Annotated in this window: 114 protein-coding genes, 4 pseudogenes and 1 riboswitch; of the genes and pseudogenes, 58 read left to right on the top strand and 60 right to left on the bottom strand. The window is 62.2% G+C overall.

All coding sequences use genetic code 11. The annotated features are described in order from the left end of the window. Positions 1 to 15: 15 nt before the first annotated feature. Together GHK62_RS06380 and GHK62_RS06385 are read right to left on the bottom strand one after the other, a co-directional pair. A protein-coding gene (locus GHK62_RS06380; RefSeq protein WP_167528167.1) for an IS630 family transposase occupies positions 16 to 961 on the bottom strand; the annotation gives its coding sequence in 2 pieces (ribosomal slippage) (positions 16 to 621 and positions 623 to 961; 945 coding nt in all). 253 nt (positions 962 to 1,214) lie between these two features. Next, on the bottom strand, positions 1,215 to 1,916 hold the full coding sequence (locus tag GHK62_RS06385) for a winged helix-turn-helix transcriptional regulator (RefSeq protein WP_153437482.1): 702 nt from the start codon (positions 1,914 to 1,916) through the stop codon (positions 1,215 to 1,217). A 272-nt stretch (positions 1,917 to 2,188) separates the two neighbouring features. On the opposite strand from GHK62_RS06385, the gene GHK62_RS06390 reads away from it, so the two are divergent. Next, a complete protein-coding gene (locus tag GHK62_RS06390) occupies positions 2,189 to 2,854 on the top strand; it encodes a DUF1326 domain-containing protein (RefSeq protein ID WP_153437483.1) in 666 nt (221 codons plus the stop codon). Between the two features lie 24 nt (positions 2,855 to 2,878). After that, complete coding sequence (locus GHK62_RS06395; protein ID WP_153437484.1) at positions 2,879 to 3,709, top strand: DUF2182 domain-containing protein; 831 nt, start codon at positions 2,879 to 2,881, stop codon at positions 3,707 to 3,709. Between the two features lie 52 nt (positions 3,710 to 3,761). Here the strand turns inward: GHK62_RS06395 and GHK62_RS06400 are convergent, their stop codons facing one another. The 5 genes from GHK62_RS06400 to GHK62_RS06420 all read right to left on the bottom strand — a co-directional run bounded on the left by GHK62_RS06400 (position 3,762) and on the right by GHK62_RS06420 (position 8,659). Then, complete coding sequence (locus tag GHK62_RS06400; protein WP_153437485.1) at positions 3,762 to 4,967, bottom strand: NAD(P)/FAD-dependent oxidoreductase; 1,206 nt, start codon at positions 4,965 to 4,967, stop codon at positions 3,762 to 3,764. 57 nt (positions 4,968 to 5,024) lie between these two features. Next, a complete protein-coding gene (locus GHK62_RS06405) occupies positions 5,025 to 5,969 on the bottom strand; it encodes a substrate-binding domain-containing protein (RefSeq protein ID WP_153437486.1) in 945 nt (314 codons plus the stop codon). Positions 5,970 to 6,147: 178 nt separating this feature from the next. Beyond that, positions 6,148 to 6,459: a Rieske (2Fe-2S) protein gene (locus GHK62_RS06410; protein ID WP_153437487.1), complete on the bottom strand. Its 312-nt coding sequence runs from the start codon at positions 6,457 to 6,459 to the stop codon at positions 6,148 to 6,150. Beyond that, on the bottom strand, positions 6,456 to 7,490 hold the full coding sequence (locus GHK62_RS06415) for a sterol desaturase family protein (protein ID WP_153437488.1): 1,035 nt from the start codon (positions 7,488 to 7,490) through the stop codon (positions 6,456 to 6,458). The genes GHK62_RS06410 and GHK62_RS06415 overlap by 4 nt, the downstream gene beginning before the upstream one ends. A gap of 167 nt (positions 7,491 to 7,657) precedes the next feature. After that, positions 7,658 to 8,659 carry a LacI family DNA-binding transcriptional regulator gene (locus GHK62_RS06420; protein WP_184108828.1) on the bottom strand — a complete coding sequence of 334 codons (1,002 nt, stop codon included), beginning with the start codon at positions 8,657 to 8,659 and terminating at the stop codon, positions 7,658 to 7,660. A gap of 353 nt (positions 8,660 to 9,012) precedes the next feature. Here GHK62_RS06420 and GHK62_RS06425 point away from each other — a divergent pair, with 353 nt between their 5' ends. Both GHK62_RS06425 and GHK62_RS06430 read left to right on the top strand, forming a co-directional pair. Then, a complete protein-coding gene (locus GHK62_RS06425) occupies positions 9,013 to 9,315 on the top strand; it encodes a YdhR family protein (RefSeq protein WP_153437489.1) in 303 nt (100 codons plus the stop codon). A 354-nt stretch (positions 9,316 to 9,669) separates the two neighbouring features. Continuing rightward, positions 9,670 to 11,400 (top strand): adenylate/guanylate cyclase domain-containing protein, encoded by a 1,731-nt coding sequence (locus tag GHK62_RS06430; RefSeq protein WP_153437490.1) that lies wholly within the window; start codon positions 9,670 to 9,672, stop codon positions 11,398 to 11,400. Between the two features lie 2 nt (positions 11,401 to 11,402). Here GHK62_RS06430 and GHK62_RS06435 read toward each other — a convergent pair whose 3' ends face one another. Beyond that, a complete protein-coding gene (locus GHK62_RS06435) occupies positions 11,403 to 11,582 on the bottom strand; it encodes a hypothetical protein (RefSeq protein WP_153437491.1) in 180 nt (59 codons plus the stop codon). 616 nt (positions 11,583 to 12,198) lie between these two features. Between GHK62_RS06435 and GHK62_RS06440 the strand changes: the two genes are divergently transcribed. Then, complete coding sequence (locus tag GHK62_RS06440) at positions 12,199 to 12,459, top strand: hypothetical protein (RefSeq protein WP_153437492.1); 261 nt, start codon at positions 12,199 to 12,201, stop codon at positions 12,457 to 12,459. A gap of 309 nt (positions 12,460 to 12,768) precedes the next feature. On the opposite strand, the gene GHK62_RS06445 is transcribed toward GHK62_RS06440, so the two are convergent. Beyond that, positions 12,769 to 12,966 carry a hypothetical protein gene (locus GHK62_RS06445; RefSeq protein WP_153437493.1) on the bottom strand — a complete coding sequence of 66 codons (198 nt, stop codon included), beginning with the start codon at positions 12,964 to 12,966 and terminating at the stop codon, positions 12,769 to 12,771. A gap of 903 nt (positions 12,967 to 13,869) precedes the next feature. Here GHK62_RS06445 and GHK62_RS06450 point away from each other — a divergent pair. After that, positions 13,870 to 14,028, top strand: a complete 159-nt coding sequence (locus GHK62_RS06450; RefSeq protein ID WP_153437494.1) for a hypothetical protein — start codon at positions 13,870 to 13,872, stop codon at positions 14,026 to 14,028. A 27-nt stretch (positions 14,029 to 14,055) separates the two neighbouring features. Beyond that, positions 14,056 to 14,670 carry a hypothetical protein gene (locus tag GHK62_RS06455; RefSeq protein ID WP_153437495.1) on the top strand — a complete coding sequence of 205 codons (615 nt, stop codon included), beginning with the start codon at positions 14,056 to 14,058 and terminating at the stop codon, positions 14,668 to 14,670. 14 nt (positions 14,671 to 14,684) lie between these two features. On the opposite strand, the gene GHK62_RS06460 is transcribed toward GHK62_RS06455, so the two are convergent. After that, a complete protein-coding gene (locus tag GHK62_RS06460; protein ID WP_153437496.1) occupies positions 14,685 to 15,248 on the bottom strand; it encodes a hypothetical protein in 564 nt (187 codons plus the stop codon). Between the two features lie 45 nt (positions 15,249 to 15,293). Here GHK62_RS06460 and GHK62_RS06465 point away from each other — a divergent pair, with 45 nt between their 5' ends. Beyond that, a complete protein-coding gene (locus tag GHK62_RS06465; RefSeq protein WP_153437497.1) occupies positions 15,294 to 15,698 on the top strand; it encodes a hypothetical protein in 405 nt (134 codons plus the stop codon). A gap of 106 nt (positions 15,699 to 15,804) precedes the next feature. Here GHK62_RS06465 and GHK62_RS06470 read toward each other — a convergent pair whose 3' ends face one another. Next, positions 15,805 to 16,209, bottom strand: a complete 405-nt coding sequence (locus GHK62_RS06470) for a hypothetical protein (RefSeq protein ID WP_153437498.1) — start codon at positions 16,207 to 16,209, stop codon at positions 15,805 to 15,807. Positions 16,210 to 16,540: 331 nt separating this feature from the next. Between GHK62_RS06470 and GHK62_RS06475 the strand changes: the two genes are divergently transcribed. Beyond that, a complete protein-coding gene (locus GHK62_RS06475) occupies positions 16,541 to 16,696 on the top strand; it encodes a DUF3309 family protein (RefSeq protein WP_153437499.1) in 156 nt (51 codons plus the stop codon). A gap of 26 nt (positions 16,697 to 16,722) precedes the next feature. Here the strand turns inward: GHK62_RS06475 and GHK62_RS06480 are convergent, their stop codons facing one another. Together GHK62_RS06480 and GHK62_RS06485 are read right to left on the bottom strand one after the other, a co-directional pair. After that, complete coding sequence (locus GHK62_RS06480) at positions 16,723 to 17,064, bottom strand: GFA family protein (protein ID WP_153437500.1); 342 nt, start codon at positions 17,062 to 17,064, stop codon at positions 16,723 to 16,725. Between the two features lie 696 nt (positions 17,065 to 17,760). Next, positions 17,761 to 18,006: a hypothetical protein gene (locus tag GHK62_RS06485; protein ID WP_153437501.1), complete on the bottom strand. Its 246-nt coding sequence runs from the start codon at positions 18,004 to 18,006 to the stop codon at positions 17,761 to 17,763. A gap of 75 nt (positions 18,007 to 18,081) precedes the next feature. Between GHK62_RS06485 and GHK62_RS34115 the strand changes: the two genes are divergently transcribed. The 3 genes and pseudogenes from GHK62_RS34115 (at position 18,082) to GHK62_RS34980 (ending at position 19,531) form a co-directional block, all read left to right on the top strand. Continuing rightward, positions 18,082 to 18,345, top strand: coding sequence for a hypothetical protein (locus tag GHK62_RS34115; protein WP_234886801.1), 264 nt, complete (start codon positions 18,082 to 18,084; stop codon positions 18,343 to 18,345). Beyond that, positions 18,336 to 18,901: pseudogene (locus GHK62_RS34975) on the top strand (terminase large subunit domain-containing protein); the annotation flags it as partial. The gene GHK62_RS34115 and the pseudogene GHK62_RS34975, both read left to right, overlap by 10 nt. A 99-nt stretch (positions 18,902 to 19,000) precedes the next feature. Continuing rightward, on the top strand, positions 19,001 to 19,531 hold the full coding sequence (locus GHK62_RS34980) for a phage terminase large subunit family protein (RefSeq protein WP_327791094.1): 531 nt from the start codon (positions 19,001 to 19,003) through the stop codon (positions 19,529 to 19,531). Positions 19,532 to 20,253: 722 nt separating this feature from the next. Here the strand turns inward: GHK62_RS34980 and GHK62_RS34815 are convergent. The 3 genes from GHK62_RS34815 to GHK62_RS06500 all read right to left on the bottom strand — a co-directional run bounded on the left by GHK62_RS34815 (position 20,254) and on the right by GHK62_RS06500 (position 21,282). Continuing rightward, positions 20,254 to 20,382 carry a hypothetical protein gene (locus tag GHK62_RS34815; RefSeq protein ID WP_268833812.1) on the bottom strand — a complete coding sequence of 43 codons (129 nt, stop codon included), beginning with the start codon at positions 20,380 to 20,382 and terminating at the stop codon, positions 20,254 to 20,256. Positions 20,383 to 20,576: 194 nt separating this feature from the next. Next, a complete protein-coding gene (locus tag GHK62_RS06495; RefSeq protein ID WP_153437502.1) occupies positions 20,577 to 20,756 on the bottom strand; it encodes a hypothetical protein in 180 nt (59 codons plus the stop codon). A gap of 364 nt (positions 20,757 to 21,120) precedes the next feature. Next, entirely contained in the window at positions 21,121 to 21,282 is a 162-nt protein-coding gene (locus GHK62_RS06500; RefSeq protein WP_153437503.1) for a Thivi_2564 family membrane protein, read from the bottom strand. A gap of 247 nt (positions 21,283 to 21,529) precedes the next feature. Here GHK62_RS06500 and GHK62_RS06505 point away from each other — a divergent pair. From GHK62_RS06505 to GHK62_RS06515, 3 genes and pseudogenes are all read left to right on the top strand, one after another. Beyond that, positions 21,530 to 22,878: pseudogene (locus GHK62_RS06505) on the top strand (portal protein); the annotation flags it as partial. Positions 22,879 to 23,012: 134 nt separating this feature from the next. After that, positions 23,013 to 23,312 (top strand): annotated as a pseudogene (locus tag GHK62_RS06510) (M20/M25/M40 family metallo-hydrolase); the annotation flags it as partial. A gap of 59 nt (positions 23,313 to 23,371) precedes the next feature. Then, positions 23,372 to 23,644: a hypothetical protein gene (locus GHK62_RS06515; protein ID WP_153437504.1), complete on the top strand. Its 273-nt coding sequence runs from the start codon at positions 23,372 to 23,374 to the stop codon at positions 23,642 to 23,644. A 79-nt stretch (positions 23,645 to 23,723) separates the two neighbouring features. Here GHK62_RS06515 and GHK62_RS06520 read toward each other — a convergent pair whose 3' ends face one another. Further along, positions 23,724 to 24,533, bottom strand: a complete 810-nt coding sequence (locus GHK62_RS06520; RefSeq protein ID WP_153437505.1) for a class I SAM-dependent methyltransferase — start codon at positions 24,531 to 24,533, stop codon at positions 23,724 to 23,726. A gap of 165 nt (positions 24,534 to 24,698) precedes the next feature. On the opposite strand from GHK62_RS06520, the gene GHK62_RS06525 reads away from it, so the two are divergent. Then, complete coding sequence (locus GHK62_RS06525; protein ID WP_153437506.1) at positions 24,699 to 25,052, top strand: hypothetical protein; 354 nt, start codon at positions 24,699 to 24,701, stop codon at positions 25,050 to 25,052. 11 nt (positions 25,053 to 25,063) lie between these two features. Here the strand turns inward: GHK62_RS06525 and GHK62_RS06530 are convergent, their stop codons facing one another. Further along, positions 25,064 to 25,363: a hypothetical protein gene (locus GHK62_RS06530; RefSeq protein WP_153437507.1), complete on the bottom strand. Its 300-nt coding sequence runs from the start codon at positions 25,361 to 25,363 to the stop codon at positions 25,064 to 25,066. Between the two features lie 47 nt (positions 25,364 to 25,410). Between GHK62_RS06530 and GHK62_RS06535 the strand changes: the two genes are divergently transcribed. After that, a complete protein-coding gene (locus GHK62_RS06535; RefSeq protein ID WP_153437508.1) occupies positions 25,411 to 25,956 on the top strand; it encodes a hypothetical protein in 546 nt (181 codons plus the stop codon). Between the two features lie 32 nt (positions 25,957 to 25,988). On the opposite strand, the pseudogene GHK62_RS34120 reads toward GHK62_RS06535, so the two are convergent. Next, positions 25,989 to 26,285, bottom strand: a pseudogene (locus GHK62_RS34120) (HigA family addiction module antitoxin). Between the two features lie 131 nt (positions 26,286 to 26,416). Here GHK62_RS34120 and GHK62_RS06540 point away from each other — a divergent pair. The 4 genes from GHK62_RS06540 (at position 26,417) to GHK62_RS06555 (ending at position 28,495) form a co-directional block, all read left to right on the top strand. Then, positions 26,417 to 27,247: a lysozyme family protein gene (locus GHK62_RS06540; protein ID WP_153437509.1), complete on the top strand. Its 831-nt coding sequence runs from the start codon at positions 26,417 to 26,419 to the stop codon at positions 27,245 to 27,247. A 120-nt stretch (positions 27,248 to 27,367) separates the two neighbouring features. Next, on the top strand, positions 27,368 to 27,634 hold the full coding sequence (locus GHK62_RS06545) for a hypothetical protein (RefSeq protein ID WP_153437576.1): 267 nt from the start codon (positions 27,368 to 27,370) through the stop codon (positions 27,632 to 27,634). Beyond that, positions 27,627 to 27,962 (top strand): DUF1515 family protein, encoded by a 336-nt coding sequence (locus tag GHK62_RS06550; RefSeq protein WP_153437510.1) that lies wholly within the window; start codon positions 27,627 to 27,629, stop codon positions 27,960 to 27,962. Before GHK62_RS06545 ends, GHK62_RS06550 begins: the two co-directional genes overlap by 8 nt. 284 nt (positions 27,963 to 28,246) lie before the next feature. Beyond that, positions 28,247 to 28,495: a hypothetical protein gene (locus tag GHK62_RS06555; RefSeq protein WP_153437511.1), complete on the top strand. Its 249-nt coding sequence runs from the start codon at positions 28,247 to 28,249 to the stop codon at positions 28,493 to 28,495. An 87-nt stretch (positions 28,496 to 28,582) separates the two neighbouring features. Here GHK62_RS06555 and GHK62_RS06560 read toward each other — a convergent pair whose 3' ends face one another. The 4 genes from GHK62_RS06560 to GHK62_RS06575 form a co-directional block, all read right to left on the bottom strand. Next, positions 28,583 to 28,894 carry a hypothetical protein gene (locus GHK62_RS06560; protein ID WP_234886795.1) on the bottom strand — a complete coding sequence of 104 codons (312 nt, stop codon included), beginning with the start codon at positions 28,892 to 28,894 and terminating at the stop codon, positions 28,583 to 28,585. A gap of 168 nt (positions 28,895 to 29,062) precedes the next feature. Continuing rightward, positions 29,063 to 29,338: a hypothetical protein gene (locus GHK62_RS06565; RefSeq protein WP_153437512.1), complete on the bottom strand. Its 276-nt coding sequence runs from the start codon at positions 29,336 to 29,338 to the stop codon at positions 29,063 to 29,065. A 37-nt stretch (positions 29,339 to 29,375) separates the two neighbouring features. Beyond that, on the bottom strand, positions 29,376 to 29,675 hold the full coding sequence (locus GHK62_RS06570; protein ID WP_153437513.1) for a hypothetical protein: 300 nt from the start codon (positions 29,673 to 29,675) through the stop codon (positions 29,376 to 29,378). Positions 29,676 to 29,741: 66 nt separating this feature from the next. Beyond that, complete coding sequence (locus tag GHK62_RS06575; RefSeq protein WP_153437514.1) at positions 29,742 to 30,032, bottom strand: hypothetical protein; 291 nt, start codon at positions 30,030 to 30,032, stop codon at positions 29,742 to 29,744. 317 nt (positions 30,033 to 30,349) lie between these two features. Between GHK62_RS06575 and GHK62_RS06580 the strand changes: the two genes are divergently transcribed. The 5 genes from GHK62_RS06580 (at position 30,350) to GHK62_RS06600 (ending at position 36,355) form a co-directional block, all read left to right on the top strand. Next, positions 30,350 to 32,128 (top strand): SLC13 family permease, encoded by a 1,779-nt coding sequence (locus GHK62_RS06580; RefSeq protein ID WP_153437515.1) that lies wholly within the window; start codon positions 30,350 to 30,352, stop codon positions 32,126 to 32,128. 322 nt (positions 32,129 to 32,450) lie between these two features. Beyond that, positions 32,451 to 32,663, top strand: a riboswitch (cobalamin riboswitch). A gap of 108 nt (positions 32,664 to 32,771) precedes the next feature. Beyond that, complete coding sequence (locus GHK62_RS06585; RefSeq protein WP_153437516.1) at positions 32,772 to 33,182, top strand: DUF1636 family protein; 411 nt, start codon at positions 32,772 to 32,774, stop codon at positions 33,180 to 33,182. 40 nt (positions 33,183 to 33,222) lie between these two features. Beyond that, entirely contained in the window at positions 33,223 to 34,101 is an 879-nt protein-coding gene (locus tag GHK62_RS06590) for an ABC transporter ATP-binding protein (RefSeq protein WP_167528169.1), read from the top strand. After that, on the top strand, positions 34,098 to 35,048 hold the full coding sequence (locus GHK62_RS06595; protein ID WP_153437517.1) for an ABC transporter substrate-binding protein: 951 nt from the start codon (positions 34,098 to 34,100) through the stop codon (positions 35,046 to 35,048). The genes GHK62_RS06590 and GHK62_RS06595 overlap by 4 nt, the downstream gene beginning before the upstream one ends. A gap of 302 nt (positions 35,049 to 35,350) precedes the next feature. Further along, positions 35,351 to 36,355 carry a FecCD family ABC transporter permease gene (locus GHK62_RS06600; RefSeq protein ID WP_327791093.1) on the top strand — a complete coding sequence of 335 codons (1,005 nt, stop codon included), beginning with the start codon at positions 35,351 to 35,353 and terminating at the stop codon, positions 36,353 to 36,355. 30 nt (positions 36,356 to 36,385) lie between these two features. Here the strand turns inward: GHK62_RS06600 and GHK62_RS06605 are convergent, their stop codons facing one another. Then, positions 36,386 to 36,943: an RBBP9/YdeN family alpha/beta hydrolase gene (locus GHK62_RS06605; RefSeq protein WP_153437519.1), complete on the bottom strand. Its 558-nt coding sequence runs from the start codon at positions 36,941 to 36,943 to the stop codon at positions 36,386 to 36,388. A gap of 112 nt (positions 36,944 to 37,055) precedes the next feature. Between GHK62_RS06605 and GHK62_RS06610 the strand changes: the two genes are divergently transcribed. From GHK62_RS06610 to GHK62_RS06625, 4 genes are all read left to right on the top strand, one after another. Further along, positions 37,056 to 37,520, top strand: a complete 465-nt coding sequence (locus tag GHK62_RS06610) for an Lrp/AsnC family transcriptional regulator (protein ID WP_153437520.1) — start codon at positions 37,056 to 37,058, stop codon at positions 37,518 to 37,520. Between the two features lie 201 nt (positions 37,521 to 37,721). Continuing rightward, the gene (locus GHK62_RS06615) at positions 37,722 to 38,282 is read left to right on the top strand and encodes a DUF924 family protein (protein ID WP_153437521.1); all 561 of its coding nucleotides are present in this window, start codon (positions 37,722 to 37,724) and stop codon (positions 38,280 to 38,282) included. Between the two features lie 35 nt (positions 38,283 to 38,317). Further along, positions 38,318 to 38,785, top strand: coding sequence for a GFA family protein (locus GHK62_RS06620; protein ID WP_184108830.1), 468 nt, complete (start codon positions 38,318 to 38,320; stop codon positions 38,783 to 38,785). A 242-nt stretch (positions 38,786 to 39,027) separates the two neighbouring features. Further along, complete coding sequence (locus GHK62_RS06625) at positions 39,028 to 39,498, top strand: histidine kinase (protein ID WP_153437522.1); 471 nt, start codon at positions 39,028 to 39,030, stop codon at positions 39,496 to 39,498. Positions 39,499 to 39,555: 57 nt separating this feature from the next. Here the strand turns inward: GHK62_RS06625 and ppk2 (GHK62_RS06630) are convergent, their stop codons facing one another. The 4 genes from ppk2 (GHK62_RS06630) to GHK62_RS06645 all read right to left on the bottom strand — a co-directional run bounded on the left by ppk2 (GHK62_RS06630) (position 39,556) and on the right by GHK62_RS06645 (position 43,968). Next, positions 39,556 to 40,428, bottom strand: a complete 873-nt coding sequence (gene ppk2, locus GHK62_RS06630; RefSeq protein WP_153437523.1) for a polyphosphate kinase 2 — start codon at positions 40,426 to 40,428, stop codon at positions 39,556 to 39,558. A gap of 68 nt (positions 40,429 to 40,496) precedes the next feature. After that, positions 40,497 to 42,197, bottom strand: a complete 1,701-nt coding sequence (locus GHK62_RS06635) for a SulP family inorganic anion transporter (protein WP_153437524.1) — start codon at positions 42,195 to 42,197, stop codon at positions 40,497 to 40,499. 16 nt (positions 42,198 to 42,213) lie between these two features. Further along, positions 42,214 to 43,443 carry an HlyD family secretion protein gene (locus GHK62_RS06640; RefSeq protein WP_153437525.1) on the bottom strand — a complete coding sequence of 410 codons (1,230 nt, stop codon included), beginning with the start codon at positions 43,441 to 43,443 and terminating at the stop codon, positions 42,214 to 42,216. 3 nt (positions 43,444 to 43,446) lie between these two features. After that, positions 43,447 to 43,968, bottom strand: coding sequence for a hypothetical protein (locus GHK62_RS06645; protein WP_153437526.1), 522 nt, complete (start codon positions 43,966 to 43,968; stop codon positions 43,447 to 43,449). A gap of 507 nt (positions 43,969 to 44,475) precedes the next feature. Here GHK62_RS06645 and GHK62_RS06650 point away from each other — a divergent pair. Together GHK62_RS06650 and GHK62_RS06655 are read left to right on the top strand one after the other, a co-directional pair. Beyond that, complete coding sequence (locus GHK62_RS06650) at positions 44,476 to 47,034, top strand: mechanosensitive ion channel family protein (RefSeq protein ID WP_234886797.1); 2,559 nt, start codon at positions 44,476 to 44,478, stop codon at positions 47,032 to 47,034. A 413-nt stretch (positions 47,035 to 47,447) separates the two neighbouring features. Continuing rightward, positions 47,448 to 47,894, top strand: coding sequence for a DUF4168 domain-containing protein (locus GHK62_RS06655; RefSeq protein ID WP_153437580.1), 447 nt, complete (start codon positions 47,448 to 47,450; stop codon positions 47,892 to 47,894). A gap of 210 nt (positions 47,895 to 48,104) precedes the next feature. Here GHK62_RS06655 and ppk2 (GHK62_RS06665) read toward each other — a convergent pair whose 3' ends face one another. Further along, on the bottom strand, positions 48,105 to 49,022 hold the full coding sequence (gene ppk2 / locus GHK62_RS06665; protein WP_153437529.1) for a polyphosphate kinase 2: 918 nt from the start codon (positions 49,020 to 49,022) through the stop codon (positions 48,105 to 48,107). Positions 49,023 to 49,251: 229 nt separating this feature from the next. On the opposite strand from ppk2 (GHK62_RS06665), the gene GHK62_RS06670 reads away from it, so the two are divergent. Next, positions 49,252 to 49,878, top strand: coding sequence for a hypothetical protein (locus tag GHK62_RS06670; RefSeq protein WP_153437530.1), 627 nt, complete (start codon positions 49,252 to 49,254; stop codon positions 49,876 to 49,878). Between the two features lie 69 nt (positions 49,879 to 49,947). Here the strand turns inward: GHK62_RS06670 and GHK62_RS06675 are convergent, their stop codons facing one another. Next, the gene (locus GHK62_RS06675) at positions 49,948 to 50,856 is read right to left on the bottom strand and encodes a helix-turn-helix transcriptional regulator (RefSeq protein WP_153437531.1); all 909 of its coding nucleotides are present in this window, start codon (positions 50,854 to 50,856) and stop codon (positions 49,948 to 49,950) included. Positions 50,857 to 51,169: 313 nt separating this feature from the next. Here GHK62_RS06675 and GHK62_RS06680 point away from each other — a divergent pair, with 313 nt between their 5' ends. From GHK62_RS06680 to GHK62_RS06690, 3 genes are read left to right on the top strand one after another with little or no spacing between them, the layout of a single operon-like run. Continuing rightward, on the top strand, positions 51,170 to 51,733 hold the full coding sequence (locus GHK62_RS06680) for a (2Fe-2S)-binding protein (protein ID WP_167528171.1): 564 nt from the start codon (positions 51,170 to 51,172) through the stop codon (positions 51,731 to 51,733). Positions 51,734 to 51,735: 2 nt separating this feature from the next. Next, the gene (locus GHK62_RS06685) at positions 51,736 to 52,713 is read left to right on the top strand and encodes an FAD binding domain-containing protein (protein WP_153437533.1); all 978 of its coding nucleotides are present in this window, start codon (positions 51,736 to 51,738) and stop codon (positions 52,711 to 52,713) included. Continuing rightward, on the top strand, positions 52,710 to 54,938 hold the full coding sequence (locus tag GHK62_RS06690) for a xanthine dehydrogenase family protein molybdopterin-binding subunit (protein ID WP_153437534.1): 2,229 nt from the start codon (positions 52,710 to 52,712) through the stop codon (positions 54,936 to 54,938). Before GHK62_RS06685 ends, GHK62_RS06690 begins: the two co-directional genes overlap by 4 nt. 51 nt (positions 54,939 to 54,989) lie before the next feature. Here GHK62_RS06690 and GHK62_RS06695 read toward each other — a convergent pair whose 3' ends face one another. Further along, a complete protein-coding gene (locus tag GHK62_RS06695; RefSeq protein ID WP_184108832.1) occupies positions 54,990 to 56,192 on the bottom strand; it encodes an adenylate/guanylate cyclase domain-containing protein in 1,203 nt (400 codons plus the stop codon). A 176-nt stretch (positions 56,193 to 56,368) separates the two neighbouring features. Here GHK62_RS06695 and GHK62_RS06700 point away from each other — a divergent pair, with 176 nt between their 5' ends. The 3 genes from GHK62_RS06700 (at position 56,369) to GHK62_RS06710 (ending at position 60,649) form a co-directional block, all read left to right on the top strand. Further along, complete coding sequence (locus tag GHK62_RS06700; protein WP_153437535.1) at positions 56,369 to 56,968, top strand: YdeI/OmpD-associated family protein; 600 nt, start codon at positions 56,369 to 56,371, stop codon at positions 56,966 to 56,968. Between the two features lie 109 nt (positions 56,969 to 57,077). Beyond that, positions 57,078 to 58,277 carry a transporter substrate-binding domain-containing protein gene (locus tag GHK62_RS06705; RefSeq protein WP_475527225.1) on the top strand — a complete coding sequence of 400 codons (1,200 nt, stop codon included), beginning with the start codon at positions 57,078 to 57,080 and terminating at the stop codon, positions 58,275 to 58,277. A gap of 215 nt (positions 58,278 to 58,492) precedes the next feature. Beyond that, the gene (locus tag GHK62_RS06710; protein ID WP_153437536.1) at positions 58,493 to 60,649 is read left to right on the top strand and encodes a CHASE2 domain-containing protein; all 2,157 of its coding nucleotides are present in this window, start codon (positions 58,493 to 58,495) and stop codon (positions 60,647 to 60,649) included. Between the two features lie 195 nt (positions 60,650 to 60,844). Here the strand turns inward: GHK62_RS06710 and GHK62_RS06715 are convergent, their stop codons facing one another. Beyond that, positions 60,845 to 61,810 (bottom strand): FecR family protein, encoded by a 966-nt coding sequence (locus GHK62_RS06715; RefSeq protein WP_153437537.1) that lies wholly within the window; start codon positions 61,808 to 61,810, stop codon positions 60,845 to 60,847. A 447-nt stretch (positions 61,811 to 62,257) separates the two neighbouring features. Between GHK62_RS06715 and GHK62_RS06720 the strand changes: the two genes are divergently transcribed. Next, positions 62,258 to 62,521, top strand: a complete 264-nt coding sequence (locus GHK62_RS06720; RefSeq protein WP_153437583.1) for a hypothetical protein — start codon at positions 62,258 to 62,260, stop codon at positions 62,519 to 62,521. Positions 62,522 to 62,592: 71 nt separating this feature from the next. On the opposite strand, the gene GHK62_RS06725 is transcribed toward GHK62_RS06720, so the two are convergent. The 3 genes from GHK62_RS06725 to GHK62_RS06735 form a co-directional block, all read right to left on the bottom strand. After that, on the bottom strand, positions 62,593 to 63,012 hold the full coding sequence (locus tag GHK62_RS06725) for a CBS domain-containing protein (protein WP_153437538.1): 420 nt from the start codon (positions 63,010 to 63,012) through the stop codon (positions 62,593 to 62,595). Positions 63,013 to 63,150: 138 nt separating this feature from the next. Continuing rightward, positions 63,151 to 63,810 carry a dihydrofolate reductase family protein gene (locus GHK62_RS06730; protein ID WP_153437539.1) on the bottom strand — a complete coding sequence of 220 codons (660 nt, stop codon included), beginning with the start codon at positions 63,808 to 63,810 and terminating at the stop codon, positions 63,151 to 63,153. 119 nt (positions 63,811 to 63,929) lie between these two features. Then, positions 63,930 to 64,979: a GlxA family transcriptional regulator gene (locus GHK62_RS06735; RefSeq protein WP_153437540.1), complete on the bottom strand. Its 1,050-nt coding sequence runs from the start codon at positions 64,977 to 64,979 to the stop codon at positions 63,930 to 63,932. A gap of 169 nt (positions 64,980 to 65,148) precedes the next feature. Here GHK62_RS06735 and GHK62_RS06740 point away from each other — a divergent pair, with 169 nt between their 5' ends. The 3 genes from GHK62_RS06740 (at position 65,149) to GHK62_RS06750 (ending at position 68,109) form a co-directional block, all read left to right on the top strand. Beyond that, on the top strand, positions 65,149 to 66,228 hold the full coding sequence (locus tag GHK62_RS06740; protein WP_153437541.1) for a class I SAM-dependent methyltransferase: 1,080 nt from the start codon (positions 65,149 to 65,151) through the stop codon (positions 66,226 to 66,228). A gap of 160 nt (positions 66,229 to 66,388) precedes the next feature. Next, complete coding sequence (locus tag GHK62_RS06745) at positions 66,389 to 66,952, top strand: DinB family protein (protein ID WP_153437542.1); 564 nt, start codon at positions 66,389 to 66,391, stop codon at positions 66,950 to 66,952. 89 nt (positions 66,953 to 67,041) lie between these two features. Beyond that, positions 67,042 to 68,109, top strand: coding sequence for a cyclic nucleotide-gated ion channel (locus tag GHK62_RS06750; protein WP_153437543.1), 1,068 nt, complete (start codon positions 67,042 to 67,044; stop codon positions 68,107 to 68,109). A gap of 34 nt (positions 68,110 to 68,143) precedes the next feature. Here GHK62_RS06750 and GHK62_RS06755 read toward each other — a convergent pair whose 3' ends face one another. From GHK62_RS06755 to GHK62_RS06765, 3 genes are all read right to left on the bottom strand, one after another. Then, entirely contained in the window at positions 68,144 to 68,551 is a 408-nt protein-coding gene (locus tag GHK62_RS06755) for a GFA family protein (protein ID WP_153437544.1), read from the bottom strand. Between the two features lie 73 nt (positions 68,552 to 68,624). Continuing rightward, on the bottom strand, positions 68,625 to 68,864 hold the full coding sequence (locus GHK62_RS06760) for a hypothetical protein (protein ID WP_153437545.1): 240 nt from the start codon (positions 68,862 to 68,864) through the stop codon (positions 68,625 to 68,627). A 75-nt stretch (positions 68,865 to 68,939) separates the two neighbouring features. Next, positions 68,940 to 70,349, bottom strand: a complete 1,410-nt coding sequence (locus GHK62_RS06765; protein WP_153437546.1) for an adenylate/guanylate cyclase domain-containing protein — start codon at positions 70,347 to 70,349, stop codon at positions 68,940 to 68,942. A 288-nt stretch (positions 70,350 to 70,637) separates the two neighbouring features. On the opposite strand from GHK62_RS06765, the gene GHK62_RS06770 reads away from it, so the two are divergent. Beyond that, positions 70,638 to 72,257, top strand: coding sequence for an SMc04171 family calcium-binding repeat protein (locus GHK62_RS06770; RefSeq protein ID WP_153437547.1), 1,620 nt, complete (start codon positions 70,638 to 70,640; stop codon positions 72,255 to 72,257). 27 nt (positions 72,258 to 72,284) lie between these two features. Here the strand turns inward: GHK62_RS06770 and GHK62_RS06775 are convergent, their stop codons facing one another. After that, the gene (locus tag GHK62_RS06775) at positions 72,285 to 73,118 is read right to left on the bottom strand and encodes a Hint domain-containing protein (protein ID WP_153437548.1); all 834 of its coding nucleotides are present in this window, start codon (positions 73,116 to 73,118) and stop codon (positions 72,285 to 72,287) included. Between the two features lie 244 nt (positions 73,119 to 73,362). Here GHK62_RS06775 and GHK62_RS06780 point away from each other — a divergent pair, with 244 nt between their 5' ends. Together GHK62_RS06780 and GHK62_RS06785 are read left to right on the top strand one after the other, a co-directional pair. Then, a complete protein-coding gene (locus GHK62_RS06780) occupies positions 73,363 to 74,196 on the top strand; it encodes a response regulator (RefSeq protein WP_153437549.1) in 834 nt (277 codons plus the stop codon). Between the two features lie 402 nt (positions 74,197 to 74,598). Next, a complete protein-coding gene (locus GHK62_RS06785) occupies positions 74,599 to 75,891 on the top strand; it encodes a GGDEF domain-containing response regulator (protein WP_283064745.1) in 1,293 nt (430 codons plus the stop codon). Positions 75,892 to 75,983: 92 nt separating this feature from the next. Here the strand turns inward: GHK62_RS06785 and GHK62_RS06790 are convergent, their stop codons facing one another. The 3 genes from GHK62_RS06790 to GHK62_RS06800 all read right to left on the bottom strand — a co-directional run bounded on the left by GHK62_RS06790 (position 75,984) and on the right by GHK62_RS06800 (position 82,370). Continuing rightward, the gene (locus GHK62_RS06790) at positions 75,984 to 80,084 is read right to left on the bottom strand and encodes a beta strand repeat-containing protein (protein ID WP_153437550.1); all 4,101 of its coding nucleotides are present in this window, start codon (positions 80,082 to 80,084) and stop codon (positions 75,984 to 75,986) included. 277 nt (positions 80,085 to 80,361) lie between these two features. Continuing rightward, positions 80,362 to 81,129, bottom strand: a complete 768-nt coding sequence (locus GHK62_RS06795; RefSeq protein WP_153437551.1) for an outer membrane protein — start codon at positions 81,127 to 81,129, stop codon at positions 80,362 to 80,364. Between the two features lie 236 nt (positions 81,130 to 81,365). Continuing rightward, positions 81,366 to 82,370, bottom strand: coding sequence for a GlxA family transcriptional regulator (locus tag GHK62_RS06800; RefSeq protein WP_153437552.1), 1,005 nt, complete (start codon positions 82,368 to 82,370; stop codon positions 81,366 to 81,368). Between the two features lie 407 nt (positions 82,371 to 82,777). Here GHK62_RS06800 and GHK62_RS06805 point away from each other — a divergent pair, with 407 nt between their 5' ends. From GHK62_RS06805 to GHK62_RS06815, 3 genes are all read left to right on the top strand, one after another. Beyond that, entirely contained in the window at positions 82,778 to 83,068 is a 291-nt protein-coding gene (locus GHK62_RS06805) for a metal/formaldehyde-sensitive transcriptional repressor (protein ID WP_153437585.1), read from the top strand. After that, positions 83,065 to 84,036, top strand: coding sequence for a CDF family Co(II)/Ni(II) efflux transporter DmeF (dmeF, locus tag GHK62_RS06810; protein ID WP_153437553.1), 972 nt, complete (start codon positions 83,065 to 83,067; stop codon positions 84,034 to 84,036). The genes GHK62_RS06805 and dmeF overlap by 4 nt, the downstream gene beginning before the upstream one ends. A 276-nt stretch (positions 84,037 to 84,312) precedes the next feature. After that, entirely contained in the window at positions 84,313 to 85,389 is a 1,077-nt protein-coding gene (locus tag GHK62_RS06815) for a diguanylate cyclase (protein ID WP_153437554.1), read from the top strand. A gap of 214 nt (positions 85,390 to 85,603) precedes the next feature. On the opposite strand, the gene GHK62_RS06820 is transcribed toward GHK62_RS06815, so the two are convergent. Beyond that, complete coding sequence (locus tag GHK62_RS06820) at positions 85,604 to 85,810, bottom strand: hypothetical protein (protein WP_153437555.1); 207 nt, start codon at positions 85,808 to 85,810, stop codon at positions 85,604 to 85,606. 123 nt (positions 85,811 to 85,933) lie between these two features. Then, positions 85,934 to 86,272: a hypothetical protein gene (locus GHK62_RS06825; RefSeq protein ID WP_153437556.1), complete on the bottom strand. Its 339-nt coding sequence runs from the start codon at positions 86,270 to 86,272 to the stop codon at positions 85,934 to 85,936. Between the two features lie 211 nt (positions 86,273 to 86,483). Here GHK62_RS06825 and GHK62_RS06830 point away from each other — a divergent pair, with 211 nt between their 5' ends. The 3 genes from GHK62_RS06830 to GHK62_RS06840 all read left to right on the top strand — a co-directional run bounded on the left by GHK62_RS06830 (position 86,484) and on the right by GHK62_RS06840 (position 88,319). After that, a complete protein-coding gene (locus tag GHK62_RS06830; protein WP_136506892.1) occupies positions 86,484 to 87,374 on the top strand; it encodes a LysR substrate-binding domain-containing protein in 891 nt (296 codons plus the stop codon). A 130-nt stretch (positions 87,375 to 87,504) separates the two neighbouring features. Beyond that, positions 87,505 to 87,816 carry an ArsR/SmtB family transcription factor gene (locus GHK62_RS06835; protein WP_153437557.1) on the top strand — a complete coding sequence of 104 codons (312 nt, stop codon included), beginning with the start codon at positions 87,505 to 87,507 and terminating at the stop codon, positions 87,814 to 87,816. Between the two features lie 41 nt (positions 87,817 to 87,857). Then, positions 87,858 to 88,319, top strand: a complete 462-nt coding sequence (locus GHK62_RS06840; protein WP_153437558.1) for an SRPBCC family protein — start codon at positions 87,858 to 87,860, stop codon at positions 88,317 to 88,319. A 122-nt stretch (positions 88,320 to 88,441) separates the two neighbouring features. Here GHK62_RS06840 and GHK62_RS06845 read toward each other — a convergent pair whose 3' ends face one another. After that, positions 88,442 to 88,693 carry a YjiS-like domain-containing protein gene (locus GHK62_RS06845; RefSeq protein WP_167528170.1) on the bottom strand — a complete coding sequence of 84 codons (252 nt, stop codon included), beginning with the start codon at positions 88,691 to 88,693 and terminating at the stop codon, positions 88,442 to 88,444. A 172-nt stretch (positions 88,694 to 88,865) separates the two neighbouring features. On the opposite strand from GHK62_RS06845, the gene GHK62_RS06850 reads away from it, so the two are divergent. Beyond that, positions 88,866 to 90,851: a BTAD domain-containing putative transcriptional regulator gene (locus tag GHK62_RS06850; RefSeq protein WP_153437560.1), complete on the top strand. Its 1,986-nt coding sequence runs from the start codon at positions 88,866 to 88,868 to the stop codon at positions 90,849 to 90,851. Positions 90,852 to 90,902: 51 nt separating this feature from the next. On the opposite strand, the gene GHK62_RS06855 is transcribed toward GHK62_RS06850, so the two are convergent. From GHK62_RS06855 to GHK62_RS06865, 3 genes are read right to left on the bottom strand one after another with little or no spacing between them, the layout of a single operon-like run. Continuing rightward, entirely contained in the window at positions 90,903 to 92,057 is a 1,155-nt protein-coding gene (locus GHK62_RS06855; protein ID WP_153437561.1) for a M20 aminoacylase family protein, read from the bottom strand. Beyond that, a complete protein-coding gene (locus GHK62_RS06860) occupies positions 92,054 to 93,301 on the bottom strand; it encodes a Zn-dependent hydrolase (RefSeq protein ID WP_153437562.1) in 1,248 nt (415 codons plus the stop codon). The genes GHK62_RS06855 and GHK62_RS06860 overlap by 4 nt, the downstream gene beginning before the upstream one ends. Continuing rightward, a complete protein-coding gene (locus tag GHK62_RS06865) occupies positions 93,298 to 94,512 on the bottom strand; it encodes a diaminopropionate ammonia-lyase (RefSeq protein ID WP_153437563.1) in 1,215 nt (404 codons plus the stop codon). The genes GHK62_RS06860 and GHK62_RS06865 overlap by 4 nt, the downstream gene beginning before the upstream one ends. A 102-nt stretch (positions 94,513 to 94,614) precedes the next feature. On the opposite strand from GHK62_RS06865, the gene GHK62_RS06870 reads away from it, so the two are divergent. Continuing rightward, on the top strand, positions 94,615 to 95,094 hold the full coding sequence (locus GHK62_RS06870) for an Lrp/AsnC family transcriptional regulator (protein ID WP_153437564.1): 480 nt from the start codon (positions 94,615 to 94,617) through the stop codon (positions 95,092 to 95,094). A gap of 36 nt (positions 95,095 to 95,130) precedes the next feature. Here the strand turns inward: GHK62_RS06870 and GHK62_RS06875 are convergent, their stop codons facing one another. The 10 genes from GHK62_RS06875 to GHK62_RS06920 form a co-directional block, all read right to left on the bottom strand. Next, positions 95,131 to 97,203 carry an ASKHA domain-containing protein gene (locus GHK62_RS06875; protein WP_153437565.1) on the bottom strand — a complete coding sequence of 691 codons (2,073 nt, stop codon included), beginning with the start codon at positions 97,201 to 97,203 and terminating at the stop codon, positions 95,131 to 95,133. Positions 97,204 to 97,363: 160 nt separating this feature from the next. Continuing rightward, positions 97,364 to 97,705, bottom strand: coding sequence for a hypothetical protein (locus GHK62_RS06880; protein ID WP_153437566.1), 342 nt, complete (start codon positions 97,703 to 97,705; stop codon positions 97,364 to 97,366). Between the two features lie 49 nt (positions 97,706 to 97,754). Next, positions 97,755 to 98,186 (bottom strand): hypothetical protein, encoded by a 432-nt coding sequence (locus GHK62_RS34010; RefSeq protein ID WP_184108852.1) that lies wholly within the window; start codon positions 98,184 to 98,186, stop codon positions 97,755 to 97,757. Next, a complete protein-coding gene (locus tag GHK62_RS06890; RefSeq protein WP_136506882.1) occupies positions 98,095 to 99,060 on the bottom strand; it encodes a methyltetrahydrofolate cobalamin methyltransferase in 966 nt (321 codons plus the stop codon). Before GHK62_RS06890 ends, GHK62_RS34010 begins: the two co-directional genes overlap by 92 nt. A gap of 114 nt (positions 99,061 to 99,174) precedes the next feature. Next, positions 99,175 to 100,266 (bottom strand): methylenetetrahydrofolate reductase, encoded by a 1,092-nt coding sequence (locus GHK62_RS06895; RefSeq protein WP_153437567.1) that lies wholly within the window; start codon positions 100,264 to 100,266, stop codon positions 99,175 to 99,177. After that, entirely contained in the window at positions 100,263 to 100,850 is a 588-nt protein-coding gene (locus GHK62_RS06900) for a methylenetetrahydrofolate reductase C-terminal domain-containing protein (protein WP_153437568.1), read from the bottom strand. Before GHK62_RS06900 ends, GHK62_RS06895 begins: the two co-directional genes overlap by 4 nt. Further along, complete coding sequence (locus tag GHK62_RS06905; protein WP_037423594.1) at positions 100,843 to 101,145, bottom strand: virulence factor; 303 nt, start codon at positions 101,143 to 101,145, stop codon at positions 100,843 to 100,845. Before GHK62_RS06905 ends, GHK62_RS06900 begins: the two co-directional genes overlap by 8 nt. A 493-nt stretch (positions 101,146 to 101,638) precedes the next feature. Further along, entirely contained in the window at positions 101,639 to 101,830 is a 192-nt protein-coding gene (locus GHK62_RS06910; protein ID WP_153437569.1) for a hypothetical protein, read from the bottom strand. Positions 101,831 to 101,964: 134 nt separating this feature from the next. Beyond that, positions 101,965 to 102,162: a hypothetical protein gene (locus tag GHK62_RS06915; RefSeq protein WP_153437570.1), complete on the bottom strand. Its 198-nt coding sequence runs from the start codon at positions 102,160 to 102,162 to the stop codon at positions 101,965 to 101,967. A gap of 250 nt (positions 102,163 to 102,412) precedes the next feature. Further along, positions 102,413 to 103,306 carry a LysR family transcriptional regulator gene (locus GHK62_RS06920; RefSeq protein ID WP_153437571.1) on the bottom strand — a complete coding sequence of 298 codons (894 nt, stop codon included), beginning with the start codon at positions 103,304 to 103,306 and terminating at the stop codon, positions 102,413 to 102,415. A 110-nt stretch (positions 103,307 to 103,416) separates the two neighbouring features. On the opposite strand from GHK62_RS06920, the gene GHK62_RS06925 reads away from it, so the two are divergent. Then, positions 103,417 to 104,292, top strand: a complete 876-nt coding sequence (locus tag GHK62_RS06925) for an NmrA/HSCARG family protein (RefSeq protein WP_184108834.1) — start codon at positions 103,417 to 103,419, stop codon at positions 104,290 to 104,292. A 45-nt stretch (positions 104,293 to 104,337) separates the two neighbouring features. Beyond that, a complete protein-coding gene (locus tag GHK62_RS06930; RefSeq protein ID WP_153437572.1) occupies positions 104,338 to 104,601 on the top strand; it encodes a DUF2798 domain-containing protein in 264 nt (87 codons plus the stop codon). A gap of 14 nt (positions 104,602 to 104,615) precedes the next feature. On the opposite strand, the gene GHK62_RS06935 is transcribed toward GHK62_RS06930, so the two are convergent. Then, positions 104,616 to 105,236 carry a DUF1638 domain-containing protein gene (locus GHK62_RS06935; RefSeq protein ID WP_153437573.1) on the bottom strand — a complete coding sequence of 207 codons (621 nt, stop codon included), beginning with the start codon at positions 105,234 to 105,236 and terminating at the stop codon, positions 104,616 to 104,618. 39 nt (positions 105,237 to 105,275) lie between these two features. Here GHK62_RS06935 and GHK62_RS06940 point away from each other — a divergent pair, with 39 nt between their 5' ends. Then, positions 105,276 to 105,434, top strand: coding sequence for an entericidin domain-containing protein (locus tag GHK62_RS06940; protein ID WP_153437574.1), 159 nt, complete (start codon positions 105,276 to 105,278; stop codon positions 105,432 to 105,434). A 123-nt stretch (positions 105,435 to 105,557) separates the two neighbouring features. Here the strand turns inward: GHK62_RS06940 and GHK62_RS06945 are convergent, their stop codons facing one another. Continuing rightward, the gene (locus GHK62_RS06945) at positions 105,558 to 106,256 is read right to left on the bottom strand and encodes a corrinoid protein (protein ID WP_153437575.1); all 699 of its coding nucleotides are present in this window, start codon (positions 106,254 to 106,256) and stop codon (positions 105,558 to 105,560) included. Positions 106,257 to 106,782: 526 nt separating this feature from the next. On the opposite strand from GHK62_RS06945, the gene GHK62_RS06950 reads away from it, so the two are divergent. Continuing rightward, on the top strand, positions 106,783 to 107,800 hold a 1,018-nt coding region (locus GHK62_RS06950; RefSeq protein ID WP_193571414.1), incomplete at its 3' end, for a trimethylamine methyltransferase family protein.

Here is a 107,800-nt window from a genome sequence, read left to right on the forward strand (position 1 = left end):
TAGAGTCTGTCAGACCTACGTTGAAACGTATCCTGCATGCCTGAGATAGGCGGCGCATTCGTGCGGGCTGAACGCCTTGAGAGCTTCGCCGACGCGCCGCCATGTCGCCTCGACGCTACGCTCGTCGGCCTTGCGCAGCAGGGTCTTGAGTTTGGCGAACATCATCTCGATCGGATTGAGGTCGGGGCTGTAGGGCGGCAGGAAGAACAGATGGGCGCCGGCGTCGCGGATGGCGCTGCGCGCCGGCTTGCCCTTGTGGCTGCCGAGATTGTCGAGGATGACGATATCCCCGGGGTTGAGGGTTGGCGCCAGGCATTGCTCGACCCAGGCGGTGAAGGCAATGCCGTTGATCGGGCCGTCGAGCACGAAGGGTGCGACGATGCGGTCGTGACGCAGCCCGGCGAGGAAGGTCAGCGTCTTCCAATGGCCATGCGGTATTCTGGCGATCAGCGGCTGGCCGCGCTGACACCAGCCGCGGCTGCGCGTCATGTTGGTTTTGACCCAGGTTTCGTCAACGAACACCAGGCGGCGCGGATCAAGTCGATGTTGATGGGTCTTCCAGCGGCTTCGGAAGCGCGCCACCTTCGGCCTGTCCTGCTCGCTGGCGATCAGCGTTTTTTTTAAATGTCTTGCCTTCGCGGCGCAGAAACCGCCAAACGGTGTCATGCGAGACATCGATCCCGGCCGCCTTCAGATCGGCGGCAAGCGCCCGCACCGTCCAATCGGTTTTGGCCGCCAGTCGGCGGTGAACCTCATCGGCCGCCGCGCCCCGCAGCATGGGTTTGACATGGCCCCCCATCTTGGCCGGCGCCAAACCGCGGCCGGACCGGTCGAGCTGGCCGATCCGCACCGCCGTCGCCGCCGATATCCCAAAGCGCAAGGCGGCCGCCCGCACCGTCATGCCTCCGGCCAAAGCGGCGGCGACGCGCTGGCGTAAATCAAGAGAAAGAGGTCGCGCCATCATTGCTGGCCTCCTCACCAGCAATGATCTTGAATCACAATCCCAACAAAAAGGGAATCCTGTTTCGATTCAGCTTAACGCTGACCGACTCTAGAGCAGCAAATTCGGACGCAATGGCATGAGGCTCCCGCAGCGTAGGTCAAGCTCTTGACAATGACCGCTTCGGGGGCCAAGCCGAAGTTCGTGCAAGCGCCGCTGTTGTCGGCATTGCGCCATGCCCTGAGTCGCCACAACGATGAGCCCTGCCACACCGCTATGCAGAAACCAGCTTCTTTTCCGCCGCGAAAGGGCTCAGGCCAAGCCAGGTCTGCATCTGGCTCGCCACCTGACGATCGCCCGTGAGCACAAGCTTTCCATCGCCCATCGCCTGACGGACCGTCGTCAGTCCCATCCAGATCGCAGTCATGGTACGCAGGTCGGTGGTGACGTAGAGGTCGATATCGAAGCCGGGATCGACTGCGCAGAGATCCACCCCGGCGCCGGGCTCGACGAGAAGCCACCACCGCCGGCGAGCGGCAGGCAGTTCAGGATAGAGGAACTGAATCACGCAGCGCCGCGGCGGCAACGTCGTGGGATCGAGATTGCGGTGTATGTCCCACATCAATAGCGACGGATCGAGATGTTGCAGCGACACATCGGCCTCGAACCAGCGCTGGCCCCATATGCCCATCGTCTCGACCACCGGCTTCAAGTCCCGTCCGGCAGACGTCAGGTGATACTCAAGAATTCCCGGCTCGGTCTGCGAAGCAACGCGACGGACGATACCGGCGTCCTCGAGATCGCGCAGCCGCTTGATCAGGAGGGCCGGGGACATGCGCGGCACGCCTCGGCGCAGATCGTTGAAGCGCGTCGAGCCGGCCATCAGCTCACGCAGGAGCAGCATCGTCCAGCGTGTGCACAGCACCTCGGCAGCCAGGGCCACCGGACAGAACTGTCCATAGCTTGCCTGTGTCATGGTGAACCTCCTCCCCAAAGCGCGCCGCATTCGACTGGAGCCATGCGACGCAGTCTAGGTCTTTGTTTTAATGCATGTTTTTATCCTTAGATCGACTACGATCCAGAGAAACATGCAGTCGGTTCACCATACGCTACGGCAGGTGGGCTGTCCTGGCTAGTTCAGATTCTAAACCGGGGCGCTTCAGTTCCTGAACTAGAGCGCGCGACCTCTCTTGTGCGATCTCCGTAATCGTTGCGCCAATGTCGGCGCAAGGATGGGAGGATCCGGGAATGGGAGACCAATGGGTATTCAAGAGCGAAACCTACGATAACTGCAATTGCGCCATGAATTGCGGCTGCCAGTTCAATTTGCCAAGTACACATGGCTATTGCCAGTCCGCCTACACCGGCAACATCGTTGAAGGCCACTTCAACGACACGCCGCTAGCGGGCCTGACCTGGGCGGCGCTCTACAAGTGGCCCGGTGAAATCAAGGACGGAAACGGCCGGCGTCAGATCATCATCGACGAGCGTGCGGACAAGGCCCAACGGATCGCGCTTGAAACGATTATCTCGGGCGGGGCCTGCCCGCCCTTGAGCAATCTCTTCGCAGTCTTCGCCAGCACCTGTTCCGATTTTTGCGAAACGTTGTTCCTGCCGATCGATCTCAAGGCGGACTTCGATGCCCGAACCGCGAAGGTCAGGATCCCGGGCGTCTTGACGAGCAGCGCCAGCCCGAAAATCAACGAGTTCACGGGCGAGCCGTTCCACATCGCGCTGGCACGGCCGAGCGGCAGCTTCGAGTTCACCTACGCGGAACTCGGGCTCGGCACGACCACGGTCACCGGTGATATGGAAATGGCGTTCGAAGATTCATGGGCCGATTTTTGCGTTCACCACTTCAATCAGGATGGCCTGGTCCGGGAAAGATCAAGGCTCACGGCATGGCTCGGATAGTATCGAGCCAAAGGGCATAAAGAGATGTCGATCGATGCCGCCGTCGAGAGCGCGTTCAAGCGCGACAGGATTGTTGTCCTCACTGCACTTTCCACCGTCGTTGTGATCGCGTGGACATATGTTCTGGCCGGGGCGGGCATGGGTGTGTCAGCCCTCGGGACGATCTGCGTCACCCCGGGCAGAGCAGGCATGCCGATGATGACGCCCGCCGTCTGGGACATGAGCCACGCCGCGCTGATGTTCATCATGTGGTGGGTGATGATGGCCGCCATGATGCTCCCCTCGACGGCACCCGCGGTGCTTCTGTTCGGGGCGATGAGCCGCCGGCAAAAGGAAAAGGGCAATCCCTTTGTCCCAACCTCGCTCTTTGCCTCAGCCTACCTGATTGCCTGGGCGGGCTTCAGCGTTGTGGCAGTCGGTTTGCAGTGGGGCCTGGAGCGTTCGGCGCTATTGTCGCCGATGCTGGATAGTGCAAGCGCGACGCTCGACGGCACGCTGTTGCTGGCAGCGGGTATTTACCAACTGACCCCGCTCAAGCGAGCTTGCCTGCGCCAGTGTCGCTCTCCGCTGCATTTCATCCTCACCCATTGGCGCGGGGGAACGACCGGAGCGTTCCGCATGGGAATCGAGCAAGGTGCTTATTGCGTCGCCTGCTGCTGGTTCCTGATGGGGCTCCTGTTCTTCGGCGGCGTCATGAATCTCTTCTGGATGGTGGGTCTCATGACATTCGTTGTGCTGGAAAAGGTCCTTCCGATGGGCTCTCGGCTCGGCAAGCTTATCGGCGTAGCACTAATCGTATGGGGCGCGGCCGTGCTGGTGGGGGAGACGCCGCTTCGCTTCCTGGAGTTGGTGTGAGCTTGCCCTTGAGACGAAAGACAAGCTCAAGTGTTTCGAAACTTCAGGGGCATCAGGCCGCCCGCGGGCTTTTCAGAAGCGTCTTGAGGTTCAAGCCAGGGTCGGCCAATGCCACGGGGTCGGGGCTGACGCCTGCGGCAATCAACATCTCAGCCAGTTTGATCTCCTTGGCCAGGCTGTTGCCGAAGCCGAGGCCCGCCGCAGCCACGAGGCGTCCATCGTCCAGATAGAACTCGAGTTCGCCGGCCGCGGCTGAGCGCACGACGCGCTGATGCGCTGGCTGCGGCAGCCCCGCTACCTGCAAGCCAAGATCGTACTGGTCGGACCAGAACCACGGGATAGCGGCAAAGGTCTCGGCTGCACCGGCCATGTTTCGCGCTGCGGTTTCGGCCTGCGTCCTTGCGTTCCGCCAGCTTTCATAGCGAACATGCCCGCCACCTAGTTGCGCCACCGCCGCGCAATCGCCGGCAGCGAATATGTCGGGGGCGCTGGTACGAAGAAAGCTGTCCGCCAAGACACCGTTGCCGGTTGCCAGTCCTGCCGCCTCGGCCAGCGCGATATCGGGCAGTACGCCGATCGCCGCGACGACGACGTCGGCGGGCACATCGCTGCCATCGGCGAGCACAACAGCGTTATCCGTGATTTCGGCAACGCCCTGTCCGAAGTGGAAATGCACGCCTTCGTCCATATGCCTCGCATGCAGCTTTGCGGCAAAACGCTCGGGAACTGCACGTCCGAGCGGCTTCGGTGCCGCTTCGACAATGCTGACGGCGATGCCTTTTCCACGCAGGACTGCCGCGAGCTCCATTCCGATCAAACCGCCGCCAATGATCGCAACGCGCCTGCCGGCTTCTGCATGGGAGAAAACCATCTTCGCATCTGCATAGGTGCGGAAATCGAGCGCGTGGTCCGCTCCCGGGCATGTCAGGCGTCTCGGACGCGCGCCTATGGCGAGAAGCAGCTTTTCATACCTCAGCGCCCGCCCGTCGCCTAAGGTCACGGTTCCGGCGTCGGCATCGAGTTTCGAGGCCGACACTCCGGGCAAATAGTCGATGCCGGCCGCCGCCAGCGCTTCGGCTGCGCAGATCGGCTTCATCTGCACCGCACCGTCTCCCGGTTTCGACAGCGGCGGGCGCTCATAGGGCAGGTGAGGCTCGGCTCCGACCAGCGTGACCGATCCGGAATAGCCCGCTTCTCGCAGGGCGAATGCTGCTCGGGTGCCGCATTCCCCGGCACCGATGATGACGATACCGTCCATGTGCTCTCCAATCGTGAGAAGACCGGCGCAACCAGCAGGGGCGCCGGTCGGGGAGGATCAGTTCTGTTTGGCGTATTCGGCCATGTTCTTGGGCGTGACCAGTTCGAAGGGCACCCAGACCTCCTTGTCGACGCTCTTGCCGCGAGCGAGCGCCACGGCCGCATCCACGGCGCTCGCCGACTGTCCCCTGGCGTTCTGGAACACCGTCACATCGAGATCACCGGCGGCCATGGCGGCAAGGCCATCCTGCGTCGCATCGATGCCGACGACGATCACATCATCCATCGACATGCCCGCGGCCTTGAGCGCCTGGATCGCGCCGATCGCCATCTCGTCATTGTTGGCAAAGATCACATCGATCGGCTGTCCGGCTGTGACCCAGTTCGTGGTCAGATCCATCGCGTTGGTGCGCGTCCAAGCGGCGGACTGCTCGTCGGCGATGGTCACGCCCTTGCAATCACCTGCCGCCAGCGTTTCCTTGACCGACGACGTACGGTCACGCGAGGCCTGGTGGGCCAGATCTCCCATTAAGATGTAGACCTGCGCCTCGTCTGCCTTTCCCATTTCTTTCAGCAGTTCGCAGGCCGCCTCCGCACCGAGCCTTCCGGAGTCGATTTCCTTCGAACCGACATAAGCCTGCTTTTCCGGCAGCTTATCGATGTTTTCCGGCTCGAGATTGACGTAGACGAGGGGAATTCCAGCTTTCCGAGCCGCCTCGCTGATGCCGGGAGCGGCGGAGGTGTCCGTCAGGGTTATGATGATCCCATCCACGCCCGCAGCGATGAAGTTGTTCACCTGGTTGATCTGCTTGGAGATGTCGGTCTGCGCATCCTCGATCTGGAGAGTGACCCCGCCCACCTGGGACGCCCTTGCGTCGAGCCCCTGGCGCAGCAATGTCTGGAAGTTGTTGTCGAAACTCTGCATCGAAACGCCGATCGTCTCGGCCGATGCGGTACCAGCCATCAAGGCAGCCAGAACGGCCGCCGCAACAGTCGATTTCATTTCATCCTCCCTTCGGGGGTGCCGGACCACCCAGTTGCATCCCGGAGGCCCATCGGGCCCAATGTCGCGCAGCCTTAGAGCACCGTGCGTTCGAACGAACACACGCAGAACTCTCTAACTGTTTGATTTTATGGAGTTTTATTCGCTTCTATCGATTTCCGCCTGAAAGCGGGTCGTTCTAGTCCAGGGCCACGCGAACTTCTCCGTCCACCACCTCGGCCGGATAGGTTTTCAGGTTCTCGCAGGCGGGAAGCCTGAGCGCTTCGCCGGTGCGATAATCGAAGGCGCCGGAATGCTTGGGACATTCCACCTCGAAATCCATCACCAATCCGTCGGCGAGATGGATCGCCTCGTGTGTGCAGAGGCCGGCGGTGCAGTAGACACTGTCGTCTGGCCCGCGGTAGATCGCGTAGGTGCGCCCGCCATGGTCGAAGCGGATGGCTCCTTCCTGTTCGATGTCGTCAAGCTTGCAGGCAGAGATCCAGGTCATTGGGCGGTTCCCCCGAATTCGACGCGAGCCTTGCGGGCCGCGAGTTTTTCCTTGCGCTTGCGATAGCGTTCCTGCATCCGCGCCTCGCCTTCCGGAGAGCCGTCGTGCCAGGTGCCGAACCATTTATCGAGCGGGATCAGGGCGTCGCCGTAGTTCACCTCGAAGTATTTGTGGTGCAGGTAGTGCGCATAGGCATGGCTATCGATGAGCTTGTCCTCCCCGATCTCGACCTTGTCGAAGCCGACATGGCCGGGAATGGCTCCGAAGCCCGCATAGTGGAGCTGATAGAGCATGAGGATAGGGTTGGAGGGCAGGATCAGGTGATAGAACGCCGTTCCGAAGTAGAGCAGGTGCTCGACCGGATGCATCGACAGCGAAGACCAGGGCGAGGGGTTCACCGAATTGTGGTGGACCGAATGCACCCTCTTGTAGAGGAAGGGCGTGTGGATGAGCCGGTGGATGCAGAAGAAGTGGAACTCGTGAATGATCGGCACCACCAGCGCGACAACGGCAAGCGTCCACGGATTTTCCGTGAAGCTCAGCCAGGGCGCATAGCCGTTGGCATAGGCCCACAGCATGGCGACTTCGACCGCGGTCCAGACGGTCACGCCCGAGAGAAACGTGCGCAGAATATTGTCGACGCTCTGGCTCTCGAACCAGAATGCCTTGCTCTTCTGCTCGGCCGGGAACTTTCCGTTGTACTTGAAGCGGTTCTCCTGCCGCTTCAGGACATAGAGATGAAGCTCGAAAGCGCCGTAGAAGAAAAACACGCAAATCGCATTGACGGCGTAAAGCCAGGCGATCCAGCCGATGGCGAAAGTCTGCATCGTGTTGATCGTCGGAATCACCCATGCCCAGTAGGCCACCGCCGATGCCGCGAAGATCACGTTCCAGGGAAGGAAGTAGTGCGGCAGCCACTTCAGAATTGCCATCAACCGGGGCGGAAAGACGAACAGCGGCGCGGTTTCGACCGGCCGGTTCGGCGCCCAGTCGCCGCGCTTGTTGCGCGTTCCATATTGTAGGTCGTCCATTGCGCTCTCCCTGGGCGGTCGCGCCCGCACAGATTCTCTCGATCAAAGGAGAGCGCGTCGCGCGCCTGATCCGGTGTCGCTCCGTTTCGACGCTCCGTCTCTCCTCCCTGACTTGACAAATATCAGGAGGCTTTCTGAACACCGAAACCTTCCTTGATCAAATTAGATCAAAGCGCCTCGGCGGTGATGGTAACGAAGCGAATGGGAGCGCGATCCGGCTCGATCGCAGTCAAGCCGATGCGACGCAGGATCAAATCGAGCGCACGCTGGGCCTGCGCCTCGGGAGCCTGATCCAACACCACGTCCATGATGCCCTCTCGCAAGGCGGTGCTGGTGTAGTCGGTCAATTCGTGCCCGACGAACAACACGTCCCGGCCCCGGCGATGACGGCGCAGGACCTGGATCAGAGCGGAGTTTGCGCCTCCGGCGTTATAAAGCCCGACGAGATCCGGATACATTTCAAGCGCAAGGGACAATGACTCCGCGCTGTAGTGCTCTTCGTCGCGGCTGAAGCCGAGCCATTCAAAGGCGATGGGGCCGGGGTGTTCATGAAAGTAGTCCGAGAACCCGCGGATACGATCGCGGTGCACCTGATAGATCGGATGACACAGCCCAATGACCGGGCCCTCTGCCCGCGCCATGCGGGCTATGAAGTGAGCCGCCGTCCGTCCGGCGGCGTAATTGTCAATTCCGACGAATTCCCCCGTGCTCTCGGATGCTCGGGTTACGACATGGACGACCGGCACCCCTCGCGCAACCACCGCTTCCACGGCCGCACTGATCAGCGGGCTGTTGGGAACCGCAAGGATCAGACCGGCACGCGGCAGGTCGGTGGAAAGGATGCGCCTTGCGATCTCGTCCGGCTTCATCTCTTCGGTGAAGCTCCGGTGGACGATCACCAGAGGATCGAGGGTCGCGGCAATCCTCTCGAACGCCTTGGAGAGCCGTCGGTAGAAAGTGGTCTCGGGGCGAACCATCAGCACTTCGATACGCAGCAGTCCCCGATGAGCGTCGGGAAGCGTGCGCGGGTAGTTCAAAGTGCGCGCGGCAACGACGACCTTCTCGACCAGTTCCGGGCGAACGCCTCCGCGCCCGTTCAGGACCCGCTCGACCGTTGCGGTTCCCACTCCGGCCCGGCGGGCGATGTCCTGGTAATTCGGCTTGCTCACATTCTGGTCCCTCGGATGGGCTTTGCATGCTTTCCTAAAATCGTATCCGATTCAGGGGCAAAAACATGCAGCAATACGGCCGTCGGCGAGAGGGGCTGGTTCGGGCCAATTTGAGCGCGGGGGGTGGATGTCAAGCTCACCGGCGACGGAATGCTGGTCGAGTTCTCAAGCGTGGTGAACGCGGTGGCCTGCGCAATGGAAATCCAACGCAAGATGCGCAAGTGGAACGCCGATGTACCCTCGCCACGATGCCGCTTGAGGTGGTATCTTGAAGGGGCGCCAAACAAGGGGACGCGGAGGGTCGCTTGTGATCGTGTAACGCCTACTGCTACAGAGAATAGGGGAGGAAAGACATGTCGGCCAAAATTCTGCAAATCAACTACAAGCTCAACGGACCGAGGGCCGAGTACGAGAAAGAAAATCTGCCCTATGCTCAACCCATCGCGGACATACCTGGCCTGCGCTGGAAGGTCTGGATCATTAATGAGGCCCAAAGTGAAGCCGGCGGGATCTACCTGTTCGACGATGACGCCGCAGTGCAAGCCTTCGTCGACGGGCCAATTATTGCGGAGATGAAAGGTGACCCGACGTTGAGCATCAAGGCGTTTGACGTGATCGGGGAACTCACGTCCATCACGCGTGGCCCCGTGAAGTAGTATTCTCGGAAGTTAGGAGGCGCATGTGACAGTTGAGACAACGGGACGAAACGCCCCCCGCTGTCGCGCCTCGGACAGGAGCTGTAGGTCTGATTCCGGCCGTTACACACATTTCCCGGAATTGCTCTAATCCAGCATGACGACCGCTTCGACCTCGAAGAGCATCGGGTCAATTGCCAAGGTCGTTGTTCGCGGTCCTCAGACGGCGCTTTCAGGAAAGGGCTTGACTTCCTGCTCGATGGCCTCGCTCCCGGACAATGAACATCCTGCCGCCGCCAGACGCATTCGGTTGATAGACATTTCCAATGGACGTCCTACAATTCCACGGCACTGCGTTCTGCGAAGGCGTTTGACATGGCTGAGGAACGCGCCCAACGGCGTCTTGCCGCCATAATGGCTGCCGATGTGGTCGGTTACAGCCGCCTCGTCGAACTGGACGAGAGCGGCACGCTGGCAACGTTGAAGGAACGCCGCAAGCAGATCCTGGAACCGCTGGTACGCGAGAATAATGGCCGTGTCGTCAAGACGATGGGCGATGGAGTGCTGGTCGAGTTCGCAAGCGCGGTCAACGCCGTGACCTGTGCGATCGAATTCCAGCGGCGGATGCAGGCGGCAAACGAGGGACTTGCAGACGACCGGCAAATTCTTCTGAGAATTGGGATCAACCTAGGCGACGTCGTCGTCGAGAGCGGCGATCTCTACGGCGACGGCGTCATCATAGCCGCGCGGCTCGAGGCAATGGCCGGTCCGGGAGAGATCTTCGTCTCCAGCAGCATCTATGATCAGGTCCGCCGGCGGCTCTACTGCGAATTTGACGACCTTGGCCCGCACGCCATCAAGAACGTGGCCGAGCCGGTTTCCGTTTATCGCATCGAGACTTCGGCCTGGGGCCAGCATGGCGCCGCGAAGGCGCCGTTGCCGCTGCCGACCAAGCCTTCCATTGCCGTCCTGCCATTCACCAACATGAGCAACGATCCGGAGCAGGAGGTTTTTGTCGACGGCTTGACCGAAGACCTGATCACCGACCTCTCCAGGGCCAGCGGCCTGTTCGTCATCGCCAGCAATTCCGTTTTCGCCTACAAGGGCAGGCACACGGATGTGCGCCGCATTGCCCGCGAGCTTGGAGTTCGTTACGTGTTGGAAGGCAGCGCACGCCGTGCCGCCGGGCGGGTTCGCATCAATGCCCAGTTGATCGACGCCATGCAGGGGGACCACCTGTGGGCGGAGAGGTTCGACCGCGGGCTCGAGGACATTTTTGCCGTCCAGGACGAGGTGACGAGCAACATCGTCGAGGCGCTGGTCGGGCGATTGACGGCGACGCCGGCGCGAAACAGGCCGACGGACATGGAGGCCTATGATCTCTGCGTCCGGGCGCGTTCGCTCGGCCTGCAGACGGCCGGCGCCGCAAGGGAGGCGATCTTCCTGCTGCAGCGGGTAATCGCACGCGATCCGGACTATGCGGAGGCCCATCGGCTGCTGGCGCTCAACCTTTGGCTGAGCTGGGAATTCTGGGATCAGCCGATCGATCCCAACCGGCCGCGAGCCGTCGCGGAAGCGCAAAAAGCGGTCGCGCTCGACCCCAATGACGCCGGCAACCGCTGGGTGCTCGGCATCATCCTCGGCCATGAGCGCCGCTGGGAGGAATCGGATGCGGAGTTCGACCTTGCCCTGAGGCTCGATCCCAACCATGCCGACGCCTGGGCGATGCGGTCGGATCTGATCGTGCTCGCCGGGCGGCCCGGCGAAGCCATCGAGCACGTCCGAAAGGCCCTCCGGCTCAATCCTCACCCGCCTGGCTGGTATTATTGGATGCTGGGTCAGGCCCAGTATGCGAGCCGCGACTACGAGGCGGCGGTCCAGACATTGCGCCGCCCGGAAACCTACCGCGCGACCTCGCGCCGCCTGCTTGCGGCAAGCCTGGCGCGGCTCGGGCGGCTGGATGATGCGCGGACGGAGGCGCAGCTCTTCATGATGAACAACCCGAACTTCACGATACGGCAGTGGTCGGATTCGCAACCGTTCCGGGATGAAGAGCTCAGGCGGTATTTTATCGACGGTTATCGCCTGGCCGGTCTGCCGGAGTGAGGTCAGCCGCGTTGTTGCAAGAACTTCATCGCGGCGTGGGCGGCGGCTTGCGCTTGGAACTCGGAGGCAAATTGCCCCTCGGCCGGATAGGTCACGCCGCGGAAGGTGAGGACGAAGGCCCAGCGGCCGTTCAATCGCTTCTCGACCTTGATCGTGGCATCGGGCTTGTTGTCGGAGTTCAAAGCGGTTTCCTCGAAAGTTTTGTCGGGCAAGCCCGTTGGAGTGTAACTTGCGCATTCGCGAGTGAAAGGCAAGACGGGAAGGGCTGCATGCCGTCCACACATGTTGGAGCGTCATTGCCGCAGACGTTGGGGCACTGTCGATCAGATTTTCTTGCCTCGATTCGCCATTTTTTAAGAAGAAGCCGGCAAGTTACTCGAGATTTCTCAAGTCGACGTCGAGTTGAGGGATCATGTGGCAATTCAAAGCATTACAGCAGGCATTCGCGCGTCATGAGACGCTTGATGCTGTAAGGCGGTTCGGAGCACATGATGGGCTACGATTGGACCGGCGAGAGAACGCGCCGAATGAAAATGTTGCGCGCCTGCGCCTATGCGGTGCTCTGCGGTGCGATCGCCGCCTTTTTCGTTACGGCGGTTGTCAAATGAAGGGCGGTCGGCTGCAGCGCTGCGCGTCTCACTGAAAACATCCATCTGATTTCTTTTCTTCTTCGGGACGTCCTGCCTTGTGGGCGTGAAGAATTCCGTCGTAGCGGGTACGCCGGAGATGCTTCTGGAACCTTCTCCCCGCGTAGGCCGTTAAATTTGCTCGGCTCGTCGAAGAATGCGAGCGTTCGGCATGGATGTGCAGAAGGCAGGAATGGCCAGGCTGCTTTTGGCAGCCCCGGAGTTGAGGGACAGCGCTTGGATGATGCAGGATCTCGTGTTTCTGCATCTATGCGAGGTATACGAGCACGCGTGCCTCCAACGCGATGTTCTGCGATGCGCTTCCGACAAAGACGATGAAAGCTTGCTCCAGTTCGAGGCAAAGTGCAGAGCTCTGGAAGTTGCTGCAATCGCCTACATCCGCGAGCAGCGGAAGTTTTCGGGCATTGTCTGATCGGCGACTTCGATCAGGGGATCAACGTCGCGACCATGAACGCCGCAACCAGCGCGCACGCGGCAATCACCACGACCCACTCGACCATCCTCGCACGCGGGACAGGGACCATCGGCAGTCCTCCGCTTTGAAACTGCGCAATTCCCGGACGGAAAACCGTTACGCACTTTTCCTGGAATTGCTCTGTTCAGGCTGGCAGGGAAACGTTCAGCGAGGATAAAGGTTCATGTCACGCCGCGATGCCGCCGGAAATACGCGTGACGTTTCCGGCGACATTGCTGTGGATTCAGGAGACTACGGATGCGGGGCCTATTCCACCGCGTGGACTGGGCCGAAGCGTTCCATGATGAACGAGGTCTGGACGGCGGGGCCCTGGAGGCGGTCGGTCTTTTCGAGTTTTACCGTCGGCATTTCGGCTGGCTGCGTGTGCTGCTGCCAGGAGGTGGTGAGAAACAGGCCAGCGCCGGCAACAAATCCGATGGCAACATAGATCCAGTGATTACGCATGACTGAAGCTCCTTCTGTCGGAAGGCAAATGCGTGAGGGCTTGTCTGGTTCCCCGGTATCGGTCCGGGAGCCAAGGGTTGATCAAAGTCTAAAAAATAAGTGCCGCACCGTCATTTCTTGCTGTTACAGTATAAATATTTGTCGGCTTGCCGGTTTTTCTAGCCTCGCTCACGTCTTTTTTACCGGCAGGTCGGGGCAATGGTTTTTCCCTCGGCGTGCGCGACAGCCAACCACCGGCCTTACGGCGCGATGATCATTCGTCTCTCGCTTTGCTTGCGGAAATGCCACCAATACAATCATGCCCAAGCCCCTTGAGCATCGACCCGTTTCGATTGAAGCAGAGGGCTCTGTCTTATGCAAGGAAATTATAATATACGTTTGTATAGCAAGGGCTTGGGCCGGATTTTGCAGGCGGGTGCCGTGGGCGATTGTGTCGGTGGTGCGGGCGGGTTGGGCAACGGGCGGCTTCCGGAAGGTGGGTTACAAGTAGCCAAAATGCTGTCGCTAAATCGGCGATCGGAAGCTTTTCGTTTTGCCCGCTCTTGCGGTCCGCGGGTGAATTGGATTATTCCATAAATCAAGGATAGGAATTTTGTCCTGATGCGACGGCTGCTTTTGGCAGCCGTTTCGATTTCTGAGCTTATCAAACCATCGTCAAACAACGGATTACGGCAGCCGCCGCGCGTCTCACGATGCGGCGCGGCGCCGTATGCGGCCGGTGATGCGCCTTGATGGAACAGCGACCTTGAGGCGTCCGAGAGGATGCGCGGCGCTGCGGCCTTGGCAGCGTCACCGGCCGCCCCCGCAGCCGCCCGACCGAACGCAAGGCGCAAGACGCTTGAACGACGTTGACACAGAGGCGCAACGCGACGGCCGGGCGGGCTGCGGAGGGCGGAAATCGAAATGCTACCGCAAATCCTCCAATTCGGCGAAGAGCGTGCCGAATTCGACGCGGCCTTTGTTCGCGACCGCGTCGGGGAACTGGAAATAGAGCTGCTCGGCGAGGGGCAAACCTCCGCCGACGAGAACTTCTTCGGTCTTGCGACGGTCGGGCGAGCGTAACAGCCAAAACGCACCAAGGAGATGCTCATGAGCGACCGGACATTCCCTTTGAGGAAAAATACTACTGCCGGAAATATTCAGCGGCAAACGCTACTCGCGCCAAGCCCTGGATACATCAGTCCGGAGGATGCGAGAGCTTATGCAGAAAGCCTGCTTGAAAGTGCCTTGTATGGACCAAGCTCCTATTTGCCAGAAGGGACCAGGAAATCGCTCGGCGCGCTTTCCGGCGACAAAAGGGAACACTTCGGCACTTTACCACCAGGGCCGCGAAAAGGCTTAAGCGGGATGCAGAAGAATCTTGAAGACGCAAAAATCGAGCTGACCTATCTCATACCTAAGATTACCAACCCGGATGGAGCTTCCGTCTTGTCCAGCATTCAGGCTATGCGGGAGAAACTCGATGACGACGAGAAACGGAGATTTTACGAAGATCCTTATGTGAGGGAACCGAACATTGAAGAAGGCTCGCTGGCTCAACGGCGCCTCGAAAGGTCTGGCCGGGGAGCGGAGCGCAAGATACCGTATTCGCCTACGGGTGATTATCCTTGGGTTGACGCAGAGAACCGCAAGATCGGCGCTCAGAAGCTATCGAGGATGTTTGGAACCACCTTGCTGGAAGCGCTTAGAACGTGGCGAGAGTGATGTCCGCCGGATTATCAAAGGTCCTGGACTCCCTCTGTACCGCTTACTCGCTGGCGACGTTCGTTGGCCCGCGGGTCCTGGTATTCGATGTAGATCTTTCCGAACTCGACCTTGCCCCGGAGAGCTAAATACCGAGGCAGTTTATAGTAAAGGGTTTCGATATGGAGTTTGCCCTCCACCCGTACTGGCACTTGATATGACTTGTCGGCAAAAAGACAACAATAGGCCGGCTCCTCCGGATCCCCGTGCACGCTGAGGTAATAGTAGTTGCTGGAAGCGCCGCTGATAGTGACCTCATGCTTTCCGACCTTTATGGTGCAGTAATAACTAGAGCCGCACCTGCCGGTTGCTTGCGAATAGTTTCCATCGAATTTTTCGATCCATATTCTGACTTGATAGGATGGGTCATCTAACTTTTCCTTGGCGGCAAGAACTGTGGCCGATATGGCGAGCAGGAATACAGTAACGAAACTGCGCATGGTATCTCTCGAGGTCGCTATTGCACTGCAATTCAAACTGATTCGCGATTCTGGCGCAATTGTGGGTAGCGAAACGGGAATCGTTGCACGCTCAATCATGGGAACTTCCGGCGGGTGGAGACAAATACAAGGGAGGCGGTGCAGATGATCGACGACGATGTCTCGAGCACGCCCTCGGGCGAAGCGGGCGACGAGCCTAGCGCCGGTATGGCGGGGGTGACGAAGGGCTCGCGCACGCGGCTCGGCGGGGCCTTCCTCGAAGCGGTGCAGGCGGACTTCGAGGCGCATGGCGTCGACGTGATCGCGCGGCTGCGCGAGGAGAAGCCGGAATCCTATCTGAAGCTCCTGGCCTCGATCTTGCCCAAGGATCTTTCGGCGAATGCCAACGCGCTGGACGAGCTGACGGATGAGGAGCTTGTCCGGCGCATCCGGATGCTCGATCAGACGATCCGGCCGCTGATCGAGGCGCCGGCGAAGAGCAGGACGGCGCGGAAGTCCGTACGGACGCGGCGGCCGGCGGGACGGCGTTCCGGACCGGAGCAGGGCTGAGTCCTGCAGCAATTCAAAGTGTTGTGGCGAGTTTTGAATGTATGGAAGACGTATGCCGCCGCAGGTTGGGCAAGAATGAGGTGGAAGCCACCTCATCCCGATTGCATCAGCGCGCCCGTGAGACGCCGGCGGGAACTGCGGCCTCGCTGCCCGAGAAGATGATGACTGCGAACATCAGTACGCCGGCGAAGGCGATAAGCGAGGAAATGGCGACGATCGGTTCCATCGCTGTGTTTCCGGAAAGCATGAGATAAAGCGACGGGATCAGCACGGCGACGCCGAACGTGTAGACGACGTACTGGATCACCGCCAGGCGCTTCTCGGCCTTGCGTGGGTTGAGTGCGTGGTAAACGCCGAAGAGCGCCATGGTGACCCAGCCGAGCAGGTTGGCGTGGGCATGGGCGCCGGTCGGCGCGTGGTTGCCTGAAATCGACATGTGAAGGCCGATCGAGATGCCGGCAATCAGGAAAATGATGGCGGTCTTGAAGTAAAGATTTGCGATACGTGGCATTGGTTCTCCCCCTCTGTAGCCGTAGGAAATCTAGCATGTTCTCAAGAAGCTGAGAACAAATGCATACAAGGATCTTTGGCGCGCCGGCGCTGTTACCAATGATACAGTCGAAATATTGGCGGGGACAGCGGCGCGGCGCAGAATTATCCTCTGAGACGTGAGGTTTAGCGGTCGGCCGACGCAGTCTCATCGGAACTTATTGCGGTTATGGGCATTCGGTAGGAATGACAAACCATCCGCGGCGGCGCGCACGCGCCAATGTCACAGTGGCAGCTTGTAATTGCTGCGTAATTCCATCCGCGGATCGAATTATGCGGCGGAGGATCGCAATATGCTTGGAACCGTACTTCTCGTTATTTTGATCCTGCTCCTGATCGGCGCGTTTCCCTCCTGGCCCTATTCGAGCGGCTGGGGCTACGGCCCTTCCGGCATTCTCGGCGTCCTGGTGGTCGTGCTGGTGGTCCTGCTGTTAATGGGCAGGATCTGAGCAACCTCGCGGGGTGGATGGTGCTGTTACCAGCTTGCACCATCGATCAATCGGTGCGGGATTTCCTCCCAGACGGCGCGGTCGAACATCCGCATGTTGACCCCCATGCGCGAGGCGTTGCGCCCGCGCGGCGACCAATGCGTCGTGCAGCCGCAGCGGCCGCAATGATGCATCGTGAGTGTTGCGTCGCCCTGGACATAGCCGACGAGCGTTTTCTGTTCGTCGATGACGGTGACGTCGCTCGCAGGATAATAGCCCCAGAGGGCGCCGAGCCGGCTGCAGATCGAGCAGTTGCAATCGCCAAGCGTCTCGGGGCGGATGGGAACGGTGATGCGCACCGACCTGCAATGGCAATGACCTTCTATCATGGGGCGTGCCTCCTTCAGTAAGCCGGCTCGCTTCAAGCATTGGCCAGCGCGGACGGAAGCGCAAGGGTGGAAACCGGCCGGAGGCGGAACCGAGACCGCAACCCAGGCGTTTCCAGGGCAAGTACGAAGGCCCAGCGCGGCCTGCTGCATGAGGACAAAATCATGCAGCAGATGAAAGTGTCACAGCTTTTGCGCGTCCGATCGGACGTGTAGAGCGCCGCGAGACGCGCAGGCAACCGCGTCAGCCCCATCCAGTCGGGCCTTCCCGGACGGGGCAATTCACTTCATCTGGAGATCGACGAGGTTATCTCAGTCGACACCGCCGGGACGGCTGGTGTGCGATTTTGGGCCAAGGCGACATGAAGAACCGCGGACACGGCAATGGAGAAGGTGAGAGCAGCTATCGAAGCGCCAAGACCAGTTTTGACCATCTCCATCCCCTTTCAAGCGCGTTGTTGTCGTCCGTCTCTTCAGAGCGTGGGATGACGTTAATCATGTGGCGCCGATTGAGATGTTCCCCCGGTAACGTGAAATACGGTTAACGGCCGGTTTATGGCGGCAGTCGCGCGTCGAACTGGCGTGCCTCGTGCGTCTGATAAGACGCGCGTGGCGGCCATAGTGCGGTTGTTATTGCAGTGGCGGGATTGCCGGCCGTGGGGCGGCCGAGCGATTTTCGCGACAGTTCAAGCTCTCGGCTTATTTGGTGGTGATGCCGTGGGCGGGAGCGCCTTCATTCGACCAGCAGGAGCAGGGTTCGCCGGCCGGACCGGTGCCGTAGTAGCACTGCGTCTGGGGGGTCTTGCATAGGCGCGGCGAATTATCGACGACAGCGGCGGCTATCTTGGAACGGCGCGCGGGTGCGGGCGCCTCCGCGGTCTCGGTGCACGAGGACGCCAGCGCCGAGAGGCAGAGCGTAATCAATAGCGTACGGCTGATTCTCATGCGGTGGAATTTCCACGACTTCTCGCCAAAGGCAAGAGCCAAAGATGGAACAATGCGCGAACCGGCGGAGAAAAAATGCCAAATCGATCGACCGGGCCTGCAGCGGCGATGGCTGGCGCCTCCGCGCGGCCGCGCGATCTGCGCGCGTTGCTCAAGGAACAGGCGGTGCTTATGGCCGAGCTCGACCGGCGGCGGCGCACCAATATTCTCGCCGGTTACCGGCCCTATGCGAAGCAACGTTCCATGATGCGGGTGCCGCGGTGCGCGAACGGCTGTTCATGGCCGGCAATCAACTGGGCAAGACGCTTGCCGGCGCGGCGGAGGCGGCGATGCACCTGACAGGGCGCTACCGGACTGGTGGCGGGGCCGGCGGTTCGACCGACCGGTCGTACTGCTGGCGGGCTCGGAATCCTACGAGCTGACTCGCGACGGCGTGCAGCGGCTGCTGATCGGTCCGCCGCTCAACGAGGAGGATTGGGGCACCGGCTTCATTCCGAAGGCGGCAATCCAGGCGACCACGCGGCGTTCCGGCGCGTCCGGCGCGCTCGACAGCGTGACGGTGCGCCATGTCACGGGAGGCGCCTCGACGCTACTCTTCAAGGCCTACGAGCAGGGGCGCGGTAAGTGGCAGGCCAATACGGTCGACTATGTGTGGTTCGACGAGGAGCCGCCGGAGGATGTCTATTTCGAGGGGATCACCCGCACCAATGCGACGCGCGGTGCGGTCGCCGTCACGTTCACACCGCTCAAAGGGTTAAGCAGCGTCGTGGCGCGGTATCTGATGGAACAGTCGCCGGATCGCGAGGTCATCACCATGACGATCGAGGATGCGGAACACTATACGGCGGAGGAGCGGCAGCGGATCATCGACAGCTATCCGGCGCATGAACGGGAGGCCCGCACAAAGGGCGTCCCTGCACTCGGTTCGGGGCGCATCTTTCCGGTGGCGGAGGAGGCGATCCGCGTCGATCCGTTCGAGATCCCGAAGCACTGGGTGCAGATCGGCGGGCTCGATTTCGGCTGGGACCACCCCTTCGCCGCCACGGCCTGCGCGTGGGACCGGGACGCCGACGTCTTCTATGTGACGAAGACCTATCGCGAGCGCGAGGCGACGCCGATCATCCACGCGGCGGCGATAAAACCCTGGGGGACGTGGCTGCCCTTTGCCTGGCCACATGACGGCCTGCAGCACGACAAGGGCAGCGGCGAACAGCTTGCCGCGCAATATCGCGCGCAGGGATTGGCGCTGCTTGCCGAGCGGGCGACCTTCGACGACGGCACCAACGGCGTGGAGGCGGGGCTATCGGATATGCTGCAGCGGATGCAGACCGGGCGCTGGAAGGTGTTTACCACGCTGACCGACTGGTTTGAGGAATTCCGCCTCTACCACCGCAAGGACGGCCGTGTCGTCAAGGAACGCGACGACCTTCTCTCCGCCTCGCGTTACGCGCTGATGATGAAGCGGTTCGCGAGGGTGAGGGCGGATGCCGCGGCGTGGAAGTTCACGGATCGGAAGGTTGTTTGAGGATGTCGTTTAGACGCCTGGCTCCGTTCGTCTTGCGCGCATTTGTCTCACCGAACGTCGGGTGGCCGTTTCTGTCGGCGCAAGGGCGCCGCGCAGCGCGAGCCCGTGCGGCTTTTCTTGTTTGAAGGCAGCGACGAGTTCGCGCCGAAGGCCATCGCCGCGTTGCGAGCGCGATGCTGTGGAGTGCGAGGAGGGATCTCATGGCTGCCTCCATTGATTGATGGAGCATGTTGATCCGGCGATGTCATCGAAGCCACCCGTTTCCCGCGCTGGCCGAGGCAGGTGCGCCACTTGCGTGGTTCTGGCAGTGCGCTGGCGATCGTCGCCTCTGCCGCTTGCGTCCTGCTGCTGCTTCTCCTCATTGCCGAATAGGCACTGCCCGGAGGAGGTAAACCTGCCTTCTGCCCAGCGGATGAGGCTTAGCCCACAGGGGGTAGATGTCCATGCTTCGTTCCCGAAGCGTTCTCCGGTGTTCGTAATTACTTGAGCCGTTGTTTGCATAAGTGGCGTGGGGGCGCAGGCAGCCGGATCGAGTTTGCCGCAGGGAAACGAGCCGGCACTTGAAGCAAAGTTCCGAACGGAAACCGCTCCACACTTTCTCTGGAATTGCTTTTGACGCTACGCAATTCCGAACGGAAACCGCTCCACACTTTCTCTGGAATTGCTTTAGAAACCACGCAGTCCCGTACGGAAAACCACTCCGCACTTTTCCTGGGATTGCTCTAGTTGCTCGGAGCGATTGGCGGTGTACTCGGCGGCGCCACTGCTTCGGGATTGAACGCCAGGATACTCAGCACGAGAGCGATGAGGATGAGAATAAGCGCCAGGAAGGCGATGCCGCTCTTGTCCATTCCCCATCATGGGGAGCCGAATGTGAGAATTTCGAGGCATTCGGGAGCAGGCCCGACAAGTGCCTCGGTCTCTACGGCGCCACGCGTCCAACCAGACGCGCAATGGTCGCTGTAAAGCTTTGAGTTTCTGCATGATTTTGTCCTTAGATCGGTTCCGATCTTAAGGAATCATGCAGTAGCAGTCCCACTGCCCGCTATCGCATCTGGGTCTGGGCAGCCGGCAGGTAAACCCTGGCCGAGGCGTGCTCTTCGCTGGTCAGCGATCCTGCGAGTAAAAGATAAGCGGTTATGCCGAGCACAGACAGCACCAGAATGGCGACAGGCAGGCCGGACGAAGCGTGATATTCCGGCCCTCGGTAATCTTTTCCAACCATCGTAACGAACTCCACTCTATGCACATACGAGAACGTGCCATCGGTGCGACTGGTTCCTGCACGATGGTTGGTCAGCGATAACAAGGGTTGAGGCGTTGTAACGTGACAGCATTATACCATGCTCCTCAGCTTATGGCCGGTGATTACGGGTGATGGCAGTTTTCTGCCGCCGCTGGTTCACTGTCCGTTCGTAGCTATTTTTGGTGGCGGGCAAGCACGACCAACCAGCGTTTCGGTCGAGACCAGCCCGCTGGTTGGTCAGAAACGTTCAGGACGATGCTCGTCATTTCGAGCGCATTTTTCACAGCTCAACAAGCTATACAAATGCAGGCCCGAGGCGTGCCGATCGTGTCGAGGCGCACGATCAGAAGACCGCCAGATACCGCAGCAACGACAGGATGCCGATGATGATCACGATCGCTTGGACAATCTGTTTGGCACGCGCGTCCAACGGAAGCCGATTAACGAGATAAAGCACCAGGATGACGACCAGGAACGTGATCAAGATGCTGATGAGGATCGACATTGACGCGCACTCCCGACGAAAGCTTCCGATAAAAGCTTAACTATGGGAGGTTTTGCAGAAGGGAAGGCCTGCTACCGAAGATGGCATTCCGCTGCAAGATGACGGACTGCTAGCCGACGTTCAAATCGTCCGACACTTTCCTACCGCCATGCCACGAGCGGAAACGCATCTCTCTCCAATTCGCGCGAACTGGCCGACTGTCACCCAACAATTCAAAATCGAACTCCACGGCCCGAAAGGTTCTCCGATGGCTGCAATGACCGATGAACGGCTGGCCGCACTGGTCAGCCAACTGGTGAAGGACTGCGAAGACTATCGCGACACGCTCGGGGTCGATCGCATCAAGGCGATGGAATATTACGACGGCACGATGAAGGACGTGCCGGCCGACGCCAACCGCTCGAAAGTGGTTTCGCGCGATTGCCGCGCGGCGATCAAGAAGGTGCTGCCGTCGCTGATCCGGACCATCCTCGGCAACGACAAGGTGGTGGAATACGCGCCCGTCAACGAGGGCGACGAGGCGGCGGCGAGCCAAGCGACCGACTACATCAACTACGTCGTCTTTCCCGAAAGCGATGGCTATGACGCCGTGCAGGACGCGGCGCACGACGCCTTGAAGCTCCGCAACGGCGTGATCCGCTGGTGGTACGAGAACAAGGTGTCGATCGCGGTCTCGACCCATACTGGGCTCGACGAGGCGGCATTGGTGCAGCTCGTCGGCGACGACGCGGTGGAGGTGCTGGAGCAGTCGCAGACGATCGAGAAGATCCAGACACTCGAGGGTGTGATCGAGCAGCCGAGCTACAGCGTGAAGATCCGCCGCAAGGTGGAGCGAGGCACGCCGCGGCTGGCGGCGGTGCCGCTCGAAGAATTTCTGATCCATCCGGACGCGCTCTCGATCGAGGAGAGCCCGATCGCCGGCATTGCCACGCGCATGCGCCGTTCGGATCTCATTGCGATGGGGCATGACCGCGACCTGATCGAAGGCGTGCCGGCTTCGACCGGCGACAGTGGCGACGACGACGAGGAGTTCACCCGCCGGCGCGATGCCTTCGCGGCGCGCGATGCGGTGCCGAAAGCGCTGGAAGAGGTGGATTTGCGCAAGGCTTGCGGCGCGTTTTCAAGGGGCTGCTTCGCCTCGTCATCAAGCACCAGGATTGGCCGCGCGTCGTTAGGCTGCGCGGCCAATGGGTGAGTTTCGATCCGCGCCACTGGAACGCCGAGATGGACGCGACCGTCAATACCGGGCTCGGCGCCGGCACCCGCGAGCGCGATATCATGATGATCCAGATGATCCAGCAATTGCAGGAAAAGCTGTTGATGACGCTGGGACCTGACAATCCTTACGTCTCGCCGGACAATCTCTACAACGGCATCGCCAAATCCGTGGAGGCGGCGGGGCTGAAATCGCCCGACCTCTATTTCACCAAGCCTGCGCCTGAGGAGATTGAGCGGCGGATGCAGGCGAGCGCCGGCCAGCCGAACCCGGAAATGCAGAAGCTTCAGATGCGGGCCAAAGCAGATGCCGAGAAGGCGCAGCTTTCCGCGGAAAACGAGCGGCGGAAGCTGGAGATCGAGCGCGAGCTGAAGCTTGCCGAGATCCAGCAGAAGGGTGCTCTCAAGCGCTACCAGATTGACGCGGAGCTGAACCTGAAACGCCAGCAGAACGCCGCGGAAATGATGGGCGGCGAGCCGCTGTGCGCAACGAGACCGAGGCGTCAAGGCTTGACGCGACGATCAGCTACGAGGACGTGTTCCATCAGTGCAGCAATGCGGCGCCGGCCGTCGGGGAATTGAGGCGGGCGCTCAACGAGGAAGGCGTCAGCCACGATCGGGGCGCGGGCGCACTGCCGATGAAGGCATCGGAAGATTTCGGTCTCTTCGGCCGCGTTGCGCCGTCGGCGATGTTTTTCCTCGGCGCTGGGGAGAACCATCCGCGGTTGCACAATCCGGATTATGATTTTCCCGACGCGCTGATAGGCATCGGCGCCCGTGTCTTCATGCGCGCGATCCGCAACCTGGTAGGCTGACTGCCGGCGCGAAGAAGCGCTTCCCTGGCGGGCAGCGCCTGACGCGAGAGGGGGATGGAATGAGACACACTCTATGTAAGCTCGCCTTCTCCCTGGCACTCGCCGGGGCTTGGGCGACAGCCGTACTTTCTGCGGATTCCGGTGCGGCGCCGCAGCCCGACCAAACGGCAGCCGACAGCATGAAGGATTTCATCGCGGCCAATCCCGACTGCCTGGAGTTCAACGATCGGTGCTCCTTCTGCGCGGTGGTCAACGGCGTGGCCGAGTGCTCGACGCCGCAGATCGCCTGCGTGAAGCAGGAGAACCAGTGCACGAAGCGGGCGAGCAAATAGGCGGATGGCGTCTTTAGAACCCGCGAGTGAAAGAGGCGTCGTCCGACGAGTTGCGAGTGTGCGACAAGTCTTTATGCGCTCAAGGCGTCACGATCCCCTTCACGGCCCAAGCAACGGCTAGGTAGGACCGTGGACCGTCGACATCGCCGTCGAGGTAGGCAGAACGGACAGCATCGCGAAGCCTCACGCGTGCCCGCTCGTCGAGCGTCGCGACATATTCGGCACCCGGTCCATCCTTGCCAAGGTATGGCGCCCAGTAATCGTCGAAGGACGCGTACTCCATGCGGATGGCAAGCTCCGCCGTCTCAATGTTGGTGAGGCCGGCTTGACGCCAGGCCGACTCCAACTCGCCCGGCCGTGTCATGGGGCGGGTGCAGGCGCGCGCCCGAAGCAATCCAGCGGCGGGATCAAGCGCGGCTGCGGTATCCAAGAACACCCGACCGGCAACGAAGCCGCCGCGAGCGTCCCATACGGTGGCTGCAACCGTCGCTCCAGGTCGCGCGACACGGCGCATTTCTGCCACGGCTCGGTGCGGCTCGGAGACGAAGTGGAGCATCAGGAGCGACAGAACCCGGTCGAATGCCGCGTCAGGGAAAGGCAAAGCACATGCGTCGCCGACACGAAAGGAGATACGCGGATCTGAGTTTCTGTGCGTCGCATGTTCGATGTAGGGTGGCGCGTAGTCGATCCCGCATATAGCCGCCAGGTCGGAGCGCTCGGACAGCAGAAACGTCAAGCTGCCAGTGCCGCAGCCCACGTCCAGCACCCGTTCACCGCTCGAGATCCCCGCGAATGCCAGGAACGGAACAGCAAGCCGGCGGCTCCAACGCCCCATCTGCAGCTCGTAACCATTGCCCGTGCTGGCGTTGAAGGTCGATGCAGCCGTCATAGCACACTCCAGTAAGCCTTCCGGACCTTTACCAAACAGCCAGGCGTCCACCCCATCGGTGGGACGCTTGTGGAACGCCATTCTAAGCACAGCGACGAACCCCGTATCCGCCCGCTTCCGACACGCGGTGGGCGGCGCCGGGCGTCGCGCACCAAGGAGAGTTACATGTATCCATTCTTGATCAAGTTTGGACTGAAGCAGATCGGCGATAAATTGGGTAAGTCGATGTTCAACGACACCCTCAACCCGGATGAAGCCTATGCGGATCGCATAGCGAGAGACTTCGGCATCAATTGGCATGATGCCCGTGACGCGTACCAGCAGAATCCGGGGTTTTGGGAAAAGTCCTACAAGGGTGACCCAAACGACCCCCGCAACGCCCCGAAAATGGCGCCGGTCACGCGTACCTCCCGGCTGCTTGCCGCCCCTCCCGGTGCTCCGGAGGGAAGGGGGCTATGGGAGAAACTGTTTCCGGGACGCGTTTCCCTGAGACGAGCACAGGAAGACTGGCGCGAATAACCCTAGCGCGGTCAAAACCCGCGTGCATAGACGGCATAGGCCGTAAGGCAAAGCACCCAGAAGACCACAGCGGACCACTTGCCGGCGTCGCGGCTCATCTGATAGCGGCCGTCCTCCCGGCGCTTCAGTCCGAACCAGTTGAAGCCGGGTTCTTCAAGATAGAAATCGCCGACGACAATCCTGCCGAAGCTCAACAAAGGCACGACGATCCGCGCGGTTCCATAGAGAAAGAACTCGACGACGAGGAGTTCGAACAAATTGGTGATTGCGGAGAAAGCGGCATCGAGCGCGAAGAGTTTTTTCCTGCTCATGTTTCGTTTGCTTCCCGGTTGAGTGGAAAAGTGGGCGGGCTAGGAGGATGCACGAGGCTCGTCTTGCGTCAAAGGCCGCGCGTGAAGGAGACGTAGGCGAGAGCGCAAAGCACCCAGAAAACCACGGCGGCCAACTTGCTGACGTCGGAATTCATGAGGTAGCGGCCGTCCTCCCGGCGCTTCAGCCCAACCCAGTTGAAGCCGGAATCTTCAATGTAGAAATTGTCGACCACTACTTTGCCAAAGCTCAGCAGCGGCACGACGATCCGCGCGGTTTCGTAAAGGAAAAACTCGAAGATGAGGGCGCCGATACTGTTCAGGGCAAGCCAGAAGGACGTCGCACCGCTTCTCGATCGGATGGAAAAAACCGCGCGGAAAATGGGCTTTCTTCATATCGACTTAGCAGCCGTGAACGGCGCAAGCACATCAGAGCCAAGATTCGCAGGATCCTCGGATTTCCGCCTCGGAAAAGGAAACCGAAGGTCGACGGCCCGGCGTTTCCAACGATTATCGATGCGCTTCGGATCGAGGCTCAGGAGAGGCGACATCGTCTCGTCCAGCTGTATGAAGAACTGGTTTCGTTCGGCAGTTGATGACTGGCGGATTGCAGCCGAACGAACCTCAGCTAGGCCGCGACCTCGAGTTCCGGAATTTCGGCCAGTTCGTCCTCCAAAGCCGCGGCAGCAATTTTTCAAGTCATAGCTCGCCTGAAGGTTCAACCAGTATTCGGGAGTTGTGCGGAAGAATTTCCCGAGTCGCAGTGCCCTGTCTGCAGTGACAGCGGTTTATTCGGTTGCGAGGCGCTCGATCCGGGTGCGCGGAACCCTGAGCATTTTTGCCAGAGAGCCTGCACTCATAGTGGCACAAGAAACTCCTCCCGCAGGATTTCGCCCGGGTGGACCGGCGGCAAATTGGAACTCATGGCTTATCTCTCCGTGCTCGGAACACACCCTGCTCCTGAAGGAATGTATCACGCCACGATACATTCCTAAGGCATTGGGTGCCGTAGAATGTCTATGTCCCGTGTAGGGCGTTCCTAAAGGAAAAATCAAAATGAATAAAACCGTGCCTGCCGGCGCGGCGATTCTGCTCGACTTCATTCGGGAGACCGAGGTCGGACGGAAAGACCGCGCATCTTATGACGTGATCTATGCCAACAGGCAGAACAGGCTCAAGCAGCCGCTGACGACGATGAGCTTCGGCGATGTCGTCCACGCGCAGGAGGCGTGGTCGAAGAGCCATGGGTCGAGCGCCGCCGGCGCCTATCAGTTTATGCGGGCGACGCTTCTCGGGTTGGCGAAAGAAATCCCCTCGCTCGAGGGAACCGATGTCTTCACGCCGGATCTGCAGGACCGCCTTGGTTTTCACCTCCTGAAGCGCCGTGGTTATCAGGCCTTCGTAACCGGCGAATTGTCGCTCGTCGAATTCGGGAAGCGGCTGGCGCAGGAGTGGGCGTCGCTGCCGGTGCTGGCCGACACCAGGGGGAATCAGCAGCAGGTGAAGCGCGGGCAATCCTATTACGCCGGCGACGGGCTCAACAAGGTCCTGGTCAAGCCGGAGAAGGTCGAAGCTGTGCTGCGTGAGGTGCTGGCCGTCGCGCGTCGTCGCGTAGAGCCCGAAGGGCAAGCGGCCGTGCGGGCGGCACGGGAGAAAGCCGCGCCGGCATCGCACGCTGCGTCGAAGCGCAGGGCTGTCGCGAGATCCGGGCGCTTCTGGACCTGGCTGCTGACGGCCGGCGGCAGCCTCGTCACCGCGTTGAAGGAACTCAATCTCGTGACGCTCGACTGGCGGGTGCAACTCGCGATCCTCACCGTGATCGTCGGCTTTGCCGTCTACGCCATCTCCTCCATGCCGGTGGTGCGCGAGGCGCTGGGTCTCAAGTGACGATGTTCTGGGGAAGGATCCTTGCCGGCGGGCTCGTCCTCGCCGCCGCATTTTGGGCCGTGCTCGCCATCCGAGAGGAGGGGGCACAAGCAGTGAGACACGCAATCGAAAGGCAAAATGATGAAGCTGCAGACCGCGCTGACGCGAAGCGTCGCGCTTATGATGCCTGCCTTGCTTTTGGCGGGTTGTGGGATTTCGGGGCCGGCCGATGTGACGGGCCTGAGACGCGTCGTCGGCACTGATCTTGCCGGCGCCCGCGGTGCAACGCAGGCGGACCAACGGCGGATCGACCGCACCGTCGTCGGCCTGTGCGCCGCGGCAGTATGGGCGAAGGCCGAATGCGAAGGACATAGAGTGGTGGTGATGGGAGCGGGCGGCGATGATTGATGGGAGCGTTCACCAGCAGCTCGGGACGCTGATCGCCGAAGTGAAGAACCTGCGCGAGGATTTTCGGCGGACCGAAGACCGGGCGGACGCAAGCTTGGCCTCGACGGTCCGCCGCATGGACGAGCTTTTCGAGCGGGTGGGGACGCTTGAAGGGGCGATGTCGCTGACCAAGGAGGACATTGCCGATATGAAGCCGGTGACCGAGGACGTGCGCAAATGGAAGCTGATCGGAATGGGCGCGCTCGGCGTCATCGGCATCGGCGGCGCGGCACTCGGTGTGACCTTTGCGGACGCGGCGAAGCGCATGCTGATGTTGTTGCGCGGCTAGTCGGTGGGAATGCCGGTGATTCGCTTCGCCCCCGAATTGGGTGCAAGTGCGCTGCGTTTGGCGGCCGGCAGCGCCCGCCGTGGTCGCGGCGAGCCGGCCGGAATAGGAGAAATTTGGTAGTCCAGGTTGTGTTTCTGTCGAAACAATCGTTAACCGAGCCTGGCAGCTTAGCTCGGCTCGCGATGGCTGTGGATATCGAGCTCTCTATGTGTCGCTTTCATAAAATTCCATGGATGCGGTCAAAGCGATTGTGGTTACCTTTTCACCGGGGGAGGGCCACGGGGATGGTGACTGTCGCCGACATCAATCTGACATGGGTGCAGAAGCGGGCGGATGCCTATTGCGCCAAACTTGGTGACCACGAAATGGGCTTTGTCTTGAAGCGCCAGGCGCGCGGAGACTGGGCCTGGACGATCTGGCATTGCAACGGGACCGGCAGCGACGATTTCCGTCACGCCACCACGCTCGACGCGGCCCAGGCGCAAGTGCTGGCGGGCGTGAAGGACTGGTTCCGGCGGGCCGGATTCTCCTAAGACGACGGAACGTTCGCAGGTCAGGCGCGACCCGCTGCCTTCACCTGGAAGCGGCGGCCCGGTCCCGGCTGTTGTAGGCGTGCGCAATCAGTCGAAGTCGAAGAAATCATACCTGTAACGCCGGCTGACGAGGCGGAGCGAGCCGTCCGGCTCTACCACGTAGGTCTCATAGACCGTGCGCCCCGCGCGATCGTTGAACTGGTGCGGCACGATGCTGCCGACCGGCGCCCGCCTAAGCCCTGTCCGCGGCTTGCCGCCGTAGGTGATGCTGCCCGGTATCGGCTCCAGGTAGGGTGAATAGCCGAAGGTGACCGCGGTGGCCGTGCAGCCGCTCACGCTCGACGCGAGCAGCATGACGGACAGGACCGCGGGCGACATCGCTGGCAGGAGGGGCCTCATGGTGTTTTCTCATCGCTCGAAGTGAGGCTGAAGCGCCTTAAGCGTCGGCCGGTCGCAAACAACGCGTTTTAAATGTGCAGGGTTCCGTGCCGCGTCCTTGGACTACCCATGCCCCAGCCGCCGGCCGCCGAACAGCACGTGATGTCCGGCGACATTGCTTTTGCCATCCTAGCGGCGAGAGTGCCTCGTGATAAAGTCATAATCTATGTGGCGGCGGATCAGCTTCAGCGAGCGGTCCGGTTGGATCACATAGGTTTCCCGGGCCAGTCCGCCTTGAGTGAAGAACTGGTGCGGCACGATGCTGCCGACCGGCGCCTTGGTGAGTTTCGTGCGTGGCTGGCCGCCATAGGTGATGCTGCCGGGGATCGGCTCCAGCTCCGGCGCGGTGGTGGTGCAGGCCGCAAGAAGGAGCGCGGCTGCGCAGGCGATCGAGCCAAGTTTCATCGTGGCGCCCCTCGGTAATGCCTTGGCGTACCGGACATCAACGGTCCATGTCGCCGAAGATATCGTAGTCGATGCGACGGCCGACAAGCCGCAGCGAGCGGTCGGGTTCGATCACATAGGTCTCGTAGACCTTGTGGCCGAAACTATCGAAGAACTGATGCGGCACGATGCTGCCGACCGGCGCCTTGGTCAGCCTCGTGCGCGGTTGGCCGCCATAGGTGATGCTGCCGGGGATGGGCTCGAGATAGCGTCCGTAGCCGACCGACGGCGGCCGAGCGGTAGTCGAGCAGGCGCACAGCAGAAGGGCGGCAAAAAGGGTGGGCAAGGCATCTTTCATGGCGATACTCTCATTCCATTTGTGAGAAACGGCGCGGAGAAACCGTGCGCGGTTTCCTTATCCCACTTACCGGTCGGTCATAAGATCATAGTCGATACGGCGGCTTATAAGCCGCAGAGAGCGGTCGGGCTCGATAACGTAAGTTTCGGAGACCTGGCGGCCGAAACTGTCGCGGAACCGGTGCGGCACGATGCTGCCGACGGGCGCCTTGGTCAGCCTCGTGCGGGGCTGGCCGCCATAGGTGATGCTGCCCGGAATGGGTTCGAGATTGCGCGAGTAGCCAACTGAGGGCGGGGCGGTGGAAGCACAGGCGGCGAGCAGGAGACCCGCGCAAATGGCGGGCAGGGCGGTCTTCATGGCTGCGTTTTCCTTGGCTCCGGCGATTGCGCCCCCTCCGTTGCGCGAAGGCCCGTTGGTACACGCTAAACTGGCTGCGACATCATATTCCTTCTTCAACAACGGTCAAAGGAACCAACGAGTTTCGGTTGAGTTTCTGGTAATCCACAGCGCTGCGACATGAATCTGTCGGTATTTCAGTTGCATTCGATAGACGCTTTGGACGATGTAGTGGATCAGACTCGCCGCTGCGTGTTTTTATTCCTTCAGTCGATTTCGGTTTGGGGGGAAATGCAGTAGAGGCTTTCGTACGATCCGCGTTGCTTCAGGTACAGCTCATGACCGCCGAACAGTCGCTTTCGTTTCTCGTAATCGGCGCCATGATGGCCTTTTTCATCTGGGACCGTTTCCGCTACGACCTCATTGCCTGTTCGGCGCTGATGCTCTCGGTCGCGGTCGGCATCGTTCCCTTCGACCGCGCCTTTACAGGCTTCAGCGATGATATCGTCATCATCGTCGGCAGCGCGCTGATCGTCAGCGCCGGTGTTGCCCGCTCCGGCGTGGTCGATGCGGCGATACAGCGCTTCCTGCCGGACCTGACCTCGGTAAGGGCGCAGCTTGCGCTTCTTGTCGTGACCGTCACGATGCTTTCCGCCTTCATCAAGAATATCGGCGCGCTGGCGATCATGATCCCGGTCGCTTTCCAGTTCGCCCGGCGGTCGGGCGTCCAGCCCTCGGTCTTCCTGATGCCGATGGCCTTCGGTTCGCTGATCGGCGGGCTGATGACCCAGGTCGGCACCTCGCCCAATGTGGTCGTGTCGAGGATGCGGCAGGACCTGACCGGCGAGAGCTTCAGCATGTTCGACTTTACCCCGGTCGGCGCCTCGCTGGCCGTGGTCGGCGCGGTGTTCCTGCTTTTCGCCTATCGCCTGGTGCCGGAGCGCAAAAGCCAGCAGGTTTCCGTCAACCAGGCGATCGAGATCACCGACTATACCTCTGAAGCGGTCGTAGCGAACGGTTCGCCGATGATCGGCAAGCCGCTCGGCAACCTCGTCAAACTCGGCGACGGCGGTGCGGTCGTCCTCGCCATCTTCCGCCGCGGCACGCATCTGGCGCCGCTGCCGGACGCCATCATCGAGGCCGACGATATCCTGCTGCTCGAAGGCGGGCCGGCGGCGCTCGACCGTATCGTCTCCCAGGCGAAGCTCAAGATTTCCGGCGACAGGTCGCCCACGGCCAACAACGGCAAGACGCCGGCCGACATCGAGGCGATCGAGGCGGTGATCGCCAGCGGCTCTCCGCTCATCGGCATGTCTGCGCAGCGGCTTGCGCTCTTCAACAATCACAACATCAACCTGCTTGCCGTCAGCCGCCAGGGCGAGCGGCTGAAGCAGCGACTCGGCAGCATCCGGCTGCGGGCCGGCGACATTGTCGTGCTGCAGGGGACACGGCGCGACCTGCCGCCGTTCCTGCAGGAATTCGGCTGCCTGCCGCTCGCCCAGCGGGAAATCCTGCTCGGTACCATCCGACGCGCGACGGTGCCGCTGCTCGTTCTCGCAGCCGCCATGGGGGCAACGGCGATCGGAGTCGTGCCTGTGCCGGTCGCCTTCTTCGCGGCGGCGCTCGCCATGGTGATCTTCCGCGTCATCCCGCTGCGCGACGTCTACCGTGCGGTCGACGGGCCGATCCTCGTCATGCTGGCGGCGCTGATCCCGGTCAGCGACACGTTGCGCACCACCGGTGGGTCGGACCTTATCGCCGGCTGGCTGAGCGGCATCGCTGCCGGCCTGCCGCCCGCGGGCGCACTTGCGCTCATCCTCATCGCCGCAATGGCGGTCACGCCCTTCCTCAACAATGCCGCCACGGTGCTCGTCATGGCACCGATCGCCGCGAGTTTTGCCGCGGCGCTCGGCTACAAGCCGGATGCCTTTCTGATGGCGGTGGCGATCGGCGCAGGCTCAGATTTCCTCACCCCGATCGGCCACCAGTGCAACACGCTGGTCATGGGGCCGGGCGGCTACCGCTTCAGCGACTACCCGCGCCTCGGTCTGCCGCTTTCGATCGTCATTGTGCTCGTCGCCGTGCCGATGCTGATGTGGGTCTGGCCGCTGCGCTGAGCGCATTGACGATACCGGGACCGCGCCGGGTCCTTCAGACAGTTCCTTATGTACCAGTTGGCGATCTCGCCACCTGCGCCTCGTTTCCCACCTGACTGCAAAATGCTCTAGCGCTGGGAATGCTCTGGTGCGTCGGCTGTCCTCTGCGAAGGCGTGCGTTGCTGGTTCACAGTCAATGACAACGGCAAATTAACGCCCATGGCGAATTTTCTGTCTTGTGCGATGTTATGTTATTAAGTAACAGAACGGCTAGCCTCAACGGGATACCACCCATGATATGTCCTTTCGCCATCCATCCCCGGTTGCCTCGCGCCGCGATTCGTGCCACCAAGGCGGCGATGGTGCTGCTTTCCTGACCCGGAAGCGGCTGAAAAGGGAACACGGTGAGGACGACCCAGGAGGGGCCGAAACCGTGGCTGCCCCCGCAACTGTGAGCGGAAAGCGCATTCACACCATGTCACTGGCGAAAAGCCGGGAAGACGTGGATGCGCGGCGACCCGCGAGCCAGGAGACCTGCCATCGAACCGATCAACCACAACGGACGGGGTGTTCCGATGGAAAAGAACTGGCTTCTGCTTGGCGGGCAACCGTCTCCTTGCATCTTCGCCATTTTCTCTCCGGCCCAGCCCGGCGGAGACAAGCCATGGCGAATTCAGACTTCCGACAGCACAAGATAACTCTCTGCACCGATTGCCGCTTCCCCGGGGGCCCATGCCGTCCCGGCACCGAGCTGCTCGCTCAGTTGAACCACAGCGTTTCCGCGCTTGGCCGGCCGCTCGACCGGGATTTTTCGATCGCCGGCACAGTTGCGATGGCGGCCTGCACGCGGCCTTGCACCATCGCCTTCCAGGCGACCGCCAGGGCGACCTATCTCTTCGGCGACATCTCGCCGGAGGAAGACATCGACGATCTTGTCAGCTTCGCCGCCGCCTATGCCGAAGGCCAGGCGTTTGACCCCTTTCCGCGTCCCGCCTTGAGCCTGACGGGCAAGGGCCTTGCGCGCATTCCGGCGGCAGTCCTCGTTTCCGAGGAGACGGCGGGGTGGCTGCAGTGAGTGCGGGGAGGGCATTTTCATAAGCGATGAATTCAGTAGTTTGCAGCGAAAAGCGGGCGAAGAATCGCTTCATGCTTTTCTTCAGACCGGCGCGGGCGCCAGCCTCAGCGTCGAAAAACTGGAGTGGGGGCCGCGCCCCGGCCTTCGGCTTGTCCGCGATATCGGCTTTTCGATCGCGCCTGGCAGCCGACTCGCGATTATCGGCCCGAACGGCGCCGGCAAGACCTCGCTCTTGCGCTGCCTCTACCGCGCGGTTGAACCGACTGCCGGCCGTATCGGGATCGACGGCGTGAACCTCTGGGCGATGAGTGCGCGCGAGGCGGCAAGAACGATTGCCGTTGTCTTGCAGGAAATGCCGGGCGATTTCCCTTTCAGCGTCCGTGACGTCGTGATGATGGGGCGGATCCCGCGCCGGGAGGGGATCAGCGGCTGGAGCGATCGCGACCGTGAGCGGGTGGCGCAAGCGCTCGAGCATCTCGACCTTACCCATCTCGCGCCCCGCCAATTCGCCACGCTTTCGGGCGGCGAGAAGCAGCGGGTGCTCATTGCCCGGGCGCTTGCCCAGGAACCGAAGATCATCATCCTCGACGAGCCGACCAACCACCTCGACATCCGCCATCAGCTCGAAATTCTCGACCTGTTGCAGACGCTGAAGCTGACAATCGTTACGACGCTGCACGACATCAATCTCGCGGCCGAATTCGCGACCGATGTCGCGATCCTGACAGAGGGGCGGCTTGCCGCCTTCGGCCCGCCGGAGACCGTATTGAAGCCCGCGGCGCTTTCGGCCGCCTTCGGCGTCCATGCCACCGCGCATGGCGATGCCGCGGGCCATGTTTCCCGCTTTTCCTTCGCGCTCTCGCAGCCCGACGCAATGCCCGTCGCGCGATCTTCCCGTTCCACAGGAGCCATCCGATGAACAAACTTCTTTTCGCCGCCGGCGTGCTTGTCCTCGCCGCCGTGCCTGCGCTCGCTCATCCCGTCACCGTCAAGAGCTGCAACCGCGAGGTCGCTTTCGACGCGGCGCCGCAGCGTGCGGTCTCCAACGACGTCAATCTCACGGAGATGATGCTGGCCTTGAAGCTGCAGGATCGCATGGTCGGTTACACCGGCGTTTCCGGCTGGAAGACGCTGGACGAGCGTCTGCGCGAGGGTATCAGGGAGCTGCCGGAGCTTGCGGAAAAATATCCGACGAAGGAGGTGCTGCTGAACGCCGACGCCGATTTTTACTTCGCCGGCTGGAACTACGGCATGAAGGTTGGCGGCGACGTGACACCGGAGACGCTCGCGCCCTTTGGCATCAAGGTCTACGAACTCACAGAAAGCTGCGTCCACATCATGGCGAAGGGCAAGCCGACGATGGAGGACATGTTTGTCGACCTCCTGAACCTCGGCCGCATCTTCGGCGTCGAGGACAGGGCGGAAGCGCTGGTTGCCGGCTATCGCGGCGAGCTCGCCGAGATCACGGCCAGGATCAAGGGCGCCGAGCGGCGGCCGGCGCGTGTCTTCGTCTACGATTCCGGCGAGGAAAAGCCCTTCACCTCCGGGCGTTACGGCATCCCGACCGCGATGATCGAGGCAGCCGGCGGCGTCAACATCATGGACGACGTCGAGAAGAGCTGGACGGAGATCTCCTGGGAGCCGGTGATCGACCGCAATCCGGAAGTGGTTGTCATCGTCAACTACGGCGAGGTGACCGCGGAGCAGAAGATCGCCTTCATGAAAAACAATCGGGCCTTCAAGAACGTGGACGCGGTGAAAAACGACCGCTTCGTCGTGCTCGACTATGTCGAGGCGACGCCGGGCCCTCGCAATATCGAGGCGATCCGTCGGCTGGCGGAGAGTTTTCATGCCGAGGCGATGTGAGGGGCCGTGGCGTGTGCAAAAACCAGCCTCAATCGCTGGACGGTTCTCGGCGGCGCGATCTCACTCAGCCAGGGCCCCAGCTTGGCTCATTTCTGCGCTCGTCACAGGAACCTAGCAGCGCCGCGTCGGTGGCGCGGGGAAGATCCTGGCAGCTCATTGAGCGCGCACCGTTATTTACGGAGAGCGACAGACGATGCAATCGCATGAAGAAGGGCTGGCAACCCTATGATTCTCAACGATGATGCCGCATCTGGCTGCATCATCCTCTCCACTCCGAGATACCCGTAAAAGCTCCAACCGACGTGAAAACCGCACTCTTCATCCTCGCGGCGCTGCTTCTGCTCTGCCTGACCGTCACCGCCGGCGTTTCGCTTGGTTCGGCGCCGATCCCGGTCGAGACCGTCTGGTCGATTATTGCTTCCAAGATCGTGCCGGGCAGCGTCGAGGTGCTATGGTCGACCGGCCGCGAAAGCATCGTCTGGGATGTGCGTCTGCCGCGGGTGGCGCTCGCCGGGCTCGTTGGCGCCGGGCTTGCCGTCACCGGCGCAGTACTGCAATCGGTGACGCGTAATCCGCTTGCCGACCCGCATCTGCTCGGAGTTTCGGCCGGCGGGGCGCTCGGCGCGATCGTCGCGCTGCTCCACACCGGCCTTATCCTCGGCCTCGCGACGGTCCCATTGTTCGCCTTCGGCGGCGCGCTCGGCGCCACGGCACTGGTGGCGCTCGTCACCCGCGTACTCGGCACCGGTGCCGATCGCCTCGTGCTTTCCGGGGTCGCGGTCGCCTTCACGCTCACGGCGGCCGGCAATCTCCTGATTTTTCTCGGCGATCCGCGTGCCGTTCACACCGTCATCTTTTGGATGCTCGGCGGTCTCGGCCTCGCGCAGTGGCCGCATCTCGTCTATCCGGCGCTGGCGCTCGCCGTCTGCCTTGGCTGGCTCACCATCCGGGCGCGCGAGATCAACGCGCTTGCCATGGGCGACGAGACGGCGATGACGCTCGGCATTCCGGTGCGCCGCTTCCGCCTGATGCTTTTCGTCGTCACCGCGCTGCTTACCGGCGTCATGGTGGCATTCTCCGGCGCGATCGGCTTCGTCGGGCTGATGATCCCCCATTTCGTCCGCCTCTTCGCCGGCAGCGACAATGTCCGCGTCGTCCCGCTGTCGGCCTTTGCCGGCGCACTTACCCTGATCATTGCCGACCTCGTTTCCCGCGTCGTCATGGCGCCCGAGGACATGCCGATCGGCGTCGTCACCGGCCTTGCCGGCGGCCTCGCTTTCATCGCCATCCTCAAGCGGCAGGGGTAAGGTGCGTTGTCAGCGTAGGAGGTTGGTTTCTCACATCTTCGGCTGCGCCATCTTCGCGGATTCCGTGGCAAACGACGTCAGCAGGCCAAAGCCCTCCGTCCAGTTACCCAGCCCGCTTTCACCATTGATGTGGCCGCATGCGCCGATTTCGGCGAGGCGACTTTGCCATTGGCGGGCGCGGAGGCGGGCGTAGTCGAGGCTGCCGTAGGGGTCGTCGGCGCTGGCGACGATGAGGGAGGGGAAACGAAGCGCTTCCGTCGGCGGGTTCGCGAAGCTCTTCGCCTCGTTGGGGAAGGCGGCTCCTTGCGGATCGGGGACCGCCACGAGGAATGCGCCGGTGACCGGCAGCGCGGAAACCTGCTGCCAGTGCGCGACGAGGAGGCAGGCGAGGCTGTGCGCCACGAGGATCGGCGGCTTAGGCGCCGCGGCGACCGAGCGCTCCAGCGCGGAAATCCAGTCTGTTAGATCAGGCTTTTCCCAGTTCGTTGGCTGGAAGCGCTCCATTCGCGGATCTTCTTTCTCCCAGAGCGTCTGCCAGTGGGCCTCGCCGGAGCCGCCGATCCCCGGCAGGATGATGATGCTCGTCATGATTTCTCCTATGGTTGTGCAGAGCGAGGATGACGGCTTTCCTTTTCGGCGGGAATGCAGAACTATCGGAAAACAGCTCCGATTTCCGATGAATTGAAGGCCGGTTATCACTTTGGAAAATCATCGCATCCTCGATCCAACCGACATCGCCATCCTCGAAACGCTGCAGGAGGACGGGCGCATCGCGATCTCGGAACTCGGGCGCCGGGTGGGTCTCTCCCAGCCGGCAACGTCCGAGCGCGTCAGGCGGCTGGAAGAGCGCGGCTTCATTCTCGGCTACGGCGCCCGCGTCGATGCCGTTGCGCTCGGACTGGGCATGATGGCGGTCATCCGGCTGCGCACGACGCATGAAAACATCCGGCCCTGTCTCAAGCAGTTTGCCGAGATGCCGCACATCGTGGAAGTGCTGCGGCTCACCGGGGAGGATTGTTTTCTGCTGAAGGTGCTCGTTCCGTCGCCTGGAGAACTGGAAACGATTGTCGACTCGATCGCGAGATTCGGGGCGGTGACGACCTCGCTGGTGCTGCGCGCGGAGCCGCCGAAACCCATCGGGCGACCGCTGCTCCAGCGGCGCTGAGCCGAGAGTGCGCAGGTCGGGCCATAGGAACGCTCCAGCCGTGCGTCACGGCTAGAATGACATGATGGAGGAGTCGTTGGGCAATGAAGCCACTGTGCCTCCGGCAATTCTTCGCCTTCGATCGGAACGACCGTTGCCGACCGACTGTGGAAACAGCATGATCAACTCCTATCTGATGCCGGAGTTCACGAGAGGCGCTGAATGACTGACGAGATCGCGATCTGCACGCCGGAAGAGGTCCTGAAATTTTGGTTCACGGAGCTTTCCTACGACGAATGGTTCACGCCGAGTGTTGAGCTCGACCGGCAATGCGCGCAGCGCTTCCAGGCCTCGCATCTGGCGCTTTCGCGAAAGCTCGACGACGTCTGGCGGGCAACGCCAGAGCACTGGCTTGCGGTCATCCTTCTCTTCGACCAGTTGCCGCGCAACATGTATCGCGGCTCGCCGCTCGCCTTTGCCACCGATTGTCTGGCGTTGCGCGAGGCGAACCTCGCCATCGGCGCGAGCGCCGATCTGGCGGTGCCGAAGGAGTGGCGCGCCTTCTTCTACATGCCCTTCGAGCATTCGGAAAACCTGACCGACCAGACGATGGCGGTAAAACTCTTCACCGAGCTCGGCGACGCCGACTATCTGGATTATGCCATCCGGCACCGCCAGGTGATCGAGCAATTCGGCCGCTTTCCGCATCGCAACGCCATTCTCGGCCGGGTTTCGACACCGGCCGAGGAAGCCTACCTGGCGCAGCCGGGCGCGGGGTTTTAAGCGCCTGCTGCCGAACGACATCAACGGAGGAAACCGTGAACGAGAACAGCTTGTCTTGGGAAGGGGGATGCCGCTGCGGCGGGGTGCGGTTCAAGGTCAGCGCTCCGCCGCTACTCACCATGGCCTGCCACTGCACCGGTTGCCAGCGGATGACCGCCAGCGCCTTCTCGCTGAGCGTCGCCATCCCAAGCGAAGGGTTTGCCGTGACGAAGGGCGAGCCGGTGATCGGGGGTGTGCACGGCGCGACCCGGCACTACTTCTGCCCGCACTGCATGAGCTGGATGTTCACGCGGCCGGAGGGCATGGACTGGTTCGTCAACGTCCGCGCGACGATGCTCGACGATCCGAGCTGGTTTTCGCCGTTCATCGAGACCTGGACGAGCGAGAAGCTGCCCTGGGCAACGACACCCGCCGTCCATAGCTACGAGACGCTGCCGCCGTTGGAGGCCTATGAGGGGCTGTTGGAGGAATACCGAAAGCAGGCTGGCGTTCCGCCCGCGTGAACGATACAGGAACCCCGGGGAGCAGGGCGCTTCCTGGCAGAGGCAAGATGCGCTTGAATTCCTAGGGGTATGGTGCAAAATTCCTTCTGCGCGTCCGCTCGTGATTTTGCGGCGACGGCACTCCGTTTTTTCTTATCCGCAGTAGCCCCGTTTAGCGGTTTTGTCAGTGAGGCGTGGCTTAGTGCGCTTGAGTCCAGCATTTCTAGACTGTGTTCTCCATTTATACGAGGAGGGTCACCAACATGCCGGAAAACAAAGACGCCGTTTCAAGCGAAGCACCCATTAGCGCCGCACAGCTTCGCATGCAGATGCTGGAGCGGGAGATGGCGGAGATGGAAAAGGAGCGAAAGCTCCGGTCGCTGCAGGAACAGAAGCTTGCCGATTTCGCCGCAGATTTCCTCGAAAAACACGTCACGGAGCAGGAAATCGCGGTTGTTCGCCGGCTTGTCGCCAACGCGGTCAAGGACGGCAAATTCGAAGCCATGGTCTACAGCTTCCCGTCCTCGCTCTGCACCGACAGCGGGCGGGCGATCAACAGTGCCGACCGCGACTGGCCGCAAACCCTGCAGGGCAAGGCCAGGGAGTTCTACGAGCGCTATCAGACCTTCGGCAAGCCGCAGGGCTACAAGCTGAAGGCGATGATCATCAATTTTCCCGGCGGCATGCCGGGTGATGTCGGCTTCTTTCTGGACTGGTCGTCCGACAAGGCCTGAGGCGGCCGGTTCCCGCGCAGCGCCTGCAGCGGCGCGCGTCTGATCAGACGCCTCCGTTCAGAAAACATCCGGCACGGTCCGGCGGACATGCGTGTCGTCGACGTAGTCGTTCGGGCGCTTCTGCCGCTTGCCGAACTCGGGTTCCGGGAACTTCACCCGCTCGTAGGGGATCGAGGCCAGGATGTGCGAGATGCAGTTGATCCGCGCGCGCTTCTTGTCGTTGGAGGGCACGATCCACCACGGGGCAAAGTCGGTATCGGTCATGCGGATCATTTCGTCATAGGCGCGGGTATAGTCCCACCAGCGGCGATAGGATTCAACGTCCATCGGGCTTAATTTCCACTGGCGGGTCGGGTCGTCAACGCGCTGGCGGAAACGCCGTTCCTGTTCCTCTTCGCTGACATCGAGGAAATATTTGAGCAGCACGATGCCGCTCTCGATCATTGCCGCCTCGAACCGCGGTGCAAGTTCGAGGAAGCGCCGCGCCTTCTCCTCGGTGCAGAAGCCCATGACGCGCTCGACGCCCGGGCGGTTGTACCAGGAGCGGTCGAAGATCACGACCTCGCCAGCCGCCGGCAGGTGTTGGATATAGCGCTGCATGTAGATCTGGGTCTTCTCCCGGTCGGTCGGAGCGGGCAGGGCGACGACGCGGAAGACGCGCGGGCTGACGCACTCGGTGAGCCGCTTGATCACGCCGCCCTTGCCAGCCGCGTCACGGCCCTCGAACACGATGACGACGCGGGCTCCAGTCTTCTTCACCCAGGCCTGGAGATGGGCGAGTTCGACGTGAAGCCGGGCGAGCTCCTTGGCATAGTCGCCGCTCGATTTCGTCTCAGTCTCGTGCAACTCGGCGATTTTCCCGATCTTCTCCTTGTTTTTGTTCTTGTTCTTTTCCTTATCTTTTTTGCCGTTCTTGCCATTCTTGGCCATGCTGTCCTCCCATCTCCAATCGCTTGTTTCGTCCAGCAACTGCAATGTCGGCGCAGCGGAGTATGGCGCTACTGCGCGGCCGTTTCCGCAGCACTTTTCTCGAAGGCGTCCAGCGCGTCATCGAGATCCTCGAAGATCATGTTGGGGCCGATCTTCGCGATCACGCCGGCCCGTTCGAGGATCTCGCGCGCCTCGAAATGCAGCTCGGCGATCGCAAGCGCGATGCCGCGCCTCCCAAGGTCGTCGTGAACTTCATCGAGCATGGCTGCTGCCGAGCTGTCGATCTGGGCGATGGCGCTCGCGTCCATCACGAACCATTTGGTATCGGCAGGTAGCGCGTCGGTGACGGCGCGCAGGCGTTCTCGGACATAGTCGGTGTTGAAGAAAAGAAGGCTGCCCTGAACCATGAAAACGGTAAGGCCCGGCACCGGCCGCGCCGCCGGGTTGCGGTGGAGCTTGTAGAAACCGTCGTGGCCGACAAGCCGGCCAAGCAGGGCGTCGCGCGGAAACATGGTCTTGTGCAAGACATAGACGAGCGTCGCGGCGATGGCCGTAACCACGCCTTCCAGAACGCCGAAGCTGATAGGGCCGGACATCGCGATCAGCGCGAAGACGAACTCGATGCGGCTGATGCGCCAGATCTCCTTGAGCGCGGAAACATCGATCAGGCTGAGCGCGGTTGCCACCAGCACCGCGCCGAGTGTGGGGATCGGGAGGATGCGCAGCACATCGCCTAAAAACAGGAGAACCGTCATAAGCGCCGCGGCCGCCACGATGCTCGCGATCTGCGACCGGCCGCCGACGCTGAAGTTCACGGCCGTGCGCGAGTCCGAAGCCGTGACGGGGAAGGTCCCAAAGAGCCCAGCGGCGATGTTCGCCGCACCGAAGCCTTCGAGTTCGCGGTTGGGATCGACGAGATAGCCGCCCTTGGCCCCGAAGCTGCGAGCGCCGATGATGCCGGAGCCGAAGCTCACCAGAAAGATGGCCCCGGCGCCGAGCAGGAGCGCCTGCACGGGGAGGCCCGAAACCGGCGGCAGCGTCAGCGATGGCAGGCCGCGCGGGATATCACCGACCACCTTGATACCGTGCCCTTCGAAATCGAACAGGGCCGACAGCAAGACGGCGAGCGCGACAACCAGTACCGGCCCGGGGATGCGCGTTTGCATGATGCGCGCCGCCTGCAGGAGCGCGAAAGACACCGCGGCAAGCAGCAGCGATGGCCAATGGATCGATCCGACCTTGCCGACGAGTTCGAAGACGGGGGCGATCAGGCCGTCAGCCTCGATGTCGATCCCGGTGACCCGGTCGATCTGGCCGATCAGGATCGAGAGTGAAATGCCGGCGAAGAAGCCGATCAGGATCGGCCGCGACAGGAACGTCGCGAGCACGCCGAGTCGCACGGCGCGTGCGATCAGGCACAATGCGCCGACGGCGAGCGCCAGCAACGCGGCCACCGCGACTCGATCCGCAGTGACGCCGGGCACGGCATAGACCGTGGTGAGCACCGCGGCCAGCACCGTCATCGTTGCGGCGTCGGGCCCGACGATCAGGCGTCCCGAGGGGCCGAAGAGCGCATAGGCGACGAGGGGCGTGATGCTGGCGTAGAGACCGGTTTCCGGAGGCAGGCCGGCGATGGCCGGATAGGCGATGGCGCTCGGGAGGCCGACCGCGGCAATGGCGAGCCCGGCGGAAACGTCGTTGCGCAGCCAGCTCGCCTGGTAGCCGGCAAGGTTGGCAAGCAGTGGCAGACGAGGGAGGGTGAGTTGCATCCCCGTCACCTCCGGATCAATGGCCAGTCAGCACCAGCGTCTGGACGGGCAAGAGCAGCGCCTGTAGCCGGAGGATCGCCGCATGCACCAGTGCGACCGCGTCGATGACATGCAGGTAGAGCCAGCGCCCCGTGCTGATGCCGGGTTCATGAAGCGCGTCATGATTGCTGGTGTAAGCGTTGGCGATGCAGCTGCTGCCCGGCGGGATGCCGGTTAGCTGACCCTCGAAGAGCGGTTCCAGATAGGTCGTCAGCGTGCCGGGACGCGCCAGTTGCTGGACGTCGACGAGCTGGTCCGTCGGCCGGAACTGGCCGGCGGCGATGACGTCCTGGACCTCGGTGACCACCATCGGAATGATGGTGAAGGGTTTGCCGATGCAGGTCGCCTCGGCAATCATCCCCGTCTTCATCACCTGCGACTCGATCTGGCCGAAGCCGGCGATCAGGCCGATGCGCCGTTCCTCGGGCACGAGGATGCCGGCCGAGCGGATCATCGGATTGACGATGTCGCCGGCGCGAAGGCCGAATTGCTGCACGGTCCCGGCCACGCCGGCGCGCACGGTCGTCTTGTCCAATTCCACCTGTGCCTGGGCAAGTGCGGCCTCGGCACTTGCCTTCTGCGCCGGCAGCAGCGAGGCGATCTTCGTCTGGAGCGTCTGCTTGTTGGAGACGGCGGCGGCAAGAGCGCCCTTGCGGCCGTCGGCGGCGACCTGCAGCCGCTCGATTTCCCGCCTTGCGACGATGTTGGGGTTGCGCTGGTTCAATTCGACCTGCGTTTCAAGTTCGTTCAGCGCCTGGAGATAGGCGCCCTCGGCCTGGGCGATCAGCCCGTCGGCGGAGGCGAGCTCGCTCTGTGCCACGGTCGTCTCGGCTTCGATTTCCGCGACGCGCCGACGTGCGGTCTCAAGCGCCGCCCGCTGTTCTTTATCGTCGAGGCGGAAAAGCGGCGCGCCGGCCGCGACCTTCTCGTTGGTGCCGACGAAGACCTCGGCGACCCGCCCATTCGACTCTGGCAGGATGGTGACCGTGCGGAAGACGGCCGTGACGTTCGTGGTCGAGGGGTGGAAGTAGAAGATCATCGTGATCAGCGACACGGTGAGGATCACGCAGGCGGTGATGCCGTAACGCAGCTCGAACCACATAGAATAGAGATTGATCTCTCGGCCGATGCGCTTGCCCTGGACGTAGCGGCGGAAGAGAAAGTCGGGAAAGATCGTGAGCATCGAGCAGATCAGGAATTCCAGCATGGCTCACCTCCTGCGCTCGATCTTGTCATCGTCCTCAGCCTGCGCGACTTCGAGCGGTACCCATTGCTGGGGGGCCGCCCTTGGCGAGTCAGGTGGGGGCGCCTCCGGTGAGGGCACGTTCGGCGGAGGCTCCAATGTCGTTTCTCCGCTCGGCTGCGGGGCGAATTCGCCCGGCCCCTGGTCCCGGCGGGCTATCCTGGCGAGCGAGCGGGCCATCGACCTGATCGGGGAGGTAAAGTCCGGAAACTCGACCATCGCAAGCAGCAGCGCGGCGATCCAGAACAGATGGTTGTGGGTGAAAAGCGCAATCAAGCACAGCACGCCGATGATCTGCAACTGGCCCTTGCTAGCGCCGTGTGCCATGTGCTCGGGAAGCGCGTGCAGGCGCAGATACAGGATGCCGACCAGGAAGACCATGAGCAGCACGAAGACGACCATCACATTGAACAGGACGTCCGTCTGTCCTGGCGCGGTGATGAAGACAGGCAGATGATCCACTGCCGCCGGATGCAACGTTTCTGTCATTTCATTTCCCCCGAAACACAGAAGACGCCAACGCCTCATCATACGCATTAGAGTTGGATTTCATAGCATTATTGCGAATGGATTCCGCGGCCCCCAAAAAGGAGCGGAAGTGCATCCCTGATGCTTTACGCTACGGGAGGACGAGGATGGCGACGCCTGCATTGATGCCGTGGCGACCTTACAGGGTGTGCAGTAGCGGACGGTTCGCGCGCGCCCTTTGCAGGCGCGCGGCTTGATTCAAAAAAACACTTAGATCCTCCCGGGAACGCATCTTTTTGCCGTGTTGCGCATGCACAGCGGATCTTCCCCGGGCTTTCCGCGATCTGATCGAGAGCGGGAACAGCCACGGGCCGGGCGCGTTATCGGTTTTTCGATTGATTCAATCCGAAATCATCGTGATCTAGTGCTCGACGTGATTCCGTGTCGTCATTCCGGGCTTCGAAGGGTATCGAATTGCATTTCGTTGGAAAGTTGACCGCTGTTACGCTTGTTGTCCTGACCGGAGCTATGCCGCTTGCCGGCAGCGGACCCGCGAGCGCCCAGCAGGCGCCCCCGGCGGCGCAGCCGGCCCAGCAAGCCCCTCAAGCCGCGCAGCCGGCCCCGCCGGCACAGCAACCACGGCCGGCCCAGCCTAGCCAGGCACCGCAGCCGGCCCCGCCGCCGCAGGCCGCCGTCGAGTCGCCGGTGCTGGATCAGGCGACCCAGCAGCTTGCCAAGGCGGAAGGCGATCTCAGGCGGCTCTCCGGGCGTGTCGAGAGCGCCAAGGACGACGATGCGCTGCTCGCCGAACTCAAGGTGCAGGTAGATGAGCTTTCGCAGCAGATCATCGCTGCGTCGGTTGCGACCCGCCCGCGGCTCGATGAAATCAAGGCGAGGCTTACCGAACTTGGCGATCCGCCTGGCGCGGGGGCACCGCCGGAGCAGCCGCTCGTCACCGAGGAGAGGCAGCGCCTGCTCGCCGAGCGTGGGGCGATAAATGCGTTCACCGGAACGGCGGAGAACCTGTCGGTCGAGGCGAAGAAGCTCGCCAACGGCATCACGGCGACAAGACGGGCGCTCTTCTCCAAGACGCTGCTGAAGCACACGGAAATCTCGGCAGCGACACTTGCCGAGGCGGTGACGACGACGATCGGCGAGACCCAGGCTTTGTCGCGCAGCGTCGGCAGTTGGCTGACATTTGCCTGGAATTATAAGCGCGTGCCGCTTCTCATCGCGATTTTCCTCTCGCTTTGTGCGGCGCTGATCTTTCTCGCCGGTAGCCGCCGCCTCTTCGCCCCCTTCCTCCGGCACGATGGGGACGAGGAGGAGCCGAACTATTTCAGGAAGCTTTCGGTCGCCTTCTGGTCCACGGTGATCCCGACAGTGTCGGCAACCGCCTTCGCAATGTCGAGCTACTTTTTCCTCAATAGCTTCAATGTATTGCGGCCGGATATTGCGCCGATACTGGCGATCACGCTGGCGGTCGTCGTCGTGCTGCTCTTCATCACCAGCCTGGCGCAGGCGGTGCTGTCTCCGCGGCAATCGAATTGGCGTCTCGTGCGCGTTTCGGATCGCGGCGCCCGGATGCTGTTCATTTCGATCTGCGCCATGGCGGTGGTCAACGTCCTCGATTACCTTGCGGGAAGCATCAGCGAGTCCCTCGGTTCGCCAGTAATCCTGACCGTCGCCAAGAGTTTCGTGGCCTCGATCATCATCGGCCTCATCCTGATGTCGATGGCCTGGATCCGGCCGATGTTGCGGCCCGATGAGCCCTTCGATGCGCCGGGGCGGTCCTGGCCGCGCTTCGTCTGGATTTCGCTTCTCCTTATGGGGGCGCTGCTTGTCGCCATCGCGCTTGGCGGCTACGTCGGCCTTGCCCGCTTCATCGCCACGCAGATCATCGTCACCGGCGCAATCCTGGTGACCATGTATATCGGCATTCTTACCGGCAGGTCGGTCTCCAAGCAGGGCGCCTTCGCGGAAACCAGGGCAGGGCGCTATCTCGAACGGCGCTTCCAGCTGGAGCAGGTAGGGCTCGACCAGATCGGGCTTGTGGCCGGCCTCGGCATCTATGCGCTGGTGCTGTTGTTCTTCGTCCCGCTGATCCTCATGCAGTGGGGCTTCAAGATCGCCGATATAGAGTCCTGGACCTATCGCGTGCTGACCGAGATCAGGATCGGCACGATTACCATCTCGCTCGTCGGCCTGTTTGCCGGCCTCCTGTTCTTCGCGCTCGGCTTTGTCGTCACGCGCTGGGTGCAGCGCTGGATCGATGGTAATGTCATGGCACGCAGCCGCGTCGACGCGGGCGTGCGCAATTCGATCCGCACCGGCATAGGCTATGTCGGCGTCGGCCTTGCCGGACTCATCGGCCTCTCGGCTGCTGGTATCGATCTATCGAGCCTCGCGCTCGTTGCCGGTGCTCTCTCCCTCGGCGTCGGCTTCGGTTTGCAGAACATCGTGTCGAACTTCGTCTCGGGGCTGATCCTGCTCGTCGAGCGGCCGTTCAAGGTGGGTGACTGGATCGTCAGCGGCACGACTGAAGGCTTCGTCCGCCGCATCTCCGTTCGCGCGACCGAGATCGAGACCTTCCAGCACCAGTCGATCATGATGCCGAATTCGCTGCTTATCAACGCCTCGGTCGGCAACTGGACGCACCGCAACAAGCTCGGCCGTTCCGAGATCACCGTCACCGTGACCTATGGCAGCGATCCGCGCCGGGTGATCGAGCTCCTGCAGGAGATCGCCGCAGCCCATTCGATGGTCCTGAAGAACCCGGCGCCGTCAGTCGGCTTCACCGCCTTCGGGGACGAGCGCATGACATTCGAGCTGCGCATCTATGTTGCCGACGTACTGACGGCGGGCAACGTGCGCAACGATATCCGCGTCACGATCTACGAACGCTTCCGCGACGAGGGCATCGGCGCACCATTCCCGCTGAAGATCGAGGATACCACGCCGGAGGAGGAGGCACCGGCCGAGGCCGAACCTTCGGTCGCGACAGAGCCCGGGCCTGCCGCTCAACCGGAAGAGGTGCCGGAAGCCGCGCCGCGCAGCATCGCGAAGCGCGGAGGCCGCAGAGGCTGAGGCCGGCAGTTTTTCCGAGGCAGCTACCGCGCGCCTGCACCGTGAACAACGTAGTTTTCGGCGTTCGAAAGATGGCTGAGGAGGCGGTCTGACCGGCGGCCCGCGATGCGGGCTTTCGGTCTCGCGCCATCTCCTCCTCGCTCCGATGACCACAAAGCTGCCGCTCAATTGTCAGCAAATCGCCCCGGTACTGCCCCATCGAGCACTTTTAGGCGGTCCATCGTGACCAGCTCGTCATCGCGTGGACGCGAGGAACGAGCGAGCTGCATGGGTCCTCAATCATATCCAGCTTGAGGGCCAAGAGCCATGCAGGGATTCAAAGTGCTGCAGCGACCTTTCTGCGTCGAACGACGCGCGGCGCTGTCAGGTGGTTTTGCCGCCGATCAAGTCATGCACGTTACAGAGGAATGAACATGATCACTCGTTATAAAGCCGTTGCAATGTTGACCGCCGCGGTCTTCGGCATGATGACTTATAGCCCGGCGTTCGCGTTGGAAATGGCTCAAGCGCAACAGACGCAGCCGACGCCAGGGCAGCCCGACAGCGGCGGCGCGGCCGTAAGCGATCAGAAGATCGAGGCATTTGCCGTGGCCTATCTGCAAGTCGATAAGGTCCGGCAGGAATATTCGGCCAAGATCGAGGCGACACCGGATCAGGCCGCCAAGGAGAAGCTCAAGAACGAAGCCAGCCAGCAGATGGTCCAGGCTGTTGAAGCTTCTCAGGGTATCTCGGTCGAGGAATACACATCCATTCTGACGGCCGCGCAGAACGACCCGGCTTTGGCCAAGAAGGTTCAGGAGAAGATCCAGAGCTCGGCACCGGCACAGGCTCCCGCGCAGCAGGCTCCCGCCCAGCAATAGCTGATGAGCCTCCTACCGCATGTTTCCTTCAGTCGCAGTCGATTTAAGGACAAAAACATGCAGCAATTCACAGTGCCGCAGCGTCCTTTGCGCTTCTGAGGACGCGCGGCTCGGGTGCGACAACGCGCTTCAAAAAGAGTGCCCGCCAAAGCGCGGGCACACTTGCATTCCTTAGATCGCAGTTTGCGAGCCTGATGAGACCAAGCGTCCTCAGTATTTTGACGGAACGTAGAGCTCCGGCGGAAGGACCTTGCGCTCGTAATCTGGATTGAATACCCGCTCGGGCAGGGTGATGTCCTCGTGCGGCACGTCCCCGTAGGGGATCTGGTGAAGCAGGTGGTCGATGCAGTTGAGCCGGGCGCGCTTCTTGTCGTTGCCCTCGACGATGTACCACGGCGCTTCCGGGATGTTGGTGCGGGCGAACGTTTCTTCTTTGGCCTTGGTGTAGGCCTCCCAACGCACCCGCGACTGCAGGTCCATGGGTGACAGCTTCCACTGCTTCAGCGGGTCGTGGATACGTACCAGGAACCGCATCTGTTGTTCCTCGTCGGTGATCGAGAACCAGTATTTGACCAGCCGGATGCCGGAGCGCACGAGCATGCGCTCGAACTCCGGCACGTCATTGAAGAACTGCTCCACCTGATCTTCGGTGGCGAAACCCATGACGCGTTCGACCCCGGAGCGATTGTACCAGGACCGGTCGAAGAGCACGATCTCGCCGCCGGCCGGCAGATGCGGCACGTAACGCTGGAAATACCATTGCGTCTTTTCGCGGTCGGATGGGGCCGGCAGCGCCACGACCCTGACCACGCGCGGATTGAGGCGCTGAGTGATGCGCTTGATCACGCCGCCCTTGCCGGCGGAGTCGCGCCCCTCGAAGATCACGACGACCTTCTCCTTGTGATAGGCGACCCAGTCCTGCAGCTTGATCAATTCCGCCTGCAGCTTGAGCAGCGTGCGGAAGTATTCGAGGCGCGGTATCGAGGCTGGATGTGCCTTGCGGTAGATCTTGCGGATCTCTTCGGAAAGGGCCGGCTCGGAAAGTTCGAGCTCATAATCCTCATCGATCGTATCGGCCAGTTCGGCTTCCAGCCAGTCCGGGCCTTCGGCGTCCTTCGACTTATCCATGTCATCTCTCCGGTGTTCTCACCCTCAACCGCTGTATCCTCGCGACTGTTCCACAACCGCATGAAAGTTATTTGAACCGCCGGCCGCCGCTCGCGCCGGGGCGGTTCGCCCGCCACGTCATGTGCAGTGATCCTTTCGCGAATCCTATCACAAGGTTTTGATTTTACTCCAATCTTTGCCGCCATAGGCTTCTTGTCGCGGGGTTGAAGCCTGCATTAGGGAGGAGACTATGAAACGCGCAGTTGTACTTGTCGCGGTCAGTTTGGCCTGTTCGGTCGTGGCCGCCCATGCCCAGGACACCAGCATGAGCTTCTTCGTCACCAGCGCCAATCCCGGCAAGGGCGGCGATCTTGGTGGTCTTGCGGGGGCCGACGCCTATTGCGCGCAACTTGCGACCGCCGGCGGCTCAACCGGCAAGACCTGGAAAGCCTACCTTTCCACCGACACGGAAAACGCCAAGGATCGGATCGGCAGCGGCCCATGGTACAACGCCAAAGGCGAGAAGATCGCCGACGACGTCGCGTCGCTCCACAGCGACAAGAACAACCTGACGAAGCAGACGGCACTCAACGAGAAGGGTGAGGTCATCAACGGCCGCGGCGATACGCCGAACCGTCACGACATTCTGACTGGCTCAAACCCGGACGGCACGGCTGCGGCAGAGACCTGCGGCAACTGGACGATGGGCGGAGCGGAGGGTGCGGCAGTGGTCGGCCACAGCGACCGCACCGGCCTCGATGAGTCCGCCGCGGCCAAGTCCTGGAATTCGTCGCACAAGACGCGCGGCGGCTGCACTGTCGATGCTTTCAAGACCACCGGCGGCGACGGCCTGTTCTACTGCTTCGCCGCAAACTGAGCGGGTGCATCTCATGCTTACCGCCGGTGTCGGGAGCGGCAGGCCGGCGGCGGCAGTCCCGTTCGATAGCTACCATCGCCGGCTTCGCCGCCACTCCCCTGGGCCTGTCTCAACCATTTTGGTGAAGACCCGGGCGAAGTGGCTCTGGTCGGCAAAGCCGCAGCTGTTGGCGATCTCGCTGATCGAGAGGTTGGAGTTCAAGAGCAGATCCTGGGCGCGTTCGATGCGGCGAGCAAGCAGCCACCGATGCGGCGGGACACCGGTCGTTTCCTTGAAGGCGCGGGCAAAATGGCTGCGCGAGAGTCCGCATTCATGGGCGAGTTCCTCCAGCGCGATGTCGCCGTCGAGACGCTCCATTAAGATCTCCTTGGAGCGCCGCTCCTGCCAGGGGGCGAGGCCGCCGCGCTTTGGCCTGTGCACGGCCGGCATATCACCATAGCGGGTCCCGAGATGGGCGAGCAGGGCCATGCCGATGTGATCAAGGAACAGCGGATTGGCTCGTTCGGGGTTTTCCAACGCAGGCAGGAGGCTGCCGGCGAGACTTCGGACGATGACGTCGTCGTTGGGCACGCCCGGCGCTATCCCGATTGCGGCCATACGCGAAGCACCCCGTTCCCCCGCTATCCTGTCGAGAGCCTGGCGCGATATGTAGATCGCCAGGCAGTCGATAGGGTCGCCAAGTACGGAGGAATGCTCGCAGCTTAGGTCCAGAAGCGTGAACTGCCCACGTCTGATCGGGGCAATCGCGACCGGTCGACCCTCCACCCAGTAGGGGTGGGGCTCGAGATCGAGCAGTTGCAGGCAGACGAGATAGCCATCGTCCCGTTCGATCCGGCCCAGACGCCCGCTTTCCCTCTTGTCCCAGCTGACGCGGGTAGCAGCGAAGTCGGTCCTTTGAAGCCGCTGAACAAGAATGGTCGGCGGCGCCTCGACCCCGACAGCGTCGCCCAACCGCTCGCCATATGCACCGCCGGCCATTCGCGAACTCCCATCAAGAGGAATTTCCGGTCGAGGTTCGATGTTGTTTTGTTCTTGAGATGCCCCGCAAGAACATAGCACTTTCGTACAAAACGCAGCAATACAGGCGCTGGCGCGCTCGGCGCGCCTGCATAAGCTTGGCGCCGGCACTCCCGTAAATCGATTAATCGCCTGAAAGAGCGAACACGCCGTTCCCCAGCAAGGAGTCTGCGTTACCATGTCCGAACTTGAGAAACCCGAAAGCGGAGAAGCGCTATTATCGGGCGGAGCAGAGACCGTCGATTACGCATTTTCCCGACGCGACGTTCTACAAATGGCAGCAGGAGCCGCGACACTGGCGGCCATTCCACCCGGCACGGCGCAGGCCGCGTCATCGACCACCGCCACCGCAAATCAGGAGGGCACCAGCGTGACGCCAGCGCGCATCAGACTGACCGTCAACGGGAACTCGCGCGAACTGGAGCTCGATCCGCGCCAGTCGCTTCTCGACGTTCTTCGCGAAACGCTTGACCTCACCGGCACGAAGAAAGGCTGCAACCAGGGCGCCTGCGGTGCCTGCACCATCCTCGTGGACGGCAAGCGGATCAATTCCTGTCTGACGCTCGCCATCATGCATGACGGTGCCGAGATCACGACGATCGAAGGGCTGGCGAAAGGCGGTGAGCTCCATCCGCTGCAGGCTGCCTTCATCGAGCACGACGGACTCCAGTGCGGTTTCTGCACCTCCGGGCAGATCATGTCCGGCGTCGGCTGCATCGCCGAGGGGCATGCCCATTCGCCGGAGGAGATCCGGTTCTGGATGAGCGGCAATATCTGTCGGTGCGGGGCCTATCCGGGCGTCGTCGCCGCCGTCGCCGATGCCGCCGGGAGGATCTGACAATGCTGCCATTCAGCTATGAAAAGGCCCGCAGCGAAGAGGAGGCGATCGCCGCCGCGGCCGCTGGCGCACGCTATCTCGCCGGCGGGACTACGCTCATCGATCTCATGCGCGAGGAGGTGGAGCGTCCCGAACGGCTGGTCGACATCAATGCGCTTCCGCTCGGAGGTATTCGCGTCGAAGGCTCCGATCTCGTCATCGGCGCGCTTGCCCGGATGACGGAGGTTGCCGCCCATCCCGATACACTGCGTCTGCAGCCGCTTGTCGCCGAGTCCCTGATCGAAGGCGCATCCCCGCAGTTGCGCAACGTCGCCTCGATCGGCGGAAACCTGCTGCAGCGCGTGCGCTGTCCCTATTTCCGCATGCTCGACGCCCCATGCAACAAACGCGAGCCGGGCTCGGGCTGCTCGGCGATCGATGGGCTCAACGGCGGCCACGCGATACTCGGCGTCAGCGATCATTGCATCGCCACCCATCCGTCGGACGTTGCCGTCGCGCTGATTGCGCTCGACGCGACGATGCGCGTGCGCGGACCGGAAGGCGAGCGCACCTTTCCCGTCGAGGAGCTCTTCCGCCTGCCGGGCGATACGCCGCATCTCGAACACACGCTCAATCCCGGCGAACTGATCCTCGACGTGCGGGTGCCCGGTGGCCCCCACAGCCGCCGCGCACGCTACCTCAAGGTGCGTGACCGCGAGTCCTACGAGTTCGCCCTAGTCTCGGCAGCCGTCGCCATGGAAACGGAGCGCGGCGTGATCCGCTCGGTCCGGATCGCCTGCGGCGGAGTCGGAACCCGCCCATGGCGGATGCGCGCGTCGGAGGCGGCATTGATCGGCAAGGAGCCAGGCCGCTCGGCCTTCGAGGCGGCTGCGCGGCTGGCGGCGGACGGCGCACGGCCGGCTGCCGGCAATCACTACAAGGTGGAACTCCTGCAGCGGACGATCGTCCGCACGCTCGAAATGGTAGGAGAAATGGCATGACAACGAACGTCATCGGACAACCGCTCCCGCGCATAGACGGCCGCGCCAAGGTAACCGGCGGCGCCCGTTATGCGGCCGATTTCAACCAGAAGGGCCAGGCCTATGCGGTGATCGTCAGCGCGACGGCCGGTCTTGGCCGCATCACCGAGATCGGCGCGGACGCTGTCTCCGCCATGCCGGGCGTGATCGCGGTGATCAGCCACCTCAACGCGCCGCGGCTTGCCTACGGCGAGCACAAGGGGGTGATCGATCCTGCCATCGGTGAACGCCTGCATGTGCTGCAGGACGATCAGGTGCGCTTCTGGGGTCAGCCGGTGGCGATCGTCGTCGCCGATACCCTCGACCATGCCGAACGCGCCGCTGCCGCGCTCCATGTCGCTTACATCGCCGAGCGGCCGGTCGTCGATCCGACGGGTCTGCTCGCCAGCGCCGTTGTTCCGGAGGCGACGAAACGGGGTGGCCGGGCGGATGCCGACGCCGGGCGCGGCGACGCGGACGCTGCTCTCGCGAGCGCGGAGGTGAAGATCGATGAGAACTACGACATCGCCCGAGAAAACCACAATCCGATGGAGCCGCATGCCACCATCGCCGCTTGGGACGGCGATCGGCTGACGCTCTGGAGCAAGAGCCAGTATGTCGTCAACGAGCAGGCAGAGATCGCGGCCATTTTCGGCCTGCCGGTCGAGAACGTGCAGGTGATCTGTCCCTTCGTCGGCGGCGCCTTTGGCACGAGCCTTCGGACATGGTCGCATGTCACGCTCGCGGCGATCGCGGCGCGGCAGGCGGGCCGGCCGGTCAAGCTGGTGCTGACCCGCAAGCAGATGTTTTACACAACCGGCCACCGACCGCGCACGCTCCAGCGCATCGCGCTCGGGGCGACGAAAGACGGGAAGCTGACGAGCCTGATCCACGAGGGGTATGGAGAGACTAGCCGCTACGAGGAGTTCATCGAGGCGCTGACGTCGGTCTCGGGCTTCCTCTATTCCTGCCCCAATGTGCGGACCCGCTACCGCCTCGTAAAGCTCGACACGGGCACGCCGACCTATATGCGCGGCCCGGGCGAGGCAAGCGGCGTCTTTGCGCTCGAATGCGCCGTGGACGAGCTTTCCTACAAGCTCGGCCTAGACCCGATCGAACTGCGCCGGCTGAACGAACCTGAAATCGACGAGGCAGCCGATAAGCCGTTCTCGAGCCGGTCGCTGTTGAAGTGCTACGATGCCGGTGCCGAGCGCTTCGGCTGGTCGAAACGCGATCCGAAACCCCGCTCCATGCGCGATGGGCGGCTGCTGATCGGCATGGGTGTCGCGTCTGCGAGCTACCCGGCGTTTCATGCTCCCTCGAGTGCGCTCGCGCGCCTGCTTCCCGACGGTACCGCCGAAATCGAGGTGGCCGCGAGCGACATGGGTCCGGGAACATACACATCGATGACGCAGGTCGCCGCCGAGACGCTCGGCCTGCCGATCGAGAGCGTCCGTTTCAGCCTTGGCCGCTCGGACTTTCCACCGGCACCCTCCCATGGCGGCTCCTGGACTATGGCGTCCGTCGGCTCGGCCATCCGCGCCGCCTGCATCGCCGTGCAGGAGGAGGCCGCAAGGCGCGCCATTGCCGACCAGCGCTCGCCGGTCTTCGGCGCGTCAGCCGATGGGGTCATCTGGGAGGAGGGGCGCCTGCGCCGCCGCGGCGACACAGCGCCAGGCCAGGGATATGGCGACATCGCGGCGAGCGCCGGCGGATCGATCGAGGCGAACGCGTCCGCCAGCCGGGATCCGGACATCGCGGACCGCTATTCCATGCATGCCTTCGGTGCTGTCTTTGCCGAGGTGGCGGTCGATCCAGATGTCGGCACCATCCGAGTGCGCCGCGCGCTCGGTACCTATGGGGCTGGTCGCATCGTCAATCCACGTCTTGCAGCGAGCCAGTGCACCGGCGGCATGGTCGGCGGCATCGGCATGGCGCTGATGGAGCGGACAGTGCTCGATCAGCGCGACGGCCGCCCGGTCAATGCGCACATGGCGGATTATCTCGTGCCCGTGAACCTCGATATCGCGAATATCGAAGCGCATTTCGTCGACGAGGTGGATCCGCATGTCAACGCGCTCGGCGTCAAAGGGCTCGGCGAAATCGCGCTCGTCGGCATGGCGCCCGCCATCGCCAATGCGGTCTTCCATGCGACCGGCAAACGGGTGCGCACGCTGCCGATCCGGATTGAGGATATGCTCGCCTGATGACAGAGGACGCGTTCGGCAGGTGCCGACTTCCGAACGCCGCGTCGTCTTCTATGAGCGGGCAAACAATTCGCGCGGTTCGCGGACACCCTTCAGGTGGAACGAGCCGATCGTCTCGAAGGCCGATCTTTCTGCCGGCGGTAGAAGCTCGACGAAGGCGGAGGAAACGAGCAGCGACCGGTTGGCGAGACGGCATGTCGACGCGATCCGGCAGACTTCGTTGACGGCCGGACCTATGACGGTGAAATCCAGCCGTTCGTCGCTTCCGACGTTGCCGTAAAACACTTCGCCGACATGCAGGGCGAGGTAGACGGAGGTGATTGCCGTCTCCTGCGCCAATCGGGCCGCGTTGAGCGTTGCGATCCTCTCCTCGAGTTCGGCCTCGGCCTTGAGGGCGGCAAGCGCGGCTTCGCTCCGATCCGCACCGGTGAAGATCGCAAGCGTCCCGTCGCCGACGAGCTTCAGTACGTCGCCTCCCGCGGCGTGGACCGACGAGATCACCGCCTCCGCATAATCGTTCAGCAAGGGAATGAGATCGCTGCTGTGAACCTGTTCGGAAAGGGCCGTGTAGTTCGCCATGTCCGAGTACCACAGCACCGTGTGGATGCTTCCGACCTTGCCCCTGGCGATCCGGCCTTCAAGCACGCGGTGGCCCGCGTCGCGCCCGAGATAGACCTCGACGAGCGACTGCGCGACCCACTTCAGCGAAGCGGCCTTGATGGCGAGCGCCAGCGCCGGCACCAGGCTGCGGAGCGCCCGGAGGTCGTCGCTCGAAAAGCCGCCCGGAGCCTTGGTCGACCAGCGCGAATATAGGCTGTCCATCTCGCCGATCGCATCCTTGCCGCTCAGTCGATGGATCTGTGCGAAATAGTCGGTGTGCCCCTCAAGACGAAGATCATCGAGAATCGTGAAGCGAGGCTCTCCGGTGTAGTCGAGCGGAATATGCATTTCCGAGAGCGCGTTTTCCAGCATGTATTTGAAGGGGCTGACCTGCCACAGGCGGGAATTGTCCTCCGACTGGTGGCGGGAAAACTCGCGGTGCCTGATCGCATCCGTTTCTTCGGCGTTCCAGAGGAAGCCCCGCGATTCGAGAACAGGGTGGAGCGTGTCGAGGAAAATCGCCGCCTGGACGAGATCGAGACCTTGCCCGCAGCAGCGCTCGCAAAATCCCCTCACCAGTCCGGCTTCGTCCAAGCCGAGGAGCCCCTGTTCGAGCAGCCAGTCACTGATCCTGCGGACTTGGAGATCGTCCACAGCCTCCTCCCGTATCGGCACACGATCTTAGGCGGGAAGGCCTGCTGCGCCAAGCGACTGTATCGGCTGTAACCACTACACGTTGCACTTCTTCGCCGGCTGCGTGATGATGGCGGCGCCCGGATTTTGGCGAAGGTGACGCGCAACATGGCAATGGCAAAAAGGCAGGTCGGTAGATGGCGCCTGTGAAGGTAGATCCGGAAAAAATTCGCGAGTTCGAGGACGCCGAGAGCTTCTACCGCTGGCTCGGCAGCCACCATGACACGGCCGACGAGGTGTGGATCAAGATCCACAAGCTTGGCTCGGGGCTCAAGTCGATCACGCCCAAGGAAGCGATCGACGTCGTGCTGTGCTGGGGCTGGATCGACGGACTGCGCAAGGGGCTCGACGACAAGAGCTTTCTGCAGCGCTACACGCCGCGCGGCAGGAAGAGCATCTGGAGCCAGATCAATGTCGACAATGTCGCCCGGCTGATCGAGGAAGGCCGGATGACCGAGCATGGGCTGAAGCAGGTCGAGGCGGCCAAGGCGGACGGGCGTTGGGAGCGCGCCTATGCGAGCGGCAAGGACATGAAAATCCCGGACGATCTTCAGGCCGCCATCGACGCCGAGCCTAAGGCCAGCGAAATGCTGGCCAAGCTTAGCGCGCAGAACCGCTTCGCGCTCGCGTTCCGCACCCGCAACATGAAGACCGAGGCCGGGCGGAAGAAGAAGATCGAGACTTTTGTCGAAATGCTGAAGCGCGGCGAGACGATTTACCCGCAGGGGCGGAAGTGACCGCTGCCAATAAGGTTCTGCCGGCATCCGATAAGGGCAGGTGAGGATCGGGCTTCCCTCGTCGGTTACGACGCGCATTCCGTCGGATGGGAAGGAGTTGAGGGTCGCGATGCACACCTTCAGAGAGCGGCAACTCGTGGACAGACATGTTCCTCGTCTTCTGCCGGTGCTTGTTCTCGGTATGGTGACCCTCGTTGCGGTGGCGGGTGCAGCACAGAGCACCCGCCCGGCGCCGGACGGGACGCCGCTCGTCGCACAGAGCGCACAAGGGCAGGCACCGGCCAACGCCCTCGCGATGGACTTTCCGGATCGGGAGCTTATCGTCGGTACAAAGGAGGCCCCGCCGTTCTCGATGAAGCAACCGGACGGTACCTGGACAGGCATTTCCATCGAGCTCTGGAGGCAGATCGCTCAGGAACTCGGTCTCAAGTTCCGCCTTGTCGAAGAGCCGTCGGTCCAGAGTCTGCTCGAGGCGACGGCACGCGGCGATTACGATCTCTCGGTCGCGGCGATGACCATCACGCCCGAACGCGAACGCAGCGTGGACTTCTCGCAACCATTCTACAACACCGGGCTCGGCATCGCGGTTTCGCTCAATCGCATGTCGATATGGCGCGAAATCATCCGCACGATGACCTCCCTGGGTTTCCTTCAGGCAGCCGGCGCGCTCATCGGCATTTCGTTTCTGGTCGGCGCGCTGATCTGGCTGTTCGAACGACGGCATAACGAGGAATTCGGAGGCAGCGCCGCCAGGGGGCTCGGTGCCAGCATCTGGTGGTCCGCCGAGGTGATGACGCAGGCAAGTACCGGGCACCGCGGCCCGAGAACTCTCGCGGGACGCGCGCTTGCCATTATCTGGATGGTCGTCTCGATCATCACCATCGCTGTCTTTACGGCCAGTGTGACCTCGGCGCTCACGACGCGACAGATTCGCGGCGTCGTAAGCAGCGTCGACGACTTGCCCGGGGTGCGCGTCGGCGCATTGGCCGGATCGGCAACGCTCGATTTTCTCGTTCGCGAGCGTATCGGATACCGCAATTTCGACCGCGTCGAGGATGGGCTGAACATGCTCTCGTCGGGCTCGATCGACGCTTTTGTGTACGACAAGCCGTTGCTGGCGTGGCTCGTTGCGCAGAAGTTTTCGAATTCGGTCGAAGTCCTCGATGTGACTTTCGAACCGCAGAGCTACGGCATTGCCATGCCGACAGGAAGCCGCTACCGCAATGCGACCGACGTGGCCCTCCTTGAGGCGATCCGCAGCGAAAAATGGAAGCAGACTCTGTTCAGCTATCTTGGCGAGAAGCGCTGAAGGCGCAGACGAGGCCACTCGGGGTGCGTAACACCTTGAATCGGCGCAATCTTTCCGATTCCGATTTGCCGGATTATGCAGTAAGCTGCCCGCGCTACTGCATGTTTCCTTAATTCCTAGCCGATTTAAGGAAAAAACATGCCGCAGTTCAAAGTGCTGCAGCGCTCTTTGTGCGCCTGACGAGACGCGCGGCGCTGCAGGGGGGCGGATGCTGCATGACACGCGCGCAGCAGGTGGGCGTCATTATCGGTTTGGCGATTGTAGCGGCGCTGACAATGCTGCGGGCAAGCGATCCGCCGTTGCTGCGGCTCGCTCGCAATCTGACGTTCGACGAGTATCAACGCATCAAGCCGCGTGCCTACGAGAACATGCCGGTGCGGATCGTCGACATAGACGAGGCGTCGCTGAAAGAGCTCGGCCAGTGGCCGTGGCCGAGAGATCGCATCGCCGCCCTGGTCAACCGGCTGTCGGAGATGGGCGCGTCGGCGATCGCATTCGACATTCTCTTTGCCGAGCCCGATCGCCTGTCGCCACGCAACGTTGTCCGCGACGTTGCCGGGATCGACCCGTCGCTGCTTCGTCAATTGCCCGACAACGATGAGATCTTCGCAGAGGCGATCGCCAACCGACCCGTCGTGTTGGGGTTCGGCATTTCCAATGAAGGAAGCTATCGCCCGCCGGTGAAGGCCGGCTTTGCCTTTACTGGTGAGAGCCCCTTCGGGGCGCCGCCGCGTCTCGATGCGGCGACGCCGCTGCGGCCGCAGCTCGAAGCCAACGCCACCGGCCTCGGCCATATCAGCCTCAATCCCGGCGCGACGTCGTCGGTGGTGCGCGCCGTCCCGCTTTTCTTAAGCGACGGCGAACAGCTTTACCCAAACCTCGCGCTCGAAGCGCTGCGGGTAGCGCAGGGTGCCTCCACCTATGTGCTCGCCGCCGCCCCGGATGTGGCGGATACGCTGACGGACGCCAAGATCGGGGACTTCGTGGTGCCGGTGACCGCGGCAGGAGAACTCTGGCTCTATGTCAGTCCCGATCGGGCCGAACGTTACGTCTCCGCGAGGCGCGTACTCGACCCGGCCGGTCCCGCGCCGGAGGTGATGGCGGCAATCGAGGGGAGCATCGTGTTCATCGGCACGTCGGCGGCGGGCCTGCAGGACATTCGCACGACCGCCCTCGGGCAGAACGTTCCCGGCGTCTCGCTGCACGCGCAAACCGTGGAGCAGATCCTCTCTGGCCATTTTCTCTCGCGCCCGGATTGGGCCGACGGCCTGGAAATCCTGTCAATCGCTGTCGCGGGCAGCCTGCTCGTGGTACTCACCACCTTCGTCAGTCCCGCGGTTGCGCTGGTATGCGGCCTCCTCATCACCGTCCTGGCGCTCGTCGCTTCCTGGCTCGCCTTCCTCTATGGTGGGCTTCTTTTCGATCCGCTGGCCCCGATCGTCAGCGCATCGATCACGCATTTCGCCGCCACTGCGTTCCGCTTCCTCGTCACCGACCGGGAGCGCCGCGCAGTCCGGCGGGCTTTCGGCCAGTATCTTTCGCCGTCGCTGCTCTATCGCATCGAGCATACGCGCGACGCGCTGCGCCTCGGCGGCGACGACCGCGAGTTGACGGTGATGTTCGTCGATGTCCGGAATTTTACAGAGATCAGCGAGCGCCTGGCGCCCACCGCCGTCGTCGGCTTCCTGAACACGCTGCTCGATGCGCTGAGCCGCCATGTCATCGCCAACGAGGGCACGCTCGACAAGTTCATCGGGGATTCGATCATGGCCTTCTGGAACGCTCCGGTCGATGTCGCCGACCATCCGGGCAAGGCCGTTCGCGCCGCGCTTGGCATGCGCGAGACGATGGCGCGCCTCAATGCCGACGACGCCTTCGGCTTCGGGAAGGAGCACAACGTCGCGATCGGGGTCGGCATTCACACCGGCATCGCCTGCGTCGGCAACATGGGCGCGGAGGCCCACTTCAATTACTCGGCCGTCGGCGATACGGTCAACATTGCGGCTCGGATAGAATCCTCGTGCAAGGACGTCCACTTCGACATTCTGGTGTCCGAGGAGACCGCAAAGGTGCTGCCGGGCCACGCCCTGCTCGAAGCGGGGATGCTGGCGCTCAAAGGAAAGAGCTCGCGGACAAGACTCTTCGCCGTCGTCGGCGACGAAAAGCTCGGAGCTTCCGCCGAATTCGCCGAACTGCGGTGCCTCCACTTAAAGCTTGTCGAGGCCTTGCGGTCCCGCGTGCCGAACCGGAAGCTCCTGAATGCGGCGAAGCTAAAGGCGGCGCCGCTCCCGGGGCTGACGGAATTCTACCGCCGGATATCGCGCCGGGCCGACCACTTCGCCGATCACGGCAGATCAGGATCGGCGGAATGAGGTGCTACTGCATATCTCCTTAATTCGTGCCGATTTGAAAACTGCAGCAATTCAAAGCGCTTCAGCGTCCTTTGCGCGTCTGATGAGACGCGCGGCGCTGTTGATCGTTTCATTTGCTGAAAGAGCGAACTCATCTAACTCTTTGAAACTATGCAATTCCGGTGGAGAACCGTCGCATACTGTCCTTGAATTGCTCTAGCCGTTATTGCGGCTGCCCTCACGCGGCCGATCCTGCTCTTGACGCGGCTTATCCGGGCGCGGTGGTTTGTCCGGCTTGTCGGGTTTGGGTGGCGGCTTGTCCGGCTTGTCCGGTTTTGGCGGTGGCTTGTCCGGCTTGTCCGGTTTGGGCGGCGGCTTATCCGGCTTGTCCGGTTTAGGCGGCGGCTTATCGGGTTTGTCGGGCTTGGGCGGCGGCTTCTGCGGCGGTGCCTGCTTTTTCTCGGGTTCCGGTCTGAAGCGCTCGGGCTGCGTTGGCGGAATCGGGAGCGCTGCACGAATGCTGCAACCACCGCCGACCCAGCCGAGGCCGCCGGAAAGCTGCTGGTTGCCGGAAAGGAATGGTAATGCTCCCTTGTTTCCGAGCGTCTCCAGGATGCGGCTACTGACGCGGCGTGTGTCGGTGACGTTGCCGTTGCGGTTGGCGATCACGCAGTCGCAACGCCTTGTCAGTTGTTTGCAACCGCCGGGGCCGCAGAAACTGGCCTCTCCGTTGAGCAGAACGAGAGCCGTGGTTCCGTCGCCGCCGACATAGAAGTCGAAAGCGGTGCCGCGGACACCGATCGTTCCGGCGGGCGTCAGGATCTCGTAGGCGGTGCTTTTCGATTTGCCGCTGACCCAGCGGAACGTGCCCTTGGTCGCTCTCAGGCTGAGCTTCTGCAAGTTGTTGGAGTCGTCGAAGACGAATTTGTCGATGACGACGGACGAGCCCCAGCCAACCGCCAGTTTGGTTCCGTCGCGGAACACGAATTGTCCCAGCCCGGATTTTGAGGTGAGAATCCGTTCGTCCCGGTAGACCGGGTCTTTGGCCGCCAGCGGACCGCTCGCACCCCTGACTTCAGTCCTGATCCGAACCGCCTCACCGATCGCTTCAGCGGCCATTGACACTGGACTGTAAAAAATGAAGCCGAGTGCAACGATTGCAGCGCCACGCAAATAGGACATGGCACCCCTCCTGGATCACGGCGACTTTGGATTGAAACAGTCCTTAGTCGTTCTTCGTGATCACTTGCCAGAGCGGGGGTGGTTGCTGAAATTATTCGCAGGCACTTGCTTTATGCCCCGCTCGCAATTGCTGAATATTTACCATGCGATAGGGCGGGATGTCTCCTAATCCGTTCGGGCTATGTGAATAAATAGCGTTAAAATCAATGTGTTACGGAGGAGGAGAGTATCCGACTGAGGCGCCGTGGAGCCATAAGAGCGGCTCCGCCGACATGAATTTGCTCCTCGCGCCGCCATTCAGCAGGCATTCAGCCGTCCGGAGATAAAAGGCATGCAATTCTTCCCGCTCCGGTTTAGGTTGGCGCGGGCTGAAGAGGGGGCCGGAGCTTGCGGCATGACGCGGCGACCGGCAGTAAAGGGGCGGCGCTCAGGCAGCGCCGGTGGGCGATGAAGACAATTCTGCTTGCTGTGCTTTCCGGCATTCTCATGACGGGAGCGGCTTTTGCTGCGTCCGTGACGAACAAGGACGGCGACACCGCCGTGCTCGTCGTCGTCGAGGGCGAGAGCCGGATGGAAGTTGCGATCGGCTCTGGCGCCACGGAAATGATCTGCCCGAGCGGTTGCTTCGTCACCGCGCCGAGCGGCGACCGCATCGGCCTACAGGGTGACGAAACGATCGAGATCCTCAACGGCTCGGTCGTCGTCAAATAGCGATTTGGCGCCCCGACGCGCATGGCGCCGGCTGCCGTTGCCTTGCCGCCGACACCTCAATGGTGTGCCTATCAGGCGTGATGGCCGCTGACGGCCTTGAGCAGTTCGCCCGTCAATTCCCGGCTGCTGCTGTGGGAAATATCACCGAGCGACAGCATGCCGACCATCCGCTTGTCCTCGTTGATCACCGGGAGCCGCCGAATTTTCTTTTCCTCCATCAGGCGAATGGCGTCCTCGAGGGATTCGCTCGTGCGGCAAAAGACGATCTGGCTCGTCATCACATCACGCACCGTGAGCGAAGAAACGTCGTGGCCGTTGGCGAAAGCGCGCAAGGCAATGTCGCGATCTGTGACCATTCCGATCAGTCGGTCATTTTCGCCGACGGGCAGGGCGCCGATATCCTCATCCTTCATGATGTGCGCCACCGTGCGCAGGTCTGTGTCCGGCGAGATCCAACGTACTCCAGAATGCATGGCTTCCGAAATTTGCATCGTAACCTCCCTTGTTCGGCAAAGGAAAAGCATAGTCGGAAATCATGGCTAATCGTTGGTATCCCGCGGAATCTCGAAGGGAAGGACCGCTCGGGCCATCGGTCAAGCGGTCCCGAATGGGACAGCGGCGAGCTGCCCTCAGGTCAGATTCCTGCGCCGCTCCAGTTCGGCCTCGGTCGGCTGCTCGAATTCGAACGAGCCGGTGGCGACCTCGCCGGCGCGAACGTATTTGTTCACGGTCACCCCAGAGCCCGAAACTTTCGAACTGACGAGCTTCAGCGCCATCGGCGAGGCGCCGTCGCTGAACAGTTTCTTGCCCTTTCCAAGCACGACCGGAAAGATCGACACATACATCTCGTCGACCAGATCGTTGCGGAAAAGCGTCTGCAGCAGGTCTGTCGAACCTTGCGTCAGGAGATCCGGCCCTTCCTCGCTTTTCAGCTTCCGGAGCGTGGCCACCACGTCGTTGCCGAGGCTCTGGCTGTTCTGCCAGTCGAGCTTGAAGTCCGGATTGCGTGTCGCGACGTATTTGGTGATGCGGTCGAACAAGGTGCCGATCGGATCGTCGGCGCCTGCGTAGGGCCAATGCGCCGCGAAAATGTCGTAGGTTTTCCGCCCCAGCAGAAGGTCGAACGGCGTGGCAAACATCTCGTCCACCGCCGCACCCATCGTCTCGTCGAAATAGGGGGCCACCCATCCACCAAACTTGAAGCCGCCGACCGGATCCTCATGCGGCCCGCCCGGCGCCTGCATGATTCCGTCAAGACTCACAAATGCACCAACGACGATCTTTCTCATTGCCGCTCTCCTTCGTCATCCTTGTTTCTGTATTTAGGACGCCCGGCAGCGGACGAGACCGACATGGTCCAAAAAAAATTCTTGCGAGCGCAACGTCATCGGCTGAATTCCGCGGGCGCCTATTCCTTGCGCGGCGGCTGGGCGTAATCGGGAATCATGAAGCGCCGGCGATAGCGTCCCGGCGTCAGTCCGGTGACGCGCTTGAACAGGCGGCGGAAGAAGGCGGGGTCTTCGTAGCCGACCTGCCAGCTGATTTCGTCGACCGGGGCTTCCGTTCGTTCGAGCCGGCGCTTGGCATCCTCGATCCGCAGACGCTGAACGTAGGCGATCGGGCTCAGCCCGGTCGCGCCGGTGAAGCGGCGTTTGAACGTGCGTTCGGCAAGCCCGGCTCGGCGAACCATTTCCTCCAGCGGATTGGCGACGGAGAAATGCGTGGCGATCCAGTCTTGCGCAGTCTGGATTGCAACGTCCCCATGGTCGTTGCGCCCCTCGAAGACTATGTAGGGCGCGAGCCCATCCTGATGCCATTGCAGCGCGAAGTAGCGGGCGACGGCCTGCGCCGCCGTCGCTCCAGCGTGGCGGGCGATCAGATAGAGCACCAGATCGTGCCAGGTCATGGAAGCGCCCGACGTGATCAGTTCCTCGCGCTCGCCGGCAACGACAAGAACACGCTCCGGATGGATCGCCACCTTCGGGAAGGTGCTGTGAAACGCCTCGGCATAGCCGAAATGCACCGTCGCATCGACGCCGTCGAAAAGCCCCGTCTCGGCAAGCAGGAAAACGCCCGAACAGGCCGAGCACAAAAGCGCGCCGCGGCGATGCATGGCACGGAGCCAATCGACCAGTTCCGGATGCCGGCCCTTCTGCCATCCGTCCGGTCCGAGCAGCACCGAGGGGACGATGACGATGTCCGTCGTCTCGATGGCGGCGATACCACGCTGCACCATCACGGGCACTCGGCTTGCGAGTTCCAGCGGGCCCGGCCACAGTCCCACGATCTCGACCCCGAAAGGCGGCGCAGACGCTGGTGCATTGCCCGGCGGAGGAAGCAGGGCAAAGGCGTTCATGACGTCGAAAATGCCGCTCAGCGTCGACACCACCGCCTCGGGAATGGCGACGAGGCTCACGTGAAGTGGATGTATTCCGGTCTCGGCGGTGTTGCGCGGCATCTCGAATCCATCGGACAGGTAGCGCCACGTCGGCGAATGAGTTTTACCGCGGGACGGGGCGTGGCGCAAACGGCCCTATTTCGGACAATCCCGCTCTGCCGCTTGGTCGCTGCCGATGCGATCCTCTGCAAATCCTTGGATCTTCGGTTGGATGACAGGAGCGGGAAAGATGGAAAACGTGAAGAACAACAAGATCGACCAGGCGAAGCTCGATGCGCTCGTCTCGCGGGCGATCGGCGATCTCGCTGCGGGTTACGGCGGCGTGATGGTGAGCCTCGGCAACCGCCTTGGCCTCTACAAGGCGATGGCCGGCGCGGGTCCGCTCACGTCGAGCGAACTGGCGGGTCGTGCCGGCTGCGCCGAACGTTATGTGCGCGAATGGCTCGGCTCGCAGGTGGCGGGCGGTTACGTGACCTATCATGCAGGTAGCGGCACCTATGAACTGTCGCCAGAGCAGGCGCTTGTGCTCGCCGAGGAGGACAGCCCTGTCTTCATCCCCCATGCCTGGGCCGTTCCTGCGTCCATGTGGGCGGACGAGAACAAGGCGGTCGAGGCTTTCCGCAACGGCAACGGTGTTGCCTGGGGTGATCACGACGGTCGGCTCTATTGTGGTGTCGCCGCTTTCTACAGGAACGCCTACAAGGCAAGCTTGGTCGCCGAGTGGCTGCCGGCACTCGGCGGCGGCATCGAGAAGAAGCTGAGGACGGGCGCCCGTGTGGCCGATATCGGCTGCGGACACGGGCATTCGACGGTGCTGATGGCGAAAGCCTTTCCCGCCTCGCGCTTTCATGGTTTCGACATCCATCCGGAGTCGGTCATCGAGGCGCGCAAGGTGGCGGAAGAAGCAGGCGTTTCGGATCGGGTCACCTTTGCAACCGCGCGGGCGGACAGTTACCCTGGCTCGGATTATGACCTCATCTGCTTCTTCGACTGCCTGCACGACATGGGCAACCCGGTCGGCGCCGCGGCGCATGCGGCAAAGGCGATCGCAGGCGAGGGAGCGGTGATGTTGGTGGAACCCTTCGCCAACGATCGGGTCGAAGACAATGTCTCGCCGGTCGCGCGGATCTACTACGCGGCGTCCACCACGATCTGCTGCGCGCATGCGATCTCGGACGGTGGCCATCTGGTGCTCGGGGCTCAGGCCGGCGAGTCACGCCTCGCGGACGTCTTCCGCAAGGCCGGCTTCAGCCGCTTCCGCCGGGCGCTGGAGACGCCGTTCAACCTCATACTCGAGGCGCGGCTCTAAGCCGAGTAAGCGTTCGGAAACTGCGTTGTCATGAGCACTGGAGCGTTTCACCGTTTAGACAGGGTGAAACGCTCCAGTCACGCCGCCCATTTCGGATGCCGCTGTGTAGCCGCAATTCGCGGCTGGACGCGCCGTCGCAAACATCTCACTATGCCGGGCCATGACCGTTCCGCAGGATTTGATATGCCGGCCCTATCGCCAGCTTGCGCGCAACGCCCGGCTCGCCAATGCGCGGCTCGATCGCGCCTGCATGGCGCTTCGTCCCGGTGAGTGGGAGGCGCCGCGAACGTCCTTCTTCCCATCGCTCAAGGAGACGATGGTCCATCTTCTGAATGCCGATCGGTATTATATCGACGCGCTGCGTGGCGAACGCCTCGGGCTGGCGAGACCACCAGGCAGCCGCGCGACGGCGGCCGAATTTTCGATCGAACGGGCGGAGGTCGACGAATGTCTGGTCGAGTTCAGCGAGAGCCTGACGGCGGAGGCGCTTTCACGCAAGATCAGCATTCCCTGGCCGGAGAGGACACTCGCTGAAACTGTCGCCGATACATTGCTTCACGTTTTCATGCACGGCCAGCACCACCGCGGCCAGATCCACTCGATGCTTTCGGGAACAAGCGTCCCGCCGCCACAGATCGACGAATTCATCCTCGCCGATAATGGCGAGGCGCGCGCCGAAGACCTCAAGGCATTGGGCTGGACCGAAGCGCGGCTAACGCGATAGAGGCGGCTGACGGGACAGGCGTGCCCACCCTTTGCGCTCGACCCCAAGGCGTCCTATTGTAGGACGTCGTTCGCCGTTCGGGGGCATGCATGTCGGCACGGCCTTTCTCGAAGATTTCCGCGCCGTTCAATGGGCTGCTCGCAGCGATTGGGCTGGTGGCGGTCGCCGTCCTCACCACACCGGACATCACCGGACGGGCGAGGCTCGGGTTGCAGCTCCTGCTCGTGGCGATCTGGGGTATCTATCTCCTGCAACTGGTCGAGACACTCGTCCTGCGGCGCGCGAAAGGTCCGCAGGACAGCACGCCGGCAGTTGCCATCGATTTTCTGGCCGTTCTGGTGCCTCTTGCTGGCTTCCTGTTCGCCTCCACGCGCGATCAGGAGCTTTTCTGCGCCATCTGGCTGTTGAAGCCGCTGCGAAACTCCGCTTTCTTCCGGCTGATCGGCAGGGTGATTAGCAGCGAGGCACGCAACCTGATCGGCGTCACATCGGTATTCGGCCTCGTCCTGTTCGCTGCGGCGCTTGCGGGTTATCTCATCGAGCGCGACGTCCAGCCGGATAAATTCGGCAGCATCCCGCAGGCAATGTGGTGGGCGGTCGTCACACTGTCGACTACCGGCTATGGCGACGAGATTCCGCAGAGCTTCGCCGGCCGGGTGCTGGCCGGGTTGGTGATGATGTGCGGCATCGGCATCTTCGCGCTCTGGGCAGGCCTCCTCGCCACCGGTTTCTATGCAGAAATCCGTCGCCAGGATTTCGTACGCAATTGGCAGCTTGTCGCCGCTGTGCCGCTATTCGAGAATCTCGGTTCGTCCGCTCTTGTCGAGATCGTCAGAGCGCTGAGGCCACGCCTCGTGCCGGCCGGCGCCGTGATCTGCCGCAAGGGTGAGGCCGGCGATCAGATGTACTTCATCGTCGAGGGGCGTGTCTGCGTTGCGACGCCCAATCCGATCGAGCTTGGCCCCGGCAGCTTCTTCGGGGAGATGGCGCTGATCAGCGGCGAGCCCCGCTCGGCAACCGTCAGCGCCGCGACCGAGGTCTCGCTGCTGTCGCTGCACGCGGAGGACTTCCAGATGCTGTCCATCAGCAACCCGGACATCGCTGACATCATCCGGAGGACTGCGCTGGAACGGCGCGGCGCCACGCCGAAGGCTTGAGCAGTGGGGCTCGCCGTCAAGGGGGCTGCCCCAATCAGGTCGGGTCCTTTTCATAAGTCCTTATCCCCGGCGGCAGTTGTACCCAGGAATGGCGGCGGCAGTCATAGACCGAGTCTTCGGGCGGCGGAAAGCTGGGGTCTGCGAGGGCGCCGACCGCGACTGCCACCGACGATTCCTCGTAACCCTCCTCGGTATGGAAGAGATTCGTCCCGCAGACGGGGCAGAAGCGGAACCTGAATCGCGCACCTTGATCACCGGTACGGACGTATTCGGTTGCGGTGCCGGAGACAGTGTAGGGGGCGGCGAAGGCGGCAAGCGCTGCAAAAACGCTACCCGTCCGGCGCTGGCAGGCGAAGCAGTGGCATACGCCGACGCCGAGCGGTTCGCCCTGAACGTCGATCCGAAGCTGGCCGCAGGAGCATGAGGCTGTTCGGGAACGCATGGTGCACCTCATTGAAGCTTTGGTGGTGGTCGGTCCGATCTAGTCAAGCTGATGCCCGCGGTAGACCGTGAGCTCAGCCATCGCCATCATAGTAGCGCTCGGGATAATGTCGCTTGCCTTCGTCGTCACGATATAGCCGGCGCAGAAGGTAGCGCTGACAGCGGCCATCGTCGCAGTGGGTTTCGACGACCCGCTCGCTGACGACCCCGTTGCTGGACGAACTGTTCGAACTCGAATTTGACGATTGGCTCCCGGCCAACGCCGTGCCGGCAGTTATCGCCACGGCAGCAAGCAGGACAAGCTCTATGCGCATATCGCTCTCCTTCCGTCGCCGCCATATTCAGGGGCGGCGCCTGAATTGGCGATGAACGCTGCTACGCACGCCCGTTCATGGGATCGCGAAAATGCTGATCTCGTTGGTGATGCCGCGAAGCGTGACATTGTGCGACATGGGATTGACGCCGCGATCGCTGAGGAGGCTGGATGCACGCGGGTCCTCCACCACCGAACCGGTGGCGAAGATTTCGCGCGAGGTGGCGAGGTGCTGGACGCGCGAGGCGATGTTGACGGTCTGGCCGAAATAGTCCTGGCGTTCGTTGAGGTTGACGGCAATGCACGGTCCCTCGTGGATGCCGATCTTCAGGAGCAGGTCCTCGCTGCCGCGTTCTTCGTTGAGTTCGCGCATCGCATCGCGCATCCGCATCGCCGCCGCGACTGCCCGGTCCGGAGTCGGGAAGGTCGCCATCACCGCATCGCCGATCGTTTTGACGACCGCTCCGGCCTCGGCCGCGACGATCTCGTTCAAGACACTGAAGTGGGTCCTAACCAGATCGAAGGCCGCGAGGTCGCCGACGCGCTCGTATAGCTCGGTCGAGCCGCGCAGGTCCGTGAAGAGAAAGGTGAGGCTGGTGATCTTCAGCCGCTGGTCGACGTCGATCGTATCGGTGCGGTAAAGATCGCGGAAGGTCTGGTTGGAAAGCAGGCGCTTGGCCGTCAGGAACGGCCGGCGGCGACCGAGCATGCCGTGGAGCACGTCGTTCGCGATGCAGACCGAGGGGAGGGTGCGCACTTCGGCGTGGTTTTCCACCTGGATCCTCAGCGGCCCGGGCTGGAGGCGCAAGGTTTCGTTGTGGCGGTGACCGCGGTCGAAGACGAGGGCGAGATTCCTTCGCTCCTTGGTCGGCTCCCCGGCGACCTCCAGGAACTGCGCCGCATGGGTCACCGGCTCGAAGATGATGACGAACTCCGCCGGAAGCTGCAGCGCGATGACCGCCTTCTCGCCGGGGGGCAATTCCAGCGCCTCGATCATGAACTCGTCGACCTTCTCCTCAAAACCTTCCTCTGGCAGGTCAACGCCCGAGCCCCAGTAGATCTGGCGGAAATATTCGGCCGGCGGCAATGCGTGCGGATTGTGCGCCTCTATATGGCGTACCCGCGGGCTCACCGTAAAGGTCACCTCGACCATTTCGTCGAGCGTCGGCTCGTAGCCGGCAGCACAGAGCGCGCAGATATATTCCTCCTGCTGCAGGGATTTGAGCGAGGTATTGGCGTCGAGCACGCCGCCGCAGCCCGGGCAAAGCACGTTCCATGACAATTCGAAGATGCCGTGGTGCGACGCATGCAGGAAGCCCGCGATCGTCTGCTCCTCGTCGAGCCCTTCGGCTTTTGCAAAGGCGAGCGCGTTGACGCGGCAAAGCTTGCGGTCGGGAGCATCCCGCACCAACCGCTCAAAGGCCTCGACAATCTCCGGCTTCACCGACTGGCGCAGCGCATCGAATAGAGTCTGGGCTTCATTCATTGCGCTATTCTATACGGAATTCGCCGCGTGGTCAGGCGATTTGATCGGCGCACCACGCACACTTCGCCAAAAACGCTGCTCCGGAAATCTTGCTGTCCACGGTGCTCTTGCGTGCGCGACGATACCGGGGCGGCTCGATAAGTATATATTGCATGATACTAATTACAAATTTGAAGTAAAGTAATTATGTTGTTGTATTTCAATGGTATTTCTCGATTCCGTATAGCGTTTCAACTGAGAATACGGTAATGAGCTCTCGCGGTTATATTTGGGCTGGGAGAGCGCAACATGACCACCATCGTGGGCAATGCCGAAAATGACGCGTTACTGGGAACTGAAGAGAAGGATCGAATCTGGGGCCTGACCGGCGCCGATGAGATCGATGCGGGTGATGGTGACGATCTGGTCGACGGTGGCGCGGGAGATGATCGCCTGACCAGCAGGGATGGCTACGATCGCCTCGATGGTGGCGAGGGTGACGACCAGATCGCCCTGGTTGGCACCGGCGGCGCAGTGACCGGCGGTGTCGGCTTCGATACGCTCGCGATCGATCTTTCCAACGTCAATACCGCCGTCAGGTTTAGCGGCGAACACGGTCATGGGATCATCGGCTACGACGACAGGTCGAATTGGGAACACATCTTCTTCAACCGCATCGAGCGGCTCGTGCTGACCACCGGAAGCGGCGACGACCGGATCTTCGGGGCCGCCTCCGACGACGTTCTCTCGACCGGCGCCGGAAACGACATTATCGGTCCTTATGGCACCGACCTCGACGACGGCACCAGCATGTTCGGCGACGACACGATCGACACGGGTAGCGGCGGCGACATCATTGTCGACACGAGTGGCGCAAACCGCATCTTCGCCGGGGACGACAGCGACAACATCGTCACCACGCTTTCCTCGGCGGTGATCGACGGCGGCAACGGGCGGGATACGCTTACGCTGTCCGACGAAGGAAGGACGGAGGACGTGACCGTCGATTTCGCGCAGGGGTTTGCCTCGACCGGTACGCTGATCAGCGGCATCGAGGTCGCCAGCGTGGATCTCGGCAGTGGCAACGATACGCTGATCGCCGGCAATTTGTCCTCACTGAGCGCCCACATGGGCGAGGGCGACAACTACGTGCTCGGCAGCAGCGGCAGGGACTACATGTCGTCGGGAGGCGGTGATGACGCCCTTTATGGCGGCGCCGGGGACGATATCCTGATCAGCGTCGGCGGCAATGATGTGCTGATGGGCGGTGCCGGCAACGATGAGATCTACGATGCGGGAACGAGTTTCAACGACGGCGAGACGATCATCGACGGCGGTGCCGGCGATGATCTGATCCTGGTGAGCGCTCCCTCCGGTATCATCAATGGCGGCGCCGGAAACGACATGCTCCACGTCACCGCCCCGCTCCCAGGCGTGACCAATTTTGATGCCGCGACGGGCATGCTCGGCACGACGCTGATTTTCAGCGGCATCGAGACATTCAAGGTTGCAGGCGGCGCGGCCGACGATGCGATACGCACGCTCGCAGGCAACGACGACCTCACGGGCAACGACGGCAACGACCGCCTCGACGGCGGGGCGGGCAACGACCTCCTGTGGGGCGGTGAAGGCAACGACGTGATGACGGGCGGTGCTGGTGCCGATGCATTTCTGTGGTCGTCCGATACGCTCTCCCGCGACGGAATCGACCACATCACCGACTTCGACGCCGACGGCGGCGACGTGCTGCGGTTCATCGGCCACGCATCCACGGCCACGGGGATCGACAGCTTCGCCGACCTCGTTGCGGCGGCGACCGAGACCGGAGACGGGCTCTACATCGCCTTCAACGGGTCGAGCAGCTTCGGGCTCTTCCTCGACAACGTTTCGCTGTCGGACCTCTCGGCGGACGACATAGTGTTCGCTTAGATGGCGATGACCTTGCCGCGCGTCCGATCAGCCGACGAGCTGCTCGCCGCGCGCGGCAATTCTCTCATAGGCCTCTTCAATGGGCACACGCACCCGAGCGAAGCGGCGGACTGCAAGGCGCAGCAGCGCCTTCAGATGCGCCCGGCCGCCATAGCCGACAGTCGGCGCAAAGGGCTTCTGGGGCTGCGGGTCGGGATAGAGCCGCGCGAACTCGGCGAAATTGGTGAAACTCTCGTGGATGCCGGCCTCGATAAGGAGAGTTTCCACCGGGGCGCCCTCTGCCAGGATCACTTCATGCGTATCGAGCGCGATATGGAAATACTCGATCTCGCGCTGCGCCACAGGAAGGGCGGGTGCAATCGACGTTCCATTGATGAGATCCTGCACCCTGATGAGGACGCCATCGATGAGCAGGGCGTGGCCAGCGGAGAGATAGAGGTCCCGATGCGGCGTGTGCTCATCGAGGGCGTGCCGACAGATACGGATCGGCACGACGCTATCGTTCCAGCTGGGCCCGCTGCGCCTGTAGACATGGCGGCCGATCCATTTGATCGTGCGTGTTTCGCCTCGCACCGTTTCCACGAGATCGCCGATCCGAAGGTCTTCGATCGTGACTTCGCCTGTCGGGGTCAGGATGGAAGTGCCGCGGAGAAGACATTTGGGGCCTTGACCGGGATTGTTCCCCGGTTTCGGTCCCTTTCCCGGTTTTGCCGTCTGGGCCCGGGCCGTCGAAAACGGAAAGAAAGTCGTCACGGCGAGAGTGCCCATTGCCGCAATTCTGGCGACTGTTGCGGCGGCCAGACCGAGGAAGTGACGTCTCGCCCGATTGAGTTGCGGGTGCTGCTCTCCGGTTGACGACATTGTTCTCTCCGACTTTCCACATACGGCTTCGAGAACGACCGCAGCCTATCCTGATCCAGAGTGGCAGATGAGAAAATTCATATATTCGTTCTGATGCATATGGCTACGGTGGTACTCACTGTCACGAAGGTGGAGGCGAGTTATGCTTTCGGAGAGGGGAACGGCGAACGATCGGCATTAACACGCAATAAAGTCTTTTCCCCCTAGCATGCGTCCCGGGGACACTCTTTCTCATAGGCGATCAATGTCATTTTTCGGCGTTTCCGGAATGTACTATTCCGGCGAATCCCTTGGCGAACACCGCATCGTGCTTGCCGAGGACTCAAACCTCTTTGCATCGATGGTTTCTAAGCGGCTGAAGGAGCTGTTCGACATCGACGTGATCGTCTGCCGCGACTACGAGGATCTGCAGTTCGCCGTTGAGAACGCCTCCTTTCCTGCTTCGCTGGCGATCTCGAACATCAACCTGCCCGGTGCCGAAAACGGCGAGGCTTTGAATTATCTGATCGAAATGAGCGTGCCGACGATCGTCTTCACCGGCTCATTCCAGGAGAGCACGCGCGAGGCCATCCTGGCCAAGGACATCGTCGATTACGTCATCAAGGACAGCGTCTTCGCCGTCGACATGCTGGCGGAGTCTGTCTGCCGCTTCTTGACCAACCAAAAACATCACGTGCTGATCGTCGACGACAGCCCGACGGCGCGAGCGCTTTTGACGACGCAGCTCAAACGCTACAATTTCCGCACCAGCTCGGCCGAGAGCGGTGCCGCTGCGCTCGAAATCCTGAAGAACCATCCTGACATCGCGCTTGTCATCACCGACTACAACATGCCGGACATCGACGGTTTCGAGCTGACGCGCCGGATCCGGGCTGCTCACGGCCCGCATCAGTTGCGCATCATCGGCGTCTCGTCCTCTACGAACCGGCTGCTCTCCGCGCGATTCCTCAAGGCCGGCGGCAATGATTTTGTCGTGCGTCCCTTCGTCAACGAGGAATTCTATTGCCGCGTCAACCAGAACCTCGACACGCTGACGAAGATCCGCACGCTGAGCGGAGCGATGAAAATCCCGGCTTGATGCCGATCTTGGAGTTTCGCAGCAGCGAGCCGCGTGCTGTGGATTTCGGGACTGCAGGTTGCTCTGTTAACGGAATCGCAACCGGCAGGCCTTTCAATCCATTAAAATAAGAAAAGGGGAAGCCCGGTGATGGACACTGTCGAATACCAACTCGGCAGGTGAGCGGATACCGGGGCAATTGATTTTGGCCAGCGCCGTCTTCGGGAAGCACGCCTGCGGCCACTGCATGAATCACTGAATGATTGCTTGAGCCGGAGACGTCTTAAGTGCGGAAAATCAGGAAACATGCGTGAATTCAATTGGTTGCAGTGATCCGGCGTCTTGGGGGCGAGATAACGGTGCTGTAGGGATGGGGTTGCTGGGACCGTGAGGCTACGTCGCACGTCGGGGCAGGCGAACAGCGTGCTGAAGCATCGCGACAAGCGGTTGCTGCTCGTCGAAGATACGCGCATGTTCGCGACGGCGTTGAAGTACGGCCTGGAAAGCACGCTTGGCGCGCGGGTAACGCATTGCGGCACACTCGAAGCGGTAAAGGCCGAGCTAGCCGCCGGGTCCGACGAATTCTCGCTGGCAGTGGTCGATCTCAACCTGCCCGACGCGCCGAACTGCGAGGGGCTCGATTTCGTGCTCGCCAGCAACGTACCGGCGATCGTGTTTACCGGTGCTTTCAATGACGGGACGCGCGAGCAGATCCTGGGCAAGGACGTGCTGGGCTGCATCGTCAAGCACGAACCGCAATCGATCGAGCGCCTGATCGCCGCCGTCGACCGGGCGCTGACAGACGGCCGAACGACGGTGCTGCTCATCGATCCCAACAAGGCGTCGCGCTGCGATCTCGCCGAGCTTTTGCGCCGACAGCGCTTCTCGGTCGTAGAGGCGTCCGTGGCTGGGGAGGCGTTGCGACTGCTCGATGCGGGCGAGGCAATCGATCTCATCGTCACGGATACCGACCTCAACGACATGACCGGCGCAGGGCTGATCGCCGAAATCCGCAGCCGACAGGGCGAGGAGGCCGCTCCGGTGATCGGCCTCTCCGATCACGGCGACGCCCGTCTGGCAGCACGTTTCCTGGAGGCGGGCGGGGTGGATTTCATCCACAAGCCATTCGTCGAGGCGGAATTCAGCGCCCGGGTAGGGCAGGCGGCCGCCATGCAGAAGCGCTTGCAGGCGCTGCGGCGCCTGGCGGCGAGCGACTATCTGACGAACATCTACAACCGCCGTCACTTCTTCCTCACGGGTCCCCGGCTCGTCGAGCAATGCCTGAGGCGCGGCGAGCGCACCTCGATTGCCGTTCTCGACATCGACCATTTCAAGCGCCTCAACGACACCTATGGTCACGAGATCGGCGACATCGTGCTGAAACACGTGGCGCGGCGACTGAAAGCAATTGTCGGAGAGGAGCATCTACTGGCGCGCCTCGGGGGTGAGGAATTCGGCATTCTCTTCAATGGGCTGGACGCGCGCCGCGCCTATGACTTCTGCGAGCGGCTGCGGCTTGAACTGGAGAGGTCGAAAATAGTCGCAGACGACGAGGAACTGACGATCACAATCTCGATCGGCCTGGCGACCATCGAGGCCCAGGAAGCCTTCGACAACTACCTGCACGCGGCCGACCAGTTCCTCTACATGGCCAAACATGCCGGGCGGAACCGGGTGATGTCGGAACTGACGCTTTTGGATGTACTGGCGTCTTAAGCTCGTCGCGTGAGGGCGATGTTGCGTACGTGTTTCACTTCACTATGCAGACTGTCACCGTGATTGGGGCGGGCAAGCCCGCCCCAAGGATGTCAAAGAAGGAAGTCGCCCGCAACGAGCACCTTGATCCCGGAAAGCTCGATCTGAAAGTCGGCGCGGCCGTCGCCGGTGACGTCACCGTAGACGATTGTCTTGTCGTTGGCGGTGCCGGTGACATCGAAGGTCTTGTATATGAGCTCTCCGGCCTTGCGCGTGAACTCGCCGGTACCGCGCCAGGTGAAGGCCTGGTTGCCGGCAAGCCCGGTATTGGCATCGATTGCAGTGAGGCTGATCACATCGTCGCCATTGCCGAAGTCGGTGATGATATCGCGATAGCCGGCGCCCGAGGCCGGACCATAGGCGACGTTGTTGACGTAGCCGGAGTAGCCCTTCGCAGAGTCGTCGATCAGGTTGAAGATGAAGGTGTCGTTACCAGCGCCGCCGGTCAGCCGGTCGGCGCCGAGTCCACCGACGATCGTGTCCTTGCCCGCTCCGCCGTTGATCGTGTCATTGCCGGCGCCGCCGTCGAAATATTCGCTGGCGGCCGACGTGCCCGTCAACGTGTTGGCGCCGGAACTGCCGATGTAGCGCTCGACTGCATCGGTGAGGGAGACCCGCACCGTTTTCGTCGCCTCGGCGCCGGTCGCGATTGTCTTGTCATCGACCAACACGCTCACATCGAGGAAGGGGTTGGTCTCGAAATCGAGCCGTGCTCCGGCCTTCAGCCATAGTGCGTTGTCATGAACGGCAAAGAGCGAGGAATCGGCGCCGGCGAGCGTGACGACATTGCTGCCGAGCCCATCATCCGAGACGAGAAGATCGGCCACTTTCCGCTCTGTCGTGGTTGAGGCGTTTTCCGCAAGCGTGAAGAGACGCTGTGTCAGCGTCAGCGTCGGCGCGTCGTTGACGGCGCTGACGGTGAAGTTGAATGTGCCGGGAACAGGCGCGGACAGATCCTCGTTGCCATCCTCCACGAAGACCTTGAAGGAAGCCGAGGTCGTGTCCGAGCCGTTGTGGCGGAAGCTGACGACGCCCGCTGCAAGCTGTGTGCCGGTGAAGCGCGTTGCCGCGACGCCGTTGACGAGCACGGTGCCATTGGCGACGCTAGAGACGCTGAAGGTGACATCCGCAGCAGAGTCGTCGGGGTCGGTAAAGCCGAGGTCCGCCGCAACAAGCGTGTAGCTGCCGCCTTCGGTGACGGTTGCCCTCAGGTCGCCGGTGAGGAGCGGGGCGTCGTTGACGATGCCGTCGACAAGCACCGATGCGGTCGATGCGACGTTGTTCAGCGTCAGCACCGCGTTGTTTCCGGCGATGTCGCGGATCGTGCCGCCGTTGAGAAGAACCGTTGACCCGAGAGTGATGCCGTTTGTGTCCCGCTGGTCGTCGACCACCGTCACCTGGAAGACCAGCGCATTAGTGCCGCTGCCGCCGGCATAATTGGCATAGACCGTGCCGCCGGTGTCGAGCGTGACGGCGATGCGCGGGGTGCCGCCGGCCGTGCCGACCAGGACCGCATCCTGGAAATTGACCGTGAAGGCGAGATTGTCGCCGTTCAAATAAGTGCCGCTCGGCGGGACGGCGACGCTTGTCACCGAGGGGGCCACACCGTCAATGACGATGTCTTTCTGTCCGGCGATCGAGTCTGCACCGCCGACCGTCGGCAATGTCAGCACCACATCGTTGCCGTTTGCATCCTTGATGGTCGCACTGTTGAGCACCAGCGCAGCGATCGAGGCATAGTCGAGATCAGCGCTTTGATCGCCGGCTTGCACCGTGTAACTGAAGGTGAGCGTGTTCGAGCCAGAGCCGGACACATAGGCGGCGTTGCGATCAATGGCGCCGGTTTCGAGCAGAAGCGTCGGAGTCCCGTTGGTCGTGTCGACCGTAACGGTGCTGTCGAAGGTGACCGTAACGGAGATCGTGTCGCCCGTGCGGTAAGCGCCGTTGGCATTGGCAACACCGACGCTGATCACTTCCGTCAGCCCGACATTGATGGCAATCGTGTCTGTATCGGTTTGTGCACCGCCGGATCCGGCGAGGCCCAGATCGTTCGTAATGATCTGCAGCGAGGCTGGGCCGGAGTAGCCTGCCGTCGGCTGGAACACCATGCCGGTCAGCGCTGCGTTGACGTCAGCAACAGTTCCCGTGAAGGTCATCACGGCATCGCCAAGGCCATCGCCAACGACAAAACTCAGCCCCGTGGTGGCGGAAAGCGAGATCAAGCCGTGGCTTGCCGTCAGCGTTACCTGCACGGTGCCGCTGCCGGTGTCGACGTCGGACACCGTGACCCCATTGCCATTACCGGTGCTGAAGACAAGCGTCGAATCCGCGTCGATCACCTGTTGTCCCGGTACGTGGTTGACCGGCGCGTCGTTGACCGCCGTCACAGTGACGGTCTTGGTGCCGGCCGTGCCGCTCGAGCTGCCGTCGTTGGTCACGAAGCTGATTGTGCGGGTCGCAGCATCGGGTGCTTCGGACGTGTTCGCATAGGTGACAGAGCGCAGCGCGGCCTGCCACTCGGCCAGCGTCGCGATTCCGCCGGCGGAGGTCAGCGTCAGGACGCCGGTTACGGAATTGTAGGACGCCGTGATGTTGCCCATCGTGCTGCCGTCATTCGCGAAGGCGAGAACATCCTGGCTGGACTGGAAATTGCCTGTAATGGCCACCGTGGCGGAGGCGAGGGTGGTGTTGTCGGCGTCGGAGAGCGTGACGCCGCCGTCGATCGCGACTGTCGAACCGCCTTCGGTGAACGCGCTGCTCCCGCCGGATGTCGTCACGACCGGAGCGTCGTTGGTCGAGGCAACCGTCACAGTCTTGGTGACCGTGGAACTGTTCAGGCTTCCGTCGTTCGTCGTAAAGGCAACCGTCCGGTTTGACATGTCAGGTGTGTCGGAACTGTTGGCGTAGGTGACGGCGCGCAGTGCCGCCTGCCATTGCGCCAAGGTGGCCGAGCCGCCGCCGGACGTCAGCATAAGCACGCCGGTGTTGCTGTTATAGGACGCCGTTATGTTGCCGAAGATCGCCGAACTCGAATTGGTGAAGGTGAGAATATCCTCGCCGCCGTGGAAATTGCCGGTGATGGTGACCGTGGCCGATGTCAGGGTTGCGTTGTCGGCGTCGGTGATCGTCAATCCGGCATCGATCGCGACCGGTGTCGACGTGGTGTTATTGCCCTCGGTAAACGCCGTGCTGCCGCCTGACGTGCTCACAACGGGCGCGTCATCGACGGCGTTGACGTTCACGGTCTTGGTTACGACGGTGCTGCTGTCGCTGCCGTCGTTGACAATGAAGGAGACGGTTCGCGTCGCTGTGTTTGGGCTTTCCGATGTGTTGGTGTAGGTCACCGCCCGTAACGCGGACTGCCACTGCGCCAGCGTGGCCAAGCCGCCGGCGGAGGTCAGCGTCATGACGCCGGTCACGGCGTTGAAGGACCCCGCGATGTTGCCGAAGGTCGCCGCGCTTGAATTGATGAAGGAGAGGACATCCTGGCCGGATTGGAAGTTGCCCGTGATGGAGACGGTGGCCGAGGCAAGGGTGCTATTGTCGCCGTCGCTGACAGTTATGCCGCTATCCACGGCAATCGGCGTCGACACCGTATTGTTGCCTTCCGTGAAGGAAGATGTGCCGATTGAGGTCGTTGCGACCGGGCGCTGGTTGGCGAACTCGACTGTAATGTTATCGAGCCAGAACGTCATCGTGCCTGTCGGAGGGGTGTCCGGAATGATGACATCTTCGATGGTGAGGGACGGTGCGGGGCTGACCGCAGGAACGTTGCCGGCGAAAATCGCCCGGTAGTAGTAAGGTCCGATACCGTCGCCATGTAAACTATCGACGGACCACGTTGTCCCGTCGACGTCCAATGAGGGCGGCCAGATGCCGCCGTTGCCGACGAGCGGATCAGAATTCACGCTGATCTGGTAGTCGTAAAAGTCGAGCTTTGCGCCTGTTGTGCTGGTCACAGTGATTGTGAACTGCTCATCGCCAAAGGCCGGGTCCTCGGTGAAGTTGAACCGGCCGTTGTCGAAATTGGCGCTCCAGTTGCCCTGAGCCGTAATCGTGAAAACCAGCCCGCCGGCGCTAAGGGTATTATCGGCCCCGCCTGCCGATCCGTCGGTGATCTGCCCGGCGGAAAAGTCGACCAATGTCTGCACCATGTTTGCACTCCTGCGATGGTCCACCGATCTGCCCAGTGACAGCCAAATGAATGTCGGCTGTGGATGATGGTTGAGCCCGGACCTTCGATGCTCCGGCTGGACCCACAGGCTGATTGTCGATCTACAGTGCCGATCGCCTACGAAGCGCGCGAAAAAATCACTGTAATAACTTGTTTCAATAAGATTTTTTGTTTCTGTATATATTTTGCGAATGCCTTCGCCTTCGCGTCTCCCGCCCCAGGAATCGCTGACGGCCCCTTCCGTCACCGAAAAAAAATTAAAGCCGCCACCGGATACCGACGCGCACGACGTCGAAATCGAGGTCGTTTTCGAAGCGCGGGAACGCGCCGACCGGGTCGGCCGCTGCGCCGGTCGCGGTGACATCGTCGAAATCGTAGTGAAGATACTCGAGAGAAGCGGACCAGTTCGGAGCGAGCTGCCATTCCGCGCCGGCGCCCGCTACCCAGCCCGCCTTGACCCCGCTGCTGGAGACATCCATGAGCCCGATCGTCGGGAACGTCTGGTTGTCGAAGGCGCGCACGTCGATATCGGCCACCGCCAGACCGCCGGTCACGTAGAAGAGTAGATCCTCTGCGGCGATGCCGGCGCGCAGGCGCGCGGTGGCGGCCCAATCGGTATCGAAGCTCGTCCGCGTGTCCTCGACGATCTTTGATGTGCCGCCGGCGCTGAGATCCATCATGCTGAAATCGATCGCGCCACCGAACACCAGCGACAGGCCGTCGACGTCCACCTGCCGGTCGCATCCGGCCTCGACGCCGCCGATCGCGCCTTGGTCGTCGCTTTCGATCACTTCGTATGGGCCGCTGAGGCTGTTCCAGGAGGTGCCCGTTCCGGCGAAGGGGCCTTGCGCAAAGGGCGAATCCGTCGCCTCTGCCTCCGCGCGGGCGTAACCCGCATGGGCGCCGACATAGCAGCCGGACCAGTTGCTGGTGTTTTCACCTGCGAGGTCGCCGGCCCGCGCTCCGCTGGCGCACAAAAACAGCACTCCTGCGGCGAACCCCGCAGACAAAATATGGCCGGACATGCATTCCTCGTGGGATCTGGAATCAGAAGCGATCGGCGAACGCCTTTCGCGTCATACGAGCATAGACGGGGTCAGCCGGCAGGAGAAGTGGCGGATTAAAATAATCTTAATGGATCTCTGCTTTTGCCGCCGTTCGCCGCAACGAGCGAAATAACGCGGTCGTTCAATAGATTACGGCGACCTCCTTATCTAAAAGAGATCGCCGCCTGCGAGATTTATGGGATAGTGTCGCAGATTTACCGCGCCATCTGCAGCGTCAGCTTGCGCTCGGCGCGCTCCTGCTGGGGCGAGCGGTTGTAGAGTTCGCGATAACACTTGGAGAAGTGCGAGGCCGAGACGAAGCCACAGGCGACGGCCACTTCCACCACCGGCATCGACGATTGGATCAGGAGGTGACGGGCGCGGTCGAGCCGGATCTCCAGATAGTAGCGCGCCGGCGAGCGACCCATTTCCTGGCGGAAAAGCCGTTCGATCTGGCGACGCGAAAGATCGGCGTTCTCGGCGATCTCCAAGAGCGACAGTGGCTCGGCGAGGTTGCTTTCCATGAGTTCGATGATCGACAGGACCTTCGAATTCTGCACGCCGAGGCGGGCCCGGAGCGGTAGGCGCTGGCGGTCGTGCGGCCCGCGCACCCGGTCGGTCAGCGCCTGCTCGCAGACCCTGTTGACGAGGTTTTCGCCGAAATCCTGGTCGATCAGGTTCAGCATCATGTCCAGCGAGGCGGTGCCGCCGGCGCATGTATAGATGTTGCTGTCGATCTCGTAGAGGTCGGCATAGACCTCGGCCTGCGGAAAGCTTTCGGAAAAGCCCGGCAGGTTCTCCCAATGGATGGCGCAGCGCTTGCCAGTCAAGAGCCCGGCTGATGCCAGTACATGGGCGCCGGTACAGAGGCTGCCAACGGCGATGCCACGGTTATAGACCTCACGCAGCCAGGCATTGACCGACTTGTTCTGGAAGTCCTCTACATATACGCCCGAACAGACGAGTACCATGGAGGGACGGTTTTCTCCGGCGAGGAACTTGCGCTCGTCGGCAAGCGAGGTGTTGACCTCGAGCGCGATGCCGGCGGAGGAAAAGACCTTCTGACCATCGGTCGAGGCGAGGCGCCAGGTATAGGCCTCGTAACCGAGCATCCGGTTGGCGATGCGGAGCGTTTCGATCGCCGCCGAGAAGGGCAGCATGGAAAAGTTCGGCACCAGAAAGAAAACGAGCGAACGCTTTTTGGTCAACGGTTTGTTCATGAGTCCTCCCAGGCTCTACGCTGTCCGTATTCGTCGCGTGGAATGGGGCTATCGGCTTGTCAATTTGCGACACTGACATGGAAAGCCGCGACTGGAAAGGTATTTCTTATTGCGACATGGCAGCAATCCGGCGATTTCGGGCGGCTTTCCGGCAAGTTTGTGAAAAAGCGACAGAATGGCCGGAGCGTGTGGCGCAATCTGGCAAAAGCCGTTCTGGATGAGTAGCGTTTGCGTCTACGTCTCTTGGTTGTGGTGTTGCCGATTGCGACCTCAACAAAGGAGGTGTCGGCGGTGTCGGTATCTGACAAGGCTCATGGGGCTACAAAGTTGCGCCGCGGACCTTCGGGCTTCCGGAGGTAAGTGGAGCCGCTTGATTGTCGGGCAGATATAGGGTACTCCCCTATGCTATGCATACGATACGCAACCAAGCCAAGCTGCTCGCCCGCGTCCGTCGCCTCAAGGGACAGATGGAGGCGATCGAACGTGCGCTCGAGGGCGAACGGCCCTGTGGAGAAGTTCTCAATCTGGTGGCCTCCGTGCGCGGCGCCGTCCAGGGCCTCACTGTCGAATTGATCGAGGATCATATTCGCGAGCATGTTGCCGCCCCGGGGACGGGCGGCGACCTGGTGCAGGAACAGCGCGCCCGCATGCAGGGCGCCGACGAACTGATAGAAGTCGTCAGGAGATACCTGAAATGAGCAAGACCTACGCTTCCGGCTCGACCGGGCATGATCATGTCTTTCTCGGCGACAATCACCAGCGCAACGAGCGCCGCACCTGGTTCGTCATTGCGCTGACGGCAGCGATGATGGTGGCGGAAATCGCGGCGGGCACCTATTACGGCTCCATGGCGCTCGTCGCCGACGGTTGGCATATGTCCACCCATGCCGCCGCCATGCTGATTGCGGCGCTCGCCTATCTCTATGCCCGACGTAACGCCCGCAACCGCCGTTTCACCTTCGGCACCGGCAAACTCGGCGATCTCGCCGGCTTTGCGAGCGCGATCGTGCTGGCGCTGATCGCGCTGTTGATCGGCTGGGAAAGCCTTCTCCGCCTGCTGAACCCGGTTGCAATCAGTTTTCCGCAGGCGATTTCCGTCGCCGTGCTCGGCCTTGCCGTCAATCTCGCCAGCGCCTGGCTGCTCGCCGACGATCACGGGCATCACCATCACGGTCACGACCACCACCACCACCACCACCACCACGATCATCATCATGGGCACGACGCGGCCGTCCACGCTCGTGACAACAATCTGCGCGCCGCCTATCTGCATGTGCTCGCGGATGCGCTGACCTCGGTCCTGGCGATCGTCGCGCTGACGGCGGGAAGCGTCTATGGCTGGATCTGGCTCGACCCGTTGATGGGTGTTGTCGGCGCCCTGGTGATTGCCCGCTGGTCCGCCGGCCTGATCCGAGATGCCGGCAGCGTTCTTCTCGACTACATTCCGGCCGGCGAGGACCTGCCGGAGGAGATCCGCGCCGCGATCGAGAAGGACGGCGACCGCATCATCGACCTTCACGTCTGGCAACTTGGGCCCGGCCATCACGGCGCCATCGTCTCGCTGGTGACGAAGAACCCGCAAAGCCCGTCGCTCTACCGCGACAAGCTCGCGCACCTGCACGAACTTTCCCATGTGACGGTCGAAGTCGAACGCCAGGCAGCGTGACATCGGCCCGCCGTCGGGCCTGGTTGGCGGCAGGCCGCGGCGGCCACCTGTCCTGCGCGACCGCGGGTTGTGCCAAGCTGTGGCGGGAAGTCGCAGGAAGTTGCATCTGGAACGCAAGCATCCGTTAGTTTATCGAACGTACCAAGTCGCTCTAGATCACGATGATTTTAGGTCCGATCGACCTAATCATAAACGTGATCGATTCTAATAAGTAGCGCGTGATACGGGCGGAAAACCGGACACACTTTTCCTCATCCCGTGCTAGGGAAGACGCTTGTGAACGGTACGATGCATTTTCTCAACAGTCTGGGTGTGATGGCGTTGCTGGCCATTTTCTACGGCTCGTTGCTGCGCCGGCGCATGACCGATGCACTCCGCAAGGCCGTCATGGGCGTGCTGTTCGGCGGTGCTGCGGCGATCGCGGTTCTCCAGCCGATCCATATCGGCTCCGGCGTGTTGGTCGACGCACGCAACCTCATCATCGGCTGCGCTTGCGCCTTCTTTGGACCGCTCGGCGCTTCGGCAACCCTGGTCACAGCGGCGATCGTTCGCGTCCAAGCCGGCGGCGTCGGGATTCCGGCGGGGCTGGCATCGATGATGATTGCGTATCTGATGGGAGCTGCGTGGGAGCAATCGGTGCGGTCGCGCTTAAACAGCACCCTCGTAAGCTTCCTTGCGCTCGGCGCGATGATCTCCTTGAGTCTGCTCGGGATAGTGCTGCTGCCCGCGGATGTGCGCATGAAACTTCTGTCGGAGATCGGCCTCTTCAGCATTGGCTTCAATCTTCTGGGCGCGGTCGTTCTCGGCAGCTTCATCGAAAGGGAACGGCGGCATGCGGCGCGCGAGTCGAGGCTCAGCAACGAAGCGAAGACCGATCCGCTGACCGGCCTTCTGAACCGGCGCAGCTTCCAGGAGCGGTACGAACGCCAGGTGCAGGAGCGTAACCGCACTGGTTCGGCCCTGCTGGTGGTCGATCTCGACCATTTCAAAGATGTCAACGACGCCAATGGCCACGATATCGGCGACATCGTGCTGCAATCCGTCGGCCGCCTGCTGAACGAGACGGTGCGGCAAGGCGATGTCGTTGCCAGAATAGGCGGCGAGGAGTTCGTCGTATTCCTGCCCAACACGGAACTCGGCAACGCGAGGCTTCTGGCTGAGCGCATACGCCAGAAAGTCCAGGGAGCCGGCGTCGAGGTCGACGGCAGGCAAATCACGATCACCACCAGCGTCGGCGGGCACTGGCATCACGGCATCGTCGACCTCGCCGTGGCTCTGAAGCAGGCTGACATCGCCCTCTACCGGGCCAAGGAAGGTGGCCGCAACCGGGTGGAGTTCGGCCCGGCCGTCTGAGCGACGCGATCACGCGGCATCATCCGGATGCCGATTTTGCGGCGGCCATCCGGAGAAAACTGATCAGAGAACTGTCGCCGGAGATCGTTGCCCGTCTGCATGACTGAAGATCGTTTGCGACCCGCGCAAAGAAAAAGGGCATTCCGTTTAGGGAATGCCCTTTAGAGGTCAAGTCTTGCCCGACATCGGGCGGGGGGAGATTTGGTGTCGTCGGTCATTGTTCCGCCTTATGGGACTCGTGCACCTCGTCGTCCGCGGACGGGAAGCCGATATCCTTCAGCGTGTCGTAGGACAGGCTTTCCAGAACGACTTCATTGCGGTGCCGCTTCCAGGCGGCCCAGGCGCGGGCGCGCAGGTTGAAGAGGCCGGGCAGGGCGGACAGCCCGTGGCTCGATGACGATGAAAACTGGTTCGTAGACATTTCTGGTTCCTTCTGAGCTTCTCAAAAGGTCGCGACCATGATGGTAGATATGGCGCAACCCAATTCATCATTCAAACGAATATGTTTGATGTTTTCCATCAAACATGGTGATCGGTTGCCGCCTCACGCAACAACACTATCCGAAAGCGGCGCCGGCTGTTGTTCCGCGAGTAACAGGTCATTTCTGACCCTCGCTGGAAGTCTCGCCAATTCACGGCGGGTTTCCACCCGATTCCTGGCGATGTTGTTGGCGCGCCGCCTTGTGGCGATCCGGTCGATGAAGGACCGGGCGCGCGACAGGATGGCGAGGACCATGTCCTCATCGCCCGAGGCAAGCGCCGTGGTTTCCGGTTGAAGCCGAACGACCGTTTCTGGTTTGACGGTGGCGGCGGCCATCTGCCCGTCGGCCTTCATGTATGTGGCGTTGTCGTAAGGCGTAGTCACCAGTGTCAACGCGGACATGAGCTTCCTCCTGTTCGAGATCGCGCTGCCAATCCGGGAGCGTGAACGGGATCCGTTCCTCTGAAGTTTCGGCGGATGCGGGGAACACCGCTCCGCTTCGTTCTTCCTGCTCTGGATCTTCCTTGCAGCTTGACTATCGCTCACGCTTGATGTTCAATCAAACGAAATGAAATCATGTTATCTTTCAGATTTTCTGAATGAGGATGCCGCCATGAACATGATGTTGCGCCATGCGCTTCCGCTGCTTGAAATGGATGTGCTGAAGACCTTTGTCGCGATCGCCGAAACCGGCAACTTCACCACCGCGGCGGAGACGGTCTACCGCACGCCGTCGGCCGTCTCGATGCAGATCAAGAAGCTGGAGGAACTACTCGGCTGTACGCTTTTTCTGCGTGATGCGCGCTCGGTGTCGCTGACGCCGAAGGGGGAACTGCTGCTCGGCTTTGCCCGCCGGCTCCTGTCGCTCAACAATGAAACGGTGTCGCGCTTCCTTCTGCCCGACATGAACGGTGTGGTCAGGGTCGGTGCGCCGGAGGACGTCGGCGAGCGGATCCTGCCTGACGTGTTGAAGCGCTTTGCCGAATCCTACCCGAACGTTACCGTCGACGTCTCGATCGGCATGAGCAACGCCATGCGCAAGCGCGTGGACGAGCACCGGCTGGACATCGCCATCTTCAACAGCCTGACGGACGATGTGCCGAAGGACACGGAAATCCTGATGCAGGAAAAGCTCGTCTGGGCGGGCGCGAAATGCGGCAATGCGCATCTGCGCGATCCGCTACCGGTTTCGATGTGGGAAGATGGCTGCGTCTGGCGTGCCGATGCGGTCGAGAAGCTTTCCCGGGCTGGGCGCAAGTTCCGCGTTGCGTTCCTGAGCGCCTACACCACCGGTCAGCGGGCGGCTGTGCTTGCCGGCCTCGCCATTGCGCCGCTGCCGCGCTATCTCGTGCGAGGCGAGATGGTCCAACTTGGCGAACACGACGGTCTGCCGGATCTCGGCCACTACGACATCGGGCTCAAGGTCATCGAGGATGCGCCGGCTCCGGTGCTGGCGGTCGCTGATCATGTGCGTGCCGCCTTTGCCGAACTGCAGATGCAATAGACCCATTCAACTCATGGAAGCGTCGTTCGGGGCGCCGCGTGTTCGATCGGATGCGCGGCGCTTCGTTTTTCCGGGACTGTCGCTTCGATTCTCCAGATTGACAGACATAAGTCGCAGCTTATAATAAGCCATGACTTATGAAAATAGATTGTTCGCGGCCCTTGCCGACCCGACCCGGCGTGCGATTTTCGAGCGTGTTGCGGGACAGCGGCAGTCGGTCGCGGAGCTGGCGCGGGTGATGCCGGTGTCGCAGCCGGCGATTTCGCAGCACCTGAAAGTTCTGAAGGAAGCACAGCTTGTACGTGACGAGCGTTCGGGTGCGCGCCGGATCTATTCGATCGATCCGGAGGGGCTAGGACCGCTCCGGGCGTGGCTCGACCGCTTCTGGACCGAACAGCTTGCCGCCTTCAAGGCCGCGGTCGAGACAGCGGACGATTCCTGAAGACATCTGTCAAATCAAAGATGCAATGGGAGGAAAGCATCATGCACACGATCGAGCCGGCTCCGATCCGCAAGTCCGTCACCGTCCGCGCATCAGCGGAAAAGGCCTTTGAAATCTTCGTCAATGGCATGGGAAGCTGGTGGATCAAGGACCATAGCCTGACCGAATCCGGCCAGAAGACGGTGGTGGTCGAGGCGGTTGCCGGTGGCCGGTGGTATGAGATCGGCAATGCCGGCGAGGAGCGGGACTGGGGCCGCGTGATTGCCTGCGACCGGCCGAACCGCATCCTCTTCGCCTGGCAGCTCAACGCCGATTTCGACTTTGATCCCGCCCTCCACACCGAAGTGGAAGTTCTGTTCGAAGCGAAAAGCGAGAATGAAACGACAGTCGTCCTCGAACATCGCGAACTCGCCAATTACGGCGCCAAGGCGCAGGATGTGCGCGGCATGCTCGATTCTGGCTGGGGCGGATTGCTGGCCTCCTATGTCGCTCAAGCGGCGTAGGGCCTGAAGCGCGTCGCGTTCAACCGGACGCGTGCGACGCGCTTAGGTCATTGCTTTTATGCATGTCATTGTCCCGAAATCGTTTCACACCTTTGGGCGACATGCATTAACCCGCGCCAAACTCACCGCATGGACAACAGGGTGGTCATCACGCCCGCCTTGATCTCGATCACGGGCTTCGCTTCTAGCGCGTCTACCGGATAGCCGATGTCTTTGAGCTCGTCGCGGCTGAGGCTTTCGAGCGCTCTCAGTGTTTGCGCATGCCGATGCCGCTTGGCAAAGGCGGCCCCAACGCTTGCGAACCGTTCTGCGAGAGCGTGGACGAAATCTCCGGTGTGGCCTGCGTATCCGGAGTGGTATTCTGCGGTAGCCATTTCGGCCTCCATCTTCGAACTGATGAAGGGACCTTGCCATGGCCGCGTTTTACCGCTGTTCAGGCGGCTGTGAAATGCGGGTGAGGCCGAAGGGGACAAGCGCTAAATCTGCGTTAAATCGAGCGTAATCAATGCTAACGTGGCTCGTATTTTTCTCAAGTGGAGCCAGCGCATGCGCATTCGGTTGCTCGGGGAGCTCTCCGTCTTTTCGTCGTCGGATCAACCGGTTCGGTTCACGACGCGCAAGACCGCGCTCGTCTTTGCCGCCCTGGTCCTGGCGGGCCGTCGCGGCGTGCGACGCGCCCTGCTGGCCGATGGCTTCTGGCCGGGACGTGGCGAGGCTCAGGCGCGCAATAGCCTGCGCCAAGCGCTCGTCGACATCCGGCGCGCTTTCCCGGCCGGCAACAGTACTGCGATCGAGATCGAGTCCGACCTCGAGACGGTCAGGCTCGCCGCCGCCTCCGGCGAGGCCGACCTTTGGGTCTTCGATCACCTGATCGAGCAGGGCGGGGTCCGTAGCCTTGCGGCCGCGGCCGAGCTTTACCGCGGCGATCTCCTCTCCGAGACCTCGATTCCCGACGAGCTCGAACAATGGTTCCAACCGGACCGTGGCAACTACCGGCAGAAGGCGTTGCAGCTCGTTGATCGGTTGAGCCGTGAGCTGAACGCTGGCGGCGACGTGGCGGGCGAGCAGGTCTGCGAGCGCCTGGCGGAACGGCTGCTGGCCTCCGAACCCGCCGCCGAGGAAGCGCACCGCGCCATGATCCGGATCTATCAGCATCGCGGACAAGCCAATGCCGCCATGCGGCAATATCTCCTCTGCCGCGAAGCGCTAGGGCGCGAACTCGGCGTCGAGCCGGAAGCGACGACACGGGCGCTGATCGAGACGCCCCCGGAAGCGCCGCCGCCGGAGTCATCCGCCGCTGTGAAAAGTGACACGCCGGTTGCGGTGCCCCGCGAAAGGGAGCAGCCCTCCGTCGTCGTCATGCCGTTCGATAATCTGAGCAGCGAAGAGGACGACTATTTCGTCGATGGCGTCGTCGAGGAGATCACGGCGGCGCTGTCGCGCGTTCGGGATTTCTTCGTGATCGCCCGCCAATCGGCCTTCACCTACAAGGGCCGCTTCATCGATGTGCGCGAGGTCGGGGCCGAGCTCGGTGTGACCTACGTGGTGGAGGGCACGGTTCGGCGCGGTGGCGACCGTCTGCGCATCTCCGTGCAACTGGTCGACGCGGAGTCGCGCAAGCAATTGTGGTCGGATCGTTACGAGGGGGTGAGCGCGGATCTGTTCGAGTTCCAGGACCGCATCGCCGCCCAGGTCGCCGGAGCCATCCATCCGGCCGTGCGCCACGCGGAGATTGAATCCGCGACGCGCAAGCCGCCCGCGAATCTCAGGGCGTACGACCTGGTGATGCGTGCCTTCCCAAAGCTCTGGGGCCAGAATGCCGTAGCAATCGCGGAGGCGATGAAGACGCTCGAGGAAGCGCTCAAACTCGACCCGAAATATGGCCGCGCACATGCGCTGCTTGCCTGGTGCCACGCGCTGAACATCACCTATCTCTGGTCGCCGAACCAGGCTGCCGAGTTGCAGGCGACGCTTGATGCCGTCGATCGGGCATCAGGCCTTATCGAGGACGACCCGACGGCGCTGACCGCCTGCGGGGCAGCGGTCAGCCTTTCTGGCGATCAGCAAAGGGCGGCAGCGCTGATCGAGAGCGCGCTCGCACTCGATCCGAACAATGCCTGGGCCTGGACCCGGTTCGGCTGGGTCGGCGTCTACCGGGACGAGGCTGCCGAGGCGCAGGAGCGGTTCGAGCGGGCGATACGGCTGAGCCCGCTCGATCCCTTCCTGTTCAACATGCGCATGGGGCTCGGGGCTGCCCACGCGCTCGCCGGCCGGTTTTCCGAGGCGGTCGCGATCGCCCGGGACGTGGTCACGCGCCATACGAACGTGACCTGGGCCTATCGTCAGTTGGCGGCCTGGGCCGCCATGAACGACGACATGAAGACCGCCCATTGGGCGGCCGAGCGGTTTCTCGCCATTCAGCCCGACTACACGATCGCCAAATACATCGCGCTTCCTTCGCTGCGCGACGTCAGCCGGTTCCGCGAGACGATGGCGGAAGGCATGACGAAGGCGGGGCTGCCGGAGAATTAGGGCTAGCAGTCGCGGTCGCAGCAGCCACGGCGCTTGTCGAAATAGCCGGTTCTATTTCGCCGGCAGACGCCGCTTGACGATCGCGGCATGGAAACGGCACCCATGGATCAGCCCGGCATCGTTGAAATCGTAGGTCGGATTGTGCAGCGGCGCGGAGTCCTTGCCGTTTCCGAGGAAGACGAAGCAGCCGGGAACGTGTTCGAGGAAGCGGGCGAAATCCTCCGAGCCGGTCATCGGCTCGCGGGCCGTGGCGATATGATGCGGTTCGAACACGGTTCTTGCGGCGGCGAAGGCTTCGTCGACCAGGGCGGCATCGTTGAGAAGGGGCACGAATTCGCGCGTATAAGTCACCTCGGCGGAGACGTTGTAGGTCAGCGCCGTGCCTTCCGCGATCACGCGCATCTGCTTCTCGATCTCGGAACTGACTTCCGGCCGGAAACTCCGGGCATCGCCAAGAACGCGGGCAAGGCCTGGCAGGGCGTTGCGTGTCCCGTCGGTGATGAACTCCGTGACCGAGACGACGCCGATATCTGCAGGACTTAAGCGGCGCGAGACGATCGTCTGCAGGTTCGTGACGAGGGCGCAGGCGGCAACCAGCACCTCGTTGCCGGCATGCGGACGCGCGGCATGGCCGCCGACGCCCTTGAGAACGATTTCAAAGTTGTCTTCAGCCGACATCATGGCGCCGGCACGCGTCTCGAAATGGCCAACCGGAAGCCCCGGCATGTTGTGCAGCCCGTAGATTTCCTCGAACGGAAATCGCTCCATCAGACCATCGTCAAGCATGGCGAGCGCGCCCTTGCCCCATTCCTCTGCTGGCTGAAAAATGAAGCGCACGGTACCGTCGAAGCCACCGTCTTCGGCGAGCAGCTTTGCAGCGCCCAGCAGCATTGTCGTGTGGCCGTCGTGCCCGCAGGCATGCATAACGCCCGGGTTTTGCGAACGATACTCAGCCGTTCCCTGTTCCGGAATGCGCAGCGCGTCCATGTCGGCGCGAAGCGCAATGGCGCGGTTGCCGCTGCCGCGACGGAGCGTGCCGACGACGCCGGTGCCGCCGATGCCCTCGGCGACATCAAGCCCGAACTCCCTGAGCTTCGCTGCGACGAAGGCGGAGGTCCGCTTCTCCTCGAAACCGAACTCCGGATGGGCGTGAAGATCGCGCCGCCATCCCGTCATTTCCCGTTCGAGCATCGCGAGATCGGTCATCGGATCTTTCCTTCAGCGGCTAGGCGTTGGATGACATCGAGCAGGACATTGGCTCCGGCGACGAGATCGGTGTCGGCCGTATATTCGCGCGGGTTGTGGCTAATGCCGCCAACGCTCGGCACGAAAATCATTGCCGCTGGTGCAATCCGCGCGATCATCTGCGCGTCATGGCCGGCGCCGGAGGTCATCCGTTTCGAGGCGAGGCCGCGCCCGCGGGCTGCCTCCTCGATGATCCCGACAATCCTTGCGTCGAAGGTCACCGGCTCAAACCGCGCCAGGCGCTCGGTCGAAATCGTCATGTTCTCGGCCGTCGCCAAGTCTTGCAGATAGGCGGCGAGCGCGGCTTCCTCCGCTTTCAGCCGCTCCGCGTCGGGATCGCGCAGATCGACCGTGAAGGTGGCGCGCGCTGGGATCACATTGATGGCGTTCGGCTCGAAGGCGATACAGCCGACGGTGGCGACGGTCGGCGTATTGGACGCCGTTGCGCGGTCGTGCAGGAAGCCGATCACGCGGGCGGCCGCGTAGCCGGCATCGCGCCGCATCGACATCGGTGTCGTGCCGGCGTGGTTGGCGACGCCCTCGATCGTAATCCTCTGCCAGGAAATGCCCTGCAGGTTCTCGACGGCTCCGATCGGCACGCCTTCGCGCTCCAGGACCGGGCCTTGTTCGACATGGAGCTCGACATAGGCATGCGGCTTCGAAAAGCCCGGCCCATCCGCGCCGGCATAGCCGATGCGGCGCAATTCCTCGCCAAGTATGCTGCCGTCGGTGCCAACCGTCGCAAGCGCCTCGTCGAGGGAAAGCCCGCCGGCATAGACCAGCGACCCCATCATGTCGGGGGCATAGCGCACGCCTTCCTCATTGGTAAAGGCAGCGATGGCAATCGGGCGGCCGAGGGCGGCGCCGGCCTCCCTCAGCGTCTGGATCGCCTCCAGGCCGGATAGCACCCCGTAGCAGCCGTCGTAAATGCCGGCGTCGATGACGGTATCGATATGCGAGCCGATGAGAACGGGCGCCTTCTCGGCGTTGCCGGCCTCGCGCCACACGCCGAAGATATTGCCGATGCGATCGACGGCGATCTCCAGGTCCGCCTCGCGGAGCCACCGGACAAGCTGATCCCGACCGGCCTTGTCTGCGTCCGAGCCTGCGAGCCGCGTCAGCCTGCCGTCGCCGTCGCGGCCGACTTCGCCGAGGGCGTGGATACGGCTGAGCAGCCGGTCCGCATTGATTGAAACGGCGCTCATGCTGTCGCTCCCTGTGCCTGCCGGCGACCGATGACCTCCGCCGGGGCCATGCCGACAAGCTCGGCATAACGCTCCGGGTCGGTGGCGCCCTCTGTGTTGAAAAGCAGGACGCGCGACGTTTCATCGAGACCGACCGCTGCCCGGATGGCGGGGGTGGTCGCCGCCCGCACAAGCCCCGCCAGTCCCGCGCCGCCGCTTTCTCCCGCGACAATCGCTGGATCGTTGCCGGAGGGGCGCGCCAGCCGGTTCATCGCGGCAATCGCGTCCTGCTCGTCGACGGTCATGAAGACGTCCGCGACGTGCTTGAGCACCCGCCAGGCGACAAGCGAGGGATCATAGCATTCGAGCATGGCCATCACCGTCGGCTCGCCATAGGCGATCTTCACGGGATGCCCGGCACGCGCCGTCTCGAAGATGCAGGCGGCGCGCACGGGGTCGACGACGGTGAAGATCGGCCGCCGGTCGCCGAATGTCAGCGCGAGATGACCGCTGACGGCTGCGGCGACGCCACCAACGCCAGCCTGCACGAAGACATGCGTCGGCGGTTCCGGCAGGCGACGCAGCGCCTCGCGGACCATTGCCGTATAGCCCTGCATCACCAAGCCGGGAATGCGCTCGTATCCCACCCAGGACGTGTCTGAGACGATCGTCCAGTGGTTTTCGGTCGCGATCCGCGCCGCTTCGGCAACGGTATCGTCGTAGGTGCCGTCGACGCGTACCATCTCGGCGCCGAAGCGGGAGATCGCCTCCACGCGGGCCTCGCTGACGCCGCCATGTACGAAAATCACCGCCTTCGCGCCAACGAGTTCGGCTCCCTGCGCCACCGAGCGGCCGTGATTGCCGTCGGTCGCGCAGGCGAAGGTCATCGTCGCAGCCACCGCCTTCACATCCGGCGAATGCAGTTCGGCAATCTCGACCACCCGCCCGAGGCGCCGTTCCGCCTCTTCCAGCACCAGCCTGATCACCGCATAGGCGCCACCGAGCGCCTTGAAGCTGCCGAGACCGAGACGATGGCCCTCATCCTTGATGTGGACGGCGCCGACGCCAAGCGCGGCGGCCTGCGCCGGCAGGGAATGCAGCGGCGTTTCGGCGTGATTGGCGCGGTGCGCGAGGAAGCGTTCGACCGTTTCCGCCGCGCTTTCGCCGAGGGTTTCGGCGTCGACCGGGGCGAGCGGCGCGTTGTGGCTGGGAAGGGTGTTGAGGAGAAACATGGCCGACCTCGTTCAAAAGCTGGCGAAGATATATTGCATATCCGACGAAAATTGCGCTGTATTTGAAGATGCAGGTTGCAAGTTTGTTTCGTGAGGAGCCCCTTGGCAAAACCGAGCCGCGAAATTGCCCTCGATTCCTTCGACCTGGCGATCCTGAAGATCCTGCAGCGAAACAATGCGACGCCGCAGCGCACAATCGGCGAGGCGGTCAATCTCTCAGCGCCGGCGGTGCAGCGGCGGATCAAGCGCATGGAGGAGGCGGGTGTCATCGCGGCCAATTGCGCCATCGTCGATCCGGCCAAGGTCGGCCGGCCGATCACGATCTTTGTCGAGGTAGAGGTGATCAGCGAGACGGCCGAATTGATCGACGCGGCAAAGGCGGAGTTTTCGGCCGCGCCGGAGGTGCAGCAATGCTACTACGTCACCGGCGAGGCGGATTTCATCCTGGTCATCGTCGTCGCCACCATGGCCGATTACGAGGCGCTGACGCGGCGGCTCTTCTTCGGCAACACCAACGTGAAAAAATTCCGCACCTTCGTCGCCATGGACCGGGTGAAGGTGGCGCTGACGGTGCCGCTTTGAGATCCTACGGCGCCGCGCGGGGAAGAGTGATGGCGGCTATTCCCGGCTGCGGCGCCTTCTGCGGCCGCCACCTTCGCCATCGTCCGTCAGCACCTTTCGCTCCGGCAGCGCAACCACTTCGGCGAGCTTCGGGAAGGCGTCGACCTTGTTGGGCATCGCCATGGCGTTGACGAAGTGCTCCTGAAATTTCGATTCAAGAGCCGTCTCTATCTTCTCGATTTTCCTCACCGTTTCCTCGATCTCGCGGCGATGGCCGCGATTGAGGAGCGCCATAAGCGCGCCGGTGCCGGCGGCGTTGCCGACCGCCTTCACCTCGGTAAGGTCGCAGTCCGGGATGAGGCCCAGCACCATGGCGTATTTCGGATCGATGAAGGAGCCGAAGGCGCCGGCGAAGCGGATCGTGTCGACATGGGTAACACCCTGCTTTTCCATCAAGAGCTTGATGCCGGCATAGAGCGCGGCCTTGGCAAGCTGGATCGCGCGGATGTCGTTCTGCGTGACGGTGATGCGTTGGTCGCCTTCGTGCAGAAGGTAGGAGAAGGTGCGGCCGTTCGGCACGATGCGCGGGCTTTTCGCGGCCATGGCGCCGTCGACGACGCCATCCTGCGAAATGATGCCGGTCAGATACATCTCTGCGACGACCTCGATGATCGCCGAGCCGCAGATACCAGTGACGCCGACCGCCGCGGCGGCCTCCGCAAAGCCTTCCTCGTCCGACCACTTGTCGACGCCGATCACGCGGAAGCGGGGCTCCAGCGTCTCGGGATCGATGCGCACACGCTCGATCGCACCGGGGGCAGCGCGCTGGCCGGAGGAGATTTCCGCGCCCTCGAAGGCCGGGCCGGTCGGCGAGGAGGCAGCGACGACACGTTGCCGGTTGCCGAGCACGATCTCGGCGTTGGTGCCGACATCGACAAGCAGCATCATCTTGTCCTGCCGGTGCGGACCTTCCGAAAGCGTCGCACCGGCGGCGTCCGCCCCGACATGGCCTGCAATGCAGGGCAGCATGTAGAGCCTAGCGCCGCGATTGACCTCGATGTCGATCTCGTGCGCCCAATATTGCAGCGCGCCGGAAACGGCGAGCGCGAAGGGCGCCTGGCCGAGTTCCGTCGGGTCGATGCCGAGGAAGAGGTGATGCATGATCGGGTTGCCGACGACCACCATGTCGAGGATGTCGTGGCGGTCGACCTGGCCCTCGGTGCAAACCTTGCCGATCAGGCCGTTCACCGCCTCGCGCACCGCCTTGGTCATTGCCTCGCGGCCGTCCGGGTTCATCATCACATAGGAGACGCGGCTCATCAGATCCTCGCCGAAGCGGATCTGCGGGTTCGACGCGCCCGAGGAGGCGACGATGCGACCGGAGAGGAGCGACACCAGATGCATGGCGATCGTCGTCGAGCCGATGTCACACGCGACGCCATAGGCCTCGTTCTTGAGGCCCGGCCAGAGGCCAACGATGAAAGGCCGCGAGGAATCCATGTCCCGGTGGATCGCGGCGGTGACCGCCCAGTTGCCCTTGCGCAGGATGCCTTGCACCTGCGGGATCAGATGCGGCGCGATCAGCAGATCCTTCCAGCCCCAGTCCTTCTCCAGCATGGCTTTCAGCCGGTCGAGGTCGCCGAGCGGCTTGTGCATGTCCGGTTCATCCACTTCGACATAGCAAAGCTGAACGGCGGCATTGCGCTCGATGACCCGGTCGGTTGCGGCCTTTCGCACCACCTGCGCATTGATGACGGTGTCCTGCGGCACGTCGATGACGAGATCGCCGAGAATCTGGGAGGAGCAGGAAAGGCGGCGGCCGTCCGGCAGTTCGCGGACGCTGGCGTAGCGCTGCTCCTTCGGGCCGATCGGCGAGATGTGGTCGTTCGACGAGACGATCTTGTGCTTGGCGAAATTGCCTTCCTGCACGGAAACCTGGCAGCGCCCGCAGGTCGCACGTCCGCCGCACACGCTTTCGACATAGACCCCAAGGGAGCGCGCGGCGTCGAGTATCGGCGTGCCAACCGGGAAGCGGCCACGCTTGCCCGACGGCATAAACAGCACCAGAGGATCCTTTTGCGCGGCTTCGGTCATATTGGTCTCGATCTCGGAAGTGCCTTCGATGCGCATGCTCAAGTCTCTCGTCAGGTCCGCTTCATCTTGGAAGCGAGGCGCGGGTAAACGGTTTCAGACTGCACCGGAATGGTGCCCGATAGTTGTCCAATCCCGACATGGAACGATCTGTGAGCATCATTTCCCGGGGGCGCTTTTTTGCGGGGCGCAGCAAAGGTCAGGATTTCTTGCGCGACAGGCGACGGGCGTTACTGCGCACGCGCTTGCCATAGGGCCTGAGTGCGGCCGACGCAATCGCTGTTGCGTGACCGGATACCTTGCCGCCCATCATCATCCGCATCGTGTTGTCGAAGGAGGCCTTCCAGAGCGCGACATTGACGGCGACGAAGCTATCGGCCGTGGCCGCAACCTTCTCGGAGATCATGCGGTAGAGTTCGGCCAAATCCTGCGTCTTGCCCGTGAGCGCGGCTATTTGCATTTCCTGCACCCGAAGCGCGATCACGAAAGGGGCGCCGAACCAGAGTGTGGCGGTGTCCAGGCGAAGACGGCGTGGTGTCATAGGTGCTCTCCACTCTTGCGCTGCCGGATGGCGGCGCTGAAATCCATTGCTATGGCGTCCCGGCAAGCTTCACGACTGCGAATGCATAAGCAAGCGCTGCTGCCAACAGGACCGAGCTACCCCAGAAGCAAACGTTGATGACCCGTTCCTGTGGTCCGAGATCGACTTTCCTCGTGGCGGTGGCGACCAGTATGACCATAAGCACGGCAGCGGTTATGAACCAGACCGGCAGAACATAGGTCCGGAGAGCTGCATAGAACCGTTGAAACTCGGCCGCATCGTCAACAGCGCATACCTGGCGATGACGACCAAAGGGAGAAGGACGGCAAAGAGGCGCAGACGGCTTCTGATCGTCTTTCTCCCTTTCAGATGCGGTTTGGCAACTCGCCTTATTCGGCCCTTGCGCCAGCACCGGCGCGAGCCGCGCGGCCGCCACGACGTCCACCGCCGCCGGCAGCCGGTTGAGCAGCAGCCACGGCATGTCCGCCTTCGGCCGGCTTGTGGTCGCGGTAGGTCATGATCCAGTTGGTGCAGTTCGCGTCGGTGCCGTTCAAGACGTTGGCGGCGCGCACGGCTTCCATTTCCTGCGGACGGCAGGGGTTCATGATCGCCGAGGTCATGCCGGCGCCGATCACCATCGGGATGAAGCCGGCGTTGATGCCGTGGCGGTGCGGCAGGCCGAAGGAGATGTTGGAGAGGCCGCAGGTGGTGTTGACCTTCAGTTCCTCGCGCAAGCGGCGCAGAAGCGCGAAGACCTGCCGGCCGGCATCTCCCAGGGCTCCGATCGGCATTACGAGCGGATCAACGACGATGTCGTGCGGCTTGATGCCGTGATCCATCGCGCGCTCGACGATCTTCTTGGCGACGGCGAAGCGCACGTCCGGGTCCATGGAAATGCCGGTCTCGTCGTTGGAGATCGCCACGACCGGGACGTCGTATTTCTTGACGAGCGGCAGGATCGCTTCGAGCTTCTCTTCTTCGCCGGTGACGGAGTTCACCAGCGGCCGGCCCTTGGCAACGCGCAAGCCCGCCTCGATCGCGGCGGTGACGGAGCTGTCGATCGAAAGCGGCACGTCGACGAGGCCCTGGACGATCTCCAGTGTCTTGACGAGCAGCGGCGGCTCGGTCTCGTTCGGGTTGACAGCTGTCACGCCCGCGTTGACGTCGAGCATGGTGGCGCCGGCGGCGACCTGCTCCAGCGCGTCCTTGATGACGGTCTCGAAGTTGCCTTCGATCATCTCGGCGGCGAGCTTCTTGCGGCCGGTCGGGTTGATGCGTTCGCCGATGACGCAGAAAGGCTGGTCGAAGCCGATGACGATTTCGCGGGTGGCGGAAGCGACGATGGTGCGGGTCATGTAAGATCCTTGATCCTGAGCGTGGGGCTATTTAATAGGCCCCGTCTTCGTTTGTAAGGCGCTCGACGGGCCGAAGCGCCGGTTTTCCTCTGATATCGAACGGAAGTGGGCGTCCTAGTGCGGGTGATGCGCCGCAGCCTCCGCCATTTTCTGCTGGTCTTCCTCGACGCCCTCGCGGAGATGTTCGAGCCGCTCGGCAACCATCGCATCGCTCGGCAGGCTTTCGCGCCTCCAGGGCTTGCGGCCCTTGAGGACGCCGGACTCATGCACGATCTCGGCGACATATTCTTCCTGGCGATAGGCCATGACGTGGACGCCCGAGACGCCCTCGATCTCCTTCACCTCGTTGATGATGTCGATGCAGAGCTGCTTGCCTTCCTTCTTCTGGTCCTGCGCGCCTTCCAGCCGTGTAATGACGCTGTCGGGAATGTGGATGCCCGGCACGTTGGAGCGGATCCAGCGGGCGGTCTTGGCGGAGGCCATCGGCCCAACGCCGACAAGGATGAAGCACTTCTCGTGCAGGCCGAGATCGCGGACCTTCTTCATGTATTCGCGGAACATCGGCACGTCGAAGCAGTACTGGCTCTGCACGAACTGCGCGCCGGCCTCGATTTTCTTGGCGAGCCGGTACGGGCGGAAATCGTAAGGCGGCGCGAAGGGGTTGATCGCGGCACCCAGGAAGACGTGCGGCGGCGTCGTCAGCTTGCGTCCGGACAGGAACTTCGCATTGTCGCGCATGACGCGGACCGTTTCGAGCAGCGACATGCAGTCGAGGTCGAAGACGGGCTTGGCGCCGGGCTGGTCGCCGGCCTGCACGCCGTCGCCGGTCAGGCACATGATGTTCTGCACGCCCATGGCGGAGGCGCCCAGCACGTCGCCCTGGATGGCGATGCGGTTCTTGTCGCGGCAGGCGATCTGCATGATCGGCGCATAGCCCATGCGCGTCAGCAGCGCACAGATGCCGACTGACGACATATGGCAATTGGCGCCGGAGGCGTCGACGGCGTTGATGCCGTCCACCCAGCCATCGAAGATCGCCGCGCGTTCATAGACGTCCTCGGGATTGGCGCTGTCCGGTGGGTTGAGTTCGGCGGTCACGGCGAATTCGCCGCGGCGCAGCACGCGCTCCAGCCGTCCGCGCGAGGAGTGGCCGGGTAGGGGATCGAGCGGCGCGCCAGGATCGTGAGGATTGATATCCGGGCTCATTGCTGCTGGCCTTCCTTCTTTGCCGCTTCGCGGGCGGCCGCGGCTTCCGCCGTCACCCGCAACCAGGACGAGGTTTCGCGCAGCGACTGGTTGACCGGCTTCTGCACATTCATGATTGCGTTACCCTTCACCATGTTCTGCGAGCCCTTCCACGCCTGCACCCAGACGCATGGCATGTCCGGCTCCACCTCGCAATTGCCGTTGGCGCGCACGCCGCCACAGGGGCCGTTCCTGAGCTGCTTTGGACAGTTCATCGGGCAGGACATGCCTGTCGACGAAAGCGCGCACTGGCCGCACATGCGACAGTCGAAGAGGAAGCCCTTGACGTGGCGCTCGACGAAGGTCACGGGCCTTTCGACTCGATTGTAGCCAAGCGTTTTCCACAGCGGATGGAGCAGCAGGAACATGTCGGCGAAACGGTTGTAGAACCATTCGAGGAAGCGCGAATTGCGCACGGCCCAGAGCCGAACGGTATATTTGTGGCGCGAGCGGCGGCTCGGCGACACGCCCTGTGGGGTATAGGCGCCAGTCGCCGCCTTCTTGGCGGGCTGGGCGTTGCCGGTGACGACTTTCGGGTCAGGCATTGTCCCGGCCTCCCGCCTTGACGAGTGCGACCAGGCGCTCCCGGTCGTAGGCGGCTTCGAGTTCCGCCGCCGCCTTGTCGGCCTCCGCTTCCAGATCATCGGACACCGGGACCGGATCTGCCTTGCGCCATTCGGCAAGGTAGTCATCGGTCTCGGCGGCGCCGGTGCGCATCGCGCACATGTCGATTGCTTCCGTGAAGCGCAGCGACAGTTCGCGTTTGGCGCTTTTGCGACCCTGTTTGATGATGACCTGGGCGGGAATGTCGCGCCAGTAGACGATAATGCGATCTGCCATAGGATTCCTGTTCTCCTCTAGACCCGACAATGCGCATGTCGATCCGCCGTCGCTCACCTTGCCACGACGTTGGATATGTCCAAAAACGACGCTCCCCAATCGTGTATCCGAGTGGGTTCGCATTCGTCGCGATTGGCCCCCCGCGCGTGCTTTTAGTGGATATGAAAATATTGGCGACCGCGGGCGTCGCGCGGAAGACCACCGTCGCGCACGGGACAGAGCGCCACGGAACAGCGGGCTGCCTAGCTCGTTTAGAGCTTGAGGGCTCTGAGCATGCGTGACGGGAATCTGCTATCAATCGTGGTGCTGGCGATCATCGTCGCAATCCTAGTGTTCGCCGTCTTGGCGCTCATGGAGTGATGACGGCTTTCCGCTGCGCCGGGCGGCTCATCAGACGCGCAAGGGACGCTGTAGCACATTAAATTGATGCATGTTTTTGTCCGTGCAACGGTTACTGCTCAGGGAAAGCACGTATGAGTGTGCACCGGCGACCTCAATAGCCTGAGCTTCCGCCACCCATGCCACCACCTCCCATGCCGCCACTTCCCGAGGAACCGGCGCTGCCGGCCTGACTGGGCGGAGGAGGGGCTGTGTTCTGGCTGGTTTGATTGGTCTGGCTGGTCGTGCATCCCGCGACCGCCAGGAGCGCTGTCGCAATCGCGACGACGAGAGATTTGCGGTCCATGGTCTTCTCCAATCATGGAGGCTGTGACGAAGCCCGCAATACTCCGCCACTTGCTGGTCAAAAACATGGCACCGCGCAGGCGCTGAGCAATGGCGCGCCCAAAGGATCGCGCACCGCATGATTCCTCAGATTGGCTAGGCCGCGTCCACGACGGCTGTCGCCGCGCGATTTCGGTCAAGTTCGACCAGTACCCGCAGGGCCGCCTCTGCCTCTTCTTCAGTGAGACCTCCGAGGATCTGATCGGCAAACACCACCGGCACGCCGGTCACATTGTCCCACACAGTCCAATGGTCGGTCGGATCGAGAATGAGTTCATAGCGCTCTTGTGACATTGCGTTCCCCCAGTTTCTCACCCTGTTTATCCGATTCGGCGTCGCAGGCCATTCCAAACACAGGTCGAGAGCGGCGGATGGTAGCATTGGCGCGAGGAAGCTGCGACATCGATCGGCCGCTTCCGCCGTCGGAGGGCTCTCCCGGCGCACTCTCCGTGAGTGCCGAACCGTCAGCACACGAGGCTTAAGCATCGTACATCCACGGCTAAGAGGCTCGACAGAGGGGCCGCGGCCCCCCTATCGGCACTATTCAGAGGTCGCGAAGATCGAGCTCCGTCGCCAGCATGTCGAGAAAGGCGCGGACTTTGGCGGGCATCGTTCGCCCCTCCTTCCAGAGAGCATGGATCGGCACGGGTACCGACTCGAATGACTCGAGCACGATTTCGACCTGCCCTTGATCGACCAGCCGCCTGATCTGCCACAGGGGAGAGTAGCCAAGCCCAAGACCCTGAGATACGGCCGCATAGATCGAAATCATCGAATCGACACGCAAGGGACCGGTTACCTTCACCGCGCGCGGTTTTCCGTCGATTTCGAACATCCACTCACCGAAGCGTTGGCCGACAGTACGCAGGATGCAATGGTGATTGGCGAGGTCGGAAGGGTGACGCGGGCGGCCATGCCGATCGAGGTAGGAGGGGGCGCCGAAGACCACGCGCCGCAGTTTCCCAAGTCGTCTCGCCCGCAGGTTCGAGTCCGGCAATTCGCCGATGCGGACCACCAGATCGATGTTTTCTGCCGCCAGGTCCACAAAGGCATCCGATAGCAGCAGGTCCACCTCTACGTCGGGATAGCGGTGCATGTAGCGAGCGACAATCGGCATCAGGAATTCCGGCCCGAACAGCACCGGCGCGCCGAGCCGGAGAATGCCGGACGGTTGTATCCGACGGTTCGCGGCTTCGAGCTTTGCCTGCTCAAGTTCTTCGATTGCCGGTTTGATGCGTTGATAGAAGGTCATGCCCGCTTCACTCGGCTTCGAGCGGCGGGTCGTTCGATGTACGAGTTCGACGCCGACCGACGCCTCGAGGGTAGCCAGCGACCGGCTCACCGACTGAAGCGACCGGTTAAGGTGTCGCGCGGCAGTCGTGAGGCTTCCGTGTTCGACGATCGCCAGAAAGGCCTCGTAGTCTTCCAACCTGTCCATGATTTTACCGAGTTTCGAGATAGTGTGTCTCGCATTGTCAATATTGTCTCGCGTAATGGCAAGATCATATCTTCTCGGTCACAGAAGCACTCGTATAAGGAGCACACAAAGTGACCGCTACATACCCGACCGTGCTCGTAATCGGTGCGACCGGCAGGTTCGCAGGTCTAGTCATACCGGAACTCGTCCGTCGCGGAGCAAGAGTCCGGGCTCTCATCCGCGATCCGGCCAAGCTCGGCGCCGCGAAAGGCTCAGGGCTTTCGGAGGTGGTGATCGGTGATCTGCGAAATCGGGACAGCCTCGATGAAGCCGTCCGTGGCGTCGTTGGCGTCTTTCACATCGGACCCGCCTTCGCGCCGGACGAGGCTGCGCTGGGCGTCACGCTGATCGAGGCGGCGAAGAGGGCAGGTGTCCAAAAGTTCGTCTTCTCCTCGGTCGCCCAGCCGGCGAACATTCGTCTTAAGAACCATGCAAGCAAGATACCGGTCGAGGATGCGCTCTATTCTTCCACTTTGGATTACACGATCCTGCAGCCGGTCAACTTCATGCAGAACATTGCATCGGCCTGGCCGTCGATCGTCGAAACCGGCGTCTTTTCCGAACCCTTTCCAAAGACGGCGAAGGTCGCGCGCGTCGACTATCGCGATGTGGCGGAGGTTGCCGCCATTGCGCTCACGAGTGATCGCTTGTCCTTTGCGTCGCTGGAACTCGCTGCCGAGGGGCGACCGACTCGGGAAGAGATTGCGGCTCTCATGTCCGAGGCGCTGGGGCGTCCGATCGCCGCTGGTGAGCCAAGCTTTGAGACATGGGCGAAAGCCATCCGCCACGGCTACACCGATCGCGAACTGGCCCTCCTGTCCAAGGTGCATGAGCATTATGCGCTCTATGGCCTCGGCGGAAACAGTCTGACGCTCCGAGCAGCGCTCGGCCGCGAGCCGCGGTCGCTGCGAGGATATGTAGAGGAACTGGCGTGCCAGGCCGCATGACCGGATTTATCACCGACATATTTGAAGCAACTGAAGGATTTTCGAATGCTTACGCTCGTGCGCAATTCAGTGACGATCAAGAAACTTCCCTCGCGCTATGCGGTCGTCCTCATGCCTCTGATACTTTCGGTGCTCATGTCCGGAATCGTGTCGGCGGTATCGACGCTGATGAATGCCGGGTGGGATCGCTTCACCGCGACCTGGCCGCACGCCTGGGGTGCGTCGTGGCTCATTGCCTTTCCCAGTTTGATGCTGCTGCTTCCGGTCGTTCGCCGGATCGTTGGAGTGTTCGTCGAGCAGCGGGCCTGAATTCGATCCAAAACTCAAGCGTCGATCAGTGACCGCGTCAGGTCGCCGTAGCCGGTGAAGCGATATTCGTATTCGAGGCCGAGCCTTTCAGCGGCGCGGCGGGCCTTTTCCTGTAGCGCCTTGTCCTCCACCTGCGAGAGGTAGACGAGCTTGCGGTAGTGCCCGAAATACATGTCGCGCAGTTCCGGATGGCGGTCGAGGCCGAGCGGTTCGATCACGAAGGCCTCGAACTGGCGGGCGAGGAAGTCGGTGAGGAAGAAGGCGCTGAGGTCGTCGTCCCAGCGCTTTGCGAAATCGGCGTTGCCGGCGAAGAAGGAATAACAGTGCGGCCCGGGAATGCGTGTCACGCCTTCCTCCTCGCAGAGCCGATCAAGTTCACCGCCGGTGCCGCAATCTGCATAGGCGATGAAGATGCGCTCGAAGCCCTCATCACGCGCCCGGGCGATCGCCTCGCGAAGGCCCGGTGTGATCTTTTCCGGAGTATTGTGCCAGATGGCGGGGAGGCAATGGAGATCGATGTGATCGAGCCCGTTGGCCTCGCAGATGGCAAGGATTTCGCGCGCGATCGCTCCACAACCAATGACGTGAACTTTCTTCGGTTGTGCACGTTCTCTTGCCGACGGTCTGTTTTCCATCTTTATTCCGCCTTGCAGCAACATGAAGGAATCATTGTCATGACGACAAAAACTCTCGCGACGATCGCCGCCCTCCTGGTGGCCCTGACAACCCTGAGTTCCTGCGCCAACACGATACGCGGCATGGGACAGGATACGGCAAACGCCGTGAACGCGACACAGGGGGCCGGCCACAGGGTCGCCAAGGCCGCCAACTGACCTCCGACCAGCAGGACGGGCGCCCCTGAGAGTGGCGTCGTTCCTAGCTGCCCCTGAATATAGGAAAGCCGGCTGCGGTGTTCATCCACGCAGCCGGCTTCTTTTTTAAAGAGACTTCTAATCTCAGCCGGCTGCCAGTCGGTTGTGCTTGCGCTTCATGAAGTCCTTGGCAGTCTCGACGGCGACGGCGGCATCGCGGCAATAGGCGTCTGCACCGACGGCCTTGCCAAATTCCTCGTTGAGCGGCGCGCCGCCGACGAGAACGACGTAGTCGTCGCGGAGGCCCTTTTCCTTCATCGTGTCGATAACGACCTTCATGTAGGGCATCGTGGTCGTCAGCAGGGCCGACATGCCGAGGATATCCGGCTGTTCGCGTTCGATCGCTTCCAGATAGTTCTCGACGGGGTTGTTGATGCCGAGGTCGACAACGTCGAAGCCGGCGCCTTCCATCATCATGCCGACGAGATTTTTGCCGATGTCGTGGATATCGCCCTTGACGGTGCCGATGACCATCTTGCCAAGCTTCGGCGCGCCGGTTTCGGCAAGCAGAGGACGCAGGATCGCCATGCCGGCCTTCATCGCATTGGCCGAAAGCAGAACTTCCGGCACGAAAAGAATGCCGTCGCGGAAGTCGATGCCGACGATGCGCATGCCCTCGACGAGCGCTTGGGTCAGGATGTCGTAGGGCGTCCAGCCCCGTTCGAGGAGGATTCGCGTCCCTTCCTCGATTTCCTCCTTGAGACCGTCGTAAAGGTCGTCATGCATCTGCTGCACGAGTTCCTCGTCGGAAAGGTCCGCGAGAATGATTTCATCGTCTGCCATATTAGGGTTCCTCGGTTCCTGGCACGGTAGTCTTCGCGGTGATCTGGCTCGGTCGGGCACGATCCGGACGCGTTGCCCATCCTTAGCGGTCCAAACCTAAAAATCTCTTTTCGAAAGCGACGTCGCATATGATGAAAAGCGACGGCGCTGATGGTTCGTCCGCGGATCTGTGTCCTACCGCATCTCAGCCGCGTACGGAATCGGGCGCTCGGTAAAATTCTGCAACAGTTCAAGATGTTACATTTTGTTGTATCGATTTCGCATAATAGATTTGGTCTGCGAGGCACCCATTCTCGGCCGCCGTGGGTCCTTGACGGATCTCAAGGTTGAGTGTCTGAGATGCGCCACGCGTTGGCGCATTGAGACCCGTACCGGTTCGGCGGCTTGATAGCATTAGCCCAAAATCGATCCCGGTGCATGGTTTCGACCATTGGTATCGACCTTCGGAAGGAATATGCGCCACTTAATCAAAGCGTTGCCGCGACCCTTGGAGAGCCAGACGGCGCGGCGGGAGAGGAATGAGCGAATGAGCGACGTGACAGATCAAGGCGCGGTTGAAGGCGGCGGACGCCGTGCGCGTGGCGAGGGACGGGGAGCGGCGGCGCGCCGTGCATCGCGCACCGGCGGCGGTCCGGGACCGTCTCTGCCCTATATCCAACGCAAGATTCGCGAATATGAGGTGCTTGACGAGGAAGGCCTGCAGCTCATCGAGCGCAACGCCGACACTGTGCTCGAGGAGATCGGCATCGAGTTCCGCGACGACGCCGAAGCGCTCGATCTCTGGAAGGCCGCCGGCGCCGACGTGCGGGGCCAGCGCGTTCATTTCCCGAAGGGGCTCTGCCGTGAGCTGCTGAAGACCGCGCCGTCGGACTTCACCTGGCACGCGCGCAATCCCGAGCGCAGCGCCCATGTCGGCGGCAAGGCCACGATCTTTGCGCCGGTCTACGGACCACCCTTCGTGCGCGATCTCGACGGCAACCGCCGCTATGCGACGATCGAGGATTTCCGCAATTTCGTGAAGCTCGCCTACATGGCCCCGTCGATGCATTCGTCCGGCGGAACCGTCTGCGAGCCGGTCGACATCCCGGTCAACAAGCGTCACCTCGATATGGTCTACAGCCATATCAAATATTCCGACAAGCCGTTCATGGGCTCGGTCACGGCGCCGGAACGCGCCGAAGACACGATCGCTATGGCGAAGATCGTCTTCGGTGACGACTTCGTCGAGAAGAACACGGTGACGTTGAATCTCATCAACGCCAACTCGCCGATGGTCTTCGATGAAACCATGGTGGGCGCGCTCAAGGTCTATGCACGGCACAACCAGGCGTGCGTGCTTTCGCCGTTCATTCTCTCCGGCGCGATGAGCCCAGTCACGGTCGCCGGCACGCTGACGCAGATTCTGGCCGAAGTGCTCGCGGGTGCCTCCTTCACTCAGCTCATCCGTAAGGGCGCGCCGGTGCTCTTCGGCACCTTCGCGGCCTCGATTTCGATGCAGTCGGGTGCGCCGACCTTCGGTACGCCGGAACCGTCGCTCGTTTCCT

It is taken from the genome of Sinorhizobium terangae (assembly GCF_009601505.1).
Lineage (GTDB): Bacteria > Pseudomonadota > Alphaproteobacteria > Rhizobiales > Rhizobiaceae > Sinorhizobium > Sinorhizobium terangae.

Coding starts and splice junctions, on each gene's coding strand:
- GHK62_RS06775 (WP_153437548.1), bottom strand. CDS start 73,118: ATGTCGTCAACCGGAGAGCAGCACCCGCAACTCAATCGGGCGAGACGT.
- GHK62_RS06760 (WP_153437545.1), bottom strand. CDS start 68,864: ATGCGCATAGAGCTTGTCCTGCTTGCTGCCGTGGCGATAACTGCCGGC.
- GHK62_RS06935 (WP_153437573.1), bottom strand. CDS start 105,236: ATGGAAAACAGACCGTCGGCAAGAGAACGTGCACAACCGAAGAAAGTT.
- GHK62_RS06790 (WP_153437550.1), bottom strand. CDS start 80,084: ATGGTGCAGACATTGGTCGACTTTTCCGCCGGGCAGATCACCGACGGA.
- GHK62_RS06470 (WP_153437498.1), bottom strand. CDS start 16,209: ATGCCACGTATCGCAAATCTTTACTTCAAGACCGCCATCATTTTCCTG.
- GHK62_RS06525 (WP_153437506.1), top strand. CDS start 24,699: ATGTATCCATTCTTGATCAAGTTTGGACTGAAGCAGATCGGCGATAAA.
- GHK62_RS06830 (WP_136506892.1), top strand. CDS start 86,484: ATGAACATGATGTTGCGCCATGCGCTTCCGCTGCTTGAAATGGATGTG.
- GHK62_RS06795 (WP_153437551.1), bottom strand. CDS start 81,129: ATGTCCGGCCATATTTTGTCTGCGGGGTTCGCCGCAGGAGTGCTGTTT.
- GHK62_RS06700 (WP_153437535.1), top strand. CDS start 56,369: ATGGCGCCTGTGAAGGTAGATCCGGAAAAAATTCGCGAGTTCGAGGAC.
- GHK62_RS06745 (WP_153437542.1), top strand. CDS start 66,389: ATGACCGTTCCGCAGGATTTGATATGCCGGCCCTATCGCCAGCTTGCG.
- GHK62_RS06765 (WP_153437546.1), bottom strand. CDS start 70,349: ATGAATGAAGCCCAGACTCTATTCGATGCGCTGCGCCAGTCGGTGAAG.
- GHK62_RS06650 (WP_234886797.1), top strand. CDS start 44,476: ATGCCGCTTGCCGGCAGCGGACCCGCGAGCGCCCAGCAGGCGCCCCCG.
- GHK62_RS06635 (WP_153437524.1), bottom strand. CDS start 42,197: ATGCAACTCACCCTCCCTCGTCTGCCACTGCTTGCCAACCTTGCCGGC.
- GHK62_RS06560 (WP_234886795.1), bottom strand. CDS start 28,894: ATGAGGCCCCTCCTGCCAGCGATGTCGCCCGCGGTCCTGTCCGTCATG.
- GHK62_RS06740 (WP_153437541.1), top strand. CDS start 65,149: ATGGAAAACGTGAAGAACAACAAGATCGACCAGGCGAAGCTCGATGCG.
- GHK62_RS06685 (WP_153437533.1), top strand. CDS start 51,736: ATGCTGCCATTCAGCTATGAAAAGGCCCGCAGCGAAGAGGAGGCGATC.
- GHK62_RS06390 (WP_153437483.1), top strand. CDS start 2,189: ATGGGAGACCAATGGGTATTCAAGAGCGAAACCTACGATAACTGCAAT.
- GHK62_RS06485 (WP_153437501.1), bottom strand. CDS start 18,006: ATGAGAATCAGCCGTACGCTATTGATTACGCTCTGCCTCTCGGCGCTG.
- GHK62_RS06655 (WP_153437580.1), top strand. CDS start 47,448: ATGATCACTCGTTATAAAGCCGTTGCAATGTTGACCGCCGCGGTCTTC.
- GHK62_RS06645 (WP_153437526.1), bottom strand. CDS start 43,968: ATGACAGAAACGTTGCATCCGGCGGCAGTGGATCATCTGCCTGTCTTC.
- GHK62_RS06820 (WP_153437555.1), bottom strand. CDS start 85,810: ATGTCTACGAACCAGTTTTCATCGTCATCGAGCCACGGGCTGTCCGCC.
- GHK62_RS06900 (WP_153437568.1), bottom strand. CDS start 100,850: ATGCCTGACCCGAAAGTCGTCACCGGCAACGCCCAGCCCGCCAAGAAG.
- GHK62_RS06595 (WP_153437517.1), top strand. CDS start 34,098: ATGAACAAACTTCTTTTCGCCGCCGGCGTGCTTGTCCTCGCCGCCGTG.
- GHK62_RS06750 (WP_153437543.1), top strand. CDS start 67,042: ATGTCGGCACGGCCTTTCTCGAAGATTTCCGCGCCGTTCAATGGGCTG.
- GHK62_RS06705 (WP_475527225.1), top strand. CDS start 57,078: ATGCACACCTTCAGAGAGCGGCAACTCGTGGACAGACATGTTCCTCGT.
- GHK62_RS06880 (WP_153437566.1), bottom strand. CDS start 97,705: ATGACACCACGCCGTCTTCGCCTGGACACCGCCACACTCTGGTTCGGC.
- GHK62_RS06755 (WP_153437544.1), bottom strand. CDS start 68,551: ATGCGTTCCCGAACAGCCTCATGCTCCTGCGGCCAGCTTCGGATCGAC.
- GHK62_RS06585 (WP_153437516.1), top strand. CDS start 32,772: ATGGCGAATTCAGACTTCCGACAGCACAAGATAACTCTCTGCACCGAT.
- GHK62_RS06855 (WP_153437561.1), bottom strand. CDS start 92,057: ATGACCGATCTCGCGATGCTCGAACGGGAAATGACGGGATGGCGGCGC.
- GHK62_RS06385 (WP_153437482.1), bottom strand. CDS start 1,916: ATGACACAGGCAAGCTATGGACAGTTCTGTCCGGTGGCCCTGGCTGCC.
- GHK62_RS06710 (WP_153437536.1), top strand. CDS start 58,493: ATGACACGCGCGCAGCAGGTGGGCGTCATTATCGGTTTGGCGATTGTA.
- GHK62_RS06400 (WP_153437485.1), bottom strand. CDS start 4,967: ATGGACGGTATCGTCATCATCGGTGCCGGGGAATGCGGCACCCGAGCA.
- ppk2 (WP_153437529.1), bottom strand. CDS start 49,022: ATGGATAAGTCGAAGGACGCCGAAGGCCCGGACTGGCTGGAAGCCGAA.
- GHK62_RS06940 (WP_153437574.1), top strand. CDS start 105,276: ATGACGACAAAAACTCTCGCGACGATCGCCGCCCTCCTGGTGGCCCTG.
- GHK62_RS06445 (WP_153437493.1), bottom strand. CDS start 12,966: ATGCGTAATCACTGGATCTATGTTGCCATCGGATTTGTTGCCGGCGCT.
- GHK62_RS06410 (WP_153437487.1), bottom strand. CDS start 6,459: ATGACCTGGATCTCTGCCTGCAAGCTTGACGACATCGAACAGGAAGGA.
- GHK62_RS06615 (WP_153437521.1), top strand. CDS start 37,722: ATGACTGACGAGATCGCGATCTGCACGCCGGAAGAGGTCCTGAAATTT.
- GHK62_RS06555 (WP_153437511.1), top strand. CDS start 28,247: ATGGTGACTGTCGCCGACATCAATCTGACATGGGTGCAGAAGCGGGCG.
- GHK62_RS06725 (WP_153437538.1), bottom strand. CDS start 63,012: ATGCAAATTTCGGAAGCCATGCATTCTGGAGTACGTTGGATCTCGCCG.
- GHK62_RS06455 (WP_153437495.1), top strand. CDS start 14,056: ATGAGCGACCGGACATTCCCTTTGAGGAAAAATACTACTGCCGGAAAT.
- GHK62_RS06405 (WP_153437486.1), bottom strand. CDS start 5,969: ATGAAATCGACTGTTGCGGCGGCCGTTCTGGCTGCCTTGATGGCTGGT.
- GHK62_RS06905 (WP_037423594.1), bottom strand. CDS start 101,145: ATGGCAGATCGCATTATCGTCTACTGGCGCGACATTCCCGCCCAGGTC.
- GHK62_RS06690 (WP_153437534.1), top strand. CDS start 52,710: ATGACAACGAACGTCATCGGACAACCGCTCCCGCGCATAGACGGCCGC.
- GHK62_RS06625 (WP_153437522.1), top strand. CDS start 39,028: ATGCCGGAAAACAAAGACGCCGTTTCAAGCGAAGCACCCATTAGCGCC.
- GHK62_RS06500 (WP_153437503.1), bottom strand. CDS start 21,282: ATGTCGATCCTCATCAGCATCTTGATCACGTTCCTGGTCGTCATCCTG.
- GHK62_RS06860 (WP_153437562.1), bottom strand. CDS start 93,301: ATGAGCGCCGTTTCAATCAATGCGGACCGGCTGCTCAGCCGTATCCAC.
- GHK62_RS06550 (WP_153437510.1), top strand. CDS start 27,627: ATGATTGATGGGAGCGTTCACCAGCAGCTCGGGACGCTGATCGCCGAA.
- GHK62_RS06520 (WP_153437505.1), bottom strand. CDS start 24,533: ATGACGGCTGCATCGACCTTCAACGCCAGCACGGGCAATGGTTACGAG.
- GHK62_RS06580 (WP_153437515.1), top strand. CDS start 30,350: ATGACCGCCGAACAGTCGCTTTCGTTTCTCGTAATCGGCGCCATGATG.
- GHK62_RS06780 (WP_153437549.1), top strand. CDS start 73,363: ATGTCATTTTTCGGCGTTTCCGGAATGTACTATTCCGGCGAATCCCTT.
- GHK62_RS06800 (WP_153437552.1), bottom strand. CDS start 82,370: ATGAACAAACCGTTGACCAAAAAGCGTTCGCTCGTTTTCTTTCTGGTG.
- GHK62_RS06605 (WP_153437519.1), bottom strand. CDS start 36,943: ATGACGAGCATCATCATCCTGCCGGGGATCGGCGGCTCCGGCGAGGCC.
- GHK62_RS06825 (WP_153437556.1), bottom strand. CDS start 86,272: ATGTCCGCGTTGACACTGGTGACTACGCCTTACGACAACGCCACATAC.
- dmeF (WP_153437553.1), top strand. CDS start 83,065: ATGAGCAAGACCTACGCTTCCGGCTCGACCGGGCATGATCATGTCTTT.
- GHK62_RS06770 (WP_153437547.1), top strand. CDS start 70,638: ATGACCACCATCGTGGGCAATGCCGAAAATGACGCGTTACTGGGAACT.
- GHK62_RS06440 (WP_153437492.1), top strand. CDS start 12,199: ATGGATGTGCAGAAGGCAGGAATGGCCAGGCTGCTTTTGGCAGCCCCG.
- GHK62_RS06460 (WP_153437496.1), bottom strand. CDS start 15,248: ATGATTGAGCGTGCAACGATTCCCGTTTCGCTACCCACAATTGCGCCA.
- GHK62_RS06545 (WP_153437576.1), top strand. CDS start 27,368: ATGAAGCTGCAGACCGCGCTGACGCGAAGCGTCGCGCTTATGATGCCT.
- GHK62_RS06430 (WP_153437490.1), top strand. CDS start 9,670: ATGGCTGAGGAACGCGCCCAACGGCGTCTTGCCGCCATAATGGCTGCC.
- GHK62_RS06570 (WP_153437513.1), bottom strand. CDS start 29,675: ATGAAAGATGCCTTGCCCACCCTTTTTGCCGCCCTTCTGCTGTGCGCC.
- GHK62_RS06670 (WP_153437530.1), top strand. CDS start 49,252: ATGAAACGCGCAGTTGTACTTGTCGCGGTCAGTTTGGCCTGTTCGGTC.
- GHK62_RS06475 (WP_153437499.1), top strand. CDS start 16,541: ATGCTTGGAACCGTACTTCTCGTTATTTTGATCCTGCTCCTGATCGGC.
- GHK62_RS34010 (WP_184108852.1), bottom strand. CDS start 98,186: ATGCCGTGGCTGCTGCTCAACCGGCTGCCGGCGGCGGTGGACGTCGTG.
- GHK62_RS06930 (WP_153437572.1), top strand. CDS start 104,338: ATGCTTACGCTCGTGCGCAATTCAGTGACGATCAAGAAACTTCCCTCG.
- GHK62_RS06805 (WP_153437585.1), top strand. CDS start 82,778: ATGCATACGATACGCAACCAAGCCAAGCTGCTCGCCCGCGTCCGTCGC.
- GHK62_RS06895 (WP_153437567.1), bottom strand. CDS start 100,266: ATGAGCCCGGATATCAATCCTCACGATCCTGGCGCGCCGCTCGATCCC.
- GHK62_RS34815 (WP_268833812.1), bottom strand. CDS start 20,382: ATGGACAAGAGCGGCATCGCCTTCCTGGCGCTTATTCTCATCCTCATC.
- GHK62_RS06495 (WP_153437502.1), bottom strand. CDS start 20,756: ATGGTTGGAAAAGATTACCGAGGGCCGGAATATCACGCTTCGTCCGGC.
- GHK62_RS06910 (WP_153437569.1), bottom strand. CDS start 101,830: ATGGACCGCAAATCTCTCGTCGTCGCGATTGCGACAGCGCTCCTGGCG.
- GHK62_RS06715 (WP_153437537.1), bottom strand. CDS start 61,810: ATGTCCTATTTGCGTGGCGCTGCAATCGTTGCACTCGGCTTCATTTTT.
- GHK62_RS06720 (WP_153437583.1), top strand. CDS start 62,258: ATGAAGACAATTCTGCTTGCTGTGCTTTCCGGCATTCTCATGACGGGA.
- GHK62_RS06875 (WP_153437565.1), bottom strand. CDS start 97,203: ATGCGCATCGAAGGCACTTCCGAGATCGAGACCAATATGACCGAAGCC.
- GHK62_RS06680 (WP_167528171.1), top strand. CDS start 51,170: ATGGCAGCAGGAGCCGCGACACTGGCGGCCATTCCACCCGGCACGGCG.
- GHK62_RS06535 (WP_153437508.1), top strand. CDS start 25,411: ATGCACGAGGCTCGTCTTGCGTCAAAGGCCGCGCGTGAAGGAGACGTA.
- GHK62_RS06890 (WP_136506882.1), bottom strand. CDS start 99,060: ATGACCCGCACCATCGTCGCTTCCGCCACCCGCGAAATCGTCATCGGC.
- GHK62_RS06850 (WP_153437560.1), top strand. CDS start 88,866: ATGCGCATTCGGTTGCTCGGGGAGCTCTCCGTCTTTTCGTCGTCGGAT.
- GHK62_RS06865 (WP_153437563.1), bottom strand. CDS start 94,512: ATGTTTCTCCTCAACACCCTTCCCAGCCACAACGCGCCGCTCGCCCCG.
- GHK62_RS06835 (WP_153437557.1), top strand. CDS start 87,505: ATGACTTATGAAAATAGATTGTTCGCGGCCCTTGCCGACCCGACCCGG.
- GHK62_RS06915 (WP_153437570.1), bottom strand. CDS start 102,162: ATGTCACAAGAGCGCTATGAACTCATTCTCGATCCGACCGACCATTGG.
- GHK62_RS06425 (WP_153437489.1), top strand. CDS start 9,013: ATGTCGGCCAAAATTCTGCAAATCAACTACAAGCTCAACGGACCGAGG.
- GHK62_RS34115 (WP_234886801.1), top strand. CDS start 18,082: ATGCCAAATCGATCGACCGGGCCTGCAGCGGCGATGGCTGGCGCCTCC.
- GHK62_RS06530 (WP_153437507.1), bottom strand. CDS start 25,363: ATGAGCAGGAAAAAACTCTTCGCGCTCGATGCCGCTTTCTCCGCAATC.
- GHK62_RS06395 (WP_153437484.1), top strand. CDS start 2,879: ATGTCGATCGATGCCGCCGTCGAGAGCGCGTTCAAGCGCGACAGGATT.
- GHK62_RS06640 (WP_153437525.1), bottom strand. CDS start 43,443: ATGCTGGAATTCCTGATCTGCTCGATGCTCACGATCTTTCCCGACTTT.
- GHK62_RS06845 (WP_167528170.1), bottom strand. CDS start 88,693: ATGGCTACCGCAGAATACCACTCCGGATACGCAGGCCACACCGGAGAT.
- GHK62_RS06735 (WP_153437540.1), bottom strand. CDS start 64,979: ATGCCGCGCAACACCGCCGAGACCGGAATACATCCACTTCACGTGAGC.
- GHK62_RS06575 (WP_153437514.1), bottom strand. CDS start 30,032: ATGAAGACCGCCCTGCCCGCCATTTGCGCGGGTCTCCTGCTCGCCGCC.
- GHK62_RS06840 (WP_153437558.1), top strand. CDS start 87,858: ATGCACACGATCGAGCCGGCTCCGATCCGCAAGTCCGTCACCGTCCGC.
- GHK62_RS06945 (WP_153437575.1), bottom strand. CDS start 106,256: ATGGCAGACGATGAAATCATTCTCGCGGACCTTTCCGACGAGGAACTC.
- GHK62_RS06450 (WP_153437494.1), top strand. CDS start 13,870: ATGCTACCGCAAATCCTCCAATTCGGCGAAGAGCGTGCCGAATTCGAC.
- GHK62_RS06465 (WP_153437497.1), top strand. CDS start 15,294: ATGATCGACGACGATGTCTCGAGCACGCCCTCGGGCGAAGCGGGCGAC.
- GHK62_RS06920 (WP_153437571.1), bottom strand. CDS start 103,306: ATGGACAGGTTGGAAGACTACGAGGCCTTTCTGGCGATCGTCGAACAC.
- GHK62_RS06730 (WP_153437539.1), bottom strand. CDS start 63,810: ATGAGAAAGATCGTCGTTGGTGCATTTGTGAGTCTTGACGGAATCATG.
- GHK62_RS06675 (WP_153437531.1), bottom strand. CDS start 50,856: ATGGCCGGCGGTGCATATGGCGAGCGGTTGGGCGACGCTGTCGGGGTC.
- GHK62_RS06515 (WP_153437504.1), top strand. CDS start 23,372: ATGAGACACACTCTATGTAAGCTCGCCTTCTCCCTGGCACTCGCCGGG.
- ppk2 (WP_153437523.1), bottom strand. CDS start 40,428: ATGGCCAAGAATGGCAAGAACGGCAAAAAAGATAAGGAAAAGAACAAG.
- GHK62_RS06565 (WP_153437512.1), bottom strand. CDS start 29,338: ATGAAACTTGGCTCGATCGCCTGCGCAGCCGCGCTCCTTCTTGCGGCC.
- GHK62_RS06540 (WP_153437509.1), top strand. CDS start 26,417: ATGAATAAAACCGTGCCTGCCGGCGCGGCGATTCTGCTCGACTTCATT.
- GHK62_RS06480 (WP_153437500.1), bottom strand. CDS start 17,064: ATGATAGAAGGTCATTGCCATTGCAGGTCGGTGCGCATCACCGTTCCC.
- GHK62_RS06415 (WP_153437488.1), bottom strand. CDS start 7,490: ATGGACGACCTACAATATGGAACGCGCAACAAGCGCGGCGACTGGGCG.